Genomic DNA, 115343 nt, shown 5'->3' with positions numbered 1-115343 from the left:
TCATTATGTATTGCCATATACAGATACCAATTATGGTAACATCTTTTCTATCTGGGATAGAATGTTCGGTACATTTGCAAAGATTCGTAATGAAGATCTCGTATACGGTGTAGATACCTATCCAGACGTAGATTCTAATTCTAAAATAAGTAAATTGTTAAAATTGCCATTTGCAGGGTATCGAGCGCCAGTAGGAGCTAAGTTTGAGGTAGAAAATAAATTAGATAAATAATATCGGTTTATTTGTCTTACATTATAAAAAAGCCGAATTCGTAGTTGAATTCAGCCTTTTTTTCCAGGAATTGAAGTTGACTATACTTTAGTATGCATAACGATTAGGCCTAATACGAATGTCGTATTCGTAGTCATTTCCGCTTAGCGAATAGCCAAGAAACATGTTTCGTTTTAGAGGGTTCTCCTTCAATGTTTTCTTTATATTTTTCGAAGTTGTCATGGTAGATTGTTTTTGATTGGTGAATGAATGCCTATTATGATTATCGGTACCGTCTTTTGGTATTCCAGATGTATCCATTTGTCGTACTAACTCGGCTTGTAATTTGATTGCTGTTTAAAGTTCTCATGATTTCTATTCTGTTTTAATGATTGATAAATAGTTTGACTTTTTGATTATCTGTATCTCCTTTTTGTATTCCAGATATATCCGTTTGTTGTGTTAACTCTGCTAGTAATTTGATTGTTGTTTAAAGTTCTCATGATTTCTATTCTGTTTTAATGATTGATAAATAGTTTGACTTTTTGATTATCTGTATCTCCTTTTTGTATTCCAGATATATCCGTTTGTTGTGTTAACTCTGCTGGTAATTTGATTGTTGTTTAAAGTTCTCATGATTTCTGTTTTTGAATATTGATTTTATATACTAGACGATGATAGATTTATTTTGTTACAGTACTATGTATAAAAAGGTACTATTTTAACAATAATTAACAAATTTTACCCATAAAATAGGGGATAAGCTGGTTTAATTATCATTATTGAAAACCCAAATTTTTCATAAAACACATACTACCGATTTAATTAAGAGGTATTTTGAGGATTATTATTCGTTAATTATAACTATCAAGGGGAAAGATGATACAACATGGTAGAGTTTTAATTTTTTTAATTTCAATTTTGTTTATTGAAACCAGTATCGCACAATACAAAGAAAATGACTGGGAGAAAAGGGATACGTGGATGAATGTATCCAAAATATTTGATCTTGCAGGCGTCAAATCGGGTAGTGCAGTTGCAGATGTTGGCTGTCATGAAGGTTATCTTACAATACGTATGTCAAAAAAGGTGGGTGAGACAGGTAAGGTGTACGCAGTAGATGTAAGGGAAGATCGCTTAGAGCGACTTGATGAACATTTGGCTGCAAGGAGTTTAACCAATGTTAAGACCATCCTAGGGGATTATGATAATCCAAAATTACCAAATACATCCTTGGATGTTGTTGTAGTCATGGATACCTATCACGAGATTGATGATTATATGGTCGTTTTAAACCACCTAAAAAAATCTCTAAAACCGGAGGGAAGAATTGTAATCATAGAAAAGTTTAAAAGTCATATGCGCAATACAACCAGAAATGAGCAAATGAAAGCGCATACGATTTCTTTAGATTTTGTAAAATCAGAGTTAAAAAAGGCAGGATTTACAGTTATTAAAGAGATTAAAGATTTTGGTGACTGGAAAAATGAATCGGACAAGAAGATTTGGGTTTTGGTTGGTATTTCAAAATAGTAGCTTAGATCTTATTGATATAGGTCATGTACTCACTCCTTTATGCACAGGACTTAATAGATTCATCTCAGCCTCATTAAATATCCTGGATTTGATAACAAAACGAACTCCAAGAGGAATTTCGAGCGAAAAGCTAGCCCCACGACCTTCTACCACGTCAACGGTAAGTTGCGTATGTTTCCAATATTCAAATTGATCATATGACATATAAAAGTCACAGTTATGAATATTACCTAACCAAATGTCGGTCTCGTTAATCATTAATTCACCTTTTTGAAAACACATTGGGGAGGAGCCATCACAGCAACCTCCACTTTGATGAAACATCAACTCCCCATGTTCTTTTTTTAAGGTATCGATAACTGCTTTTGCATTATCGGTGATTTTAACCCTTTCAATCATAAATCTGTCATTTAGAAAAATCCCATTGGTTTCTTATCATAAGAAATCAACATGTTTTTAGTATTGCGATAATGATTAAGCATCATTTTATGGTTTTCTCTACCAATACCGGATTTTTTATACCCGCCAAACGGCGCATGAGCCGGATATGTATGATAACAATTTACCCAAACGCGACCTGCTTCTATTGCTCTTGAAATTTTATATGCCTGGTGCATATCTCTTGTCCAAACACCGGCTCCAAGTCCATAAAGAGTATCATTTGCTATTTCAATTGCTTCAGCCTCATCTTTAAAAGTGGTAACACATGCTACAGGACCAAATATTTCTTCCTGAAAAACCCGCATCTCGTTATTTCCTTTCAATAAAGTAGGTTGGATATAATATCCTTTTTCTAAACCTTCTACATAAGCTTCTTCACCACCTGCAAGTACTTCACAACCTTCATCTTTTCCTATATTGATATAGTTGAGAATTTTTTCGAATTGATCATTAGAAGCTTGTGCACCCATCATAGTATCTGGATCAAGAGGATGGCCTAATTTGATCGCTTCTGTTCGTTCTATTACCCGTTCTATAAATTGATCATAAATACTTTCTTGTATTAGGATTCTTGACGGACAGGTGCAGACTTCTCCTTGATTAAGAGCAAACATCACTGCTCCTTCTATAGCTTTATCAAAGAACTCATCATCGGCATCCATAATACTTTCAAAAAAGATGTTTGGTGATTTTCCTCCAAGCTCCAATGTAACGGGAGTAATGTTTTTTGATGCATACTGCATAATTAGTTGACCTGTTGTGGTCTCTCCTGTAAACGCTACTTTATTTATACGCGGGCTAGATGCCAGCGGTTTTCCTGCTTCAACTCCAAAACCATTTACAACATTTAAGACACCGTCTGGAAGAATGCCTTCAATCATTTCCATTAAGATCATAATTCCTACCGGGGTTTGCTCTGCGGGTTTTAATACCACACAATTTCCGGCAGCAAGTGCTGGAGCTACTTTCCATGCGGCCATCAATAGTGGGAAATTCCATGGGATGATTTGTCCTACTACTCCAAGAGGTTCCAGAACATTTAGGCATACCGTTTCCGAATCAAGTTCGCTAACTGATCCTTCTTCTGCTCTAATAACGCCAGCAAAATATCTAAAATGGTCAATGGCCAGCGGAAGATCGGCTGCCAATGTTTCTCTTAGAGCTTTACCATTATCCCAAGTTTCGGCTCGCGCAAGGGATTCTAGGTTTTCTTCCATTACGTTGGCGATTTTCAATAAACAATTACTACGAAATGTAGCAGACGAGTGGTTCCATTCTGGTGCTGCTGCCCATGCAGCATCGATGGCAAGTTCAATATCTTCAGTAGTTGAACGTGCGATTTTGGTAAAACTGGTTCCATCTACAGGCGAAATATTATCAAAATATTCACCTTTTACTGGCTTCGTCCATTTTCCACCGATATAGTTGTCGTATTGATCCTTAAAGCTGGGTCTTTCCATCTTGCTTTTAGGAGATGCTTTTGAGATACTCATAATAGTTAGTATTAAAGTTTTTAATTATTGAAATGTGTGTGTTCTTGACAGAAAAGATATTTTTCTGACAATGACGGCATCTATATCTAAATATACTGTATTTTGATCAAAATTTCTGTACTCCTAAAGTTAATATTATCAGTTTTTTTTAATTTAAACAATAAGACCTATAATTTTGAAATGAAGGAGATTCAAATTTTTCACTTTGTATGAAGGTCAAGTACCATTCTACCTTCGATTTTACCTTTACGCATATCGTCAAATACAGCATTAATATCTTCTAAAGAAGCAGAGTGAGTAGTAGTTTCTACTTTACCTTCTACCGCAAAGTCGATAGCTTCCTGTAAATCTTTTCGAGTACCTACAATCGACCCTTTTACGGTAAACCGGTTCAATACCATATCAAAAATGGGTAGATTAAAACTTCCAGGAGGAAGTCCGTTCATCACCAAATTTCCTTTTCTTCTCAGGATCTGTAATGCCTGTTCAAAAGCCACAGGTGCTACGGCAGTAACCAAAGCTCCATGAACACCGCCACGGGTTTCTTTTTTAATGGCTTCTGCCAGATGTTTATCTTTAGCATTCACTACAAATTCTGCCCCTAATTTTTTAGCTAGTTTCAGTTTATCATCTGCAACATCAATAGCAGCCACGTGTAGCCCCATGGCTTTGGCATATTGAATTGCTAAATGACCTAATCCTCCGATTCCTGAGATAGCTACCCATTCTCCAGGCTTGGCTTCAGTCTCTTTAAGTCCTTTATATACAGTTACCCCAGCACATAGAATAGGGGCCATTTTGATAAAATTAATGTTAGAAGGAAAATGGCCTACATATCCCGCATTTGCAATTGCATATTCTGCAAAACCTCCATCGACACTATAGCCACCATTCTCTTGCGTTTCACACAGGGTTTCCCAACCTGTAATACAATGTTCACAATGTCCACAAGCACTATATAACCAGGGAACACCAACAATATCCCCTTCTTTTACATGCGAAACTCCTTTGCCTATTGCGGCTACGTAGCCAATTCCTTCATGACCGGGAATAAGCGGCAATTTTGGTTTTACTGGCCAATCACCTTCTATAGCGTGCAGGTCTGTGTGACAGACTCCCGAGGCTTGTACTTTAACCAAAATTTCATCTCTTTCCGGTCTTTTTACTTCTGTTTCTTCAATCGCGAGTGGTTTTCCGAATTCTCTTACCACAGCTGCTTTCATTGTTTTTGGTAGCATAGTTTTTTAATTTAGTTTTAATGATCTGTTTATGTAGAATATTGAAATATAATTTAGCTTCTTTACATAGATTATGATAAAAATCAGGATCACAGAATTTTTATAAAAAGTTCAAAAATGATTTTAATATTCTTATCTAATTTGACCAGGCCTAAAAGCTTTTTAGGTGATTTTAAATCAAAATGTGTAATATCCAAGTCCAATACTCCATTTACTTTTAATTCATGATCAGCACGTACATTTATACAGGTTTGATATTCCTTTTGTTTTCCTGCAATGGTGATATCTATTTTGGCTTTACCAGTTATCATATTTTGAATATTTTAACCTAAGATTGATGTATTTGTGCGACAAGTCTAAATGATTAGTTGATATAAAGTATAATTCCTTTATTTTTATCTAGTAAATAATAGATAATGATACAAATCGATCTAAGAGACAAGAAAATACTTGTAACCGGGGCATCAGACGGAATAGGAAAGGCTATAGCAAGTTTTCTAATGAAAATGGGGGCAAGGGTTGCTGCGCATTACAATAAAAATAAGGCTTCTGCTGAAGCTCTCATTGCTACTTTCCCAGAAACACAATCTAAATGTTTTAAAGCAGATTTATCAAAGGAAGAAGAAGTATATGCGTTATTCGAAAATGTTGAAAAGGCCTTTACAGGGATCGACGTGATTATTTTAAATGCAGGAGTATTCTTATCACATTCTACTAATAATGATACCGAAAATTGGTATGCTACCTGGAAAAAGACTATGGATATCAATTTAAATTCAGTTGGATTATTGACCAAACTTGGGATAGATCATTTTATATCAAATAAAGAAGGTAGTTTTATCTACATTGGAAGCAGAGCAGTCTTTAGAGGCGAAACAGAAGAGTACCTTGCCTATGCCGCCTCAAAAGGAGGAATAGTATCTCTGGCACGTAGTGTTGCGCGTTCTTTTGGGAAACATAATATCAAATCTTTTATAGTTTCTCCCGGATTTACACGTACTCAAATGGCAGAACAATTTATAGAGGATCATGGAGAAGCGAAAGTACTTAATGAGATTGCTCTAAATCAACTCACAACACCAGAAGATATCGCACCTTTAATCGGAATGATGTGTAGTGGACTTATGGATCATGCCACTGGTGCTACTATTGACATAAATGCAGGAAGTCATATTCGATGAGACCGGCTTACTTTTAAAGAACCCAATAAAGTTGATATATTATAATTATTATTGTACTTCGAATTCTAAGATCATTTCTTTAGTGTCAGGGCTACCGTGCTGTATATCATTTATGTCGCTATCAAACAATCTGTTGAGATTATTTCCAGCGAGATCTTCCAGGCTAACATCTATAGAAATTTGATAATGACCTTTTTTCCAAGGCTGTAATGGCTTAAAAACCAAAGTTTTTTCATTATTAATTAGCTTTAGATCACCTTTAATTTCTTTTTTTTGAGGGTCTATAATTCTTATACTACTTAGCGTACTACCATAATCCATAGGTTCTTCATTAAAATGAATCATAAGATTTGAGGTTGTACCTGGGGTTGGGATACATATTTTCCAGGAATTGATAGTAGGTTGTTCACGATCTGCGTTTACAATTATAAATCTATGTATGTAATCTTGTTGCATGGCAATGCCTTCATAATCCTTTAAATTCTTGGATATAATCAAAGAGTATTCTTTTCCTTCTTCAAAAACAGCACCCAATTGTTGGTTAGGAATAAGTCCGCGTTTTTGCCTTCCTGGTTCAACCCATACGGTCAAAAGGAGTCCATTATCAGAAATTAAGGCATTGTTTAAAGGAAGTATGACCCTGTCTAATGTATCTCCATTAGTGTCTGTGAACCTAATATTATCGTAAACGCTGGGTTGGTTTATGGGCTTAGAAAATTTGAAATACCATTTCAATAGGTTAGAAGGAAGCTTTTTTATAGAGGGGTATATAGCTTCAACAGAAAGGTACTTATATTTTTTGGGAAGAGTAATTTCAAAATGCTCAATGGTGGAATCATAAACCAATGTATACTTTTGATTCCATCCAAATGGGATAACTGGATTAAAACGAATTGTTTCTTTTTCTTCGACTACATTACCTAAAATAGGAGTGGCAGAAGAAATTTCAACATTTGAAATCTCTCCCCGATATACCAGAGGCTTGCCTGTGGTAATCTCAGACTTTTTAATAAGAAGATAATCTTTGGAGACAATCAACTTTGGAGATGTTTGAGAAAACACCTCCATAGCAAAGAATAGTGGTAGTAATAAAATGTGACTATAATTTCTCACCTTTCAAATTTATAAGAAATGCTATTTTGGTTTATTATTGAAACCACCAGGCACTTCCTTTTTTCAAGGCTAGATTTCCTGAAGATTCTCTTTGAATCATCAAAAAAGTATTATCAAGCTTGTCTAGTTGTTGAACGTTGACATAGGGAAGATTTACATAAGCTACACCTGCTGTAGCACCTTTTTTTGTAATAGGAGTGGTAAGTACATCTTCATATGCTTCAAGGTCTGCAAAGTCCATTTTCATAAGTGGTCTGTTCGTATTTGCGATAAGTAAATAACGATTACCTTCGTTTTCAATTTCTATCATGTCTACAGGAGTATTTCCATTTCCTAATTCTGCAACTGTTCTGCCTTTATGATGCTCTCCGGGTTTTATTTTGTCCATGGGCAAAACTACCAAAGGCGTACAGGTATATCCTGCTACAATGTGTGGATTACCTTTTATGCGGGTAGTCATAAATGTTTTTATAGGTGCATGCGTCTCATATTGACCATGCGCTGCATGATAAATTTCAAGAGAGCCGTAACTTTGCTTATCATTAAAAGGAAAATCTATAGATCTGAATGTAGATGCGAACTCTTTATTGCTTAAACCAGACAATAATACTTTCCCAGAATCATATCTTATATCGGCCACGGCCCACTTCCTAAGTTCTCGACCTCTTTTGTCTTTGGCATCTTTTGCAACCGGATCGTTTATATTGGTTTTACTATAAGAAACATCGGCTAGAGAAATCTGCTTTAGCTTATTGTTATCAACCTGTAATAGTATGGGAGTACCAGCGCCATAATGAACACTAATATAAATGTTATCATTCTCTGGATTTACAGCCATATCTGTTATCTGCACCTGATCAGTTGCGGCACCTAGCATATCTGCAATTAGTTTATCCAAAAAATCGATTTTTACTTTACTGTTGTCAACTTTTTGATGTGCGCTTAGATCTATCGCAATAATTTGTGCAGCCTTACTGTCTCCAATAAACAGAATCCCTTCGGGACCAAATGTCATAGTGTTAATTGAGGTAATTCCCGGATCACCATTTACAAAATTAGCCTTTAAAGAAGAGTCTGCTTTAACGATGCCCATGGTAAAGGAAAGGATTAATGAAAGAACGAGTGTTATTAATGTTTTCATGACTGTTTGATTTATAGAATGATCAATTGGCTTAAAAGTAGCGAAAAAGACTTATGCTCACAGTTAAAAAAATGCCAATACAGTGTATGTTTTCTTAAAGTATTGAGAAGAAAATCAACGTATTATATGAAGATTAATTCTAAAATAGAATAATTTGGTTTTTTTTCAACTTATAGGAGAGAAACCGGTATACGCGGGGGATGAAGAATTTTCTATTTCTCTTTGTAATCGATAATATCCTTTATTTCTACTCCCATATAATCGGCAATTTTCTGTAGTCGTTCAAAGTCTTTTACCAAGTCTTTTTTCTTCACCACATAATCACCTGCCTGTGGACTTACACCCAAAGCCTTGGATATCCCATAAACAGTTTTTGCTCCTTTACTTTTTTTGAGAAGCTTTTTTAGTTTCTTGTTAACCATAATGAAATAAGTAAAAAGGAATCAAATATACAAATAAATTTTTATTAAAAAAATATATGATTATTAAAAATATGTTTGTATATTCGTTGCATACAAATTCAAATCATTCACAACTATGAAACTTTTATTTGCAATTGTAGTATTATGTATTTCTCTTGGTAATGCTACGCCATCAGAATCTCGATACGTTCCGGCTGAAAAAAATGAAAAGACAGACCATAAAAGGGGGGAAGATGATGATGTCTCAAAAAATAAAAATGCACATTCCTTAAAGAAATGGAAGATGACGATTGAGTATAATAATGGTAGTATTGTTTCTAAAACTATTGTTGTTGATAAGGATTCAAAGCGAAGTGCATTAGAAACGGCCTTTGAGGAAGCCGAAAAGCACCTTAGAAATATAAAGAGTGTAAAAAATTATAGTATATCTCCTGTTACTAAATCTTATGTAGTACTAGCTGGAGAATAAGATCTATCAATACCCTGAACTTACCTATATTTTTAAAGAAAGGCCTTTATAGGCCTTTTTTGTTGGAAAATCCTAAAAGTTAAATCATAATCATCTTTGTTTAAAGCTTTCTTCAAAAGCAAAAGTGTTTTCAGTTATAGATTTAAATATTACAATCTTCACTGTACAAGGGAGAAATAACTAAAATTCAAAAGGGTGAAAAACCCTTTTTTTTGGAGGTATATAAAGTTGTTTGATAAATTCCCATTTTTTTTTAAAATAGCAAATATTCTTTTGAAGCCTTTTTTTTCTATTGTTTTGGCTATTAATAATTTATAACTATTAAGATCAAGATATTAATCGGGGAATTTTCAGTCTTATTCTTTAAAATTTTCCCTAAATTTAAATTCCTCAATTGTCATAAGTAATATCCCCCCAGTATATTGATTTCATTTACAGAAAATAATCTATAGATTTTTATGTGTTAACATTTTAATCTTAACCATATGTATTATGACAACATTTATTAAAAACCGATCACATGTTTTATTTATGATAATAGGAGTATTTCTGCTATTCACTTCTTGTTATTCTGTAAGATTAGTAAGTACAAAAGGTGCTCCTATGCCTTGTCAAAGTGGGATTGATGAAAATTGTCCCGAAGATCAAGGTAATTTTTATCGCGATAAAAGGGTAGTGGTTCTTGATACCATTATTAAAGCAAGCATAGCTGTTGATGATATTGGTATTCGAGTTCAAAGATTTGGCTGCGAAACCGGTAAACTATTCTCTGTTGAATACAAAAATACTTTTGGAGGTTCTTTATTATACCTGATCACTTTTGGCAGTAAACGTAAAGTAAAAATCAAATATGTCTGCATGAAACCTGAAAACTAATAAACTATGGCAAATACTATTTCTCATCAAACATCTCAATGGGATACGTTACACAATAATGGTCCTTTTGATTTAAAATTGTTACAGAAAACACGATTAGAAGGGAAGGCTAATATGCCTTCAGAAATTGATAGATATAATGATGCTGCCAATGAGATTCGTCGTCTTTTGAAGGAAGCACTGGATAATGACGAAGGATTTCGGGCGTATGGGGCTCGTTGGTCTATGTCTAACATTGCACATCAAAAAGACAGAATGCATTATAATGTTTTTATGAATCTCGACTTAAAGATTTCATTAAGCGATGTTCATGCCAGATCGGCGTATGATGGTGCTAATCTTTTTTTCTTTCAATGCGGAAATACTATAAAAGAAATTTCACAAACATTAGAAATGCATAAAAAATCATTGAAGACTAGTGGGGCTAGTAATGGACAAACTATAGCGGGTTGCATTTCTACCGGGGTACATGGCTCTGCTCTTGATGTAGGATCTGTACAGGACTACGTAGTTGGACTAAATCTTATCATAGGGCCTAATCCTGATGATGTTGTGTATATAGAAAGACAAAGCGATCCGGCTCTTAATGATGTATTTGCTCAAAAAATAAAATCGAGAATAATTAGGGATGATGATTTATTTAATGCAGCACTAGTTGGTCTGGGATCTTTTGGGTTTATACACGGGGTAGTCATTGAAGCTGAAGATCAATTCTTATTGAAACGATACGTGAAGAAAATTGATAAAAATACTGCTCTAGAACTTGCGCGAACTATGGATTTTGCTAATTCTAGTTTCCGTATTCAAGGAGAGACAGATTCAAACGGAAAGGGATTAAGGCCCTATCACTATAAAGTTTTTATTAATCCGTATACCGATGAAAGTGAATATGTGATAGAAGCAATGTACAAGAAAAAGTATACCGATAATTATCCTGATCCCTTTGCGACGATAGAAAAATCGGTTTACAAAGATTTAATTCATCTATTAATAAAGATCAGCGAACGGTTTCCGAAAAAAATACCTTTTTTTATTAAACGATTAGAAAAACAGATTTTACCAGATGTAAATGAAGAATCTATTGGTACTTTGTATGAAACTTTTTGGGACGCACCTTATCAAGGACCCGCATTTGCCTGTTCGTTTGGAGTAGATGTTAACGATTCTGAAAAAGCCCTTAAAATATTAATTGACCTTACAAAAGATGAAGGACCTATTCCTGGTATTTATGCGATGCGATTTGTAAAAAAATCTGAAGCCACCCTCGCATTTACTAAGTTTCCTATTACCTGTATGATAGAAATTGATGGTGTATTATGGAATAAATCAAGAAAATTAATGAGTTTAAAAGAATTTTCTCGCCGAATGATACAGGTATTACGGGAGAACGATATTCCTTTTACCATTCATTGGGGTAAAAATTCAGATTGGGGTTTTCCAAACCTGGTAGAGGATATGTATGGGGCCAAAGTTTCAGAGTGGAAAAAACAAAGAAATAAACTTTTATCAAAGGAAATGGCAAAAGTATTTTCTAATGACTTTCTAAATACAACAGGCCTGTTAAATACGGTTGATGAAGAGAACCTGGAGGAAGATTTGATTGCATCCTTGTAGTACTTAAAAATATATGATCATATAATATTAAGGGGGAAGAGAAGTAATATAATGGGATCGCTACTTTTTTAATTTGTCAGTTTCCCGGATATTAACAATAAGATACAAGATAAGTTATTCATTATACAACAGAACCATTGATACTTTGTATAATGTTATCCCATTCAAAAGCTTCTCCAATATCCCATTTACCGGATTCTCTGTAGTTTATATGGGATAGGATTCCATTAAAACTTTCTACATCATTTCTACTTAGCGTAGCATACCTTTTGTTGACGGGCAAGAAATTTCTAGGAATATTATATGTATTTGTTAAATACTTCAGTAAAATAGAGAGGCTATGATATTGTTTTTGAGTATATGTAGCAAAATAGTTTTCTTTTCTAAAGGGAGTATCAAGTTTTGTATAAAAATTGGTTTCATTTAGGTTACAGTACACATCAGTATTTGAATATACCGAAACGAGATTACTTCCATTTTTTTTAAGAAAACCAATATTTGAAAGCTCGATACCGATGGTTTGCTTGCTCATCGTGGTATTTCCACCTATTGCACCTCTACCTAGATGGTAGGACCAATATTTTGACGGCCAAAGTTTAAGTATTGTACCATCTCTTGCAATAACAAACGGCACTGAGACATGATTTGATGGCATCGTAAGCTGGGCAATATCACCTTTGAGATAACCAGCGGTAAAATGCAACACAATCTTTGTTTTATTTTCTACTTCTTCATAGTAAAAAGAGTCATCTTGGTTTTGTCGAACACAATCCAAATAATTCATTGTTTCGCCATCTCCTGTGGCAATAGATTGAGGAGAGAGAACGAATTGTTTCCCTTGAGAATCTCTACCTGTTCTATAAAAAGATCTTTCGTGAGATGGTATACCTGATGCTTTCATGGAGTTTTAATTTTTAAATGTTTGAACTCTACCAAAAATTCAATGCCTGATATTACTCTAAATAATGCTTAACGAATACAATGTATAAAGTGGAATATATGTTTGGATACAAAACGTTTAGAATACGATAACATACTAAAAATACTAAAAAAGTAGCGCTTGATCATGGTAAATAAAGGATAAAAATTACTCTTCCTGATTTATAATCTTGCTCCAATCAGAGTTCTCGGTACTGATCAGGTTTTCAATGCGACCTACAAACAAATTGAAGTGTCTCTCTTGATCTTTGTAATGCCCCGATTGAGTGCTGTATAGAAATTTTTCATGTTTCAATGTCTCAGCTGTGGTGCGGTATTTTGACCATTTTTCCTGAAATTTCATGAGCTCTGAAATACCTGTTAAAATAGCAACAAGCATACCAAGGACCCCAATGACATAATCTAGATATTCTGGCCCGGACTTAAGAAAACCAGAAATAAATGGGATAAGAGCAGAAAAAGTTATGATAAGTCCTTTTGTCCATAAATGTAAAGCCTTATTGGTCGCACTTTTACTACCGTACCACTCTATTTGGTCATCGACTCTTTCTTTTATGTATTGATCTTCATTCATTGGTTTGTTATTTATGTTTATCAGAATTCATAAGTTCAAAATAAAATTCTAGCTAAATTTAATAATCTCTAGCGTCAAAGTATAAATTCCACATATTTTTTTCATAAAAGTATAGTATGAGTATGCACATTTTTTAATTATCTCATAAATTTATAGTCTTAAAAGGTTTCGGCCATAAAAACCAATATGAAGCGACACGGAGTTTTTATTAGTTATAGTAAAAAAGATGCGAAATGGTTGGATTACCTTCGAGTACACTTAAGCTATTTAGAGCGTGAATATCAATTTACCATCTGGGAGGATTCAAAAATTGAGGTTGGAGCAGATTGGCGTACTGAAATAAATAAAGAAATAGGTTCTACCAAAGTTGCTATACTAATGGTCAGTGCGAATTTTATTTCTTCAGAATTTATCAATAATGAAGAACTACCTGCACTACTCACTGCTGCAAAAGAAGAGGGAGCTCATATATTTCCTATTATAATAAGCCATTGTATGTTTTCTGATATCGATGCCATATCAAGGTTTCAAACTATAAATCCACCTTCTGAACCATTGATTGTAATGAATGAAGGACAAAGAGATGCACTGTTTTTAAAAGTGACCCAAGAAATCAAACGTGTTTTATCTTCAGATACACCGGCAACAAGTATACTTGGCAATTTATCTTCACTTGAAGAGCTAAAGACTTCCTTTGATCGTGTTACTATAATGACAATCTTTTTTGAAAATTATCATAAAGATGGTCTTTCTATTAAAGAAGTATACAAATTATCAAAAGCGGAAAAAAGAAAAGAAGTGATACGTGTTATTCATGAGTTGGAAGCACTAGAATTGCTTTCTAAAACCAAGATAGAAAACTTATCTTACTATAGATTAACAGTATCAGGATATAACTTTGTAGAAAAAAATAAGCTGTGATTTAGATACTTGGTTGGTTTATCTTTATTACTCCTGTTTTACGTCCTGAGCTAGACGACATAAAGCAAACCAACGCAAATACGAACTCATCTGGTTACCAAAACTTCTCAAACTTTTTCTCTTTTTAGCTGACAATTTTGTCTCTTCGTCATACGATATCGTACTCCATGGGATATCACAGACGGTTTCTAGAAAAAGTCCAATCAAAGATGGATTTACCGCCAATTGACCCTTTAGGGTACTGTGTCGTAAATGTAAATTTGGCTTGAACATGATTTTTAAAATTAATAATACAATTGATTCATAAATAAAACTTAAAATTTAACCGCAAATCTTATGCCACAAACTTAATTTTCATAAAATGATGTTAATATTCAACAATTAAATTGAATAAATATCAAATTAAGGAATGAAAAACAAAAATTTCTTGATCACAATTATATTCAAAACACAATGTAGTAATTGAAGATAATACTTGATGGCTTTTTGTCTACCCTATTACAGGGTATAAAATTTATACGCCTAGATGAGAATAGAACAAAATAGAATGAAGAAATGATTGTACCATGTTTCTAAATTTTATTCTGTGCAAATATACGCCTAATATAGTATAGTTTCACTGTGGTAAAACCGCATATTTTTTATGTAAATTTTACTGGTAAAATAAATAAAATTATCCCTTACTAATGTAAACTACAGATACTAAGTCAATTAAAAAGGGTGAATAATATTAGAAATATTATTCACCCTTTTTAGTTATGCATTCTTTACATCATATCTATCTAACATCATGATTTTATCCCATACTTTTACAAAGTCCTTTATGAATCGATGTAAACCATTATCTGCTGCATAAACCTCTGCAATATTTCTTAGTTGAGCATTAGAGCCAAAAATAAGATCACATCTTGAAGCTTTATATCTAGTCTCACCTGATTTTCTATCGTTTAAGTTAAAAATCATTTCTTTATCATCGACAGGCACCCATTCGTAATCCATACTTGTAAGCACTCTAAAAAAATCATTAGTCAACACTCCTGGTCTATCGGTAAAAACACCTAATTTGGAATGATCATAATTTTGATCCAGAACTCTCAATCCACCAACTAGGACTGTCCACTCTGGTGCTGTTAGGGTTAAAAGTTGTGCGCGATCTAGAAATATATGTTCTGGCGGAATATGAAATCCTACTTGATCATTATGATAATTTCTAAATCCATCAGAAACCGGTTTTAACCAATCAAAACTTTCTGCATCTGTTAATTCTTGAGTTGTGTCCATGCGACCGGTTGTAAATGGCACTTCTATACTAATTCCTGCCGCAGATGCCGATTTTTCTATAGCTGCACAACCTCCTAGTACTATTAAATCAGCTAATGATACTTTCTTGCCATCAGATTGAGAATGATTAAAATCATGAGCGATAGACTCTAGGCTAGCCATTACTTTTTTGAGTTCTTCGGGGCGATTAATTTCCCAATCTTTCATAGGGTTTAATCTCACTCTTGCACCATTAGCTCCACCTCTTTTATCAGAATCTCTATAATTAGAAGCACTGGACCATGCTGCAGAAACTAATGCTGAAATGCTATTACCACTATTCAATATTTTATCCTTTAAGTGTTTTATACCTGAGGAATCTATTACTGGATGATTTCTTTTAGGAATAGGGTCTTGCCAAATTAAATCCTCTTTAGGAATTTCAGGGCCAAAATATCGATCTTTTGGTCCCATGTCTCTATGAGTTAATTTAAACCATGCTCTGGCAAAAGCATCACTAAAATAGTCGAAATCATCCAGAAACTTTCTGCATATTTTGTTATATACTGGATCATCTTTGAGCGCCAGATCTGAAGTCATCATCATCAATTCATTCATTTTTCCCTCCTCATGTGCATCAGGAGTCTTTGGAGCATTAGGATCCACCGGTTTATATTGAACCGCTCCGGCAGGACTCTTTGTTTGTTCCCATTCATATTTGAATAGATTCTCCAAATAACTATTATCCCATTGCGTTGGGTTGGGAGTCCAAGATCCTTCTATTCCATTAGTCATCGTATACTTACCAAATCCAGTACCTTTTGGATTTTGCCATCCCATACCCATAGCCTGTATAGGGGCTCCTTCTGGTGCCGGACCTATTTCTTCTGCAGATACCATACCATGACTTTTTCCGAAGGCATGTCCACCAGCTATTAAGGCTACAGTTTCTTCATCATTCATCGCCATTCTGGCAAAAGTCTCTCTTATATCCCGTGCTGAATCTAAAGGATTACCATTTCCATTTGGTCCTTCGGGATCAACATAAATTAAAGCTTGATTGGTGGCAGCAAGTGGATTTTCTAAGTCGTAATATTGATCTTTTGGTTCTCCTATCCATCTTATATTTCTGGTAACCATTTCTCCGGGATGTCCGTTGTGATCATGTTTGCTAGTTTCATATACGGTTTTGCCATTCCAAAATTCAGTTCCCCAATAGGTGCCACGATCAGGTTCCCAAGCATCTCTTCTACCTGCACCAAAACCGAAAGTTTTGAATCCCATAATTTCCAACGCACAATTACCTGTAAGCACTATTAAATCTGCCCAAGAAATAGCTTCTCCATATTTCTGTTTTATAGGCCATATTAATCTACGGGACTTATCAATATTTCCATTGTCCCACCAAGAATTAATGGGTGCAAAACGCTGCATCGCTTGTCCTGCACCACCTCTGCCATCAGCTATTCTATAGGTTCCTGCAGAGTGCCAAGCCATTCTTATCATTTGTGGGCCATAATTGCCATAATCTGCAGGCCACCAGTCCTTAGAATCTGTTAAAAGCCTTTTTATATCCTTTTTTAATTCTTCATAATCAATTTTTTCAAACGCTTCTTTGTAATCAAGATCTGACAATGGATTTGCTTGTGGAGGATCCTGATGAAGCAATTCAACTTTTAAGCGATTGGGCCACCAATCGTCTATTTGCGGTTGCTTACCCAATGCTCCACCAATTCTAGTTCCTCTGAAGGGGCATTTACCTAAACTTTCAGGATTTTCAATATTTAATAATTCTTTCATTAGGATGGATTTTATAGTTAAAGTGTATCGCCTCTATCAAATACGAAACATCTTATTAAATTAATTTAGTTTGCTTAAAATTATTCTATAAACTACAGAAGACATGACAATCAATCAATATTTTCAAATCGATGGTATAACAAGATTTTTTTAAGAAGAAAAATCACTAAATCTTGCGCCACTACAATCAATTAAACTACTTAATATTATAAAGTATCTAGTCTTCTATTCGTGATTCAAGTTATATAAAATGGACTGGTTAAATCTTAATTTTTAGCTAAAAATTGATCTCGATCCAGACTTTTTTTTCATTTTTTTAACTTTAAAGATGACTATGAACAATCAAATAATTATCCAAAGGATAATTATTAAATTCGAGTAAATATTGATTCATTTTCTGTGCATGGAAATACTTGCCATACTATCTAAATCTATCAAAAATTGGATTACCAAGGTCTAAGTTATTAATTTTGCCTTTTATAAGTCTTAAGTTCTCTAAACCAACAATATTCTTCAAAACTTTTAAAGTATCTTTATAAACATAGAAGTATTAATGAGCAACAGCACACAATATGTTAAAGATATGCTTCATAACAGGCCTGCTTTTCAATATATCTTTCGGATACGCGCAGATAAAACATGATATTGAGCGCAAAGTCATGGTGAGCAACCAACTCGTACCAAGAGGTATTAAAGACCCAGCTACTTTAAAAGCGATGCAAAATGTTACTAGAGAACAATTTGTTCCTGAAAAAATGAAACCATATGCCTATAGCGACAGTCCTTTATCTATTGGTTATGGACAAACAATCTCGCAACCATATATTGTAGCTTTTATGACTCAAATAGTAGAGTTAAATTCTGAGGACAAAGTTTTAGAGATCGGTACAGGTTCTGGATATTAAGCAGCCGTACTGGGAGAGATTGTTAAATCTGTATACACTATAGAAATTGTAAATGAATTAGGTGCGTTAGCTAAAAAACACTTGAAACATTAGGCTATGATAATATGACAACAAGAATAGGTGATGGATACAATGGTTGGGAGGAAAAAGCTCCTTTTGATGCTATTATAGTTACCGCAGGAATTAAAACTTTACCATAACCTTTATTAGATCAACTAGCGGAGGGTGGACGTATGATTATACCTATAGGCCCTTCGAATCAAAGAAATTTATTTTTAGCGACTAAGAAAAAGGGTAAAATAAAGACTAAGAAAGTTTTGCCAGTAAGGTTTGTGCCTTTTGTGCGAGTAAAAGATGAGAATGAAAAGTGATTAAGTAACTTTTAAGTTTCTTAATTAAAGAATTTCCTTCTAACCAAGATATGACTCCCGCCAAAAAAGTAATCAGACATTGTTAAAAATTATTCCTTGCAAATTTATTATTACGTTCAATAACTGCAGCATTTAAAATGTTGTAATATTATTAACCAAAAGTTAAACTACTGCATATTAATAGTAATTGTATTATATTTATAGAGTAAGTATATGAATCTGTATTCATTTATCTTCGAATCTCACTCAAAATTAAACTACGATGCATACTCGAAATCAAGATTATAAATATCGTTTATTAGTGTTGTCAGATCTATCAAAATCCTCAGAAACGGCACTTAAAAATGCCGTACAATTAGCGAAGGTCATTAGGGGTAGAGTAGAAGTTTTGTGTGTGAAATCCCCGGCTGACATAGCAGATTATGAAAATCAATTTTCTGCTATGCGGGCGATCCAAGAGGATTCTCGTGAGGTACAGACCAAATTAAAAAATGTAGTACGTAAGACAGAGAAAGAAGAAGGTATTACCATTCCGTTTCAAATTTCTTATGGAAATATAAAACAAACCATAAAAGAAAAAATTGATGAATTACAACCAGATCTGGTTTTGTTGGGAAAACGAAAATCAAAACTGCTTAACTTTTCAGGTCATGGAATCACAAAGTTCGTACTTACAAAATGTGCAGCCAATGTTCTGATTTCTGGAGAGGACCACGTATTTCATTCTTATACTGATATTTCTTTAGGTATTTTTGGTGATACGCTACACAGCGAGGGATTAGAGATTATCAATGATTTAAAACTTCGGGGAAATAATCCTTTAAAATTCTTTAGTATTCGTAATCGTAAAAAATTAGAGCCAAGTGAAGCTATAGATTATGATGGTAAAAGTGCAATTTCCTATGTGTTTTCTGAAGGGGTTAATGCACTTGACGGTTTAGCTTCTTATGTTTCAAAGACGAATATTGAACTGTTATGTATTCCCAGAAGGCGTAAAACTAGTCGTTCAACCTTTCAGTTACCTAGTATAGGTGTTCCTATCGATAGAGTTGTACAGAAGCTTAATGTTGCTATATTAGTTTTACGATAATTCACACTAAATTTCCATCGGGTATTATTGCTCTTTTTAGAATTAGTTAACTTTTAGCTTATCAAAAAGAGTTAGCAAAGATATTATCTAAACTTATTTTGTATATTCCCAATAAACGACTTTTAAGAGCTGATCAAGTTGTTATTTAGGATTATGGTTCGGAGATTCTATTCTATTTGTTAGATACCAGTTTATAAAATAAATCTTTCTTGTCTTTTCAAAACATCAATAATAATATAACGTATTGTCCTCGTATTTATAAGATTAGTTTTAAAGGAATAATCAAAATAAATTTTCTCAATTAAAGTCCATTGTTACTATTTTTACTTGTTTAAAAAAGTTAAATTGCAATAATAATTGTAAAAGACTTGTTAAAAATTAATCCAATTTTTTTATGAAAACCAAATTCATCTATTCACTAGTCATTTTTGCCATGCTTTTTATAGCATGTAAGAAGGAGAAGACAACAGTTGAACGAATACATCAATCTATTGAAGCTCCTATTGCCAAGAAAGTAGCCAAAGAACTAAGGGCTCATGGCGACACACGTATAGACAATTACTTTTGGATGCGTTTGAGTGATAAACAAAAAAATGCAGAAACACCAGATGCTCAAACTCAGGATGTATTGGACTATCTTAATGCAGAGAATGAGTACCAAAAAGCTGCTATGAAACATACAGAACAGTTGCAGGAAAAATTATATGATGAAATTGTAGGTCGTATTAAAAAAGACGATTCTTCGGTGCCATACAATGACAATGGGTATTCGTATTATACACGATATGAAAAAGGGATGGACTACGCATTATATTGTCGCAAGAAACTAGAAGATAATGCAGAAGAAGAAATTATGCTTAATGGACCTAAAATGGCAGAAGGTCTTTCTTATTTTGGAATAGGCGGCAGATCTGTAAGCCCTAATAATGAATTACTTGCGTACGGTATCGATACTGTTTCAAGACGTCGTTATACTATTTATTTTAAAAATCTTAAAACCGGAGAACTACTTTCTGATAAGCTCGAAAACACTAACGGTAGTGCTGCTTGGGCGAATGATAATAAAACTGTGTTTTATACGTCAAAAGATTCCGTTACATTAAGAGCCAATAAGATTTATAAACATGTTTTGGGTACAGATCAGTCCCAAGATGAACTGGTATTTAATGAAGAAAATGATACATTTAGCACTTTTGTCTATAGGTCTAGATCAGATAAGTTTATCATCATTGGTAGTTATCAAACCCTATCAACAGAATATCGCTTTTTAAGTGCCGACACGCCCAATGGAGAATGGAAGATTATCCAACCTAGAGAGCGTGATCTAGAGTATGGAATAGCTCATTTTGGAGATCATTTCTACATACGTACAAATATGGATGCAACTAATTTTAAATTAGTAAAAACTCCAATAAGTGCTACTACCAAAGAAAATTGGGAAGATGTTATACCACATAGAGAGGATATTTTATTAGAAGATTTTACTGTTTTTAAAAATCATCTTGTTTTAGGTGAGAGAAAAGAAGGTTTAAGTACTATTAGAGTGATGAAATGGAACGGTGATAATGATCATTACATTCAATTTGATGACCCTGCATACCTAGCCTATACTGCAACTAATCCTGATTTTGACACTAATGTTTTACGTTATTCATACACTTCGTTAACAACTCCTTCTAGCACTATTGATTATAATATGGAAACAAAGGAGCAAACAGTTTTAAAAGAACAAGAAGTGTTGGATCCCAATTTTTCTAAAGATAATTATATCTCTGAGAGATTGTATGCCACCGCAAAAGATGGAGTAAAGATTCCTATTTCGTTAGTATACAAAAAGGGAACCAAAAAATCAGCTGACACCCCGTTACTATTGTATTCTTATGGGTCATACGGTAATAGTACAGAACCGTATTTTAGCTCTACAAGATTAAGTTTATTAGATCGAGGCTTTATTTATGCAATTGCGCACATCAGAGGTGGACAAGAAATGGGCAGGCATTGGTATGAAGATGGAAAATTACTAAAAAAGAAAAACACGTTCACGGATTTTATTGATTGTGGTGAATATTTGGTCAATAAAGGTTTTACCAGTCCAGAGCATACGTATGCTATGGGTGGTAGCGCAGGCGGTTTATTAATGGGAGCTGTATTGAATATGAAACCAGAATTATGGAATGGAGTAGTGGCAGCAGTACCTTTTGTAGATGTTGTTTCTACAATGATGGATGAAACCATACCATTAACAACATTTGAATTTGATGAATGGGGGAATCCTAAAAATAAAGAATACTACGATTATATGAAGTCATATTCACCGTATGATAATGTCGAGGCAAAAGAATATTCTAATATTCTGATCACTACAGGGTACTGGGATAGCCAAGTACAATATTGGGAACCTGCCAAATGGATTGCAAAACTTCGGGATTTAAAAACAGATGATAACTTGTTGATCATGGATTGCGACATGGAAACAGGACATGGCGGTGCTTCTGGTCGTTTTGCGCGTTATAAGCGAACAGCATTATCTTATGCCTTTATGCTGGATCTTGAAGGTATCAAAGAATAAATTCATGCTTTTAAAGAAAAAATCTCTGGCTTACTCAGAGATTTTTTCTTATTAACACTGCCTGGTTTCTTTCAATTAGAAAAGTATGTATTGACAAGAGTTTACGATCCATTATAATATAAATTAAAGGTACCTGCGATAATAAACAATTGCGTATTCTTAATTTTGAAATGAAATTCGTAAATGGAAACCATCATCTTTTAAACTTTAATCTCTTTTCAATAGCCTCTATCATAATATTAGCAATATCAAGTCCTGTTGCATTTTCGATACCTTCTAACCCAGGAGAAGAATTAACCTCTAGTAGAAGTGGTCCTTTATTAGAACGTATAATATCTACTCCGGCGACAGGTAGGTTTAATATTTTTGCAGCTTTTAGGGCAAGTTTACGCTCCTGAGAAGTAATCTTGATTTTTGAAGCCGATCCTCCTTGATGGATATTCGCCCTAAATTCGCCTTTTGCGGCCTGCCTTTGCATCGAAGCTACTACTTTCCCGTTAACCACAAAACATCTAATATCCTGTCCGTTAGCTTCTTTAATAAATTCTTGAACTAATATGTTGGTCTGTACACTTTTAAAAGCATTAATTACACTTTCTGCTGCTTTGTTGGTTTCTGCCAGTACAACTCCTTTACCCTGCGTACTTTCTAAAAGCTTAATAATCAAAGGAGCACCATTCACTAATTTGATTAAATCTTTGGTGTCCAAAGGAGATTTTGCAAATCCTGTAATAGGAATATGAATATCATGCTTGGCAAATAGCTGTGTTGCGAATAACTTATCTCTCGACTGGCTAATCGCTTCTGCAGAATTTAAACAATAAGCACCCATAGAATCAAACTGGCGAATAAGTGCACAAGCATAAAAGGTGACCGATGGTTTTATTCTCGGAATAATAGCATCAAACGCATCAATAATATTGCCTCCTCTGTATCGAATCTCAGGTTCAATTGCATCCAATTTCATATAGGATTGCTCTACGTTAAGAAAAACCATTTCATGACCTCTGGCAATCCCAGCTTCAACAATACGTTTATTGCTATACAATTCTGGGTTACTGGCCAATAGGGCAATCTTTAATCCCGATTTCTCTTTGACAAATGGCGCATATTTTTCTGCTATTTGTTGGGTTGTGAAATCTCTTTCGAGGTAAGTAGCCGATGGATTTACCATATAGCGATCCAGCAAAGCTTCTCTGCCCAAAAGCATTCTAAATTCCATAGCATCCCGATTCGCAAGAGTCAGTTCAATTTCAAAAGTAGTATTACCAATAGTGACCGGTGTTTTAATTACAATTCGTTGTTCAGATATACCTGACGAGCTTTTTACGATGCGTTTGTCATGAATTTTAGATTCACACGTAATCATAATACTACGATTATCTTGAATAGGATTAACCTCAAAACGTACCCATTCGGCAGTCCCTTTAAGGAAAATTTTGATATTATTTGCTTGTATTGAAGAGGTTTTTGCGCCCGAATCAATTCGTGCCTTTATTGCCGGTATGCCAAATTCTTCAAAAACACACCACTCTTCACTTCCTATTATTTTTATATCTTTTTCTTTCAAGGTTTTTTTTGTATTTATGTAAACTCCAAGATAGTATAGCAATATCTTGATTAAGTTTTTATTACTAATTCAGGCCAAGTTACATTTTGAGATTCAAACATGTGTTGATTATTCAAAGTTTATTTTAAATTTTTTTTCTATCCAATTTTGAACGTCTCGTAAATTTGTAAGCAGCACTGTAGTACATCACTTTGCTTGAAACACGTGTTTTTGGGCTCAATTTTTTTGTATATTTAATAATACATTATTATTCAGGATGAAAAATATTTTAGTTCCCATAGATTTTTCCAATAATGCCTTGAAGGCAATAGAATACGGAAAAATAATATTTCAAAAAGAGCCTTGTACCTTTTTTTTATTGAATGTTTATATTAGTAATCAATCACGTTTGTTAGGGGATGAGTATAATGACGAATGGATTGAAGAAATGTCTAAAGATTCTCTAACCGAATTAAATCATTTTATTCATGAAATTCGAGAATCAAGTAAGAATGATTTGCATAAATTTCTCCCTGTTTCTGACTCTAGTACTCTCGAGGCTGCCATAACATCTGTTGTAAGTTCGAAGAATATTGATATGATTATCATGGGTACAAAAGGGGCTGAGAGTGCTCAAGAAATATTTCTTGGAAGCAATACGGTGAAAGTGATCAATCGGGTTAGCAATTGCCCGGTACTTGTGGTGCCTAAAAATTATGCTGTTAAAGCACCTCAAAATATAGTGTTTTCGACAAATTTTAAAAGAAAATTCTTTAATCAAGAATTGACTACCTTGATCGAAATAGCAAAACAACACCAATGTAAGATTAACATTGCAAGAGTCATGCAGGAAGAATACTTAACAGAGACTCAACAATCCAATAAAGCAAATTTAAAATTATTATTGTCTGGCTTGGACTATATTTTTTGCAAAATTGATATTGAAAGTGACGAGACCGATGCTTTACGGGATTTTATTTTACAATCGCAAGGTGATATGATTTGTTTGATCAATCATAAGTATAATTTTTTTCAAAAGTTAACGCAGGAGAATGTTGTGAAAAAAATAAGTTTTGATAGTCCTTCACCTATTTTAATACTACCCGAAATTGAAGCCTAAGAATAATTGGCAAGAGTTAATATTATGATTATTTATAAGGAAAATTAAAATACATTTGCCAGGAAAATAAAAATTATAGGTATGGTAACTTTTAAACAGGAACTGTTATACACGGTTATTTTGACTATGGTAGTTTTAATTTTGATTATTATTACCAAGCGTGCTATTAGAAAATTCAGTTTTGTTAGAGCTATAGAGGTGAATCGAAGAAAGGTTATTTTTTACCTTAGTTATTTTTTAATCTACGGTTTTGCGGGTTCTTCACTGGCAATTATCTGGGGAGTAGATTTAAAACAATTCACAGTCTTTATCTCTTCAATTCTGGCAGTATTAGGAGTAGGTTTTTTTGCGCAATGGTCTATTCTTTCTAATCTTACCGCTAGTGTCATATTATTTTTTAGTCATCCTATTAGGTTAGGGGATAGGGTTCGGATCATGGATAAAGATTTTGATTGGACTGGTGAGGTAAAAGACATCACGGGTTTCTATTTGTTCATGAAGACTGATAGCGGTAAAAATATTACACTACCTACTTCACTAGTCATTCAAAAAGGTATTGAAATATTGGGCAAAACATTACCACCAGAAGAAGAAGAGAATTACGATTAGTTCATTTACACAGATGTAATGGATTTAGGTTATTATTTTATCGATATGCATTAACTTCTTAAGTAGACTAAAGCTACTTTTATTACTAAAATTAATGATAGTATGGAAAATATATTAGTAGCAGGAGCTAACGGCACCACTGGAAAAAAAGTAGTAGATCTTTTAGAGAAATCAGGGTCTTTTAATCCGATAGCGATGATCAGAAAAGAAGAGCAAAAATCAAAATTCGAGAGCAGCGGTGTTATGACCGTAATTGGCGACTTAGAAGAAGAAATATCCCATGTTACAAAGAACATTGATAAAGTCGTTTTTGCGGCTGGCTCAGGGGGTAAAAAAGTGGTAGAAGTTGATCAAGAAGGGGCTAAAAAATTAATAGATGCCTCCAAGAAATCAGGAATAAAAAAGTTTGTCATGTTAAGCTCTATGGGAGCCGATAATCCTGGCGAAGCAGATGATCTAAAAGAATATCTAAAAGCCAAACACAATGCAGATATGTACTTGAAGGAGAGTAATCTAAATTTCACCATTGTACGTCCGGGATCTTTAAATAATCAAAAAGGATCAGGCAAAATAATATTAAAAAACAAATTAAAAACGTCGGGGGAGATAAGTAGGGATGATGTTGCAGAAACATTAGTGAGATCATTACATGACAATGTAGCCAACAACGTTGTTTTTGAAATTTTAGAGGGTGAAATACCCGTTGAAGAGGCACTACAAAATATTAAATAGTAAATAAATAATATTATACTTGGTTGCTATACTTGATATACTTGTAGAATGGTTGTTAAATTTAATTAATGTGATTAGAGAACGTAAAAAAAGCTTTAAATTTAGATAGAATTCTATTTAAAAAATATTCTTACAACCTAAAATTTTCAATTATGAAAAAAACACTTTTAAATTTAGAAGGATCTCAAGAGCTATCCAAAAACGAGCAAAGAACAATTAATGGAGGCATAGATCGTCCATGCGGAGGAGACGGATCATTTATATTTGTAGACGGAGCTAAAGTTTGCTGTTTTGATTATTTTAGTGGGTTATATATCTGCTAACATTTCTCGAACTAAAATTATATTGTATTAAGAACAAAAATCAGCTTGAAAATTATGTCAAGCTGATTTTTTATTTCCAACAGATATAGGGGAAACCGCCTATATTTAAAAAAAGAGTAACGAAGTACTTATTCCTTAATAAAACCTAGGGGGTTAAGTCTTTTATTCTCTTTAAGTATTTCATAGTGTAAATGCGATCCCTTTGAGAGTCCTGTATTACCAACATATCCGATGACTTCACCTTTCTTAACAGATTGATCTTTTATTACATTAAATCCATCTAGGTGAGCATATCTAGTTTGATAACCATCTGCATGAGAAATTACGATAAGGTTACCCCAATCTCCTTCTGCATCTGCTTTTACAATAATACCGTCTGCTGTGGCAATTATAGGTGTTCCTTTTAAAGCTCTAATATCAATTCCCTGATGAATCAAAATCTCACCAGTTATAGGTTGTCTTATTTTTTGCTGAAATGTGCTGGTAATATTATCTTGAGACCATTCTTTAATTGGAAAAATAGAAGGTGGTTCTGCTATAGGTAAAACTTTTGTATTCAAATTTTCTGGGGATACAGAATTAAGTTGAGGCTTAGCAAAAGCTACAGATAACAATGCAGCGCCTAATACTACCAATAAATACTTTGCTGTTAATAATTTTTTTGATTTAGCTTTTGTGATCATTTTGATTCGTTTTTTGATGATAGGATTATTGAAATAACTATAGGAATGTTCTTGATAGGTTTTTTGTATGCTATCAAGAATTAATTTTAAATAGTCAGAAGTTTTAATAGTAGTATCGAGTACGCCTTGATCTGCCTGAAACTCATGAATAGACTTAAGACTTTTTCTATAAAAATACACCAGCGGATTGAACCAAAACATAATAACAAACAACTCCGTAATAAGTAGATCGATTGAATGCCTAAGTTTTACATGCGTTGCTTCATGTTTCACTATAAGTGTACTGATGTTTTCTATCTGCGTTTTTGGTATAAAGATCCAGTTGAAATAAGAGAATGGATTTGAAATAGTACTGGCAAATACTAATATACCGTCAATGTTTATTTTTTGTGAATTCTTCTTAAGTTGATAAATCTTAAATATAGAAATAAGAAGTCTCGTAGAAAATAAACAGGTTCCAATGCAATAAACTAAGAGGATAATCCATAGCGAGTAACCATAATTGTTGGTAAGATCAATAGCGGTATTATTTATTTCCGAAACCTCGCTGATTTTATCTAAATGAAATAAAGGTGTTTTAATCGTTGTATTTAGTAATTCTGTATCTGGTAGAGAAAGCAAAGTATAGAGGTCCAGAAAAGGTAGCCCCAAAGAAACAGGCAGTAGTAGTAGCAATGTCCATCTATTTGATTGATGGAAGGTCAAACCACTCAGAAATAGGCTGTATATGACATAGAGTATTGCGAATATTATACTTACCTCAAATAGATATTGAAAAAAATTAGTCATTGTTTTCTCTTAGTTTTTCTATTTTCTGTTCGATCATTTGTTTCATCTCTTCCAATTCTGTTAAATTCAAATCCTCATCCTGAGTAAAGAAGAGAGCAAACTTACTTTTGGAACCACTAAAAAAGTTAGCAATAACCGAATTAATGTGTTTTTTAAAATAACCTTCTTTAGATATGGTAGGGAAGTAGCGGCGAATTTTGCCAAACGACTCATACTGTAAAAATCCTTTTTTTACTAAAACTCTTACCACAGTAGAGATTGTTGTATATGCAGGTTTCGGTTCGGGAAACTGTTCTACAATGTCCTTAAGAAAGGCTTTTTTTAGTTTCCATATATATTGCATTACTTGTTCTTCTGCCTTTGTAAGTTCTTTCATAAGACAAATATAGAACTAATTTTGAATGTATGACTATATTTATAGTAATAAAACTATTTTTATAGTCATTAAGTATTTAATTATTTCATATTCATATTTTTAAATACATAAAAAGATCGCTTTTGAAATTGCTGCATATTCAAATAATAGGTAGTATGTGATTGCACGTGTATAAAATTAACCCTAACTATTTAATGAGATGTTGAAATAAAAACAATCCTTGTTTGTATATAAAACTTAAGGAAAATTATGTTTAAAACACTTTTAAATGAAAATGAAAACCATTTCTTGTCAATTATTGAGTCTATCATAAATAGATTGTTTAAATTATAAATTCTATTAAAAGCTTTTGAAATCATACAAATGCTCAATAAGATATACCCATATCGATTTGAATTGTTTCTGTTCAGTCAGCTGGCTATCCTTTTTGGATCCTTAATAGTGCGTGGAGATTTTTTTGAAGTAATTCTATCGCCAATTCTATTCTTACTCAATTTATTGGCTGGCATAGTTTTGATTTCTCAAAAGAAAAAATTGATGTGGTTTTTTATTGCCTTGTTGATAACAGCAGGAATAGTTTTCTGGGCTGAGTTGTTCGAAGAAAAAAGAAATAAACTACTTGCATTCATTAACATGGGAGTATCCTTTTTGTTTTATACAACAGTTACTTATGAAATTATTAGTCAAGTATGGCGAACCAAAATTGTCACTAAAAATGTGATCTTTGGATTGATTAGTGGCTATATTTCGTTGGGACTTGTTAGTTTTTTTATTTGCTTAAGCATAGAAATGACATATCCTGGATCTTTTGAAGGTCTTAAGGCAACTATAAACCAGCCAAAAATCCTTACAGAAAGATTGATGTATTATAGCTACATCACTCTGATGACTATTGGCTATGGTGACATTGTTCCGATAAGCTCGCTAGCTCAGAAAGCGGCAATTTTGATAGGGATGTTGGGACAGTTTTATTTGGTGATTCTTACGGCCATCGTAGTGGGTAAATATATCAATCATAACAACTCTAAATAATAAAGTAATGAATGAATCACATCAGTGTTTTGGTTCAAAACCTTTCTAAGGCTCTAAAGATTGATGCTAACACATGATCATATGAATGTGGTATTATAAATACAGTAACCTAAAATCTATGTGTTAGATTTTAAAATGTATATGTAGCTTTGATTTCTTGCAGTCTATTTCTGCAACTGTAAGTCCTTTAACTTTAAGAAAGTAGCAATTGCTTCTTTCTGGTGTTTGGTAATAGTACTTTTATTTTGGGTACGCCTGGCAATTCCCGGCAGGTTTTCCTGCGATAAAGAAGTGTGCCAATGGGTTCCCATATCCAGATCAAAAAACTTGATAGCACCCGCTTTATGCGAATTTAAAGAACTTTGGTGACAACTACCACAATGAGTGATGAGGACTCCCCGGGTAATTTTTGAACACTCCTCAAATGAGCTTTTGGTAGGGGTAAAAGCTTCTGTATTTGCTTTATCAGCTTTTGTCTCTATTGTGGTTGTAATCTCTTCCTCTTCTATGCTAGAGGTACTAGTATCCTGTACACAAGTACGTGCTGAAAACACAACAAGTGCAAAAACGATGAGTACTATTTTGGTAGAATTAAACATTTCAACGGCTTATAAAAGATACAATATTCTTTCTTAAACTAATCATAATTAACATCAATTTTTATCAGGATATTCATTTACGACAGGCTTATCAAGCAAAGTATAAAATGTAGAAAACGTGGAGCACTATTTTTAAAAAATAGTGAAGAGATGGTATAGACAGTATAAAAAGCAGTTACTATTCTTAGAGATATTTTTTTGTTCTAAGTGGAGAATTGATGAAAACCAAATTTCCCCTGTATTCTGAACTTGTTAGAATATCAGGGGGTAATACATTAATTATGAGTGTACTGAATTAAAAATGACAGTTCTGTATGCTGAGTCAAAATTTGCTTTGATAGACGTCAAATCAAAAAGTATGATGTAGACTAAACTGTAACTGTCCCTTTTGCCAGTTTGCTGTAGTTTGCTCCATCCAACCCAATTGTATTCTCAACGTATTGTTTAAGGCATATCCTAAGCCAAGGTATGTTCTGTTTCTATCGAAAAATTGTACTTCACGATCATTACCGATTTTGCGTTCACCATTAATGAAAATTTCATTGTAGAGTGCTACGTAATAGGTGTTTTTCACTAATGTTGAATTATTTATAGGCACGTTCAAAAATAAATTATAGCGATACCGTGTTCTGAAATCCTGATCTTCAACCCAACGCTGCTCATATCTAAAACGATGCGTAAGAAGTAAGCGTTTCAAAACCGTATTTGAGAAAAGAGCTTCCTGGTAGATACGGTTTTCAGAAACAGGAGCATCGATATCTTCCCCAAATCTTCCCGTAGTTATATTCGCAAAACCTAAAGTAAATTTTACACCAGAATCCTCGGGAGAGTAGGTGATACCGGATCGTAAAAGTAATTGCTCGCGATCACCAAGACCCCGCCAGTCCCGATACTGAAAATCACCCTGTATTCCCCAATTAGACTCTTTGAAGTTTATGTTGTAAAAATACATATACCAGGCACCTAATTGATTTTCATCGGGAGATTGTGCTTTGCTTAGTGTAAAAGAAAATAAGCTTAGCATTAATAATACAATTCGTTTTTTCATATATCTTATATTGTATTTTTATTTGAATTTTGGGAGACTGGTAATGGTTTCTTCTATAAATTCGACCTTCCCCGAACTAAGATTATATACTGCACCCACAATTAGAACTTCACCTTTGTCAAATTCACGACTTAATATGGGCTCTAAACTACGCAATAATTTGACTTGTTCTAACACATTCGATCGTACAGCAAAATCAAGTTCTTTGGTATCATCTAAATTTGCTGCTTTCGCCTTTAGAGCCGATGGCTTTATCGCATTAATTAAGCTTACTACATGTCCGGGAGGATTTTCTGGCAATTTCATGGCCGCATCTACCGCACCACAACTCTCATGACCCAGTACCACAATTAATTTAGTATTCAAGGCTACAGTGGCATATTCTATGGTGCCATATGACGCTTCTGCCATTACTTGTCCAGCAGTTCTGGTAATAAATAAATCTCCTACTCCTTGATCAAAGATAATTTCGTTTGGAACCCGACTATCAGCACATCCAATAATCGTAGCAAAAGGTTTTTGTCCTAATTCATTATTTTTTAGGTCTGCGTCGGTTTGTCGAGGATTAATACTCTTGTTTTCGGCAAAACGCTTATTGCCATAAATAAGTTTTTTTAAACCATAGTACGGATCGGCATAAGCGCTGTCTCTATCTGCAAAATACACATCGCTTTTGACCTTTAAAAGGCCGTTAATAGTAGACTGACCAAACGTAGACGTTGATACTGTAAGAACTAAAAGATAAATTATTCTTTTCATTTGTTTAATAGTTATTAATAATTTTTGAACAAAAATAGAATTGTATTTCTGTATTCTACTACAATTATAGAATATTTAACAGTATTACTTTTATAATTAATAGTAAGTATATTAAAAATTCGACTATGTTCAATTGATACAACTATAATATGCTAATGACACCATGATAAATTTCTTCTACCTCACACATACGGTATTGCACAACAGTCACATTTGATGAGATAAGCATGTAGCGAAGCTTAATTTAGTAATAAATTGAAAATAAGTCATTTAATTTGTTGTATATCCAAAAAATAGAGTCACCTTTGTCATTCAAATATTTAAATAAATTTAATTACATTACAATGAATAAAGGAACAGTAAAATTCTTCAATGAAGCTAAAGGTTTTGGATTTATCACCGAAGAAGGTGCCGACAAAGATCATTTTGTGCACATTTCTGGATTGGTAGACGAAGTTCGTGAAGGCGACGAGGTAGAATTTGATCTACAAGAAGGCAACAAGGGATTAAACGCAGTTAACGTAAAAGTTATCTAAGCATATATTTTCAGGTTATTAAAAAGCTCATAACTACTAGTTATGGGCTTTTTTATTGTTCTTTTTGTAAGTTTGAAATTACCTCGGAATAGCTCAGATGATTTCTGCGGCATGTTGGTATAACTATAGTAGTATAACATTGCTCGAACACATCATGCGTTTAGATTTAAGATGATATGATAGCTACACACATATCATGGTTATTTGAAATATCAATTTTCACGATGGCGAAATTCAGGTGGTCTAAATTTGGCAACAGCCTTTTTCTATAACGCAATCTTCAAATCTAATTCCATAGTACAAAATATTCGATTTAACAGGAAGCTCTATTTCATGTACGAGTTTAATAAATTGATAGGTTAATGTTGATACCCATTCTTAATCAGCAATAGAACAATTACAAATAAAATCTATCCTTGAGTTACATAACTGCTTGATTTTTAATGATAATTGTCATAGTCAATACATATCATTAGATGTATCTTCTACTTGGTAAATTGAAAAAATACATATCTATAGAATCATATGAAGGGGTTTGTAAAAAATATCAATAAAATTCTTGTAAATAAATACCAAGTACTTATCGGTTTTCTTTTATTAATATCCGGTGCTCTTATTTACATCATTGACCGACCTGCAGGGCAAACTACTTGGTTTCCCTATCGATATTCCATAAGCAATTCAAAGCTTGAGCTATTTGGCACGATAGGAGATAATCTACCTTCCTTTATTCATGTTGTGAGCTTCAGTTTATTAACAGCAGGAATTATTACTAAAAAAAAAGGTTTTACACCTTAATATGTTGTATCTGGATTCTAATCAATACAATATTCGAAATTATGCAGATAAACAATACTCAAATTTCAAGACTCTCAAGTTGGTTTGAAATATATTCTTCAAACGCAGTTTTTGATTTCAAAGATCTGCTGGCAATTTATTTGGGAGGTATTTGTGCTTTCTTCATACATCTTTTCGACTTAATCACCCTATGAATTGTGGCGCAGAATGCACTAATGATTTAATGAATACAGAAGAAGAATGGAAGATGGCCAGGTATAATATGGGGTTCTTATATCCAAATGGTCTGGAAAAACTAAGAAAAACGGTTAGAATTGCCTCAACTGCAGACCAACTCGAACCAAACAATAGCATTGCAACTGCATCAATAATTGAAGATCAACAACTTGATCTTACACTTCATAATCCTTTTGACGAAGATTTTATTAAATATATTGTCCCTTCAACTTCAGAAAAATCGATTAAAATCACCATTACACATGACTTCCCAATAGATGATTAGGGATTGCGAAAATTACTTTCGTTAGACGTATGGAAAAATGGTAACAATCTTCCAATTAGCGCAATTGCATCTGGATAACAATGCTAATCCGCATCACGAATACACTTGTAGGATAAGGACTGGCAATAGGAAGTAAGAAAACTCATTAAAAAAGCAGCCCTGGTAGTTATTCGTGCGGGTAGTTCTGAAGGGCTTTGGTGGGAAATAAGACAGATAAACGAATTGATTTCCCCTCAACGCCTGTTGTTAATTGTACCTTATGATATTGACTCCTCTTTTTATACCCAAATACATGAAGAATTTGGGATTATTCTTAACCCACCGATACAGAAAAAGAAAAAGGACATGAATCTCACTGATTACTTAGTGATATTTGACAAAGACTGGACACCCGAAATAATCACTTTTAAGGATGCAACATACCACTTTGACTTGAAACCTATCATGGAACGCCTTGGCATGTCATGAAAGCAGTGGTTAACATATTCGAGCAGAATTCCAAACGCCTTTTTTCTAAGTTTATCCATATCGCAATATTAAATTAGTTTTCGGTTAATTAATCTTGACAAAGGATTCAGGAGTGTCTTTTTACAATTATCATCAAACTTTCACAATATGATATTAGTCATTGCTATGTTTCGCATTGTGACTTAATTTTAAATAGCCTAAGTTGCTAGTCACTTTTTATTACATGAAAAAGATTATTGCTGCCATAACGTGTATTGTTCTTATTCTGGGTTTTGCCCAAGAAGATGATACGTCTAAACGAAAACTGATGGTAAAGACGCAGCTGAAAGCAAGGGATATAAGTGATTCTGCTACGCTTCAGGCAATGTCTGATGTTCCCAGGCATCAATTCGTTCCTGAAAATGTCAAAAAATATGCTTATTCAGATAGCCCTCTGCCTATTGGTAATGGTCAAACCATTTCCCAACCCTATATAGTAGCATATATGACACAGGCATTGCAATTGGAGCCTGGTGATAGAGTGTTAGAAATAGGTACAGGTTCTGGATATCAAGCAGCAGTTCTCGCTGCAATTATAGATAGTGTTTACACCATTGAAATTGTAAAGAACCTGTCACTTACCGCTAAAGATCGATTACAAAAGTTGGGCTATACCAATGTAACAGTAAAATGGGGTGACGGTTATCATGGTTGGCCTACAAAGGCTCCTTTTGATGCTATAATGGTTACTGCAGGGGCAGATTCTATTCCTCAACCACTGATCGATCAATTAAAAGATGGGGGGCGAATGATCATTCCTGTAGGCCCACATCATGCTGTTAGTCATCTGGTTTTAGTAAAAAAGAAAAAAAACAAAATCACCACTAAAAATTTGATTCCGGTACGTTTTGTACCCTTTACAAGGAAAAATAAAAAGAACTAAATACATCATTATCTGTAAACTGAAAAATAATAAAGCAAATTAAAATGGCTCGTAATATCATCATAGGAGAACTTACCGATGATACCGTTGAGATGGCTGAGCGAAAAGGTGTTGGCCATCCAGACACTATGTGTGATGAAATCACCGAACAGATTTCTATAGCACTTTGCGATTATTATTTAAAAGAGTTTGGAACCATAATGCATCATAATGTTGATAAGGCACTTCTGATTGGTGGACAATCAGAACCAACATACCATGGCGGAAAAGTAATAAAACCTATTTCACTGATTATTGTTGGCAGAGCTACGTGGCAAGTAAAAGATAAAAAAATTTCGGTAGAAGAAATTGCATTGGAAACTGCGAAAAAATGGCTGAAAGATAACATCAAACATCTAGATAACACAAAAGATATTGAAGTTACAGCAAAAATACGTCCCGGAAGTACAGATTTGGTCGAGCTATTCAATCGTTTTGGAAAAGGAGAAATTCCATTAGCCAATGATACATCGTTTGGAGCCGGTTTTTATCCTTTGACCACTGTAGAAAATACTATTATTAGCATAGAGAAACTATTAAATGACCCAATTACAAAAAATAAATTTCCTTTCGTTGGTGAAGATATAAAAGTAATGGGTGTCAAAGAAGGGTCAAAAAAATATTTTACCATTGCTATTGCTATGATCGATAGATATATCTCCGATTTAAATGATTACATCTCTAAAATCGAATCAGTAAAAGAGTTTATAGCTGCGAGCTTAAATTTGCCTAAACCATCCATTCAAATCAATACAGCAGATGACTATAAATGCGAAAGCATTTATCTCACGGTGACCGGTACTAGTGCAGAACATGGAGATGACGGACAAGTAGGCAGAGGAAACAGAATTAACGGGTTGATAACACCATATTATCCCATGAGTATGGAGGCAACCTCTGGTAAAAACCCGGTAAGTCATACAGGTAAAATATACAATTATTTTGCAATGGATTTGAGCCGTGCAGTTGTGCAGCATCAGTTTGCAGATCAAGCTCGAGTCTTTATTCTATCACAAATCGGAAAACCTATAGACCAGCCACAAATCTTACATTTTCAATTGAAAAACAGGAAAGTCGATAAAAAAGAAATTGAAAGTTTGGCTAAAGAAAAACTTGGTGGAATGTCTACCTACTGGAAACGGATCCTACATAATGACCACTCCTGGCTAAATAGAAAATTGATGTAATGAAAGAGGATTGTGTCGGTTTTTTACAATGGGCACTTCCTCAAATGGAAATGCGATGGGCAGGTTTTAGAAAAGTCCGTAACCAGGTTTGTAAGCGAATCAGACGACGTCTGAAAGTACTGAACTTGCAAGACTTTGAGGAATACAAACGTTGGTTAACAACACATGATTCTGAGTGGGAAGTACTTGACGAAATGTGTAGAATAACCATTTCCAGATTTTATAGAGATTGGGCGGTTTTTGATTTTTTAAAAGGTGAAATATTACCACTATTGGCTCAGCAAGCCCTCTTAGAAAAGCGCCCACTTCGCGTTTGGTCCACTGGTTGTGCTTCTGGTGAAGAACCTTATACGCTGTCGTTGATTTGGAATTTTGTTTTTAAAGAAAAATTTCCAAGTTTAGATTTTCATATCGCAGCAACCGATATTGATGCGCAATTATTGAAACGGGCGAAAATCGGTTGTTACACGCCGGGTAGCTTAAAGGGGTTACCCAAAGAATGGCTGGATATAGCCTTTGTTAAAAAGGGAAATGAATACTGTATTCATTCGCAATATGAAAAAAATATTAAATGGATGCAGCAAGATATTCGTATAGCACAGCCTTATGGAGTTTTTGATCTGGTGCTCTGTCGCAATCTGGTAGCTACATACTTTGAAACTACACTTCAAATAGACATTTTTAACAAAATCAGGTCAGCTATGCGTTCAGGAGCAATCTTAGTTCTGGGATGTCATGAAAAACTACCAACTGAAGTAGAAGGTTTCTCTATGAAGGAAGAAAAACTAAATATTTATGTAAAAGATCAGTGACACAAATGACCAAGGCTAATAATACCATAGGACTACTTACCGCTACCGCCATCGTAATTGCTAATATGATAGGTGCTGGAATTTTCACCAGTTTAGGATTTCAATTAGTAGATACCACAAATACTTGGTCCATTATCATTTTATGGATACTCGGTGCTTTAATGGCCATGTGTGGAGCTCTGAGTTATGCAGAGCTTGGAACTTACTGGCAACGATCAGGAGGAGAATATCATTTTCTTTCTAAAGCGTTTCATCCTTTGCTAGGATATTTATCGGGATGGGTTTCTCTTACTATTGGATTTTCTGCACCTATTGCACTGTCTGCGATGGCATTAGGTAAATACATCTCACCTTATGTCAAAACTCCTGATATGGTTTTGGCCATAACTACTATTTTGATCATTAGTTTTTTTCATTCGCTAAGCATTAAAAGGAGTAGCATACTTCAAAATACTACTACCATATTAAAGGTGTCTCTAATTTTGGTATTGATTTATTTTGGATTAACAAAGACTTCAATAGCATCAGCTTATCTATGGGATCAAAGCTGGAAAGAAGAAATCATATTGCCGGCTTTTGCAGTATCATTTGTTTATGTAACTTTTTCATATTCAGGATGGAACGCAGCAGCATACATTGTAGATGAAATACGGGATAATCGTAAAAACTTACCTAAAGCATTATTATTAGGTACCGCTTTGGTAAGTGTACTTTACTTATTATTGAATTTTGTATTCTTAAAGCAAAATACGATAGAAAATATCCGTGGACAACTAGAAATCGGACAGATCACCGCGATTTCGCTTTTTGGTGAAAAAGGAGGGGAGCTTATTAGTTTTGGTATAGCATTAATGTTAATATCGAGTATTAGTGCCATGGTATGGGCAGGGCCAAGGGTAACTCAAGTGATGGCCGAAGATCATCAATTATGGAGGTTGTTTTCCAAAAAAACAAAAAATAAGGTTCCCATAAATGCTATTTGGCTTCAAACAGTAATAACCCTGCTATTATTACTTACCGGAACTTTTGAACAGGTAATGATCTATAGTGGTTTTGTATTGCAATTATTTGCTGCTCTAGCGGTGGCGGGGGTATTTGTAGCCAGAAAAAAGAATAAAAGCAAAATAGGCTTTAGAAGTCCATTTTTTCCTATTCCGCAAATTATCTTTTTGGTGCTGAGTCTCTGGGTATTGATATACTTACTATTTGCCCAACCATTAGAAACCGGCCTTGGTCTTCTTAATCTAGTTCTAGGTTTTTTAGTATATAAATTTGATGGTTTCTATGGTAAAAAAGTATCTGATTCATGAAAGTGGTAATACAGCCACTTTGCTAGGGTTCGAGTTCATGAATCTCTAAAACAATAACAGCAATGTGAGTTAAAAGTTCCTTTTTTAAAAGGTAATGCAACATCCTCCTTCACTTTGTTTTGGCAGACAGGCTTATTGCCCGAAATCGAAGGATGAGATTCATGAATTCTTATTTGTCAAATCTTAAATAATGAGTAAACGACGTGGTTCCTGTTATAAGTGTTATTGTAAATTTCATAACCTAATAGTATTTTAATGTTTATCACTAAGTCAGATTAAAGGAAAACAACGTTAAAATGTAATCTGCCATCAAAAGTTTTTCATCTACCAATTTGTGATAAACTAGGATGCCGACGTAATTTTCTTCAAAAAAGGCTTATAAAAGCTTCTTCAATAGATGTTAATAGAATAATTATTATACAAAAGTGATTGACAAGATTAAACCTGACCTTTTTATTTTACCACCTTTTCCAAAACGGCCCACACATTTTTGGCGAGGATCTTTTGGCCCTCTGCAGTGGGGTGGATACCGTCTGCCTGATTCAGTGCTGCGATGCCGCCAACATCTTTTAAAAGAAAGGGAATGAGTTCTAGCTTATTCTTCTGAGCCAGCTCAGGAAAAATAGCTCTGAACTCTGTAATATATTCAGGTCCCATATTAGGGGGCAACTGCATACCGGCTAAAATGATCTTAGTTTCAGGATTTTTGCTTCGTACCGCATCGATAATAGCCTGAAGGTTCTCTCGCGTTTCAGTTAAAGGAACCCCACGTAATCCATCATTGGCGCCTAACTCTAATATAAAGACATCAACTTTCTGATTGAGTACCCAACCTATGCGGCTTCTTCCTCCGGCTGTAGTTTCTCCGCTTAGTCCCGAATTGATGACCGTGTACTGTAAACCTAAAGAATCTAACCTTGACTGAAGTATGGCGGGATATGCATCATCAATGTCATCTAGTCCGTAGCCGGCAGTCAAACTATCCCCAAAACAAAGAATGGTCTTCGTTGTGCCGGATTCTTGAATGGTATCGCTACTATTTTCAACGGTCTCTTTCTGGGTACTTGTTACTTTTTTAACGTTATTCTCTCCGCAAGATAGTAGTAAACTAAAGACTAAAAAATAACAAAACTTTAAGGAAATCTGCCTATTACCACTATATAAATTTGAAACCATTTGCTTACTTTTCATGCTTAGCATTTCCTATAGAATTAATTGAAAATCAATATGCCAAAGATATTAAAGATTCGTGAGCTGGAGAAAACTTATAGCAGTGGTTCAAAAAAACTTAAGGTTTTACACGATATCTCGTTTGAGGTTGAAAAAGGAGCTACCTTTTCTATTGTAGGCCCCTCTGGGAGTGGTAAAACCACTTTACTTGGACTTTGCGCCGGATTGGATCACCAAGATTCGGGCACTGTTGAACTATGCGGCCATAATCTACAAGAACTGGATGAAGATGAACGTGCGCAATTAAGAAATAAAGAGGTGGGATTTATATTTCAGGATTTTCAATTGTTACCTACATTAACTGCGCTGGAGAATGTGATAGTACCCCTGGAGCTACAGGGAGTTAAGAATGCTGCCAAAAAGGGTATGGAATTACTCAAAAAGGTAGGACTAGCGGATCGCTTTCATCACTATCCTTCGCAATTATCAGGTGGAGAGCAGCAACGCGTGGCTCTGGCCAGGGCCTTTTCAAATTCACCTTCTATCTTATTTGCAGATGAGCCTACCGGAAATTTAGATGAAGAGACCGGCGAAAAGGTAATACAGCTCCTTTTTGAGTTGAATAAGGAAGCCGGAACTACGTTAGTAATTATCTCTCACGATCTCGACCTTGCAAACAGAACACAACAGATCCTTCGATTAAAAGGTGGAAAAATTATGACCAACGAGAGAACCCTATCACAGTGATGAAGAAGCATTCATATTCAAAAGTTGGTATCTCCTGGCTACTAAAGATGGCATGGCGTGATGGAAGAGCCAGTATTTCGAGGCTATTGCTATTCATGGCGTCGATCATTCTTGGTATTGCTGCTGTGGTTTCGATACAATTATTCAGCGAAAATGTGCAACAGAATATCGCGCGTCAATCCAAAGTGTTAATAGGTGCTGATTTTATTATTGATAGCCGGCAACCCCCTAATGATAGAGTTCAGGCCATCATCGACTCTTTAGGAGCAGATGCTAATGAAGTCAACTTTCCCTCTATGGCAGCGTTTCCAAAAAATGGGGCTGCCAAATTGGTACAAGTACGCGGTATGAAAGGCAACTTCCCGTTCTACGGAACCTTGGAGACTGAACCTGCGGTTGCAGCTGCTGAGTATCAACAAAAAGGAGGAGCGTTAGTAGATGCTACCCTAATGCTACAATACGACATTAAGCCTGGTGATTCGATCAAGTTAGGGGTAATTACGCTGCCTATAACAGGTGCTATTCATTCAATGCCTGGCCGTTCGGGGATCTCAACGGCTGTCGCTCCAACTGTGCTTATTCCTTTTCGATTTATAGAACAGACCGAACTGCTACAATTGGGCAGTAGAAAGGAATATCAATACTTTTTTGTTGCGCCAGAAATGGACTTAGACCAATTAGAGGAGACCTTAGATCCGGTTTTGGATGCCGAAAATGCAGACCTTGATACCCATACCAGTACCAGTCGGCAAATAGGACGTAGTTATGGAAATCTGGGTAAGTTCCTCAATTTGGCAGCGTTTATAGCCTTGCTACTGGGGTGCATCGGTATTGCCAGTTCTGTTCATATTTATATCAAGGAGAAATTAACCGATGTTGCCATTTTAAAATGTTTGGGAGCCAGTAGAAAACAGACCTTTTTTATCTTCCTGATTCAGATTGCGGCAATGGGCCTCATTGGAGGCGTTGTAGGTACGGTATTGGGTGTAGGACTCCAACAGGCACTTCCATTTCTTTTAGAGGAATTTTTACCCTTTGATGTTCAAATGTCGATTAGTCTACCGCCAATTTTTATGGGGTTATTGCTCGGTGTTTTTATGTCGGTATTGTTTGCATTGCTGCCCTTGCTCGGTACCTGGTATATTTCACCATTAGAAGTATTGCGGGTATCCGAAGAGCAACCGGTACAGTCCAAAAAAGCACGAGTATTCACCTTTGGAGCGATCTTACTTTTTATCCTTTTGTTTTCTCTTTGGATCTTTAAGGACTGGCTATTTGCCTTAGTCTTTGTCGTGGGTATTTTTGTCACCTTTGCTATCCTTGCTGGTATCTCTGCTTTATTTATTAGGGCAATCAAGAGCTATTTCCCTACAGCTTGGGGATTTACCGCTCGAACAAGTCTATTAAATCTCTTTCGGCCCAATAATCAGACCACGGTGCTCATCTTTGCCATAGGCCTGGGCACCTTTTTGATCAGCACTTTATATTTTACAAAAGACATACTGTTGGCAAAAACGGCGCTGGACAACGGTCCGGACAATGCTAATATTATCCTGATAGATGTGCAGCCTGAGCAACGGGAGGACGTAGTTGCGAGCATTAAGCTTACAGACTCGGAAGTCATCGATAACCTGTCGATTGTTACCATGCGCATGCATAGCATCAAAGGAAAATTGGTTAACGAAATTCGAAAAGATACAAGTTCAACTATCAATGAATGGGTGTTGAATCATGAATTTAGAACAACCTTTCGTGATTCGCTCATCGCTTCAGAATCTGTTATAGAAGGAAGTTGGGTGGAGGAGGTTAAACCGGGTGAAGGAGTTACCATTTCTATCTCAGAGAGTCTTGCTGAAGATGCCAAAATAGGAGTGGGAGATCCTATTGTCTTTAATGTACAAGGAGTATTGATGCCAACCACCGTAGGAAGTATTAGAAAAGTAGACTGGACAAGGTTACAATTGAATTTTATGATCGTTTTTCCTAAAGGGGTACTAGAACAAGCACCGCAATTTCACGTGCTCACGACTCATGTATCCGATAATGCCAGGTCGGCAGCCTTGCAACGCGAGCTGGTACATAAATTCCCAAATGTCACAGTCTTCGATCTTCGGCAGATATATACGGTCATCAAAGACATCTTAGAAAAGATATCCTGGGTTATCAATTTCATGGCTTTCTTTAGCATTCTTACAGGTCTTATCGTATTGATAGGTTCGGTACGCACCAGTAAATACCAACGTATTAAAGAGAGTGTATTATTACGTACACTAGGGGCAAGGAGTAAACAGATCCTTCGCATCACAGCACTTGAATATTTGTTTTTAGGAATATTGGGGAGCCTGGCAGGGATCTTATTGTCATTAATTAGCAGTCAATTGTTGGCGACATTGCTGTTCGAAGAATCGTTTGTGCCTTCGGGGATTCCATTTTTACTGTTTTTGCCAGGTATCGTGATGTTGGTATTGGCTATTGGCTTAAGCAATATTAAAAGTGTGCTACAAAGCCCACCTTTGGAGATATTGAGGAAAGTAGGGTAGAAATCCTAATTCCTTTTTGGCATTGCTGTTTGTATTATGCTGGTTTGGCAGATGTTTTCTTTGAATTTTATATACTGATGCAGTATAATGGTTTCTTATATTTTGTTGGGTTCAACGCCTTTTTGATACTTCGACATTTTAAAGATTTGAAAGATGTAGTTTTAACTTCGAACGTCAAGTCCCATACGACGTTTTTGAATTCCGATTAGTGGACCAGCCAGAATTGAAGATATTAGCGCAGCAAATACGATCGCTACAAATATGGCCTGTCCTATTAACTGCAGTTCAAGTGCAAGTGTAGCTACTACAATTTCCATGGCACCTCCCGGAATAAAAGTAACCCCCATTAAAATGGACGTTTGCTGAGACTGTTTGCCAAGTCTGGCTCCTAGCCAAGCGCCAATAAATTTGCCCAGGATCGCGACCGTGCAAAAGATGAACGTAGGCCATAGTACCATACCAGCTAAGAAATCGATTTTGAGACCAAGTGTTGCAAAGAAGAGAGGCACAAAAATAGCATGCAACGTGTCAGAAACACTGTTACGAAGATCATCTGATACACCTTTCGCGCTTCCGGCGATAGTGCCGGCCAGAAAGAACCCTAGAATAGCATGAATACCTAACCACTGCGTGATAGCTCCACAAAGTAACCCTAAACTTACGATTAAGGTTTGTGTTGCTGCCGGCTGGGTTAATGAGGTTGCTTCTACACGGCGCAGGGCAGTGCTTAAAATTTTAGCACCAAAAGTAGAACTTAAGATTACAAACCCAATTATACCGATAACCGAACCCAACAATTCAATAGTACTTAACGTATGTGGTGTCACCAATGAAATAACCAAGGTGAATAAAAACCATCCAAAAATATCATTGATAGCACAAGATGAAAGGGCAAGGGACCCTTTTGGTGTTTTACTGATGTCAAGATCATCAAGGGTACGGGCAACTACAGATATGGCAGTAATAGAACACGCAACAGACAAAAACAGCGTAAATGAGAGTCCGTTTGCTTTCTCTCCCCAATAGATAGGATCAAAAGTACTAAACACCGGATAGCCTATCAATATAGGAAACAGTACCCCTACAATGCCAATGAGCATAGCGGCACGACCACTACGAATTGCCTTTCTAATATCCACATGAAAACCCGAAGAAAGTAATAGAAAGAACACACCAAGCCAGGAGACAGTCTCAAGCATGGTTGATTGTATCTGGTCCAAGGGAAAAAGCCAGAGCTGTAAGGAAGGAGAGACTCGCCCAAGAAGTGTCGGGCCTAATAGGATACCCACTAGAATTTCTCCAACGATGGCGGGAATTTTAACAGCCTCAAAGATCACACTAAGCGTTCTGGCACAACCAAGAAGAACAAGGATTTGCAAAAGAAAAAGCAAGATGTGACTTTCGTTGAGATAATGCATGTCTATACTTAGCAGTTATGAGTTTTTATATCATTTACTAGTTTTTTAAATCATGTAATGCGAGTACCGGAATAGTGGAATGATGCGTTAGATTTTTCACCATGGGTATAGACAGAATCCAACTAAAGAAATTATGCTTTTTATTAATAAAAGCAACCAGGTCAATATTACGATTTTCAATAAAAGAATTAAGAGCCGATTGTACCTTCGTATCTTCTACTATATGAAAAGAGTATTCTAATCCTTCAAAATATTCTTTTAAAAGTCTTTGGTTATTACGTTGGTCTGCGTCAAGTTGTTTATCCTTTTCCAGAATATGTAAAATACGTATCGCTGCGCCTGTGTTTTTTGCAATATCGATCAAGTATTGAAATTCTCTTCTCTTGTAAGGAGTTATATAACCTGTTGGAAAAACGATTTCCTTAATTTTTTTAAAGATAGCTTTTGCCGGAATAGCTAAAACAGGACAGTTTCTAATTCTTTCCATGGCGAGTACGGTCTGGCTTCCATAGATTTGTGTTCTGGAATCCGTGGCTCCTTTGGTTCCCATAATGACAATATCGATATCTCGCTTGTCTATGATCTCTTTCATGGTTTCTATTAAAGGACCGCGCTCTGAAATCATATGATATTGATGATTTGGTGCATCATTACTAGCTGATAGTCCATCAAGAATATTGGCTAATCCTGTTATAGATTTTTGTTTAGATTCTTCTATATGTCTTATAGCATCAAGCTCCATTGTAAAAGCTTCAATAGTATAGGTATTTAGGATATAAAACTCACAGGAGTCTTGTTTATATAGGTTGATCGCATAGTTGATCGCATTCTGAGCATTTTTAGAAAAATCAGTCGATATTAATACTTTTTTTTTCATAGTACATCATTTTATGATAACGATATTAAGTTTTTATCCAGCGTATTACAATGATTTTTATCAGTTACTATAGTGCCTGTTACAGCGATTTTCCTGGCGGTAATATATAGGAAAGATAGCCCCTAAAAATAAAAAAGCAAAATTGGTTGATAGGGATAGAATGTAAGGGTTCGTTGTCATAGATTACGCCAAAGATTACTTTACTTTGGAAGAAAAAGCGGTTATAAATACCTAAAAACTAACTATTTTGATACTATATCCACCAAAACTTGTATTGCTAAGGCTGATAAAAGTCATTTTCTCAATTTTTTTTAATCACTATCTTTCTTTCATCTGTTATTATGGTGGTGAATCGAATCCTTAATTTAAAACAATAAAGTTATGTCTGGTAAAAACAAAACTTTGAGCAACCTGTCGAATTATTTACTGGTGTTCATTTTATTCTGTGGAGGCTTACTTATAAGTAGTTGCAATGAGGATGCGCGCGGGTTTACATTACCTGTAGGCGACATTGAAAAAGGAAAAGCGACCTATAAGAGATTGTCCTGTAATGAATGTCATAGTATTTCGGGGATCGAGTGGAAGGGAGGAAGTGATACTCTTAACATACAACTCGGCGGTGAAGTATCTATTAAGAAATCCTATGGAGATCTAGTTACTTCGGTTATCAATCCTTCTCACAAAATCGCACCGAGCTACAAACAAAAAACCTCTGCCGAAGCTACCAACGAAGGAGGTCTTTCAAAGATGAAAAATTACAATGAAGTTATGACTGTTCAGGAGCTTATTGATCTCGTTACTTTTCTTCAATCGGAATATAAAATAAAAACTCAACCAACGGGTTACTATCCTTATCAGTATTGAGTAGTTTAGGAGTGCATAAAAAGTCCATGAGAACCTATACTGGGGATCACCTTACCAAGCTCTGCAATCTATGTAAATACGCACGAATTCGCAACCTAATATTGTTTAAATTCACCTTTTTTTTTATATAGAATGTGCAGCGTAGTTGCTTCATAGAGCATATTTGCCATTTAAAAAATCATATAGGAAAGCTTCTATGTCTGTATTATCTTTAAGTCCAATTAAAAAAGTCCAAATAAATAATAAGATTATCAGGCTAAATCTATGGGATCAAACAAAAAAAGAAAAACGACCAGCAATTGGTTGCAAAAGGCTCGTGAAAGTTGGAGTAACACCGGTAATAAAAGACCGCCATTTGCAATAGCACCAAAGGAAGGGCAACGATCTGTTTGGGATTTTCCGCGCCCTCCGATTATCGAAAAAGTGAGCAAACCGGTAATAGTCAGTCATAAGGGTACAGGGATCGCACATTCTCGTGATACGCTTGCAGTTCTTGAGACCGCTAGTCCACCAACATATTATATCCCTATGCGTGATATTAATATGAGTATGCTCGTTAGTATACCCAACAAAACTTCGATGTGTGAATGGAAGGGGAATGCGGTGTACTTTACTTTGAAATCCTTTAACAATCTGCCCGTGGCGTGGTCATATCCAAATCCTTTTCCAGCATTTTCAGCATTAAAAGATTATTTAGCGTTCTATCCTCAGCATCTTGAATGTTATATCGATGGAAAACAAGTAGAAGCCCAATCCAGCGAATTTTATGCAGGATGGATCACTCCGGATTTGGTCGGACCTTTTAAAGGAGCACCGGGAACCGAACATTGGTAGGATAGATTTGTTACAGCGTATGTGATCCATAGTTTAATAGACTGATAGATAACGTGGATAGTTTTCGGGTTCAAAACCTTTCCAGGGCTCAAAAGATTAATGCTACGGCTTGATGATATGACTGTAGTAGTATAATATAGTACTTAAAAATCTCGGTACCAGATCTAAAATCCTGTGGCTATTTACAACATAAATATATCATTATATACTTGCGCTATGTATTACCCTAAGCTGTCACACTGAGCTGCCACACTGAGCTTGTCGAAGTGTTGTCGAAGTGTTGTCGAAGTGGTGTCAGGGGCCTTTCCGAAGAGTCACTTTGCTTTTGTAGGACATAATTTTTAAGATTAAGAATCTTTGGAAATATGGGAGAGGAGGTACGCTGACTTTTTACTTCTAAATATTCTTTAAAAGTCTTCTAACCGAATATTTCTTTAAAAAAGGGTAATGAAACAATTTTTATACAACGAACCTATGCTGATCGAAGTCGAAGTATAGGAGGGGAGCATAATGCCTACCTGTCGGCAGACAGGTGTGTGGAATCAATATACATCTATTTTTTTATGACTAATATCATAAAAAATAGTATCATCTTTTTTTACTTTTAGGATAATTCGAAAGTTAAGTTTTAATTGAATATCTGTAATATATCATATACCATAATCGTCAACCTGAACTCGTTTCAGGTTCTCATTATGACTGATTGTTTATAAACGAAATGAGATTCCGAAATAAACCTGCCTACCTGCGGTAATGCAGGCAGGTTCGGAATGACGTTAAAGAATTACATTATTGCATATTACGGATAATCATAATTTTTAATTATGAAAAACTCAAACCATTCATTCATTAGGTCTATTAATTATAATGTATTTATTCTTGGATTTTTATTTTTAGTAACGAGCTGTAATAATAGCCCTTCAAAAGATGAAACCAGTAAAACTGAAACAGAGGAAATTGTAAAAGTTAACAATATCTATTGGAATGTTAAATCCATTCTTCCAGATGGAAAAAGCGTAGATGTTAAAGCCTTTGATAAAGAAGGGAAATCATTCGACATTAAGGCAATTCAAAACTCTGATCAAGATAGCTTTTTAGATGTGAAAGCTATTGCAGATGATGGTGAGGAATTACCAGTTAAGTTGTTATTGAATGATGATCAATTTGCACCTGTTGCAGCTATAAGTAATGAAGGAAATACGTATGACATTAAAGCAATAACAGAAGAAGGTGAAAAACTGGATATAAAAGGCATTAGAAGATTTGGAAATATTGTCATTATGAAAGCCATTACCAAAGAGGGAAAATATATTGGATTGCAAGCTATCTCTCCAGACGGAAAACAGAATGATATTAAAGGCATAAAAGTTAACAGAGGAGAAAGAGAGATGACATTAAAAGGTGTTGGAATCCATGCTCATGTTAAAGCAATGCACCCGGCTGCTAATGAAGCTGAGTTTAAAATGTTTAAAAAATCGGAAATTAATAAGAAAAGAACATATAAAACTGATTTTGAAAGAATTATCTGGAATATTAAGGCGGTAACTGCTGATGGTAAAAATCTAGATGTAAAAGCTTTTGATGCTGAAGGCAATACATTTGATGTAAAAGCAACACAAGATTCAGAACAACATAGTTTTATGAATATTAAGGCATTTGTAGAGGGGTTCGAACTACCTGTTAAAATAATGCAAAGTTCAGACGAATATTCACCTGTAAGTGCCATTGGAAAAAACGGTACTGTTTACGAAATTAAAGCAATAACAACAGAAGGTGAAAAACTAGATATAAAAGGGATTAGTCGTTCAGGTAATATTGTTAATGTTAAAGCTATAAATGAAAATGGGGAATTCTATGCTGTTAAGGCTTTCGCTCCAGACGGAAAACTTAATCAAGTAAAAGGTATTAAGATTTTTGACAGAGAAGTAGAGATGAAAGTAAAAGGACAACCGGTATATGCCCATCTAAAAGCTATTAATCAATAATCTGCTGTCCAATCTGTAATTATGTAAAATGCATGCATATGTCATTTTACTTTAACCATCTCGCCAACAATATCGAAAGTCCACCAGACTTTCTGGATATTGTCACGTGTATCATAATGCATTTGCATTATATATTTTGAATGCTTGCATATGCAATTATAAACGCATTCAACTCTAATTTGTTAATAATTTCTTCAGCTCCATGTATAAGTTTTAAATGAGATTTATTTCGTTTTTTTATAAAAAAATAACAAAATGAACTGCGCCGTACATCGTTTCGACAACCTACCTATTTATTAATACTCATTGTCTTTGCGAGTTCTCAACCTTTCTAATGAATTCTGAAGGAGTGACGTTTGTAATCTCTTTAAATGCCTTATAAAAAGTAGATTTAGAATTAAATCCAACCTCAAACGCTATAGAAATTAGTGTAAATTCTTTATGCTTATTTTGATTGATTTTTTTTGAAAAATCCTCAACTCGATATTCATTAACCAGTTCGTAAAAAGTTTTTTTATAAATATTATTGAGAATCCATGATAATTTATTAGTGGTAGTATTAATTTCATTAGCTAAAATTGACAAACTTAATTCTGGTCTGCGGTGTCCTTTCTTTTCCTCGAAGAAGGAATCAACTAGATTTTGAATCTTACTAATTTCTTTTTCGTCAAGTATATTCTTTCTTTTAGGTATATTTTCATTCTTAGAGGGAAAACGAATTTTGAATATTTCTGGATGTTTTAAATTATAAAAACCTACTATATAAATCTGTATACCAAAGATTAAACATGATATATCCCAAATCATTCTAATATCAATTGGTAATTTAACAACAAAGCGTTCAACAATGCCTAACCACCAAAAAATCATATAAACCAACATACCAATCAGCATAATCTCTATATATTTTATAATGGTTTGATTAAAGGATAGTTCTTGTCCTTCATTCTGCTTATAGTAATTAAGTAGTCTACTGGATTTGAATAAATAAGCTGAAATAGAAATAAAAAAAATGACATCATTCCAAAACAAAAGTGTAGTAAAATAGCTCTTAAAATCTATTATTGAATCATAATAATAAATATGAAAAAAACAGTATCCTACATATAATAGTGCTGGCAAATAGTGATAGTATGCTAACTGATAATTTCCATTTTTATAAAAAAGTAACCGCCTAATATACGTGTAAACTAAAGGCCCAATAAAAAGATAAAAAGTATTAATGATATTACCATATAGCCTCAAAAAATCTCTTTCAAATTGATGGCCCATAGCTCTTTCAAATAAAAAAAGGCTATAGATAGCTAATAAGTACTGTATAACCCTGTTTGCTCCTGTATTCTTTTTAGGAATATACTGAATGGCAAAAATCAAAAAAATACACTGACCAATAATCAATACCAGAAAAAGCTCATATAGCGATATACTCATCCACTCAAAATTTCAATATTGTCATGTTTTAATCCAACATAATAATAAGTTTAATATTTTTTATCATTTCAAAAGATTAACATTTCATGTAGTCAGAATTTAATTTTTTATTTATGGATTAACAAAATAGTCTGATACTATAGTTTAGGACATCTAATAACGACAATTGTTACATCTGATGACAAAAAAAAGTTTTCTTTACAAAAAAATTAATATGAAAAATTGCCGGGTTAATTTAATACAGTTTTTAAGGATATTCTTACACGAATTTTGAATTCAATTAAAAACCCAATACCAACAACAAATAAAATTAATTTATAACCATGAAATCGAATTATCTTTTAGTGCTTATTGTATGCCTATTAATATCTTGCAAGAATAATAGTCAGTCGAAATTAAATAATACAAATTCAAACGAAATTGAGAATTTATCTTTTTCAACAGTAGACTTTACAAAAGTTAAAGGTAAAATAGAGAAGTATTCAAAAAAATTCAATTTACATAACGATGCTTACCTAAGTATTGTTTTCAACTTAGATAAACCATTGATACAAAATCTTCAAGAATTAGCACCAAGCCTATCTGAAGAAGAATTGTTACGTAAAGGAAATTTTCAATTTTCATATTTGGTAGATGGAAAAATAATTTATGTAGAGAACTTAAACACTGGAGCAGGACCAAAAACTCGAAAAACAGAGAAACTTAGACAAGTAATACCGTTAGTAGCGCCAGAACAAATAAATTTTTGGGGCTGGTTTATGTGGCAAAGATTTATGAAAATTAATGGTGGGCTAGATGCATTTACAGAAGGAAACCATACGTTAAGTATCGAAGTAAGACCTTATTTAAAGGGAGATGTATTAAAAATTGGTCCTCTTTTAGCAAAAGGAACTATTGCTGTAGAAGTGCCTAAAATAGTTATTGATGAAAATTTAGTTCCTGTTCAGAAAATAGAACCTAATAGTGGTTGGGAAATTTCTAAAGATAATTTTGACTACAATAAAATTGAAGCTCTCAATAGAAAAATAGCAGAAGGTAGATTTGAATATATTAACGGAATTGTAGTGATAAAAGATGGTAAACTCTTAGTAGAGGAATATTTTAACAATGTAACAAGAGATAGTTTGCACAACACTAGATCAGTAGGAAAATCATTTGCTTCTACAATACTAGGGATTGCCATTAAAGATAAATTTATAAAAAATGAAAATGCCTTATTAAAAGACTTTTACGATTTAAAGTCATATAAGAATTATAGTGCTAAAAAAGATTCTGTAACATTAAAATCGCTTTTAACCATGAGTTCTGGATTTCTAGGTGATGATTGGGATGATGAAAGTCCAGGTACTGAAGATAAGATGCAATCTACTGATAACTGGGTGAAATTTGCTTTAGATTTGCCCATGCATAAAGACAAGGTAATAGGTCGGGATTATAATTACTTTACTGCTGGTTCTGGTTTGCTAGGAGATATCATTCATCAATCTGTTCCAGATGGACTCGCTTCCTATGCCGATGAAAAATTATTTAAGCCATTAGATATTACCAATTATAAATGGTTTTATACCCCTCAAAATATTGCATATACAGGTGGTGGTATAGCATTACGTGCTGTGGATTTTGCTAAATATGGACAATTATATAAAAACAAAGGGCTTTGGAATGGTAAACAAATCTTAACTGAAGAATGGGTAGAAAAAAGTTTAGCCAAACAAGTATCACAATCTTATGCAGGAATAGAAGATGGATATTATGGTTACCTTTTTTGGAATAAAACATATACAGTAGATGATAAAGATTATGAAGTGTCTTTTTGTACTGGAAATGGAGGCAATAAGATTTTAATTTTTAAAGATATCCCTTTTGTTATTGTAATTACGGCTTCAGCATATAACAAACCTGGGGCTCATACCAATGTTGATAAAATGATGACTGATTATATCTTGCCTGCAATAATAGAAAAATAATAAAATCAATTTATTCATTTCACGAACTCCTTTAAAACCATAAAAATCATGTGAGCAAAAAGTTTCTTTAAAAGAAGGTAATGCAACACTTATTGCCTGAAATCGAAGAATGAGATTCATGAATTCTTATTTATCAAATCTTAAATAATGAGTAAACGATGTGGCCCCTGAGTATTTCGGCAAGCTCAACAATCACTTGTCGAAGGGATAGGAGAGTAAGGGAAACCGACTTTAGGAGGTTCACGATTTCCAAAATATCAAATAACTATCAATGAGTAATGTGTGTGGAATGGGTAACTACCCTAAAAAGTTTAATTTCTGTTTTACTTTTTCAATATGTTCAGTAAGTAAATAAGTATCTTTATCTAATTTAAAAGCGATATTGAAATTTTCCAAAGCTTTATGATAGTCTTGAGTATCAAAATAATAAATCCCTAAATTCATATAGAAATAAGAATTCTTACTATCTAATTCTAAAGATTTTTCAATATCCGTAAAGCCATTTTCAAATTCACCAAGTTTAATTTTTGATAAACCTCTATTATTCAAAGCATATGCAAAACTGTCTTCAAGTTTAATTGCTTTATCAAAATCTTTTATGGCTTCTTCATATCTACCAGAGAGATTATAAGCATATCCGCGATTGTTTAACGAATAGACATTATTTGCATCGAGTTTTAGTGATTCGGTATAATCGATTATTGACCCTTCTATGTTTCCTTTATGTGATTTGATTAACCCATTATTATAGTGATCAACAGAGGTAAGTTTTTTTTTGTATTTCTTTATAAAATCTTTGTTTATTTCATCGGCCTTATCATATTCTTTTATCTGTAAATATGAAGAAACGGCTAGTCTATAGATAAAGTCACGTCTAGTTCCTGATTGAATCATTTTTTTTAAAAGTTCTCCAGATTTTTCGAACTTCTTATTGTTATAATATTCAACAGATTTATCATATTCAACAGGTAAATTTCGATAATTAAGCAACAATTTAAGTTGTTGCCCGTCATTATGGACTTGTTTGCCGTTATGTAATGTAATTGGCTCGGCGTCTGGAATACTATTATGATAGCAATCTAATAAAGAAGATATAGCAATCATCATTGTAATGAATGTAATACTATCAGAATGACTTCCAAATACACCTATGTAAAGACAAAAAGCACCGATAATTAAAGAGGTTAATGGCCCCATGAGTATAATTATAATTCCTTTATTGATTGAAATATCTATTTGCTCACGAACACATAAGCCATAACTCCAAAGTAAAGGATTGTATTTAAAAAAAATCTCCAATCTTCCTAATCTAAAACGTAAACTCTTCTTTGGATCACCATAAGAACCGATATAGATAGTCACTCCTTCTTTAGTATATAATAATGCGGGTATTGCGTGACCCATTTCGTGTAAAAAAGTGGTAAAAGGTCTTAAAATCGCAAGTGTGAAGATAAATACAAGATAATGATGAAATTTCATAGTAATTTTTAACTACATCAATAATAGACAATAAAACTAGAAAAATTAATGTTTTAATAGCAATTTTATATAATGCAAATTATGAATTACAATCTGTATCATAATGTACTTGCGTTATGCTTGTCTGCCGAAATGTAACGTAGGTAGATCACTTTGCTTTGGTACGACATAATTTTGAAGATTGAGAATCTTTAAAATTGTGGGCGAGGAGGTGCGCTGGCTTTTTACTTCTACATTTTCTTTAAAAGTTTTCTAACGAAAAGTTCTTTTTAAAAAAGGTAATGCAACACTTATTATGTGAGCCGACGGGAAGGAGGGGAGTGTAATGTGTGTGGAATGGGATTGAGGTTAGTTTTTAGATATTATCTCTTAATATTTACTTATTTTTAGAATTAATAACATAATAGTATAAAAACTAAAATAATTTGTGAAATGATTGATTTGGATTCTTCAGAGGCTAAAATGAAAGAAATATATTCTGATATTGTATTAAACAAAGAAAATATCACTAGTGAAGAAGATTCCAAAATTCAATGCATAAATAGAATTTTAAACGAGTGCCTTGCTTGGAATTATAAAGACTTTAGGGCAGAAAATAATCATGAAAATGGATTTTCTGATTATATTTTAGTCAATAATGATAAACCTGTTTTGCTAATTGAAGCTAAACGCAAGGGTCTAATAGAAGTCGATACAGCAGAAAAAGAAAAAGTTAGATACTTGAAAATTTCAGGAACTAGTTTAAAGAAAGCAATTAAGGGTATTGATCAAGCTTTTGGATACGCAAGTTTGAATGGTTTACCATTATCAGTGGTAACTGATGGTTTTGTATGGATTGTATTTAAGACTTTCACACCAGGTGAAAATTTTAAAACTAAGGAAGCAATTGTTTTCCCTTCTCTAGAAGCAATTGTTTCAAATTTTTCTAAATTTTATGACCTTCTTTCAAAAAATCAATTCGACAAAAAACTATACAATGCTATTTTTGACGAAATACATAACAAAAGACTATTATTAACTCAAAATTTACAAGCACCATTATCTGGCTTAGATATCAAGGTTTCTCAAAAATCGGAAATAGCATTCGATTTAGATAAAATCTTTTCAAATTTTTTCTCAAAGTTGGCAGGGGAAGAGAATGAAGATTTATTGATAGAGTGTTTCGTTGAAACAAAAGAGAGTAGGATTGCGGATTTTTCCTTAGAAAAAATAACAACAAGTGTTCTTGGAAACATACTACCTCAAGACAAAGATGTTGATGAAGCATTGGCTAATTTAATACAAACAAATGTAGAAACTGAGTCTACGTCTACTTCCATAGAATCTGGTCAAACTATATTTATTGTTGGTCCAACTGGAGCAGGAAAATCAACGTTTTTGGATAGGTTTTTTCGAAAGACTCTACCTTCACAAATAAGGAAGAAATGTGCTTTGATAAAAGTTAATTGTTTAGATGCAACAGGAAGGGAAGAAACTGCTTTAGCCTGGGTCACAGAAAAAATAATTGATGGCATAGAGAATCAAATATATGAAAACGGATCCCCAAGTTGGGATGAATTGCTAGGCTTATATCATGGTCAATACATTAGACGCTCAAATGGTGTTGATGCTGAACTTTATAAAAAAGATAAATCTCAATTTAAAATTAAATTTGGTGAGTTTTTAGCTGAAAAAGTTGAAAATGATAGAGAAGGATATTTAAAAAGGATTTTGCTGGATGTTGTTGTTAATCGAAAAATGTTACCAATAATTTTAGTTGACAATTCTGATGAGTTTACAAATGAATATAAACAAAAACTTTTTCAATTCACACAAGCTTTGAGAAGAAATGCCAGACACTGTCTTTTGATATTTCCTGTAACTGATAAATCAGCTTGGTCCTTTTCTAAGACAGATATTTTTGGAATTTATAAATCACGATCATTTTTCCTTCCAACACCATCACCGAGGGAAGTTTTCAGAAAGAGAATTGATTTTATAAAACAAAAACTGGACACGGATGGTTCTGATAGCAATGAGAAAGGTAAATACTTTTCTAGTAGAGGTATTACTATATCAATTAAAGACCTGAATGGTTTTGCAAAGGTTTTAGAAAATGTTTTTGTAGACAATGATTATACATCAAAAACAATAGGTGAGTTAACTAATTATAATATAAGAAGAACTCTCTCTTTATCTCAAAGAGTAATAACATCTTCAGTTATTGAGATTGATGATTTAATTAGATCGTATTTAAGTGGTGAACCATTAACTACTGATTTCGCAAAGTTTATGGAAGCTCTTATGAGGGGTAATTATGAATTATACAAGCAAGGTGATAATCACGAAGTTTATCCTATTTTCCAAGTAGATAGTAAAGTAAGACAGTCTCCTCTACTAAATTTAAGAATTCTGATACTATTAGACACACTAAGAAAAAGTTCAAACTCAATAGAAGAAAAACATCTCAATATAAAGTCAATTATTGATTATTTTGACGCAATCGGTTGTTCAGAAACAGCGGTAGATAAAGCACTATTGTCGTTATTAGAAGCTGGGCTCGTTGAACCCTTTGATCTATCTATTAGAGATTTAACTCTTGAGCAAAAATTGGCTATTTCTTATAGAGGTATTGTTCATTTAAGACTAGCAGTTAGTAATAGTGTGTTCTTTTACCAAATGGCTCTCACAACAGCTATAACAGATGAAGAAATTGCATTAAGAATAAGGAGCAAGTATAAATCAGGAAGTAATCTAGCAGATATACTTAAGTATGTAAAAAAAGAATTTTACGACTATTTAATTTCTGAAGATCAACAATTTATAAATATTGAAAACGAATTAGAGCAATATGATTGTCAAAGAGATTTGCTGATAAATTTAAAAAAGTTCACATCTAATGTAAATTCTGCAAATCAAGATTTAGTTGCAACACATGGACACGAATATCAGGAGGGTTATATAAAAGAAGAAGTGGTGGCTATTGTGGATTTTTATGACGATTCCAAAGGATTTGGTTTTGTTGATGTTGAGGAAATTTCGGACAGAGTTTTTTTACATGCGAATAAATTACAAGATTGTGATGTAGAGACAATAAAGGATGGTGATTCTATATTATGTGATATTTCACGTAATAAAAAAGGTTTTTATGTAGAAAAGATTCACTTTATTGAGGCTAGCAAGAATGGAATAGAAGTATATGAATGTCAAATTATTAGATTGTTTTCTGATAGAGGTTATGGTTTTGTTCAACTAAAAGACAGCGATAAAACTGCATTTTTTCACTTTTCTGTTTTTTCTGTAGAGGATAGGGACTCGATTAGTTTAGGGCAAATTCTTAAAGCTGAAGTAGGTCCTGATAAGAGGACAGGAGATGGTTATCAAGTTAAACATATACTTGAATCAGGATATTAAGAATAAATAATTTTTTTCATAACTTTTATAAAGAACAGAGTTTCTAATTTAGTAACATTATGTAAAATAGAACCTAAAATGTTTTTAAAAACGGCCTCAGAAAACTTTGGTATAAACAATAGGCAAAAGAGCGTCAATATTTTAGAGGTCTAGTACTAAGGTTTAATAAGGATTTTAAATATTTATTCAACTTATAAGTTAGAATGTTTTCTAAAATATAGCGACTGCGCCACGTGACAAAAGAAATTATCCAGTGGATGATTGCTTTTGGCGGCGAGTTGATGCGGCTGGCATTCCAAAGTTTTATGCAGCCTTGATACTTCGGCAAGCTCAGCACAAGTTTTTTTGTTCTTTTGTCATTTACCCTGAGTTTATCGAAGGGTCAAGACAAAAAGATATGCAAACTTTATTAAGTTTAATCCGTGTTCTGCAGTTAGCATGTGTATAGAAATTATCTCGTCAGAGTAATTTTATACTTATGCGGCAACTTCACGAGAATACCGTAAAAACTTTTTTTACGTATGTTTTATCAAACCTGCCTGCCATACGGCAACGGCAGGCAGGTACGCGATTTATAAAGCAACTAAAAGTTTTGCCTTTTTTGGCCCTTCGACAAGCTCAGGGCAAGTGTGGGCTATGCGGTAGGATATTGTGTGTAGAGAAAAATGTATAGAGCATTTTTATTTACAAAACAATAAAGCGGTTGGGCGCGGCAATTTTATACTTCGACAAGCTCAGCATAAACTTCACGGCAACTGCGTAGCAATCACGAACTCCAAAATTTAAAATATAAAACTTGTGAGTAAATTATAGCTACAAATGTGAGCAGAATGCTTAAACAATAGCTTTTTTGTAATTATTAATGACCCCAGTAGCTACGATTACTATGAAATAGAATTATCCTGGGATATTTTACATAGTATTACATTATAGCTACAATGGAACTAGAGATCCGCAAATTGGCTTTTACATAATTGCTGACGATATAAAACACCTGACGGTGTCGTTATATCTGCAATTATGTAAAATACTACGTATACGCCAATTTGCTAAAATATACATTTGTACTATAATTTATATTATGTAAAATAGAATATTTTAAAACCTTCCCCATTCATTAACTTGAACCTAAAATTTATTCTTAAAATCATCTATTCAATTATCGGTGATAGCATCTTTTGTTTCTAATGATAACTTTGAAACTTCTCCTTTGTAACTTATTGTAGTTCTATATATACTATTGATAAAAATCATAGCTGTCAAATTTGGAAATAACTTAACGAATACATCATAGGTATCATTCTTACTTTTGGCCTTAAAACGCATTTCGTACGTTTGGTTTCTATCATTTCGTTTGACTTCAATTTGATCAGGTTTATTATTATACTTTATTGCTGTATCCGTACTATTATAATTCCCAGAGACTCTTCGTTCTCCAAAATATGGTAAATACATTGAAATACTATCCCCGATCATCTTAAAATAATTGGAATCCCCTACCAAATCAATATTGTTAACACTGCTACCCGGAGGAAGTAATCCGCTATTGGCAACGCTAGAAAGGCTATTCGTAACTAAAGGGTATGCCCATCTTGACTCTATCTGAAATTCTTTTATTCTTATCATTTCATTTAAAGCCTCTATTTGAGCTGGTGTCGCAGTAATATCTTTTGTGCTACTACATCCTATACAAATACTCCCAAGGATCAAAATTAAAATCTTCTTCATTGTGTTTGATTATGATGATGTCTTTTTACGCAGTGTTATAGACTCCAAGTTTCATAATAAAAAATACAAAATTTTGACGTACTATCACTTATTTTTAACTAAAATCTGTGTAAACCATAAAATTGTACTGTACAAATACCGTACTTTTACCAGATGCAAAAAAAGAAATTTGCTCAGTTTGAATTTATTGCACTTATGGCTTCCTTAATGTCGATCGTGGCCTTGGCAATCGATGCGCTTTTACCCGCTCTTAATACCATAGGAATAACGATTGGCACAAAACAAGTGGCAGACAATCAATTGCTAATTACCATGATTTTTCTGGGACTGGGAATAGGTCCGCTAATTTTTGGACCGGTATCAGATAGTACGGGCAGAAAACCTGTAGTATATATGGGGTTTTTGGTTTTTGCTATCGCCAGTTTTATCTGCATTTTTGCCGAAAGTATCCTAATCATGGTCTTGGGAAGGATTTTACAGGGAATAGGACTCTCGGCACCCAGGACTATTGCCATTGCCATGATACGAGATATGTATAGCGGTGATTATATGGCACGAATCATGTCTTTTGTAACCGTAGTTTTTATTCTGGTACCCATTATTGCCCCCGCATTGGGGAAATCAGTTTTAGATCACTACGACTGGCAGGCAATTTTTTATATCCAGTTAATTATTAGTGTCATCGTTGCTTTTTGGTTTTGGAAACGACAAGCTGAAACTCTGAAAGTATCCAAACGAGTAAAATTTACACCAAACATTTTTATAAATGGTCTTAAAGAAATGATCCAACATAAAACTACAGTTGGGTATACACTAATTTCAGGATTTATCGTGGGATCTTTTATGGTATACCTAAGTACATCTCAGCAGATATTTGAACAGCAATATCAATTAAAAGAAGAGTTTCCTTATATATTCGGACTTCTAGCCATTTCAATTGGGAGTGCTATTTTTTTAAATGGAACACTGGTGTTGAAATTTGGTATGAAGAGATTAATCACCACTTCCCTACTGGCCTATTTTGGCATTTCTTTGCTGTATATTGTATTGTTTAATGATGGTCCTAACCCTAGTATTGAAGTTTTATTGATTTTCTTCGGAATGCAATTTTTTGCGATCGGATTTATGTTTGGAAACTTACGCGCTATGGCTATGGAACCTATTGGACATATTGCGGGAATTGGTGCAGCAATTACAGGGTTTATTTCTACAATTATGGCGGTTCCTATTAGCACTTACATAGGAAGGTTTGTTTTAGATACTACCTTACCTCTATTTATTGGATTTTTAATTTGTGCACTATTCTCTCTGGTTATTCTCGCTTATCTAAAGATATCGGCAAGAAAACTCTAAGTATGGGAGATACTATAATTCATTAGTGATTAACAAAATGAACGCTGCGTTTATTTATTGTCATTTTTATCTGCTTCAGTATTTTCTGAAGCAAATAATTCGCCATCACCGGCAATTGCAAATCGATCTCTTTTTGATCCGTAACCAAAATTTGAAGAACGACGATATTTAGTCTGGAAATCTGCAAAACGTTTTTTCTTGGTGGGTTTTTCTTTACTGCTCATAACTATATTTTTTAAATTAAATATCTGGCTAACGAACTACTCTCTTTCGAATTTATTACTTTTTTTAATTTTAATCTACTCGTTTTTATGACTTTATATTTATTTTATGATCTCTGTAATCCAAAATCCTACAAGAATTATAGGACAGACTATTCCTAAATATTCTAAAAACTTTTTTAGAAATGACTCTAAAAATAGATAACGCAATAAAATTCTAAAAGCGTTAAACACCCTTATTTATCAAGTTAAATTCCCTTAAGAATACTCTTAAAAGAAGTTTAACCTTGGAATGATTATTGTTTATGTTTACCTTTAAAAGCAATAAAGGGATTTTATGAGAACATTTCTCAACATTATTATGGGTATATACACTCTACAAGGATTTGGTCAGACAACGTTTCCTAATGATGGATATGTTTCCTATTCTGGTGATTATGCGTTGATCAATGATTTTAAAAGCTTAGACTTTGATAAAGAAAAGTCTAAGGTCACTTTTAATTTTATAGAAGATGAAACCTCGGGAACTATTAGTGGTTTGGATTTTAGAATAGATTTTAATCCTGCAGATCCAGATAATGCTTCTTTTAGTGGAACTGCTTTGGTCAAAACCTTAGATACGGATAATTTTCTACGAGACGGACATTTGATGTGGGAAAAGTATTTTTATAAAAGAAAATATCCAAAAATCATCTTCAAAAGTAAACAGGTTGTTCCTTTTGAAACCAATACGTACAAAGTGATAGGCAATCTTACTATAAAAGGAACACAAAAAGAGGTTATTCTAACTTTTTCGCTGGATGATGAAAAGCTGCTCGGTAAAGCTACCATCTATACCAGTGATTTTGGAGTTTCTATTCATGATGAACGTGAAAGGAACAAATTGAATATTCAATTCTATTTTCCAATTCTGAAATAAAACAGTCTACGACAACATCACATAAGCAGAATAATCTCCGTGATGCGTTAAAGAGAAAGGAATTTTTGAGCATTTTCCGTTGATGTACAAATTTGGAATACCATTGATGTCCTTTTTAAAATAAAGTCTATCTTTTTTTGTAATACTACTACGTATCAATTTCTTAAGTTCTTCCCTTGGATTTATTTCTGCTTGAAATATTTCAGAATAATAATAAGCCCCAGTACTTCTGGCAATACTGTACACATATTCCTTTGTAAACTCTGTTGCAAGTTCATATACGTATTTTTCTATGCATACGCTTGTCGCCGATACACATTCTATTTTCTTTGGATTAAATGTCGGAGCATGATGAAAACATCGTTGATGCGCTTTGTAAGCGGCCTCTTTCATACTCCAAAATTTCCATACTTGTAGGTTCGGGCTTGAGGAGTTATAAATTTCTTTCTGTTCAAGTAGCGTAAATATTTTTTGTAGCCATCCCCTTCTCTGCCAATTACTCTGTATACCGGCGAGTTGTAGGTCTACAATATCATTACCAATCATTTTGCTGCCAATTTACCTTCTATAACTTCGATTGAAGCCTTTACAGTAAGCATTTTCTCCATAGCTTCATTATCAATTTCAATATCAAATTCATCCTCAACATCCAGTACAACATCTACCAAATTGGCCGAGTTAATCTCAAGGTCTTTAATAAAATCAGTACCCTCATTGAGGTTGTTTAAACCTTCCTGATTTTGAACATACGGAGTAATTATAGTTTTTAATTTTAAAAGTAAATCTTCTTTTGTCATCATTATTTTTAAATCGAATTATATTTTTTAAAGATAACACAAGCATTTACATCTCCAAATCCAAAACTTGCTTTTGCTATGATATTTGCAGAAAAATCAAATGTTTTTGTCGGTACTCGATCCCTATTTATCTGAGATTGGATTTCAGGATGCAAATCTTCACAGTTAATGTTTCCAAAAATAAAGCCTTCATTAATTTGTAAAATGGTAGCAACACTTTCTATACTTCCGGAAGCCGCCAAACAATGTCCAACTAAGCTTTTAAGTGAATTAATGTATGGAAAATCAGTTTCTTTTCGATCGAGGGCTTCACACCAATTTTTAATTTCGGTCGGATCTTTGGTAGTTGCGGTTAAGTGACCATTAATGGCATCAATGTCATTGGCATGTATTCCAGAAGTATTGATCGCATTTTTAATACATTGTTGAACGGCTTCACTGTTTGGGGCTGTCATACTACCTCCATTACGTTGTCCGCCGCTATTTACATGTCCGCCCAAGATTTCAGCATAAATCTTAGCACCACGTTTTTGAGCACTATCCAGACTTTCGACGACCAGGGCCCCTGCTCCACTTCCTGGTACAAAACCACTTGCAGTTGCACTCATTGGCCGTGAGGCCTTAGTGGGGTTGTCATTATATTTATAGGGTAGAATACGCATTGCATCAAATCCGCCCCATACATAAGGCCCACTATCACTAGTACTGCCAGCGAGAATAATCTCTGCGTTACCAGCGGCAATTCTATCATAGGCCATTAAAATAGCCTCTGTACCTGTACTACAAGCCGAAGAGTTTGTGGTGACCACGTTTCCGCATCCTAGCATTCCCCCCAAAAAAGCACTAATACCACTGGCCATAGTTTGAATAACGGTAGTGCTACCCAATCTTCTCACGTTACCTTCGTCTACTTTATAAATGGCCTCACGAAACTTATCAACACCCAAAATTCCAGTACCAAAAATTACTCCTGCATCCCATAGAGGTACTTCTGAATCATTAATACATAACCCTGCATCTTTCCATGCATCCATACCGGCAATGACGCCGTATTCCATTCCGGATGCCTTTAAACCTCGTAACTGAATTTTATTGAAGTAATTGTTTAAGTAATTTTCATTATAATTCGGTAAACCAGCAATTTGACAAGAAAATTTTAGATTCTTCAATTCTTCAACACCTCGTATTCCGCTAGTCCCGTTGATGATAGATTCTTTAAATTTTGAAACGTTCGTTCCATTAGGAGCCATTACTCCCAAACCTGTAATTACTACGCGTCTATTCTTCATTTACAGCTTCATTGATAATAGAAATTATTTTGTGCATTGCTTTCTTCGCCTCGGGCATGAATGGTAAAAATGGCCAAATATGGGGCATGTCTTCTCCCAAAATCACTTCAATTTTTCCACCATTATCTTTAACTTTATTGATAAATAATTTTTGATCTGGCATTAGAATATCATTTGTGGCCATGAATAGATAGATCTTCGGAAAGTTGACAAAAGAACCATAGAGTGGAGAGATCAAAGGATCTTTTAAAGAAAAATCCCCTGCACACATTTTTTTTGCAGAATGAACCCCTTTAAAACTCAGTATTGGATCTAAGGGATCGATATCTTTTATTGCAGTATTGGTAAGACTCGCGTCCATCAAAGGTGTAATAAGAATTAATAGATTAGGAGTCTCAGCATTATCTCTTACCAAGCCCTGAGTTAAAGAGGTCAAAAGATTACCACCTACAGAATCCCCAATCATAATAATCTTTGAAGGGTCATACTCTTTGACCGCATGATTATAAACCTCACATATATTTTTAGTAATTTTTTGAATATTGTTTTCTGGTGCTTTAGGATAGTCAATTAACCATGCTTTCGTATGTGTTTCTCGTACCATCTTTGATACGGCATTCCAATGATGTTTGGTAGGGCCATAAATAAATGCGCCGCCATGACAAAATAATATAAGATACTCTGTTTTTATTACTTTAGGAATGATTGTAGTGATATTGCATTCATTAATCTCCCTGGTTTCAACTTCATTACCAAATAGATTAGATTTGTTCGGAATTCTTAAATCTTGCTTCCTTTTTTTTATATAATCGATTGGATCCTGTGACCAGGATTGCTTTTCTTTTTTCAGTTTCAGTACCAGTTTGACCAAAGAATATCCAAAACTCATGATTCGTCTTTGTTTTGAAATGCAATTCCGGCAACCACCCCTTTTGCCACGATGACCTCTTTAGTATTATACATCACTACATTGCATTTGAGTTTATTAAATCTAAAATAAACCTTTTCTGCTTTCACAATAACTTTTTCACCAGGAAAAACGGGTTTGTAAAAATTTACTTCGCTACTGGTCATAGCTACGCTCCATTGTTCCTGATCCCAGGCATCTCTAAGAAGGTGTATCCCAAAACAAGCCATTCCGATTTGCGCCATACATTCTGTTAGAATTACCCCGGGAGTGATAGGATTATCCTTAAAGTGTCCTTCATAGAAATATTCATCTTTTAAAAAAGTATAACTTCCAACGATATGATTGTCATCAAGTTCTAAAATCTCATCGACAAACAAAAAAGGTTTTGCATACGGTAACTTTTCTATGATATCTTTTCTAATCAATGTACTGATAATTTAAAATGCACATCCACTTGGTAAAGGAGGCGTTGTCTCCAATTGCATAGCAAAAGTCTTATCCAAGGTGCTTTCTCTAAAACCTTCGGCTACGTTACCTTTAAAGACTTTTTCTCCATAACCATTTGTGTTCATATGAGCCCGAACATAGACTATTTGATCTTTTTTGATGGCAACCGGACCTCCGGATCTCACAAAAGGTTGTTCGTTGATATGACTATACGCTAAAATTCTTCTATATATTAAGTTTCCTTCTTCTGAAATTATCTCCCACCAATTGGCATACTGATTACATCCTGTATCCGGACTTTTAATTCCTATGCTAAAAGAATAATTGTTCTCTTCACCTGTAGTCGTAACACTTACAATCTCTGCAGAAACATCTGTATCGAGAGGGGTATGCTCTGCAGTACTATTATCGTCTTTACAAGAGATTGTATTGACCACAAAGGAAAGACAAAAAATGAAAAAGGTTTTCATGTGTTTATTTTATTATTTTCCAAGGTTACATGCGACCTTTGATGATCAAAATAATCATTTTACTTTATATCTAAATAATTATTTTATCATGTTGGTTTCTTTGGTTTTAAAATTTTTAATTTAAGTGCTCTCCTCCATTTACGGGTAGTATACAGCCATTAATCCAGGATGCTTCATCTTTACATAATAAATATACTACATTCGCTACATCTTTTGGGGTTGTAATACGATTAAAAGGATTACGTTCTATGCTATGTGCAATAATTTTTTCATGTCCGGGTATCATTCGCAAAGATTTTGTATCTACCGCCCCAGGTTGTAAACAATTAGCTTTGATTCCGTAAGGGGCAAATTCTAGGGCTATACTTCTTGTTATGGCTTCCAGAGCCACTTTGGCAGCCGATACTGCCGCATAATTTTTCCAGGCTTTGGTATTACCTTCACTGGTAAAAGAAATCACTCTTGCATCCTGAGCAAAAAAATTAGCTTCGAAAACAGATTTCACCCAATCATAAAGACTAATAGCCATAGCATCTATAGTTAAATGAAAATCATCATTTTTTAACACATGCTCTGCACTAGTCATAGGTTTCAAATTACCTTTGGCAATACTATGGATTAAAGTCTTTATTTTTCCTTTCTCAATACCTTTATCAATGTGTGATACAATCTCTTGTCGTTTTTCTGATTTCAGCAAATCAGTGTTATACGATAGAAATTTAACCCCCATATTTTTAATTTCAAGGAAATCCTTCTCGATTTGATGTAATTCACTTTTGCGATCCCGGTGGATTACTATGATGTTCATACCGTGTTCTGCTAATTTTTTTGCAGAAGCTAATCCCAAACCGGTGCTCCCCCCGAGTACAAGTGCCCACTCATTTTTATTATCAAAATCTTTACTCATAAACTCATAATGTAGTTTCTTTTATTTGGTTTTACCACTCCAGCAATATTCGCTGTGCAGAAAATCCGGGTCCAAAACTAAGCATCAATCCAGTTTCTCCCGGTGCCGGATTTCTATTCATAAAACGTTCTAGAACGTATAATACAGTAGCGCTGCTCATATTTCCATACTCTAACAAAACGGCCTTGGTATCCTCAATATTTTTACCCAAATGAGTAAAAAGCTCTTCAACAGTTTGTACGATTTTTTTTCCTCCAGGATGAAAAATAAGATGATCTACGTCTTCAATTGTTTTATCATATTTTTTTAAAAATGGATGGATCACTTTTGGAAAATGCGCTGCTATTTTTGCTGGAACTTCTTGATCCAGTACCATTTGCAACCCTCCATTTGTTAGGTTGAAGCCCATCATAGTAGTTGCATCATAGAAATGGTACATTTCATCTCCTATAATTCTTGGTCCTACGGCATCTTCTTCAGAAGACAGAAGTGTGCAAGCGGCTCCATCCCCAAAAATTGCTGCACTCACCATATTGGTCATGCTGTAATCATCTAACTGAAACGTGGCAGTTGGTGATTCGATAGCAATAACAGCAGCTCTTTTGCCGGGATTTGATTGCAGAAAATTTCTTGCATAAATAATTCCGGAAACTCCAGCTGCGCAACCCATTTCTGTAACAGGAAGTCTTATGATATTCTGCCTTAAATTAAGATCATTGATTAAATAAGCATCCAGAGAAGGTATCATAATACCTGTACAACTTACGGTAATGATATAATCTAAAGATTTTGCATCCCATCCCGATTGGTACAATGCCTTTTTTAAAACAGCAGTGCCTAATTTCTTGACCTCTCGTATATAAATGTCATTTTTTTCTTTGAAAGAGGTTGCTGTAAACACTTCCTCTATACTCATAATCCCGTAGCGTTTATCTACGGCAGCATTTTCAAATATTTTAAGGACTTTACGTCTAAAACGATCTTCCTGACCTGATAACCATTGAGAAACGAAGGGTAATATTTCTTTAGTCTCGCGTACATATTGTGGCAGTTCCTTGGCCACCGTGGTAATTTTTACCTCCAAATTTTTCTACTTTTTTATTTAAACATGACTGGTTTCGACAATCCATCGATATCGGAAAGCCCATTTCCAGTCGATTCGATATTTTTTTAAACCGAGTGCTTCGGTATAGTCTATTAACTCCCTTTTTTTAAACCCTCTCTTGATAGAGATCAAACCATCATTTTTTGCAACCTTCCCTTTAATAAAAAAGAAACTGAATATTTTAAAAAGATAGTAGGCTAACTGGCTTCTATGAAGATCGTTGATCACGACTCCTATTTTTGCCAGTTCTACAGACTTTTTCATAACGCTTTTAATTTCTTGGCAAGTGAGGTGATGCAAAGTCAACGTACAGATGATCACATCACAAAAAAACTCTGAGGTTTCAATGTCTAAAAGGTTCAATTTAGAATATGTAATTTCTGGATATGATTTACTTAATTTTTTTGCATAAGATAAGCTTTTCTCATTCAAATCAACACCTATAAGTTTTACTTTTATATTTTTTCTTCTAAACGATTTTGCAAGTGCTCTTAACATTTCTCCATCACCACACCCCAAATCAAGTATGGTGAATTCTTCTTTTTGATGTTGCCCTTCTATCAGCTCATGAACAGCATTTATAGTGATACTATTTCCTCCCAGCATTCGATTTACTCTGGAGAGATCAGACAAGGCCGTTTTTAAAGAAGTATCGGCTATCTTTGGGTCATCCATAAGTTCTGGTTCATTGCTTCTATGTTCTAAGTTGATTAGCATACTATAGGTTTTCCGTGTGTTTGTTTAATAATTTTAGGGACAATGGCAGGTAATGCATCAGCAATTGCATATGATGCTTTTTGCAAATTTTTGTTCAACAGTACTTTTTGAAGTATCCTTCCTGTATATAATCTTTTGGAAAAAGAAGAGTTCCATTGTTTTATATATTGATTTTCAATCTCTTTTCTAGAGAGTTTTGCATTATTATTAGCATTAGCTATTATTAATTCACATAATATTTGTGAACTTTTTATGGCCATTGCCATGCCATTACCGCAAAGCGGATGAATTAACCCTGCAGCATCGCCTAACATGAATATGTGATCTTCAACTGGTTTTTTCTTATCAAAATTTACCTGACTTATCGTAATGGGTTTATCAAAAATTAATTCAGCTTCCTTAAAAAAATCAAGCAAATATGGGTTCTTACACATTACCTTTTCCTGAAAAGTATTGATATCTCTATATTTTTTGAAGCTGTCATAATTGACCAAATAACATGCATTTACCAAATTATTTTCGACTTTTGAAAGCCCGCAATAACCACCTTTAAAATTGTGAAGTGCAACCATATTTGTTTCAAAACTCGCTTTATAGTGTGCTTTTACCGCTAACCATGGTGACTTTTTAAAACTGAAACCTCTCTTCAAGGCTTTATCCAGGACAGAACGCTTTCCAAAAGCGCCAATGACATAATCACTGGTTAACCATTTATTGCTGTTGGTTTTAATCTGAAATTGATTATCATCAAACTGCACATCAAGGGCTTGATCATTTATGAGGTGTACCCCCATCGCTTCGGCCTTTTGCCATAGATAGTGGTCCAAGGTATATCTACTAATCCCAAAACCGCCTAGTGGTAATTTACTATGAATAGTGTTTCCGTTCTGAGTACTTATTATGAATTCTGAAATTTCAACTGGTTGTAAGCTTTCAAGATCAATTCCTAAATAATTGAAATAGGGTAACACCTCATTAGAAATATACTCACCGCATACTTTATGTTTTGGATATGTGTCTTTTTCAATAAGTGTAACAGGAATATTTGCTTTTGCAAGATGAATTGCAGAAGTTAATCCAGCCAAGCCCCCGCCGATGATGACTATGTGTGAATGAGAATTCATTATATGAAGATACGTAAAATTAAAGCATAAAAAAATCCCGAATAGGTATATCGGGATTTTAATTTTATATCAAAATAAAACTATTGCTTCACTTGATTTTGAGCGTCACGTTTCATTTTTTCGTTCGCAACAATACCTAGCTCTACTCTTCTGTTTTTAGCTCTTCCTTCTGCGGTAGAATTATCATATTTTGGAAGTGTTTCGCCGTGGGCATAAGTAGTAAGTCTACTTCTGCTAATCCCCTGCGACACCAAATATTCAGTCACTGCATTTGCTCTTTTTTGTGATAATGTCATATTATAACTATCATCACCAGTACTATCGGTATGTCCTTCTACAATGATATTAGTATCGGGATATTCTTTAAATATACCCGCCAGTTTATTAAGATTGGCCTGTGACTTTGCATTAATGTTTGATTTATTTGTAGCAAAATACACCCCACTATTCTCATCAAAAACAACATCAATACCCTCACCTACTCTTGTTACTTCTGCTCCTGGTATTTCTGATTCAATTTTTTGTGCTTGTTTATCCATTTGTTTACCGATCACACCTCCGGCAACTCCTCCTACTACTCCACCGATTACGGCACCAAGTGCAGAATTTTTCTTTTTTACGTTGTTCCCGATGATTCCACCAATAACTGCTCCGGCAGCGGTACCAATTACGGCTCCTTTTTGAGTATTATTTGCATTTTTTGTAGCCTCACAGCTTGATAAAACTAGTACTGCCATTAATGCAATTCCTATATTTTTTATTACTTGCTTCATTATGTATAGATTTGTATTTATTGTAGTTTATTGAAATTCATAGTAATAACAAAAGGTTTTCCCTCTAAACTCACCGTCATGGCCCAAGTCATTGTAGTGTCATCCAGATGTTTTAAAGCCATTCTATAACCAGCATTGTTATTTGTACTTTTTTTCTTCTCATTAATAGGCTTGAACAAAAAGTAATATTCACCGTCTGATTCTGGTTTGGGAATCGTAAATCTAAAATTACGCGCTCCTGTGGAAATACAATCGCTTCTATCGATCATATACATTCCTGTATTATTGTTAGGAATAAATTTCCAAGTACTTCCTGTAAAACATTCTGCAGAAGCGTCGTCGTATAGATTTACATCAAATATACCACTACGATCGTAAGTGATATTATCCAAGGACCACTCTCCTTTTAATGTTTTTTTTGCAGCAATAACCGTTTGTTGGGTAGTATTGCATGATGCCAGTAGAATAACCGCCAGCAGTAACGTAAGATTTTTCATTGTTGTTGGTTTTATTTGTAAAAATAATTAATATTAATAACGCTTCAAATATTATTATATTTCTATTAGAACTCAATCTTAAAAAGAAAATTAATACAAAGAATTAGATAAACGGCTTTTTTTATAGTTAAACTAAATTTAAATCCCTCAGCGCTAATAAGATTCAATAGTAAAGAAAAGCTGGAGCATTACTTACCTCATTCAGAATAATATTTATCTCTTATCAAAATCTGTTATTTTTTGGAACTCTAAAAAGTAACATAAGACCAATGATGAAGAACAAAATAAGGAACAAGATAGAATATCTTACACTTCCGGTCAATTGAGCAACGATACCATATGAAAACATACCAATAACGATTCCAATTTTTTCTGAAACATCATAAAAACTAAAGTAAGAAGCTGTATCAATTGCATCTTTTGGCAACAACTTTGAATATGTGGATCTAGAGAGTGCTTGTATCCCTCCCATGACTAGCCCAACAATAGCTGCTGCTATATAAAATTGAAATGGAGTTGTTATAGTATATGCATAAATACATATTCCGATCCATATTAAATTAATGGCAATGAGCGTTTTAATATTGCCAAATTTTGAAGACGCTCTGGAGGTTAAAATAGCTCCTGCAACCGCCACAAGCTGAATCAAAAGGATGCTAATAATTAGTCCTGTAGTAGGGTTTTGTTCTCCCCAATCTAATTCTTCAATACCAAAATACGTAGCAATTAGCATTATAGTCTGTACAGCCATGCTATACACAAAAAAAGCACTGAGATATCTTCGCAGTTTAATATTATTTTTTAGTGCCTTCCAAATCATTTTAAGCTCTTTAAAACCATTAAAAACCACCGCTTTGGTTAATACATCTTTCTTGTTCCCTTTTGGTAAATAGTAATATGTATACTGACTAAAACCAATCCACCAAACACCAACCATTACAAAAGACAACCGTGTAGGAGTACCTTCATCTTCGAAACCAAACCAATCAAACTTCAAGATCATGACAAGATTTACGATCAAAAGCAACACACTCCCGATATAGCCCATAGAAAATCCTTTGGCACTAATAGCATCTTGCTGTTCTGGAAAAGCAATATCGGGTAAATATGAGTTGTAAAACACTAAGCTGGCCCAGAAGCCAATTAAGGCTAAAAAATAACACAGTAGGCCAAACCAAAGGAATTCTAAAGAAAACCAATACAAACCGATACATGATATCGCCCCCAAATAGCAAAAGAATTTTAAGAAATTTTTCTTATTTCCCACATAATCGGCAATACCAGAAAGCAACGGACTTATTATCGATACTACTAAAAATGCCAATGCAGTGACATAGCTAATTAAAGAATCGTTATTGAAATCATATCCTAAAAACCTTACGGTATCGTTTATAATGTTGTCTTGATCATCCCTTAAAATAGTCAAGGCTCCCCAAAAAATTGGAAAAACAGCCGAAGAAATAGTTAAGTTATATACCGAATTTGCCCAATCATAGAAAGCCCAGGCATTTAACAATTTTTTATGGCCTTTGGGTAATACTTTACTCATAAAACAAAAATTAAAAAAGCTGTTCTGATTTTTTCAGAACAGCTTCTAAAATAGGTATAATCTTTTTAACGGATATAAACTTTACAATTATTTAAAAGTGGTAACTCCAAATTTTTTGGCTTCAGCCCTTGCCGCCGAAGCCCAAGCAGTAAGATTAGCTATACGCGTGTCACTAGAAGGGTGTGTACTCAAAAATTCTGGTGGTGCTTGTCCTCCACTATTTGCTTTCATACGTCTCCAAAGATTCGCGGCTTCGTCTGGATTGTATCCTGCAATGGCCATCAATTGTAATCCAATGCGATCTGCTTCTGTTTCATGACTTCTACTAAAAGGCAACATTACTCCTAATTGGCTTCCTAAACCAAATGCGGTACCAATTATTTGCTGGGTTTCCTCACTTTTATTTTGAACGGCCACAGAGGTCGCGACACCTGCAACTTGCTGTAACTGCGCAGCGCTCATTCGTTGTTGTCCGTGATTGGCCAATGCATGCGCTACCTCATGCCCCATAATAGCTGCTACTCCTGTCTCATTTTTGGCAATAGGCATTATGCCTGTATAAAATACAATTTTACCTCCTGGCATACACCATGCGTTTACCGTTTCATCTTTTACTAAGTTATACTCCCATCTGTAATCATCAAGGTATCCTTGATAACCATTTGCATTAAGCCAACGTTCAGAGGCTTTTGCTATTTTTTGCCCCACTCTGGTAATCATCTCTGCTTCAGAGGTGCCTTTGACCACTTTATTTTCACTTAAAAACTGATTATATTGCTGAAATGCCATTGGTAATATCTGCGAATTAGATACTAATGCCAAAGTTTTCTTTCCTGTAAAGGGATTAGTTTTACAGGATACAAATAATACAATCCCAAAAACTAATACTATTATATTTTTATATTTCATGATATGAATGGATAAATGAATTTATTGAGGCTTAAAATTACGAAAATCATGAATCTATTTTAATAATATTGACTTTTAATTTGACTCAATCCATAATTAGCAAGAACCATACTTGTTGTAGAAGGAATATCTATTTTCTATAGGGATGCATTAACAATAGTAGTAGTAAAAAGGGGGTTTTGCCCTGGGATTTTAGGGGTAATTTCTTTTAAAAGATATTATATATTTCACTAATTTCATTTTGATTAAAAGTAATAAGTTATTTTATTGAAAATCAGCATAGTACTCACTTGTTTTTAAAGTAATAAAAAGTTATATTTAAATACCCCTATTTTTTCTCAACATATAGCGTTATCTAACGTATTCACAGCTATTGGTTTATTAATTGCATCGTCGATATTTATTAATAAAAGAGTATACGATTATGAACCTTTACACATTACTTGTCGGAATAAATGAATATGAGCTTTACCCTTTACAACAATGTGTTAGTGATGTAAATAAGGTTGAAACGTATTTAAATACACTTAATACCTCGTATGATGCTATTTTCATTAAAAAACTTACAGATGAAAAAGCCACCAAATCAGGCATTCTGAATATAATAAATAACTTCCTTACTAAAGCAAATGATAATGATGTTGTCTTGTTTTATTATAGTGGGCATGGCGCCTTAGAGGAGAGTTTAAGTAGGTTTAGCGATGTTCATTCGGGCTTAATAGAATGTCTTGTATGCTACAGTCAGGAAGATAAAAATAAAACGTCATTTCTATTAGCAGATAAAGAACTGCGATATATATTTTCAAAATTTAAAAATGAGCCACACTTAGTAACTGTCTTTGATTGTTGCCACTCTGGCGATATTGTAAGGTCACTTAGCACTGTAAAAAATAATGATTCGAGACAACGAAAACTGAGTAGTGTATTTCCACCAAGAGCCTATGAAGATTTTATATTCTCTAATGAGATTAAGGAGGGAGATCTTAAATCAAAAAAAGTAACTTCTTTGATCCCTTATAAAAACTCAATACATCTTTCTGCTTGTCTGTCTTCAGAATCATCCTGGGAAGATGCAAAAGGAGGTGTGTTTACTCGATACCTATTACAGCTCTTACAAGCAAAAAACAGTAAGATAAGCTATCTTGATATTACGAAATGGGCAAAAATCAGCTTAAAAGATATAACTAACAAAAAACAAACTCCCACGCTAAGTGTTCAGGGTAAAGGAAAGATAGATCACTATTGTTCCTGGCTTAATCTTACACCTAAACAATCATACATTGATCAAGGTAAGATTCTTTTTAATAATAGAAATGGATGGTATTATAATAAAGGACAATTATTCGGAATTAAAAAAGGGTCTGAAATAACGATAAAAATAGATCAAATCAAATCTATACCTACTAAGATTACAGAAGTTAATCTTGAAGATTCGTTGATACAGGATCCAATCGAGAACGGTGTTTTATTAGATTTCACCCAATCGTATGCTGTAGAAACCGAAACCATCTTTGACTCTTTACGTATTCATATTTGTGATTTGGATAAAGACCAAAATGCCAAACAACAAATCACAAAAGTTATACAGGGTACACCAAGAATATTACTATCCACAGCTAGTGAAGCTTCTTTCTTTGTCACAATTTTTAATCAAACAGCATACATAACCTTGCCAGATGATGTATATCGCCCCCTGGCCGTTCAGGTTGATCTTTTAGCAACTTCAAAAGAAGAACTAGACCAAAGATTATCAAATCAACTAGAGTCTCTTTTAAAATGGAATTATTATAATACGTTGGAAAACCCGGAAGGAGGTTTTTCTGAAATACCCATAAAGGTTGAAATTCGTGTAAACGATAACTCAAACTGGTCGGATATAACGAATACAAATCATGAACTTGTTACGATTGAAAATAGCTTAACAAGAAATAATGAATATTATCAAAAGTATCAGATCAAAGTTTCAAATATTTCAAAGCAAGAGATTTTTGTTACTGCATTGTTATTAGGTTCTGATCTGGCAATTTCTTCGGATCCTCTGGATCATCAAACCAAACAATTAAAACCAGGAGAATCTATTATGTTCTATGAACATAGTAGTGCTCCTTATGCCGGTTGGTCTTTAGACTCTTATAAAGAGATTTATAATTGGAAGTATGACTGGCTTATCTATAAGTTTATCGTAAATGATAAAGAAGATATTACTCCTTCTATACCTGGTATGAACCAGGTAGGGCTAACACCGCCAATGACACATTACGGAAATTTAATGGGCCACGGAGCAATCTCTGATTTTTTACCCGATAAAACAAAATGGGCGGTCTTTACATCTTCCTTACAGCTTATTAACCCAAATTATAATACTATAGGTAGTAAAATTATTGATAATTGGAAATGGTATTCAAATCATGAGATTGTAGCGCCGTTTATTAATTTTTTATACACTAAACCTGAACAGAAAGGCTTTGCGATAGATACCAAAGTAAAATCTTCTACCACCTTAAAAGAAGTAAAAACCAAAGATGTATCTGGATTACTGATTAAATTAGGAAATCATTTGGATGATAAACGTCGATATCGCAGGTTTAAAAAATCCAAAAGACTATTTCCCGAATTACCGGTTATTGTTGCCGAAGGAGATTCCTGGTTCTTATTTCCGTTTTTGGTCAAGGATACACTGGATTATGTTATGGAAAAATATCCTTTACGTAGTATCGCTGCGGCAGGAGATGAAATACAAAATTATAGAGAGAGTAGACAACTTCTTAAAGAAATAGAAAAAGAACGACCAAAATATGTCTTGATCAGTGGAGGCGGAAACGATATTATTGGGCCTGAAATTGTGAACATTCTTAAAAACGGAATGCCCTCAGGTCTTCAACCTTCAGAATACTTGAATAGCACCTATACTCAAAAAACAAAAGATATAGAAGGTACCTATAATTACTTTTTTAATCGAATTCACGAGTTTGATTTTGTAGAGCAAGTTTTCGTACACGGGTATGATTATGTTCGTGCAGATCATCATCATAAAACGATTAAAAATGGTTGGGTCAATAAATATCTGATCGAAAAAGGAATTATAACAATAGAAGACCGGTCTAATGTAATACAATACTTAATCGATAGGTTTAATCAATTACTAAAAGAAATAACAGATAAACATAAAAACGCTACATACATTGATATGCGAACTTTGGTAAAAAAGAACGAATGGTACGATGAAATTCATCCTAATGATAAAGGCTTTGCCAAAATAGGACAAAAATTTTTAGAAGCAATTAACCAATTAGAATATATACATTATGAGAATATGTAAAAATGACATTACAGATCAAATTAGAGATTTGTTTGACGCCAACCCGCTTAGAGTACCTGAGGCCAGAATACAACCCATGTGCATGTTAGAGGTACAAAACCAGAAGCCCAAATACTTGGGAGAATTCAGATTTTTGGTTAAAGATGGCTTTAAACATTCAATAGAAATACAAACAGCACCGGTATCTCAAGTATCCAATGTAAAAACCAAAAAAATCGATTTCAAAATGGGATTTGACATCTTAGGTAATTTTATTAAGGCTTTTGGACTTGATCCTGCCGCCATTGGAGCATCAGTTAAGGGCTCTAAGAAAATGTCTTTTTCCTTTGGAAACGTAGTTAGAAAATACGTAGACACTTTGGAACTTGGACATATCCTGGTGGCTAATGATATCAAAGGAGACCCCGATAATATTTTTATCGAAGACATCACAAATAATAAAGAAGTGAATTTAGCTCTAATTACAGATATTCTTACCAGTACAGATTTTTCACTTTCGACCTATAAGGATAACACTACCGAAGCAGAAATTAATATTCCATTGATTCAAGAATATATATCAAATGTAGATACAAACTTAACTGTAGAGAAGGTATCTGAGAATGAAGTTAAATTTAAAGGGAAAACTCCCCTAACCTATGCTTTCTCATGTGTTGAGATCAATATTGATCCAGAAACCGGAAAATTTTCGAGAGGCAAATGGCTCGATAATATACGATCTGTTAAAAAAGGAGTTGCAGCACCAAAAACAGAGAAGATTGAAATACCTAAATTAATGCTGGATGATAACCAGGCTAATCCACTATTGATTGACTTTTAGAACCAAAAACCCCACACAATGAAAGAATATTTTGTAGGCATATTTGAAAATGATATACAGGCTCCATTGAATAGCTTGGATGATGAACGCAAAGCCATTGATGTTTTGCTACTCAAACATAAAGAATTATTTAGAAAAGAAATTATTCCTAACGAAGGTATCGATGGGTTTATCAGTAAGGTGCAATTACTTACGAATGATATGACAATATTTCATTTTAGTGGACATCACGATGATGGTGATCAGGCTATTAAATTAAGTGATGAAATATTTAATGACAAAGGACTTATTGAGATCCTTAACAATTCTCCGAAACTAAAAATGGTCTTTATTAACGGATGCTCTACTCAAAAAATAGTTGATGCACTTCATAATGTGCCTATTGTTATTGGAACAACTACTCCGGTTTATGATCACTTTGCTTATTCATTGTCTACCCGTTTTTATGAATTGTTGCTCAATTCACAGGATAATATTAATGACTCAAAAAAAATAGATGATGTTTTTAAACAGGCAAAAGGTTTTTTACAGGGACATTATAAAGGACCCAAAGATGAGGAAAGAGGTGCTGGTGCTGCAGATGATTTTGATATAAAAATAAATAATTATCTATTTAAGATAAACAGGGAAATTGAGCAGTGGCACACCAATCCAGACACTTTTCCTGTAAAAAAGAACTTTCGTGAACTTATCGATGAAATTAAACTCAAAGAAAACTTAAAAGAAGACCTTTACAAGTACTATCCATATTTTCTATGTATTCATTTAGAAATACTGTCAGACTTTAATGATATCAACAATAGTGTTTACCAGGAATTAACAAAAGAACGATATTGGGTAATACGAAGTATGTTTAAAGAGTTTTTGAACTTTCTGAAATTTTCTGCATACTCTATCATTTGGTCAATATCGAAAGAAAATTCAGATTTTAAAGAAAAGCTTAGTGGGGAACTAAAAGAAATACTTAGAGAAAATCTTGAGATAGGATGGGAATCTCATGTACAGGATAAAATTTCGGAAGATTTATTTTTTATATATAACAGTATTCCAGATGATTATCTTAAAAAAAATGCTCTTTGGAAAGAGTTAAAGACTTGTGTTATACAAAGTCGCAATTTGTTTAAGGAGGTTTCTGATTTCTTTTCTGCGCATCTTGAACACAATGAAGATAGCAAACATGAATATATTAAAACCGAGTTTTATCTAGAGAAATTCATTAGAAATTTTACGTTTTTAAGAACATTGGGAATCGAATCCATCTACGATGTTTTTTATAATCAGTTTAAATATGATAATCAGCGCTCTTATATTATCAACAGATCTTACTATCCTATCAATAAAAGGCCAACCGCAATAGATGATAAAAAGAACATTATTTTTGAAGTAAAAGACAACCAATCTGCTCTCGATATTGATGTTCATTCTGTTTACATCTGTACTGTTAATGCTAAAGATGGTTTACCCAAAAGAGAATTAAACTTATCTCCGTTTTATCTTGATGTAAATTCTACTTCAATAGCAAAAGATAAAATAAAACTATATTATCTGGATCGATATTCTGAAGCTACCGATAAATTAATTTATAAAGAAGTTATTAATGCCCGAATAGACAAGGATAATTATATAGATGGGAGAAAATTGGGCGAAGAAATTGAAGTGCCACTAGATGAAGATATGATTTTAGCACTTTACAAAGAAGGGAAAAAAGATATTATCGAAATCGAAGAAAAGAAAAAAATACGGGATCATTTCGAATACATTAAAAATTTAATCGCGCATTCGTAACCATGTTAGACACAAAGATAAAATCTCCTTTCAAATTTCTTGATTCATACAGGAAAAAAGATATCGATAGCTACTTTGGAAGAGATAAAGAAAGTTTAGAGTTGTTTGAATTATATAAAGATTCAACAATAATGATTCTGCATGGTCCATCTGGTTCTGGTAAGACCAGTCTCATCTACTGTGGGCTATTAAATAAGATCAGAAAAGACAAAGAAGTAATTAGCATAAGAAGAGATAGTAACCTTATTGATTCTATTAAAAGAAAACTTTTTTCAGATGATACCAATAGTGATGTTATCGAACAACCGCTACAACTAATTGACGAGTTTTTTTCTCATCATTCAGAGCTTCATCGCATACTTGGCTCTCTAGACCATACTGAAGGAATGATGCTGGATATTGAAGAGGAAATAATTCGACTCAAAAGAAAAAGCAAATCCAAATTATCTTCAGAATCATCACAAGACAATCAATCTTCTAAAGAATTTAAAGATTCACAACTCATTATTCAAAAAAATAAAGAACGCCTAACTGAATTTATTGATGAAAGAAAAAATCTTTTGGAAGAATTAAGGGTTAAAAACAAGGAAGTTAACAAGATTTCAGATAAAATACATGATTATTTCATGTACAAAAAGAATAAGAATTCGAGCTCTGCATATAATCCCCTTGTCATTTTTGATCAGTTTGAAGAGCTTTTTGTCTACGGAAATAAAGAAGAAATCAATAAATTCGGACTTTTCTTAAAACTTATTTTTGATTATAAGATTCCTTTTAATATCATCATATCGCTACGAGAAGAATACTTTGGGTATCTAGATCAATTGCAATCTTATATCCCCTATATTTTTTACAAAAAAATACGATTGGCTCATCCAAATGAAGATGTCGTAAAAAATATTATTGAAAAGTCTTTCAAAGAATTCAACATTAATCAAGTAGGTGATTATACCAAAGAAGAACTACCGGATAAAGAAAAACAAAAAAGGATAGCGCTCATTCTTGATCAAATCAAAATAAAAAATAATGAAAGCACCAGTTACCACCTTCCTTTTCTCCAAGTCTATCTGGATAGTATGTATAAAGTAGATTACCAAAGGACTTATGGAGAGAATCCCCAACAAGATAATGATAAATATCTACCTCTTGAGTTTAAAGAAAATGAAATACAGGAATTTGGCTCTATAGAACAAGTTTTAGAAAACTACATTCGTGAAGTTAATAATAAGATCATAAGAAATGCCAGTAACAAACTTAACAATAGGACAGAACATAAAGATAGTGTAATCAAATTTCTGAGGCATTTTAAAACCAACGACGATCTTAAAAAAAGAATACCTATACAGGTAGAAAAGGAAGATTTTTATGTGATTAACGATCGAAAACTATTAGATAAGATACAAACCGATATTTGGGGAGAGATTAACGATCAAGAATATAATGAGACCATCTCTGAGATCATTTACGAACTAAAACAAAAAGGAATCCTTCACTTAAGCAGTGATAAAAAAATTGGTGCAGACTATACAGAGTTAAGTCATGATATTATTGCAAAAATTATCAATAATATTAGAACCGAAGATGATTTTAGATCCCTAATCAAAAAGGATTTTATCTCTTCCTTTGATATTTATCAAGATACACAACAAAAGGCAGATTTACTTACGACTCAACAGGTCGAGCGCATGAAACAGTGTCTCAATTATATCCTGGATGATGATCATATCGAGCGGCTTCAAAAAAAACAACAATTTTTTGAGGCAAGTCTTGAAGAAAGTCAAAAAGAAGAACGTGAGAAGAAAAGACTGAAACGAAGGTTAAAACTATTTTTCTACTATCCTTTTATTATTACCTGTCTACTTGGACTTTCTGTGGCATTATATTTTCAAAATAAAGAATCAAATTTACTTAACAAACAATTATCTGATGAGCTCAATCTGAACGAACTGTCAATTAAAATTCATAAAGGAATTGGTTATGCCTTACGAGATTATAATGTAGATAAGACCAGTTCGTTTAATTATATCTTGGCTTGCGAGAGAATTCTCGAGCAAAATGAGAAATCCCTAGAGACAGATTCTACTTTTAATTTACTTTTTGAGTTTAAGAACGATCTTTATAAAGATTACAAAAAAACTCCTTTTTATCATAGCAGTATACAATTACCTGGAGATAATCCAATTAGAGCAACAAAAACCCGTAGATCTGTTACCAACGACTCTTTGCTTTATGTATTTGCCTTAACAAAATCAAATACTTTAATAGTAAATTCATTAGAATATAAGAAGAAAAATGCTACAAGTAATGCCATATTTACCCAAAAAAATATAATTGCATTTGAACCTTTTCAAAATGATGAGGGAGAATTGACGATTATGGTTGCAAAAAAGGTTTTTCAAAAAGACAGTGTTACGCTTGTACTACTTAATAGTGATGGTAATATTAAACCAGGTTTTAAAGAAATTCATATTCCCCAAGGATCATCTATAGATATCGAACATCAAAAAAATTATTCGTTCATAATAGGAGTCAATAATCTAATTAAAACGCTTAATATCAATATGGACAACAAAGATTACACTATAACAACTATTCAAAAACTTGATGGAAAAATCAGAAAAATAAAAACTTTTGATGATAACAAAAGTAATTATCTGGTTCTCTACGGTAGTAATCGTCTTTTTTTTAGCAATAGTTCACGATTAAAACACTATTATTTTAGAGACGCACTAAAACTTTCACCTACAGACAGTATTCATACATTTAAAATTAAAAGCAAAGATTCTATTTTATTAGGATTAAAAGGGAGAATTAAAGTGTTTAACCCTGATTCTATACTGGCGCATGATAACTTTATTCATGATGAACATATTAATACTATTGACATTAATAAGAAAGGACAAATGTTGATTGGGAGTAGTGATAATGGTGCAAACTTATGGAGTGCAGATAATATTTTACTAAAGCAATTTATAGGACATAGTAAGCCTATACAAAATGTTTCGTTTGTAAATAAAGACGAGGATTATATTATTACCAGTAGTGAGGATCAAACCATAAAAATATGGAATATTAAACCTATTTCTATTAACCATAGAGACTACCAAAAAGAGATTTCAAAAATCAGTTACTATAATGATACTACGATTAAGGTTACTTTTAAGAATAACAGAGATAGTATAAAATTTTTAACCACCAACTTTGAAGAAATTAACCTTACTGGACGAAAAGTTTTGAGAGAAACCGATAAAAAAGGACGTATTGTACTTGGAAATATCATCGAACCAAGAAAAAGACTCATAAATAAAAAAAATAAAACTGTGCTTTTACCACCTAGCGATAGCATCGATGTGGTCACCTACAGTAAACCTAAGGATAAATTGGCTGTGGCAGCCAAGGATAACATATATCTATACAATATTAATAACCTAAAAACAGATACCATATCTACCAGACACCAAGATAGAATTACCAAAGTAGAGTTTTCTTCAAATAGCGGCCATATTGTCTCTGGAAGTAGGGATAATAAGGCAAGAGTTTGGAAATTTGATAAAGAATCAAATTCATACAGTCTTTTGCAAACAATGGCATCTCATACAGGAGATATAGAGGATGTAGGATTTCATAAGGACAGTCTTCTGTTAACTGCCAGCAGTGATAATACAGTACAGATCTATCGTAAAAAAGATAATAGATTCATACAAATTCCTAGTGTTATTCGCCACAAGTATCCTATAAAGGCAGCGACTTTTTCTAACGACGGCAGATATATAATTTCTGGTGATATCAAAGGAAACCTTAAAAAATGGGATTTTAGACGCTTTGATCAGGAAATAGAAAAAAGAACTATGAAAATGGATAAGGATATTAATTAGCAGGCTACTAAAACTAAGAAAATCCCTGGTTTCTTATCAAGAAACCAGGGATGAAATTAAAATATGGTCATATTATCCTACAATATGCAGCTCGGTAAAATCTTTACGAACCACTATTGTATTTTCTTTTTTATCGAATTGAATACTTTCTAAAGGAACAACTTCATTATCTATTTCTATCTCTTTGATAGTAAAAGGAAGTCCTATCAACTCGATCCTCATGGTTTCATATTCTGTGATGTAACTTCCGTTTTTATGCTGTTGAATAATGACTTCATTTTCTTTACCCGTAAAAGAAAAACTTCGCAAACTATATCTTCCTTTGGCATAGTCATATCCATCTTGAGCATCTTCGTACACTTTTGAAACTTCTTTGTTTCCTAGCTTATAGTATACCTCTAATTGTAGCGTTTCAATCGTTTTTTCTCCTACATATTGTTGAATAGGGTACTTGGGAATTATTGCGCCTTCCTTTATGAACAGCGGAATGATATCTAAATCTGCATCTACCCATTGTTCCATTCCGCCTTTTACATACTCGCGAGTCCAGTAGTTGTACCAATTCCCTCGCGGAATATACATTCTTCTACCTTTAGAATTTGGTTCTTGAACGGGACAAACCAATATTTGGTTTCCAAAAACAAACTCATCTGTTCTATAGTGCGTCTGCGGGTCGGTTTGATCAAATAATACTAAGGGTTTCAACATGGGTATCCCTTCTTCTGCATACTCCCAAAACATAGTATACAAGTAAGGCAATAATTGATAGCGTAGCTCAACGAATTTACGAGTTACATCTACCACTTCTTCACCAAAAGTCCAAGGTTCTTGATTGCCATGATCTCCAGACGAATGTGTACGACAAAACGGATGGAAAACTCCGAGTTGTATCCATCTTGCGTATAATTCTCCTGTTGGATGTTCTGCAAAACCACCAATATCACTCCCCGTGAAAGACATACCACTCATGCTCATACGTTGTGCCTGAATATTGGCTATCCAAAGATGTTCCCAGGTGGCCACATTATCTCCAGTCCATGAGGAAGTATAACGTTGGGCACCAGAATATGCAGATCTGGTAATGATAAAAGGACGTTTAGGATATGCAAATCGTTTTACTCCTTCATAGGTAGCTCTTGCCATCTGCGTACCATAGATATTATGTGCTTTTCTATGACTACAAGGGTTGCCATCATAATTATGTCGAACATCGTTAGGGAATGTTTTCTCAGGGACTTCCATTACCGCGGGTTCGTTCATATCATTCCAAACTCCCTTCACTCCTATTTCATCAATAATTTCTTTAAACAACCCAGACCACCATTCTCGTACTTCAGGATTTGTAAAATCGGGGAAATAACACTCTCCAGGCCATACTTTTCCACGCATATAGGGACCATCAGCACGTTTACAAAAGTAATCCTTATCCATTGCTTCTTTGTAAACCCAATACTCATCATCTATCTTTATTCCCGGATCTATGATTACAACGGTTTTAAAACCATCCTCAGCCAACTCTGCTACCATACGTTTTGGGTCGGGAAAGTATTCTTTACTCCATGTAAAACATCTAAATCCTTCCATATAATCGATATCAAGATAGATGGCGTCGCATGGTATTTGTAGTTCTCTAAATTTGCTAGTTACCTCTTTTACTTTACTCTCTGGATAATAACTCCATTTACATTGGTGATATCCTAATGCCCACAAAGGCGGTAACTCTGGTTTTCCGGTTAAATCAGTATAACGAGTAATAACATCCTGCATATTTGGTCCATAGAAGAAGTAATAATTCATTTCTCCTCCCTGAGCCCAAAAACTAGTTACATTACGACGTTCCTGGCAAAAATCAAAGAATGTTCTAAATGTGTTATCAAAAAAAATTCCGTAAGCTCTTTCTTCATACATCCCGATATAAAAAGGAACACTTTTGTATAAAGGATCTTGGTCTTTACCAAATGCATATTGATCGGTAGCCCAATTCTCTATGCGTTTACCTTTAAGGTTAAGGTGCATGGGTTTATCTCCCAAGCCATAATAGCACTCTCCTTGTGGAGCAGATTTACTCATCTTTACAATGTTACCACCATACTCATAACTTTGCTCCCAATGAAATCCCCAATCATCTTTACAAATTACATTTCCGTGTAAATCATAAATAGCGGTATTAAGATTATTTTTACCAATAATTATTTCTACCCTAGAGGTAATAATAGCATAATGAGCCGCATGTTCTTCGACCTCTAGTTTACTATACCCTCTTGCCCCATCTTCACTAATGGCATAAGAAAAGTCTTTTTCAAAATTGTTATCGGTTGCATATCTAAAACGAATAACACTACCTCTGATTATAGTTACTTGAAGGATGACTCCGTTTTCGGTGGTGAAATTTATTTTATCTACATCTTGAGTAAAGGAAGTGATCTTTCCGGGAAACAAATTTCCTTTTTGCTCTAGTTCTGTATTTACGATCATATGTGTTACTTTTTCATTAAGACTTGGGATTGTAAAAGAACAATAACTTAATGAATTTAAAAACGATTTTTATTACTATTTATTAAGAAAAATTAACGAAAACGTTTGAGCTACAACGAATTAACAATTGTTTCTTTATCGGTGATTTAAAACCGATTGATTAGCAGATTCTTACCAGTTTTACTAAATTATCAAGATCGTTACTTTTTAATACTAAAGACGACAGCTCCCAATGGAGGAATACTAATTTCTGCTGAATTGGAACGATTGTTCCAATTTTTATCATCTATATGAATTTCTTTTTGATTTGAAAGTCCACTCCCACCATATTTAGTATCATCACTATTAAAGATTTGTACCAATTTTCCTTCACCTGGTAAACCAAGTCTATACTTTGTTCTTGGCACGGGCGTAAAATTACAAGCGATCACTAATGAGTTTTCCTTATCATTCCCTTTACGTATATAGGTAATCACAGAATTTTCTGAATCGTCATAACTAATCCATTCAAACCCAGCTGCACTAAACTGCTGTTCATATAAAGCTGGGTACTTTTTATATAACGTATTGAGATCTGTAACTAGAGCTTTAATCCCACTATGATAATCGTATTGAAGCAAATGCCAATCCAGACTTTGTTGAAAATTCCACTCTTCTCGTTGCCCGAACTCAGCTCCCATAAACAGTAGCTTTGTTCCTGGGTGCGTAAACATGTAACTATATAACAACCTTAGATTAGCGAATTGTTGCCACTCGTCACCTGGCATTCTACCAATGATACTTTTTTTACCATATACCACTTCGTCATGAGAAAGGGGTAACATAAAATTTTCAGTAAATGCATAAGTCATACTAAAAGTAAGATCATTTTGATGGTGTCTACGATAAATAGGCTCTTTAGATACGTACTGTAAAGTGTCATGCATCCATCCCATCATCCATTTCATTCCAAAACCAAGTCCACCCAGGTAAGTAGGTTTGGAAACCATGGGGAATGAAGTAGATTCTTCTGCTATGGTCTGTACATCAGGAAAACTTGCATATACCTCTTCATTCAGTTCCTTCATAAAAGTAATGGCTTCCAGGTTTTCTCTGCCTCCAAACATATTAGGTTCCCATTGTCCATCTTCACGAGAATAATCCAAGAAAAGCATAGATGCAACGGCATCTACACGTAATCCATCTGCATGATATTGGTCTAACCAAAATATAGCATTGCTAATGAGAAAACTTTTTATTTCGTTTCTTCCGTAATTGAAAATCAGACTTTTCCAATCGGGATGATATCCTTTTTTTTTATCGGGATGCTCATACAAGCAGGTTCCGTCAAAAAAACCTAATCCATGAGCATCTTCAGGAAAGTGTGAAGGCACCCAATCCAAAATTATACCGATATCATTTTGATGTAATTTATCAACCAGTAGCTTAAATTCTTCAGGATATCCAAAACGAGAAGTAGGTGCAAAATATCCGGTTAGTTGATATCCCCATGATGGATCATAAGGATATTCCATAATTGGCATGAGTTCTACATGGGTAAACTGCATTTCTTTGACATAAGAAACCAGTTCATCAGCTAGTTCGGTATACGAAAGCGACCTGTTTTCTTCTACTCTTTTTTTCCAGGAGCCCAAATGTACTTCATAAACAGAAAAAGGAGCGTCTATGGCATTATGCTTTTTACGTTTTTTCATCCAAGCGGTGTCCTGCCATTCATAGGTATTACCCCAGACTACTGATGCCGTTTTAGGTGGATGTTCACATCTTCTTGCATACGGATCTGCCTTCTCTGTTTTTATATCATTGTGATGAGATTGTATTTTATATTTATATACACTTCCTTTTCCTGCATCGGGTATAAAGCCCTCCCAAATCCCGGATTCGTCCCATCGCACGTTGAGTTGATGTTCTCCCTCGACCCAGAAATTAAAATCTCCTATTACAGAGACAGATTTTGCAGATGGAGCCCAAACAGCAAAGTAAGTACCTTCTACTCCATTTACAGTAGTTATATGAGAACCAAATTTTTCATATAAACGATAATGTGTTCCGGCTTTAAAAAGATTGATGTCAAATTCTGAAAAGAAACTGTGTGCAATTACCTTACTCATATTTTGGGTTTAGCTATTAATAATTTTTGAGATTCCTTTTAGAGGAATCACTGCCCATCTGGGTCTACTATTTAATTCGTATCCTAATTCGTAAACTGCTTTTTCAAGCAAACAATAATTTAGTATAAATTTTATTTCCTTTTTATACCCAATACTTAAGTTATGTGACTGAACGTATTTTACATATCGCCTAAGAAAGACCGCAACCATGTAGCTGTATAATACCTCGGCAAAATGAAATAACTCTTCCTTCGTATATCCAAAATCTTCTATGTTATTGAAGATCGTTGAGTATAATGCATAATTAAATGATCTAAAGAGTCCTGCAACGTCTTTTAAAGGAGGTTGTTTTACTTTACGATCTCTAATGGTACTCTCTGGTTCTCCCTCAAAATCAATGATATAAAAATCATGATCATTGACCAAGACTTGTCCTAAGTGAAAATCCCCATGGATACGTATTCGTTCTCCTTTTAATTTACTTTCATCAAAATCAAGTAATCGTTTACGAATATCCTTTTTCCGATCCAAAAATTCTTGTGCTAGTTCCAGGCGAAGACCTTCTAGCTTATGTAGGTTATTTTCTACTAAATTCACTCTATTTTCAAACTGGTAGATCAGTCTGTTTTTTAACCATACCGAATAATCATTGCTATAGATTTGTGGAGTAAATTGAGTATTTATCCTTTCTAATCCCAAAGCTACATGCATTTGAGCTGTACGTAAAGCTAACTGATCAATATCTTCAAAAAATGACATTGGGCAATAGTTCATGATCTCATCTGGGAGTATGCTAAGATCGATCTTGTCAAACATACCTATGGGCTGTACCTGGGTTATATCGGGATGTATTTCGTTTAGTTTTTTAAAAATATCCTTGAGTTGATCTAAAAAATACTCCCATGCATCTCCTTGATTTGGTACCAAACGCTGCATCAATGCCAGTGTGATCACATTCTTATCAGAAAACCTTAATGTTATACTACCACTATATTTAGGAGTATTTTTAAACACGTTTTTATCTGTAAGGTATTTGTTGATCTCATAATCCGGATTTTGATCTGTAAATATCCTTCTGAAGATTTTTAAAATATATTGATCATTAAAAATAATTGAGGTATTGCTTTGTTCTGCTCCTAAAAAGCAGGAAGAAATATATTCTGAATCTTTACACCCTCGTCCCCTTCTAAATTCTAAACCTTTGTACTTTGTCTTGGCACCTTCCAGAATTTTTTCAAAGATTTGTTTCCTGAAAGATTCTAAAAGCGTAGCGTCAACCAAGAATCCCTTTTTCTGATTCAGCTGAATTTTGGTGATAATATCCTCTTGAGAAAAATTCAGGTCTGTGACCAGCGCAATAGGGATAAAATAATTCTGTACAAAAGCTTCTCTGAAGTTTACCTCGAGCACCAGTCCATAAAATAGATCATTGTCATCTTGAATCTTAAAATGATCAATTAATTCAATATATTTTAAAGCACTTGCTTTCCCCCCATACCAGCGTTTTGTAATGATATAAGGCTCCAAAATATCTTCACACAGTTCTTCAACAAATTGAGGGTTCTTAAATAGTTCAGACCATTCTGAGGTATATATATATTCATCATTAAGGTCTTTTTTGGGTTTGCTTTCTGTCGTCATACTACATCACTTTTTAATTTTAAAAATATGCATAGGTAACGCAGGATGTAGTTCTATATAGTTCCATTCATTATTCCAATAATAACTACTTTTGGTAATCAGGTCGTGCACCTCAATATGATGTCCGGCGTGCACACCAAGTTGATTAAGGGGGAGTTGTATTTGTCCTTTCTGAGAATAGTAAGGATCTAAGCTTATCACAATAATCAATTCATTGGTTTTGTCATCATTATATTTATAGAACCCTATTAATTGATCATTCTCTATAGAGCAGAATTCAATATTGTTTGTTTGTTGAAGTGCGGGATTCTCTTTTCTACTATGGTTAATACTGGTTATAAGTGTGGTAAGTTTGTTTTTTACGTTCCAATCCCAGTAGCGCAACTGATATTTTTCACTATTAAGATATTCTTCTTTTCCGGGTATTGCATCTGAAATCATTTGTTCGAATAATGGTCCATAAATACCTGTATTAGAGCTTAGTGTAGATGCTAGTGCATATTTTATTATGTGCATTGCTTCATTAGCTCCCTGAAGATGATATGGATTAATATCTGGCGTGTTTGGCCAGAAGTTAGGACGAAAATATTCTTTAAGGTCGGTCTTGGTAATCTCATTTACGTATTCCATAAGTTCATGCTTACTATTACGCCAGGTAAAATACGTATATGATTGTGTAAAACCTTGTTTGGCGAGTTGCTGCATCACTTTTGGTTTTGTAAAAGCCTCAGACAAGAAGAGCACATCTGGATATTTGTTTTTTATTTCGCTAATCAACCATCCCCAGAAATAAAAAGGTTTGGTGTGCGGATTATCAACTCTAAAAACTCGAATTCCACATTCCTCTACCCAAAATAATACAGTAGCGAGAAGTTCTTTCCACATTTCTTTCCATGCTGTGGTATCGAAATACATAGGCTGTATATCCTGATACTTTTTGGGCGGATTCTCTGCATATTGTACGGTTCCGTCTGGTCTCCATTTAAAAAATTCGGGGTGTTCTTTTACCCAGGGATGATCGGGTGCCGCCTGCAAAGCATAATCCATAGCTACTTCGATACCTAGTTTTTTGGCTTTTTTAACCAAATCTTTGAAATCCTCGAGTGTACCCAGTTTTTCATGAATACTTGTATGCCCCCCGTCTTTAGATCCTATTGCCCAAGGTGATCCCACATCATCTGTGTTGGCTTCAGTAGCATTGTTTTTGCCTTTTCTATTTATTTCTCCAATAGGATGCACTGGTGGAAAATACAAAATATCAAATCCCATCTCTGCAATTCTGGGAAGCAATCGCTCACAATCTTTAAATGTACCGTGCACTCCTTCTGTTTCTGAAGCACTTCGTGGAAAAAATTCATACCATGTACTAAACCTTGCTCTCTCACGGTCTACATATACTTTTAATTCTTTATAAGTAGTCATTAATCCCTTTGATGGATACTTATAGAACAAATCATGAAGTGTATTACTCTTTACTTCTTTAATAGCTTCTTCATATGATTTTTCTTGAACAAAAAGATCTGAAAGCCTTTTTATATAGGCTTTTTCTTTAATACCTGTTTCCTTAACTATAGCATCAAGGTACTCACGACCCTCTAGTAATTCTGAAGTCACTTTTTGACCATCATCGATCTTTCTAATGATCCCATGTTGCCAATTTAGAGCATAATCTACCCATCCTTGTATTTTATAGATATAATATCCCTGGACGTCCACCTTGAATTCTCCTTCCCACGAGTCATTATCCACATGTTTCATTCTGATTTCTTTCCAGCTAGGATCTTTTTCATGTTTATAGCATATGCTGGCCTGTATAATATCATGACCATCACCAATAATATCTGCTGTGATATGAATTTTTTCCCCGACTACTCTTTTGATAAAAAAAACTCCATTATTTAGCTCTGGAGTCACATTTTCAATAACAACACGTTCTTGATTAAGCATGAAAAATTATAAGTTAAGATGAATTGATATTACTTTTTTAACAAAAGCTTTCCCAATTTATTACTTATTTCTGAAAACCGAGAGTCTTAGTTGTAAGATTTTAGATTGAACCGTAAGAATTTATAAACAATAACGTTTTCGGATAAAAAAGCAGTCATTATTCTCTTTAAAAAAGTTAAAATATTAAAGAAATTATAGAATAAAACCATCCGGAATCATAGAACGACTCTTAATAACCACAACCCCATCTTTAATTACATAAGTATCCTTTTCAGTATCTTCGAGATGAGGCCCTCCATTTATAGTCACATCGTTTCCAATTCGTGCATCTTTATCTATGATGGTATTATTAATTGAGCATCGTTTACCAACTCCATAGGAGGGTATGCCTTTGACCCTATTAGCCTCTAATTCATCTAGATCCTCGTAGTGATTGCTTCCTATCATATACGTATTTCTAATTACAGTGTCCTTTCCTATTCGGGAACGAATACCAATAACAGAGCGTTCTATTTCTTTAGCATTTATAATACACCCTTCTGCTATCATTGATCTGTCTAATCGAGTTCCATAGATTTTTGATGGAGGTAATATGCGTGGCCTTGTCAAAACAGAACTACTTTTGCTAAATAAATCAAATTGTGGAACTTCATCGGTTAAACTTATGTTCGCATCAAAAAAAGCAGCAACATTCCCTATATCGGTCCAATATCCTTCATATTGGTAGGCCAACACTTTGTGAGTGCTAATAGATTGTGGTATAATCTCTTTTCCAAAATCTATAGTGTTAGGATCAGAAAGAATATCGATTAACAGATCTTTATTGAAGATATAAATCCCCATTGAAGCCAAATAGTGTCTGTTTTCACTTTTCATTTCTTCACTAACTTCTGACTCCCATCCGGGTAACTTGTCTAGGCTTGGTTTTTCTGTAAAAGACGATATAAAACTCTCATTGTCAGTCTTAAGAATACCAAATTCTGTTGCTTCTTTGGGTTTAACAGGAAGCGTAGCTACAGAGATATCTGCCCCTTTATTGATATGTTCGTTTAACATGTCGTTAAAATCCATTTTATAGAGTTGATCACCAGATAAAATCAAAGCATATTCAAACTCATGATTTAATAAATGATGCATCGATTGACGTACAGCATCTGCAGTACCCTGATACCAGGTTTTATTATCTGGAGTCTGTTCTGCAGCAAGAATATCTACAAACGAATTACTAAAAGAACTAAAAACATATGTATTCTTAATATGCCTGTTAAGTGAAGCTGAATTAAATTGAGTAAGCACAAACATTCTCTTAATATCGCAATGAATGCAATTAGAAATTGGAATATCTACCAATCTGTATTTACCGGCAATAGATACTGCAGGTTTGGATCGTTTTTCGGTTAGAGGATATAATCGGGTTCCTTGCCCACCCCCCAGGATAATTGCTAAGACTTTTTTGTTGATCATTTTAGTTGTATAAGGGAATTATATAAATTTACATATTCTTGTGCTGATCGATGCCATGAATGATCAATTTTCATGATTTGTCTTTGCAAGCGCTTATAAGCCGATTGATCTGCATAAAGTGCAATAGCTCTTTTGATCGAGTAACAAACATCCCATACTAAAACTTGATCGTGACAAATACCAAAACCTCCATCACCTATATCAATAACGGTATCTTTTAAGCCGCCGGTCCTTCGTACTATAGGTATCGTACCATACCGCAAAGCATACATCTGATTAAGTCCGCATGGTTCTACTCTAGATGGCATTAACAGAAAGTCGGCTCCTGCATAAATTATATGAGATAATTGTTCGTCGTATCCAATATGCACATGATACCTATCTGTAAACTTATCCCTTAACAATCGTAATTTTTCTTCTATTTCATGATTACCTGAACCTAAAACGAGAACATTAATATCTGTATTACTTAATGATTCTTCTATAATCTCTGGAAGCAAATCTGCTCCTTTTTCGTTTACCAATCTACCAATAAAGGCAAAAAGAGGAGTGTCGATTGACAAATCAAAAGTATCACAAAGCCATTTCTTATTTGCCTTTCTTCCTGAAACGAGTGTACTATTCTTATAATTTTTAACTAACATGGTATCCGTTTCCGGATTCCAGGTATCTGTATCTATACCATTAAGTATTCCCACACACTTTTTATTTTCGCTTCGCAATAAACTTTCTAAGCCATTAGCGCTGTACTGAAGCTCTTTCATATAATTAGGAGAAACGGTGGTAACCTTCCAGGCACTTTTGATTCCTGCAGCCAAAGGATTGATTTTATTACCCCAATCCAAAAGACCTATTTTCTTCTGGTCAAAGGTTGGTAAATAATATAACTTATCATATCCCAATTGTCCTTGATACTGTGCATTATGTATGGTAAGAACTGTTGGGATACTACTAAGATTTTTATAGGCTTCTGCATGAGTCATCAAAAAAGGAATGAACCCTGTATGATGATCATGACAATGGACAATATCCGGAGTATACTTTGGCTCATTTATAATCTCTAAAACTGATAATTGAAACGCAATGAAGCGTTCTGCTTCGTCATAGTGTCCATAAACAACAGTTCGATCTAAAAGCTTAGGAATGTGAACCATATAGACAGTAAATCCCAAATTTGGGGAAATGAGCTCATGCAATGTATATGTATGCGATTTTTCTCCTAAAATAATTTTCCCTTGATGGATTTTTGCCAATTCGGCATCCTTCGTGAATGGGTTATCATGAAATGGAGTAATTACTGTTGTATCATGACCTAAACCGTTTTGATATTTCGGCAAAGCACCTACAACATCTGCTAGACCTCCTACTTTTGCAATAGGGTAACATTCAATACTTATATGAAGAATATTCATTGAAAATGATTGCCTTTATGAAGTTAACACATGATCCTAAAGATCACATAAATCTATAAAAAAGCAGGTAAAAAGCGCTCCTAATTATCTTAAAAAGAATACCTTTTAGTAAAGATTTAATAAAAATATAATATCAAATATGATTTTATGTTAACACGCAAACGATTTCCAGTGATTTAATAATAATCCGAATCTATATTATTAATTGATCGTAATGCTTTTTTAAGAACATATACCGTCTCCTTAGAAGGAGATTCTTTTCTCCATTGACTACAAATACTCTTAACCCAATCTGGTTTTGTTTTGCTAGCATCATTTAACCAATTTCCCACAGCATCTCTCACATACTTTGATGAATCAGATATAAGCGGCTTCAGTATTGGTAATCCTTTTTCAGGGTTTTCTTTAAGAGCATCAATCTTTTTGGTCCACACTCCTATAGGTCTAGTTGTTTCGGCGGCATAACGGCGTATATTCTCATCTTCATGTGAAGTCCATTTTGCAAGAATCTTTATGGATTCATCCAGGTTTTCAATAATAGATTCTTTTGAGGCAAATATGGCTACTTCCCGTACCCCAAAATGGGTATCTGCTGCATATGGTTGAATAGCATTAAGTACGGCAGTAATGTTAGTTTCTCTGATTCCTGTCCAATAAGCAGCCCAACATCTAGGTATATCAGAAGTATGATCAGACAGATATTCTATGACTTTTTTGTCTTCTGTTAATTGTAAAAAGGTAATTCCAATTACTTTAGTTGTAGCATTTGCAGTAGGTTTCTTTTGGGCTGAAACCGCTTCATAAAAACTGTCATACCATTCAGATTTATTAAGATCCTTCAGAATTTTCTTCAGTAGTTTTAATTGATCAACAGCTAACCATTCCATAAGATTTGTAGTTTCTACAAGGCCTTTGTTCAAATATTCAATCACTTCTGGATTAAGGTCTTTAAGGCTTCGAGCGCCCTTTCTATTAAGGATATATTCTGGAATCATTAAGTGGATTATGTATATATGAATTTTTCAAATTTATGGAAAATAGAAAAAACAATACCAACATCTCTTTAACCCGCTCCGAGGGAAAAGCCATAATCTTTTACAAGAGATGGAGGTATAGTGATTTACATTTACTCTTCAAACTGATTGAAAGTGTCGAAATGATACATCTGCAACGATTCTTGTTTGACTACCTCAAATATTTTTAAAGCTTGTTGATCCTTCATTACTGCTTTTGCTGCCGCTTTTGCAGATTTCATATCGATCCAGTATACAATATCGATGTACTTACCATCGGCAGTACTGGCAGTTGTTCTTTCTATAAAGCCATAATACATTTTTACAATTTCGTTAAGCGATTCTAGAGCCGTTTTGATTTCTTTTTGGGAATACTCTGGATTAGCTTCGAAAAATACTACTTCTACTACGTTGGTTTTGGTCTTCATTGGTGATAGGTTTTGATCAGGTTTTGAAGTACAATTAAACAATAGATTTACCATGATGATTAGAATTAACTTGTTCATGAGTATTAATTTTAATCAAAACTAAAACCTGCTTATGACAACCCTATGTCAGTAGTATATTTTAAGAAGAAATATTTGTTCGGTATAAGTGTGCTCTTCTATTATAGTAGTCTTCGAGCGTGAATTTTTGCGACGGAAAAAGTTCTTGTGTTTCCAGGATATGTTGGATGCGGTCTGTTCTAAACTCGCGATAATCTTTGCGTAGTCTACAATAGGCAATCATTATCCACGTATTATTTGTAAAATATACTCCCAGAGGTTCTACCAATCTTTTACTAAACTCATCACTCGCTTTGGTATATTGAATTTCGAGCACTCTTAAATTGGTAATCGCCTGCTGAATAATAGATAATGAATTACTTGGGTGTCGTGCACTTTGATTATATGTAAAAATACGTTGATCCAGAATCTCTAATTTCTTTTTTTGTGTTGTTTGAAGCACCGCAATCACCTTTTCGATTGCTTCTTGATACTCGTTGATGAGAGATTGATCATTATTTGTTTTTATTATTTTTAAAGCTGTAAGTAGCGCATTGGCTTCTTTTTCTGTAAACATTACAGGCGGCAATGAATATCCATCTACAAGGAAGTACCCTGTGCCGGCTTCCGAACCTATAGGAACACCTGCCTCGGCTAGTGCCTGCATATCTCGATAAATTGTACGTAAACTTACCTCAAACTTATTGGCAAGTTCTGCTGCTTGTACAATTCTTTTTGATTGTAGCTTTACTAGAATGGCAGTTAATCGATGTAAACGTTTCATTATTTTATATCATGCTCGCCCGCTGAAGCATCACCGTCAAGTTCGCTTAAATCTGTAGCATTATTTATGAAATATTCAGTCTCTTCAATAGTATCTGTGACGGGTGTTGTCCCCAACCCCTGTTGTAGATTCATTTTCTTATCTCTAATCATTCCGCCGGTCATCACCAAACTAGTACCGATTATTACAAACAGTAAGATTCCCGGCTCAAAACCTTCAATGGTAGCTTCTGCAGGAATTGCATAAAATAAAAGCACGGTAATTAATCCTCGAGGCGCTATAAACAATTGAGGAAAAATATCTTTTCCCATAAAAAGACGTAGTAATCCATATCGTATAGCGTAAATCGAAATTAATATCAAAATACTTATCAGCGTCACCTTCAAACTTAATAAAGAAGAAAGCACAATAGTAACTCCAAAGATCACAAAGAATAAAGTACGAACTACAAATGCCGTTTCGGCAGTAATAACGTGCAATTCGTGATATATAGATTTTGCTTTTTCAAAATCCAAATACTGTCTTAAGCTGCCTTGAAAAAATAATTTCATGTTCGCTATCACCAACCCAAAGATTAAAATGATGATCAATGATGACAGGTGCATTTTCTTACCTAATCCATATAATAGCAGTAATACTGCTATCAAAAGAAATAATTTAACCTGACTTTTAATCTTCTGAAATATCAAAATAATAGCATAACTCGCCACCAATGAAATAACTATGGTAAGAATTAAATTCAGAAAAAAACCTCCTACTCCAGAATCCTCTGCTGGATTTAGACGGCCAGTAAGGAAATAGAATAACATAATCCCTAAGATATCAGAAAAGGTGCTTTCATAAACATGAAATTCTTTTTTTGCTTCATTCAAGCTACTAACACTAGGAATAATTATCGCACTACTTAATATGGATAATGGGGTAGCGTACAGCCAGGCCGATTGCATTGTCATTCCATCAATCAAGGCCTTCAATATTACTGCTGCGATAAAAGTAGAAGCCACAAGCCCAATCAAAGCAATAGCCATTGATTTTAAAATAGGCATTAATTTATCACTCTTTAGCTTTAATTCGAGTGCTGCTTCCAATACGATCATAATCAATCCCACAATCCCCAAAACTTCCAACATGGGGAAAAAATCTATGGAATCAGCATTAAATGCTTTAATAACATACTGTAGGATGATACCCAATATGATCAACATTAAAACTGCAGGAATATTGGTTCTTTTCGCTATACCATTAAAAATAAATGATAGAATGATAACAACAGAGATTTCGATGATAAGATTATAAGAAGAAAAAATTTCCATGAGGTAGACTAAGGTTGATTATAGTTTGTTGATTGTTCATAAACGAACGAAAAGATAGTAAATTATTTTAAAGTACATACGTAACTATTAATAACAATAACTTCTTACTTAATTATCTGCCAGTAATAGAGGTTTTTACAATAAGCGATGATGAGTTAATAGAACTTTAACTGTTGCTTTATGTAAATTCCTCTATCTTTAATTCAATATAAAATGCATCAACATTTATGTCGAATACAGGATTAATAATTGAAGAAAGAAGTCGTGATATTGGTGATTTCTTGGTAGGCAGATTGATTCCTTTCAGGAAAAAAAGAATGGTAGGCCCGTTTATTTTTATTGATCATATGGGGCCGACTACCATTAAAAAGGGGCAGTTTATGGATGTAGATCAGCACCCGCATATAGGGTTATCTACGCTTACATATATGTTAGAAGGTGAATTGATGCATAAAGATAGTATTGGTACACATCAGCGTATTTCTCCTGGATCAGTAAACTGGATGGTTGCCGGTAAAGGAGTCGCCCATACAGAGCGCACTCCAATTGATCTTAGAGATGGAAGAGAATTTACAGCGCATGGGTACCAGATCTGGGTGGCTTTGCCTAGAGAACTAGAAGATGTAGATCCAGAATTTCACCATATTGATGCCTCAGAATTGCAAAATTGGAAAGACAGCACTACCGAGTTTAGATTAATCGCAGGAAATGGGTTTGGAAAGAGCTCTCCGCTTCCTGTACATTCTGAATTGTTCATGGTAGAAGTAAAAGCCCAGGATGAATATGAGTTAAAAATTAAAGGTGAACTGCAAGGAGAGATTGGGATTTGTATAGTGAAAGGAGCGATCGAGGCATGTAATGACCTAATTGAACAAGGAAATATGTTAGTTTCTAAAATAGAAGATAGTTGTACAATTATCTTAAAACCTGAGACTCATGTATTACTATTTGGCGGACAACCTTTTCCCGAAGAGCGTCATATCTACTGGAACTTTGTATCGACTAGTAAAGACAAAATAGAAGAAGCCAAAGAACGATGGAAGAAACATGAGTTCCCCAAGGTAGAAGATGATGATACTTATGTTCCTTTGCCAGGACGGTAAAAATGGAGTCAAAAGCTTATACTAACTCTCTTCTCAATTCATTTAGAGTAATATTGCTATTGATTAATCTAGTTACTACTTCTTCTCTAAACTCATCAAGATCATCATAATCATAATACTTTGCCCACTTATGTGTTTCTAGTAAGTTCTTTATTTGTTTGATGAGCTTTCTTGTTGCGTCAGCAGAACGCAAAACGGCTATTCCATCATAATTTGGATTATCCTTGTGCATATAACTTACCTTATTCATTTCAAAATTTACAGAAATATAGTATGCGTCTACATCGGGATCAAGATTCTCTCTGAAATCGACCCAATCTGCATATCCCAGACGTAAATCATCAATCTCTGCAGAAAAGTCTGAAACCAATCGCCATTGACATTTTGCTGCTCTTCCCCAATGATTAGAAAGTCGATATACCCCATTTTTTGTATAATAGTAGGTGCTACCCGACTCACTTCTGTAATTTGGTTTTCTTCTGGAGATCTCACGAAGTGAAACTCCCCTAAACACACAATACGTTTTATTAAAAAAGTTATATCGTGTATATACTTTTTTTTGTTCTTTTTCTTGATTTTCCAAAGGCAACGTTTTTCCCAAGCGCAAAGAAATTATAAATTATTTAGAAAATAAAAACAAGTTTTTAACATATTATCACAAAGACAATGATCATATCCTATGATAAGAATTTAACGGTATAATGAAAGGGTATTTACCTATTAAAAATTAGGCAATTCCCTCTTTTAAAAATATACTCACTAAAATATCTTTGGGGTATTAAAATTCATCTTAAACCTTATAAGACTAAAGGGGGTTTATCATATTTGAATTAGCCAAAAAAAACCACAATGGGACATCCTAATAGTATTCGTACTCACAATCTGTCATATTGAGCATGTCTGCAAGACAGGCTTGAGATAACAGGAAAGAAGGGCTTTGGGATGTCCCTGTTGTAGTTATCCTATATCCCCCGCTCTAGACTTACTCCCCTTTCTTTTTTACTAAGTGGAAACGGTATATTGCTGCTGCTCTTACAAATAAATTCCCATTCATTTCAGGATTTAGCAAGTTACGATCATCACCAAATTCGAATGCAGAAACACGTATGGGCAGCGTATCTCCTTCTTGAAAAACCTCGAATGACGCCGTAGAATATCCAGCATGTAATCGTACCAAAATACTTTTGTCCATAAAACTATACTGAAGGTATGGTGCAAATTCGATGTTCAACGCCTGAGTATATAGCACTGGCAAGCTATCATTACGCTCTAGGCTAAAAGATCTAACAAATGCCTGGTAACCAAGACCCAAGGATATAGTATTGTTAAAATTATAAATTAAGTCAGCATTAATTGGCAAAGAAGAAGTGAATTCCCATTTTTGATCTTCGCTTGTATAATAGATCCCCAATATTGGAGTCATAAATACTCCAAAAGCCTCACTACTGGCATAAGCACCAAAACGATATTGCATACGATCACTTTTTTGATATTTTAACAATACCAAACCACCAAAGAAAAAATGATCTCCGTTGGTGTGTAAATCCTGACTCGCAATTTTAGGTAGAAGTACATAGGTACCCGACCATTTATCGTTATGTTTAATATTGATCCCTGCTTTTAAAGTAATATTATTTAGAGAGGTTTTTTCACTATTAGGAAAAAGCTCCAACTTTTGCTGGTTATAATCTACTCCAGTAATAACAGCTATTTTTTCTGAAAGCTTTATCGGATAGGTTAACGACACATCAAACAAATCTACATTGGTCGTGGCATTACTACCTTCAAAACCTGCATCAAAAATGTTGGCATAATTAACCTTTACAATATCTATATAATCTTGGGCAATTAAAGAATAGGTGAATAAAAAAGCAATTAAAGGCAGAGAAGAGAATTTCACGGTACAGATTTATTTTAATAAGTGCTAAATATATGATTATCTATTGAATTGATTTAAAATAAGTTCATCACACCTATCCATAAAATTTAATGCTTAAAAACCCCTGCAGTATCAAGTTTCATATCCCTTTTCGAAAGGGGTTAAATAAAATGAAACCGGGTTTTTTAACTGTTTTAATACATTTCTAAAGCCAATACATTTGTCCTGAAAGTTGAAAAGACATCTTTTCTATGCCGGCAAATGAAGAGGGAGTTACCAACTAACTAATTAAATGATAATTATTAAATTAAAACAAATGAAAAATTTTGGAAATCTTAAAACCATGGCATCTTTAATTATAGGGGTGTTTTTTATTGTATCGTGCGAGAAGTCTGATGTTGAAATCGAAACCAATCAAATTCTTGAAACAGAAAAAGAAGAAGGGTTTAAAAGTAAAACAGGAAATGATGGTGAGGCACTAAACAATACCAAAGAAGAATCTGTCTTACCAGTTATGAAAATGCACTTTGGTAAAGATGTAAGCAAAGAAGAAGCGATGCGTAAGTTTGATGCAGCTGTAAAAACTTACATAAGTAAGCAACCAGTTCAGACCAAAGCTTTTAGTACAGAGTGGTATTATAAGGTTTGGACTTTTACTGGAACTCAAAGCAATAATGACACCGATGGAGATGTGGGTACCTATGTACGATTTACTACCAGTGCAGGAGCCTACACTTCAAATTTTAATTGGATGGATGAGTTCTGGGATGACGATTTTGAAGGCGGATGGGATGCCTTTTTGTTTAAATCTTCATTCCCCGGCCGTGCTGTAGAATGGGTTGAAGTAGATAATGCTACCTTATATCTTGAAGGCACCGATGGGTGGTTTGTTACTGATTTTGTAATTCAAATGGCTCCTGACTATCAAACATTGCCAGCAACGGGGTTCTCGTCATTCTGGGCACATCCAAACGTTTGGTTGGATAATAGTTGTTCTAACAGCTGCTGGGATAGTTACTACACCGGTAATATTGGAACAGGAAGATTAAATTTCTAATCGAGTTTGATTCCCAACTAGATGTTTGTTGCGGCCTATTATTTTTTAATGATAGGCTGCTTTCAATTTTCAGAATTTTTATGATCTAAATTACTATTCTGCCCTTTCAAGCATTACTTAACAATTTAGGTCATCTCGGTCCTAGAAAGTGCCTCAGCAAAACCATTATCTATGTTGATTTTTGTAGCGGCAGCAAGGTGACTATAAAAAACTGCCATACCAGACATTGCAATAATTTCTAGGATTTGAGGTTTGGAATAGCCCAATTTTTCCAGACGCTCAAAATCTTCTTTACTTGATGAATTTGGATCACGCGATAACCGTACTGCAAAATCGATCGCGGCTTTATCTTTTGGATCATCTGTTTCAGAAAGTGTATGACTATTAACCAAATATTCTATTTGCTCGGGCAATGCTCCCATGGCAAAACAAAATACCTGATGTGCGGTCTCACAATAATTACAATGTTTGGATGAAGATATAGCAATCATGATCATTTCCTTCACTCTACGATCCAGCAAACCACTTCCCAGAATATACTTCATGGCCGGTACAATACCGTGCAATGCTAATGGAGCATGTCCCCATACCTGAAAGAAATTTGGTACAAACGGAGCTCCCAGCTCATTTTTAATAGTATCGAAAGTGTTTTCTAATTCCTTAGTAGTGATAGGATCTTCTATAATAGTACTTATAGTTTTCATAGCAGGGTATATTTAAATTGGTATATAAAGGTACTAAATCATTTGGTAGGATATGTAGGATAAGAATAAATTTTTGATAGAATAATAGCCTGGTAAGATACAGATCAAGGGTTCTGTTGATCTAGATGTAAGACTTTATTAAACAGTATTATAACGGTATAATTCTTAACTATAATTGTAAAGACTTTAATTCTTAATATAACTCAGTGCTCTTGATGGACACTGATCAATTTGTTTGATAAGGGCCGTAGTACTAGCATTTTCTGGAGTAATCCATGGTTTTGCTTTTGGATCATAAACGTTGGGTAAGGTTTTTACACAAATACCAGAATGTATACATCTCCCGGGTTTCCAAACAATGGTAAACCCATCATTACTATATTCTTTTCTAATTTCGTTAGCCATTATTATAAATTTAAGTGAATTGTATCGCTTAAAGATAAGATAATCTTATATTTAATGCACACAAAATCATTCTCATGTTACAAAATAAAAACACACTCGTTATTCCATTATTAAATGCCATTACCATACTATTTCTAACTTCTTGTCAAAAAGATACTAGTAAAGCAGATCTAAAGGATGCACTAACATTTTATGCTTCTTTTGATCAAGGAGTAAACGCGGATTTCGCTTTGGGCGATAAGCAAATGTATACCATTCCTAATCGAAAAGCACGAGATTCTGCTCAGGTAGGATTGCATAAGCCTGACATTAGTATTGCCAAGGGAAAAGGACGTTACGGTGATGGATTATTGTTTACAGAGCGCAGTAAAGGAAACATTTACTATCCTAGTAAAAATAATATTACTTATAATGCTACCGATTGGAGTGGCGCTGTTTCTTTTTGGTTAAAACTTGATCCGGCTACCGATCTAAAACCAGGATATTGTGATCCCATACAGATCACCGATGTAAGTTATAATGATGCGTCTATTTGGGTAGACTTTACCAAGGAAAACCCAAGAGATTTTCGCTTGGGGGTTATCGGAGACCGAGCAGTATGGAATCCAAACCCAGAAGGCCCGGATAACGAAAATCCTATTTTTAATGAAAAACTAGTGGCGGTAAAGAATCCTCCTTTTGGAAAAGATGTATGGACCCATATACTCATCAATTATTCTCATCTAAATACCCAAAATGGTGAAGCATCATTATATATGAATGGTAAGCTAAAAGGCACTCGATCGAATATTACCACTCCGTTTACCTGGGATTTAGAATTATCTAATATCTACATAGGATTAGGATACATTGGTTTGATGGATGAGTTATCTGTTTTTAATAGAGTGTTGACCAATGAAGAAATTCTCATACTTTATGGATTAGAGAATGGTGTGCATAGTGTTTTAAATCAATAATTATATCTAAAGAACTGTCCTAGTATCACATGAGCCGCGACCTTAAACTATATTTAGAACTGCTTTGGCAATCTATATTGTTTTGGGTAGTTGTCATGGGATTATATTCGTTATTCCGATATTACGGGATGGATGAAGAAGTTGGTGTAACAGTTATTGCCGAATTTAGCGGAAATCAAGGTACTATAAAAGCATTACAGGGATTTATGGTTATCGGAATTCTAATTGGCTTTTTGTATGCAACTATAGATTTCTTTTTTGATAAGTATACTTCTGATCGATTATCACTTGTTTTAGATCTCGTATTAAGAACTATAGTATATTTTGTAACAACAGTGGCTGTCTTTACTGCAGTAATACGATTATTTTCCAAAGTTTACAATCTTCCACTAGATTCAAGTCGAGGTTGGTGGCTACAGGATAAAGCTTTCTGGTCTGCGATTTTGTATATCGTGTTAGTTTCTTTTGTGTTTTCTTTTATAAAAATTGCTACCGAAAAGTTCGGGAAAGGTGTTTTTTTTAAAATGCTAATGGGTAAGTACAAAAATCCGCAAGAAGAGAAACGTATCTTTATGTTTCTTGACCTAAAAGATTCTACTACGATTGCAGAAAATCTCGGGCACTTTAAATACAGTCAGTTTATACAAGATTGTTTTTATGATCTTAACGAGGTCGTACCCAAATACGATGCAGAAATCTACCAATATGTGGGTGACGAGGCAGTATTAAGTTGGCCTTATAAAAAGGGATTAGCCAACAATAATTGTGTAGATCTGTTTTTTGCTTTTCAGCAAAAAAAACAAAGTAAATCGCAGTATTATCTGGATAAATATGGTGTAGTACCCGAATTTAAAGCGGGTTTACATGGTGGAATATTGATGGTCACCGAAGTTGGTGTAATCAAAAAAGAAATTGCTTATCACGGAGATGTAATTAATACCTCTGCACGCATACAGGGCGAGTGTAATAAGCACAAGGTATTACTACTCATCTCTGAACGATTACTACAAGATTTACGAATGCATCCTCATCTATCCACAAAATTCTTAGGTAGCGTATTGCTTAAAGGAAAGAAGAAGAAAGTGAATATCCATACCATAGATAAGGTATAGGTCTTCAGGATTTAAATTTTGAGAACTCAGGCGAAGTGAGAGTGAATTTCGAGAGCCAGTATGATCTTATATAAAGTGTTCTCTAAATCCTTAGATTAACACGTCTTCTCTACAAACTACTGAAGCTTAAACACCTAATAAAATCTCACAAAAATTGTGAATATCTATTTACTTTAAGACTGATCTTAGCGACTCAAAAAATATATATTTGCCTTCCTAAAAAAGAAAATATGAGCGCTACCTGGTATGAATGTAAAGTAAAATATAGAAAAACTGATGACTCTGGAGCACAAAAAGTAGCTACAGAACCATATTTAATCGATGCAGTGTCCTATACAGAAGCTGAATCAAGAATCAATGAAGAAATGTCTGCCTATATAAGTGAGGAATTCAAGATCACTAATATAAAAGTAGCCAATTATGCAGAGATCCATCCTTTTGAAAACTCGGACCGCTGGTTTAAATCAAAAGTTTCATTAATCGCCTACGATGAAGAGAGCGGTAAAGAACGAAAGTCTAACATGTATCTCTTGGTTCAGGCAAATGATGTTAAAGAAGCTTTTGATAATACGAACGAAGCGATGAAAAATACTATGGGAGATTATACCATTCCGGCAATTTCAGAATCTCCAATTATGGACGTATTTCCTTATTTCTCTGGTGATGAAACAGAACTTGAGAAAATAGAAAGATTCAATACACTTAAAGATTCTGTTCCTGTTGAAATAGAATCTGAGGAAACAGACGAGATTACAGAATCTATCGATACCCAAATAGAAGACACTTCAGAACCTTCAGAAACGATTAGCACTGTAGAAAATGGTACAGATTTAGCATCTGTGCAATATTATCAGGAAGAAGAATAGATCTGTATCATCAAAACATTCTTCAAAATATATTGAGAGAGCTACTATAGCTCTCTTTTTTGTTTGAAAATCTTCCTATCAATTACACTTCAACCTAATTATTTAATAGTGAACTACCCATGGCGATACCAAAAGGTATCGGTTGGAGACTAGTTTTGATTTTGTTGTAAGCCATGGCGCATTTAAATCTCGATATCGAGTAAATAAGTCAAATAAGATTGCGATACAACTAATAAAGAGTATTGTTTCTACCTAATTTTAGATGTATAAATTGATTTAAATATCATTAAAATAAAAAAATATGAATTTAGAAGGAAAAGTAGTTATAATCACAGGGGCCTCTAGCGGAATTGGAGAAGCGACAGCAATGAAACTTGCTCAAAACAAAGCAAAAGTTGTATTGATGGCAAGACGGGAAGATCGATTAAATGAACTTAAAGAAAAAATAGAAAGCAATGGTGGACATGCACTGGTCGTAACCGGTGATGTGACAAAGAAAACAGATTTTGAAAACGTAGTTTCACAAGCAAAAGATCATTTTGGAACCATTAATGCATTGGTTAACAATGCAGGACTTATGCCGCTCTCTTTTATTATGAAATTGAAGACTGATGAGTGGGATAAAATGGTTGATGTTAATATTAAAGGTGTGCTTAATGGTGTGGCTGCGGTCTTACCTACTCTTACAGAAAATAAAGGAGGACATATCATTAATATTTCTTCTACAGCAGCTTATAAATACTTTCCCGGTGGTGCGGTGTACTGCGCGACCAAGGCTGCGGTAAAAATGTTTTCTGAAGGCTTGCGCCAGGAATTGGCACCACAATACGGTATTAACGTAACGTCTATTGAACCAGGTGCTGTTTCTACAGAACTTACAGACACTATTACTGATGAAGATATTAAAGAAAAGATGTCAGATATGCAAGAGATGACCACCTTAGAAGCAGAAGATATTGCCAATGCGATCTATTATGCGCTTACGCAACCACATCGCGTAAATATCAATGATGTATATATAATGCCGAGTGAACAACAATAATTTTAGAAAAATCATCATGAGTACAATAACAGAAGAAAGTGCGATTACCACAGTTAATCCAGCAACCGGAGAAGAAATTAATCACTACGAGTACATGTCTGGTGACGATGTACAGAAAACTATAGAAAACTGCCATCAAGCTTTTCAAAATTGGAAACATACACCAGCGAACTACAGAGCAGAAATCATAAAAGCCATCGGTGAGAAATTACAGCAACACAAGACCAAATTGGCAGAACTTATGACTCACGAAATGGGTAAATTGTTGAAGCAAAGTAAGGAAGAAGTAGATTTATGTACTGCCATATGCGATTATACCGCCAAAAATGGTCCTGAACAATTAAAAGCAGAAGAAAGAGAACTGTCTGACGGAGGCAGAGGAATCATTACCTACTCACCTATTGGTATTGTGTACGGAATTCAACCGTGGAATTATCCTGCGTACCAAGTAGTGCGTTACGCCATTGCGAACCTTATGGCGGGTAACGGAGTATTACTTAAACATGCTGCCAATGTAACGGGAACTGGTAAGTTGTTGGAGAAGATTTTTGAAGAAGGAGGATTACCAAAAAACCTTTTTAGAGCTCTAATTATAGATCATGATCAATCAGATACTATTATCAAAAATGATTTGATCCGCGGAGTAACCCTTACCGGAAGTCCGAAAGCAGGAGAAGTGATCGGGAAAAAAGCCGGTAAGCAACTTAAAAAAACAGTTTTAGAATTAGGAAGTAATGATGCATACATCGTTCTCGAGGATGCAGATATGAAAATAGCTGTAGAAAAATGCGTCAAAGGGCGTATTTATAATAACGGTGAAACCTGCATCGCTGCCAAACGTTTTATAGTAGTAGATAAGGTGTACGACGATTTTAAAGAGTCTTTTGTGAAGGCTATGAAGGACTTAAAGGCAGGAGATCCTATGTCTTCAGACTATGATATGGGGCCCATGGCTCGCGAAGACTTACGTGAGAAATTACACGACCAAGTTCAGGAAAGTGTAGATAATGGTGCCGAAATTCTATGTGGTGGAGAAATACCCGATAGTGAAGGTTTCTTCTACCCGGCTACTGTTCTGGGAGATGTTGCTCCTGGACAACCGGCTTATGATGATGAGCTATTCGGACCTGTAGCTTCTTTGATAAAAGCAAAGAATCAAGATGATGCTATGAGAATCGCCAACGATAGCCGTTTTGGATTAGGTGGCGGTATCTTTACCAAAGATATCGATAAAGCGACCGAACTGGCTCAAAAGCATTTTGATACCGGCATGGTATTTATTAATTCTTTTGGATTAGCAGAACCTAACATGCCGTTTGGAGGTGTAAAGGACTCTGGATATGGTAGAGAACATGGTGGTTTTGGGATAAAAGAATTTGTTAATGTAAAGTCCATCATAATTTCAGGAGAGTAATTCTAAAATTATTCTTCAAAAAAAACATTTAGTAGTAGCAGTATCACACCGATGATTCAAATCGAAAAGTGATACTGCTATTTTTTTAAAGTACTGGCTAATAGGCAATCTTCTAATTTTAATAAAAGATTCCAAATTATAATAAGAATGCTCCCTTTACATTAAGCAATATCAAAATACCAGCAAAACAAATCTTCATAAACACCTTATTTTGAATGCATATGAGTATAGACAGTCTTTCGCTGATCCACAATTCGCCCGATGAGCCATATAAACGGCTCGACTTGTCCTTTTAGCACACAGCTTCCTTTACAAATGGCATGAAGCAGCCCTTGTACATCAGATAACTGCAACGCAGAAATTGTTGCCTTATCGTTAAGAACCATCAAACAAGAAGGTAAGCCATAACTCTCATACGTACTCAAGGCCACGTCTCCATCTTTGCATAAAATTGTAATGGGCTCTGCCTGTTCAGAAATACTAACAGATATAACTAGATTTGGAGTGGAAGTAGAAACTTCATCTATCGATCTTTGGAGGTAATCGGTGAATGTCTGTGCCCAGAGTTCAACATCTGCATATGTTATATCTGAGTCCCTTGTTTCGTTTTGCGCAATAGTTAGTCGCTCATCTACTTCACGTTCTGCTTCGACAAGCGCTTCCAGGGTTTTATCTACATCTTCACGTGTATGAGCAGCTGAGCAGATCAGCCTTAAACGTCCTCGTCCGCTTTCTACGATTGGATATGTCACCGCCGATGTTTGAATGCCACGTTGATATAGACTCTGGACTATTGCATAAAGTTTATCTTTATCGCTAAAATGAGGGGTAACAATGGGTCCGTCTCCAGTGCCCAGATCATACCCTGCATCTTCAAATTGCTGGCGCATATAACGAGTCGTATCCCATAATCGTCCCCGCAACGCGTCATCAGAACGTAGACGACGTAATGCGGTGAGTGCTGCTGCCATATCTGCCGGACTAACAGAGGCTTGAAAGATGTAAGCCCTGGAAGATGATTTTAAAAGGTCAACGTGTTCCTGGCTCGCTGCAACAACGCCGCCAAGACTACCTAAGGCTTTGCTAAGTGTTGTCATGATAAAATCTACCTCTTCAGTAACGCCTTGAGCAGCACAAATACCAGCTCCATTATCACCGTAAAAGCCAAAAGAATGGGCTTCATCAACAAGAACAAGTGCATTATATTTTTTTGCCATACGAACAATTTCTGCCACTGGTGCAGCGCCTTCACCCATGCTATACACACCTTCAAGAACTACCAGAATAGTACGATAAGGTGACACTTCAGAGGTAAGAACGGCTTCCAGATCAGATGCATTATTATGTTGGAAGGTTCTAATAGTAGCACCACTCAAACGTGCACCATCAACAATAGAGGCGTGACACAGCTGATCGATGATGACAACATCGTTTTTCCCTAAAAGCCCTGCGACCACTCCAACATTGGCTGTATACCCCGTTGGAAACAAACAGGCGCTGGGTTTTCCTACTAAGTCGGCAAACTCTGTTTCGAACTCCAGGTGTTGATTGGTCATACCTGACGCTGCAGCAGAGGTGCCCATTCCCGTCCCAAAACGTTCTAAAGCACTAGAAGCTTCCTGCATAACTTCTGGATCACGGTTTAGACCAAGATAGAGGTTTGTTGTCCATATAATTGCTTCTCGCTCTTCATCATTGTATGCGTCACCTACGATGCCTCTGGTTGCACTTCCCGTTCGCAATACCTTACTATAAGGATTTCTTCGATCGTTATTCACCATTCGCAATACTTCTTGCACGAGCTTACTCTTATCTGTGGCGTTCCACGCAGGTGCTTTTGCAGCCTGAAAGGTTGGATGGCTAGACTGAATATGTGTTTGAAAGCTGGCCAGTGTATCTGTTGTAGTACCGAGTAACTTATCTGCAGCGCATTTATCTATGCCACTTCCTATCGTACTGGTGATATAATTGACCAACGCATTTGGAGTGGGATGTTCAAATATTACATTAGCCGACAATTCTTGTCCTAATACATTGGTGAGTCGACAACTTAACTCCAACGTAGTTAGTGAGTCTAGGCCAAGGCTATCGAATGAATAATCTGAAACTACATGTTCTGGATCCTTTATGTTAAGGAGAGAAGCTACCTCGCTTTGAATGATCGACAATAGTGCTGCTTTCTTTTCGTTGTTTGAGCCTGCCAAATGTTGGATAAAACTGCTGTTGCTATTGACTGGATTAGTATTGTGGGGTATCACTGCACCTTGTTCGTAACGTACCTCCCCTTCTATACTACTAAGTTTCTTGCGATCGAGTTTGTCATTGGGTAAAAGAGGTAGTGCTTCTAGGTGTTTTACAACTTGAGGAACCATATATTTTGGTAATCGTTGCGATAAATAGGACTTGACTTTCGCCTCTGTTACGGCTTCATCCTGACTTACAACATATACTACTAATATTTTCTGACCAATACTTCCGTCTACGGCTGCAGCCGCTGCTGCGTCAATGCCTTGCATAGACTCAAGTGTCGACTCAATTTCTTCAAGTTCAATACGAAAGCCCCTGATCTTTACTTGTTGGTCGACTCTGCCAAGAAATTCGATTTCGTCATTTTCTATCCAGCGACACAAATCCCCGGTCTTATATAAACGACTACTTGGAATCAGATCACTAGGTTCTATCTCCATAAAACGTTCCTTCGTTAAGGCTTCATCATAAAGATATCCACGCGCAAGCTTGGTTCCTGCCAGATACAATTCTCCGGCCTCTCCTTCAGAAACGGGACGCATATCTTTATCTAAAATATATGCGCGAGAATTTGGCACCGACTTACCTATTGTAACGGTTTTGGTACCACGAGGAACTTCGGCGATGGTCGAATATACGGTATCTTCGGTAGGACCATACGCATTTAATATTCTCAGATTCGGATTTTGTTCATAAACCTGTTCAACCAGTGAACGTTTGAGCGCTTCGCCTCCAAAAACCAAACATTGTATTCCCTTAGGCAATTTTTCTATAGAAAGTAATGCTTGTACTGCCGACGCCACCATCACGCATGTTCTTATTTGATCTACTGCCGGAAGTTTAGTCAACTCAAGAGCGTTTTTTGCTAGTATTACTGTGCCACCCAAAGACAAAGTACCCATAATTTCCATTACCGAAGTATCAAAACATACGGAAGCACCAGCAAATACTCCTTTCAGTTCTTCATCACTGAATAGCTCTCGCATAGACTGGCGTAAGGATATAAAGCCTTTATGCTCTACAGCAACCCCTTTTGGCCGCCCAGTTGAACCTGAGGTATAAATCACATATGCTAAATCATTGGAAGAGGGTATTACTGAGTTGTTGGTATGATCTCCTAAAGTACTCATCCAAATGAGCTCACGCACCCCACTGCATAGTTTAGCAGCGCTGTCATTATCCACAATAGCCGCTGCGGCACGAGAATGATTTAACATATATCTAACCCGATCTTCCGGATATGCAGGGTCTAACGGTACATATGCACATCCGGCCTGCATCACACCGATCAGCGCAGCAACGAGTTCCCAGGAGCGGTTCATACATACCCCAACCAAAGATCCTGGTTCGACACCACGACTCTCAAGCTCTCCGGCAACCTCATTAGCTCGTTTCATGAGATCCTCATAAGTAATTCTAGTTTCGCCATCAATGATTGCAATTTGTTTCCGATGTTGTAGCATTTGCTTCGCAATCAATCCGCAAATTGTCATTTCAGCATCGTTGCCAGTATTTGCATACAGCTCTTTTTCCATTAATTCTTTCAAATCTTTGGCGTCCATTTTAGTAATCTCTTCAGCATGATCGACTCCTGCTGCCTTTAACATATTTTTTCGATTACCGGCAATTTCATGCCTACTTGATCCTGCATTAAAACGGTCTAATTTGTCTACGTTGGTTAACAGTTCACTAAAAAACTGAGTTAATTTATCCATTTGTTTGTTTTTTTTTAAAAGTAACGTAAGCATGGATATATAGTATTAAAATGAAGTATACAATAGGTAGACATGAAGAAAACTGGTGGTCAAAAAAGGTACACCAAGGAATACATTAAAACTATTATCTTACTAGTAATCTAATAGTTAGATTTGAACGTTTTTGCAATGTGGGATATTTCTTAACCACATTCCTATTTTTTTATAAAATGAAGTATTTTTTGTTGATTTATAGCTTCCCCTTGGCCACTGCAAACCAAAAACCCTGAAAAAGAGCTTTACGATACCTAATTCACTTAATGATTCGTAACATCACATCACGTAACATTAAAGAAAAATAGTAAGTATATTAGTAAAGGCTGGTTTCGTAAATATATCTAGTGTCAAAATTTAATTTATTTGCCCTCTCATATCTACCATTATCGCTTTCTTTTTCCTTTAATTCAAATATTGTATTTCCTTTTGGATCATAGATAGTGACTTCCAGGTGATCTTCATTTTTGGTGAGTAATACATGATTATCTGGATTTGCACCATAAGCACTCTCTTTTAATAAAATAGACCCGCTTATCAATTTCCCTTTATCGAATAGAGACTTATGCAGTACTTCCCCTTGTTTTGTATATCTAACCACTTCTCCTTCTAAACCTCCTTTATCCAAATAATATTTGTATTTAAGTTGATCGCTTCCTTTGAAATAGATTTCCACATATTTTCTTTCGTTATCCAAATATTCAACTTTTTTAACCTCATGATCTTTGGTGACCACTTCTTTTTTCACATTTCCTTTTTCATACCATCTTTCAATAAGGTCTGATCCTTTTCGATATTGATAAATCTCCTTTCCTTCATAAGGCTTATCATCTTTATAAATTAAAGAGCTGGAAACACTACCATCAGCATTATAATACACCGTCTTTCCTTCTAGTCTACCCGCCTTATAATTTTTAACTTCTTTTTTGTTTCCATCGGCATCATAGGTGATAAACTCACCTTCTTTCAGATCATTTTTAAACATCCCTTTGGTAATCAACTTATCATCATAATCGTATCGTTTAAACACTCCTTCTTTTTTACCGTTTTTTATGGTAAACAGTTCTCTGGTTTTGTGGTCATAGGCTTTACCCTGCCAGGGTTTTCCATCTTTAAAACTTACCTCGGCAATAACCTCTCCTTTTTTAGAATAAAACGTTGCCTTATCAGTTGTGTCTATATCTTCAATTAAAATGTATTTTGATTCTTTACGACCAGATTTATAATCTATCGCATATTCCCTTCGCTTTACGATTTCTCCGTTTTTTCTATCTTCATATACCTGGATTTCATCAGAGTCATAAAAATACTTAATATATAATCCTTCTTTGGTCATAGGGTCATAGGTTCCTATTTGTTCCCCTTTGCGATCATAGTATATCTTTTTTATGGCATCATATCCTTTGTAAATTGTCTCATTTCTTTTTTGATCTACATCATGGTAGAATTGAATTTTTCTTGAAGGTGAACGGGTTATGATATCATAGAAATTCTCTTCTTTCCCAACCTTGGTAGCGTCTTTATAAAAATATTGATATCGAATTTCGTGAGTTAAAATACCTTTTTCATATGTAGAAATATTTAAAAACCTTCCATTTGCATCGATAGCATACGAAGTCCCGTCAAGGGGAGAAAAGTAATCTTGTTGTTTTGAGGTGATCTCGCTTAATTTGTTTCCTTTTTGATCATAAAACGTAGCTGTTTTATTTTCAAAGACTTTAAACGGCTGTTGTGTATCTCGATAATAGATAACTTCTTTGATTAACTTACCATCTTTAAATTCTTCTAGTCGATCTGATGTTATTTTCGTCCCGTTCCAGGGGATATAATTTTTATACGTAAGCTCGGCGATTTTATTTCCTTTTTCATCATAGCTCACTTCAGATACTTTCTGGTTATTCTCATAAAGTGTCTTGGTTTTAAGCTGTTGGTTTTTATGATAAGCTTCAGTAACGATTAGTTTGCCCTCTTTATCATATTGTTCTACAGACAAAATCAATGCGAGTTCGTCTTGGTTGTAATCAGAAAAAAACGTAATTCGTTTTCCGTTATAAAATCTACGAATCCTGTTTTCTTGTTTTACGTACACTGAATCGATGGGTACGCCTTTTTTATCATAATATACAATTTTTGATTCTCGTCCCCGGATCAATTGATCTCTTAGTTGTCCATTTGGATAATAGGTAGCTATGACTTCTCTTCTATCTTTATTAACATCTATGATTTGTTTGACCTGCATAGGGTTGTAGTAATAGTACACTTCTGTACCCTGATCCCGATACTCGATACTATCCCGAATTGCAGTTCCTACAAGTTCCCCCGATTGATCATAAAACGTTCTTTTTACCACAAACCGTTTGGGATTATCCTTCAAGTACGTCTCAGTTCTAATTCCATTGAGATCATTTTCATAAATGATCTCTACGAGCATAGTGTCTCTTTTCTCTAAATACAAGTTGTACTGACTTGCCTTCATATTGATTTTTCCGGAAATAAAACGACCATCCTTATAATGCCCTTTCAACTCTTCCTGTTTATAAAAAGAAAACGCATCACCATCTAATCGATTGTTAGTATACTCCAGGGACTGTGATAATTGTCCGTTTTTATCATACCATTTTACAATACCTTCCCAGTGGTCTTTATCTGCAAATTTTGAAAGCCCTTGCATTTGCAATGTGTGATCTCGATAATAATCTTTTACTTCATAGAAACTTCCCTTTTTAACTACGGGTGGACGATAATACGAGGCTTCTGCTTTGGTAGTTTTCTTCCATTTGGCATCATACCAAATAGTATCATTTTGAGCTGAAACTATTTGCAAACTCGCTATACATAAAATTAAAACTAACCTGAAAGAATGGTTGGAGATCATATATCCTAAAAATTTATCAATTCCCTATTATTTGATAGATGCTAAAATAAAACTTTTTGATTGGAAGGGGTCAAATATTTGAGAAGGTTATTTAACGTAGTCAGGGTTAAAAGGATGTGAATGATAAAAAAGGATTTATATTTTGGAAACAAGAATGTTTATGTCGCTCTCCAGGTTATGAAATAGCCTTCACTATGGCCTGTCGAGCGACCTTAATCTCTTAAATGATCGTTATAAAATCTTATGAGATATAATTAATAATGCTTAAAAGAAGTTAGGTGAAGTTTTACCTCATTCATAGCTTCTTTGGTAACCATGTAATCGTGGCCCATTAAGTTAATCTTGCATTGGCCATCATCCTCGCGTAAAGCTGAAATATGATTAGGGTTTATAAAATGCATACGACCGTCTTTGTCTTTAATTTCCATGAATTCCATAGTGAATAATGTTTAAGGATGTATACTCATTTAGTATACTGAAGATACAATATATCGACTATTAGAATTATGATATATGTCAGCTTTTAAGGAAACACAACTTATTCAAACTCTTACAACCTTTAACTGATCGGGTTTCGAGAGCCTCAGCCCTCTTTATTTGTTGAATCGCAAACACCACTTATTCAAACTCTTACAACCTTCAACTGATCGGGCTTCGAGAGCCTCAGCCCTCATCTTTACTCGAACCCAGAGGTTACTCGAAGGGTGAGTACAC

Annotated in this window: 98 protein-coding genes and 1 pseudogene (1 of these 99 running past the window's edge); 43 read left to right on the top strand and 56 right to left on the bottom strand. The window is 34.5% G+C overall.

The genetic code is table 11. The features are described 5' to 3' along the window. On the top strand, positions 1-232 hold the final stretch of the coding sequence (locus ACFSJT_RS00520; RefSeq protein ID WP_378318213.1) for a sterol desaturase family protein. The gene continues 623 nt to the left of window position 1, outside the view; 232 of the gene's 855 nt are visible here — the last part of the coding sequence; the start codon falls outside the window, past its left edge; the stop codon is at positions 230-232. A gap of 87 nt (positions 233-319) precedes the next feature. Here the strand turns inward: ACFSJT_RS00520 and ACFSJT_RS00515 are convergent, their stop codons facing one another. Then, positions 320-532, bottom strand: coding sequence for a hypothetical protein (locus ACFSJT_RS00515; RefSeq protein WP_378318211.1), 213 nt, complete (start codon positions 530-532; stop codon positions 320-322). A gap of 558 nt (positions 533-1090) precedes the next feature. Here ACFSJT_RS00515 and ACFSJT_RS00510 point away from each other — a divergent pair. Beyond that, the gene (locus ACFSJT_RS00510) at positions 1091-1744 is read left to right on the top strand and encodes a class I SAM-dependent methyltransferase (protein WP_378318209.1); all 654 of its coding nucleotides are present in this window, start codon (positions 1091-1093) and stop codon (positions 1742-1744) included. 24 nt (positions 1745-1768) lie between these two features. On the opposite strand, the gene ACFSJT_RS00505 is transcribed toward ACFSJT_RS00510, so the two are convergent. The 4 genes from ACFSJT_RS00505 to ACFSJT_RS00490 all read right to left on the bottom strand — a co-directional run bounded on the left by ACFSJT_RS00505 (position 1769) and on the right by ACFSJT_RS00490 (position 5230). Next, positions 1769-2146 carry a DUF779 domain-containing protein gene (locus tag ACFSJT_RS00505; protein ID WP_378318207.1) on the bottom strand — a complete coding sequence of 126 codons (378 nt, stop codon included), beginning with the start codon at positions 2144-2146 and terminating at the stop codon, positions 1769-1771. A gap of 11 nt (positions 2147-2157) precedes the next feature. Continuing rightward, positions 2158-3681 carry an aldehyde dehydrogenase family protein gene (locus tag ACFSJT_RS00500; protein ID WP_378318206.1) on the bottom strand — a complete coding sequence of 508 codons (1524 nt, stop codon included), beginning with the start codon at positions 3679-3681 and terminating at the stop codon, positions 2158-2160. Between the two features lie 200 nt (positions 3682-3881). Further along, positions 3882-4919, bottom strand: a complete 1038-nt coding sequence (adhP, locus tag ACFSJT_RS00495) for an alcohol dehydrogenase AdhP (RefSeq protein ID WP_378318205.1) — start codon at positions 4917-4919, stop codon at positions 3882-3884. Positions 4920-5008: 89 nt separating this feature from the next. After that, a complete protein-coding gene (locus ACFSJT_RS00490) occupies positions 5009-5230 on the bottom strand; it encodes a hypothetical protein (protein WP_378318204.1) in 222 nt (73 codons plus the stop codon). A gap of 105 nt (positions 5231-5335) precedes the next feature. Here ACFSJT_RS00490 and ACFSJT_RS00485 point away from each other — a divergent pair, with 105 nt between their 5' ends. Continuing rightward, positions 5336-6100 (top strand): SDR family NAD(P)-dependent oxidoreductase, encoded by a 765-nt coding sequence (locus ACFSJT_RS00485; RefSeq protein ID WP_378318203.1) that lies wholly within the window; start codon positions 5336-5338, stop codon positions 6098-6100. 48 nt (positions 6101-6148) lie between these two features. Here the strand turns inward: ACFSJT_RS00485 and ACFSJT_RS00480 are convergent, their stop codons facing one another. The 3 genes from ACFSJT_RS00480 to ACFSJT_RS00470 all read right to left on the bottom strand — a co-directional run bounded on the left by ACFSJT_RS00480 (position 6149) and on the right by ACFSJT_RS00470 (position 8776). Beyond that, positions 6149-7213 (bottom strand): Ig-like domain-containing domain, encoded by a 1065-nt coding sequence (locus tag ACFSJT_RS00480; protein ID WP_378318202.1) that lies wholly within the window; start codon positions 7211-7213, stop codon positions 6149-6151. A 34-nt stretch (positions 7214-7247) separates the two neighbouring features. Continuing rightward, the gene (locus ACFSJT_RS00475) at positions 7248-8354 is read right to left on the bottom strand and encodes a hypothetical protein (RefSeq protein WP_378318201.1); all 1107 of its coding nucleotides are present in this window, start codon (positions 8352-8354) and stop codon (positions 7248-7250) included. A gap of 212 nt (positions 8355-8566) precedes the next feature. Further along, positions 8567-8776, bottom strand: coding sequence for a hypothetical protein (locus ACFSJT_RS00470; protein ID WP_378318200.1), 210 nt, complete (start codon positions 8774-8776; stop codon positions 8567-8569). Positions 8777-8891: 115 nt separating this feature from the next. Here ACFSJT_RS00470 and ACFSJT_RS00465 point away from each other — a divergent pair, with 115 nt between their 5' ends. The 3 genes from ACFSJT_RS00465 (at position 8892) to ACFSJT_RS00455 (ending at position 11735) form a co-directional block, all read left to right on the top strand. Then, the gene (locus ACFSJT_RS00465; RefSeq protein WP_378318199.1) at positions 8892-9245 is read left to right on the top strand and encodes a hypothetical protein; all 354 of its coding nucleotides are present in this window, start codon (positions 8892-8894) and stop codon (positions 9243-9245) included. Between the two features lie 492 nt (positions 9246-9737). Further along, complete coding sequence (locus ACFSJT_RS00460; protein ID WP_378318198.1) at positions 9738-10121, top strand: hypothetical protein; 384 nt, start codon at positions 9738-9740, stop codon at positions 10119-10121. A gap of 6 nt (positions 10122-10127) precedes the next feature. Continuing rightward, positions 10128-11735 (top strand): FAD-linked oxidase, encoded by a 1608-nt coding sequence (locus tag ACFSJT_RS00455; protein ID WP_378318197.1) that lies wholly within the window; start codon positions 10128-10130, stop codon positions 11733-11735. A gap of 121 nt (positions 11736-11856) precedes the next feature. Here the strand turns inward: ACFSJT_RS00455 and ACFSJT_RS00450 are convergent, their stop codons facing one another. Both ACFSJT_RS00450 and ACFSJT_RS00445 read right to left on the bottom strand, forming a co-directional pair. Beyond that, entirely contained in the window at positions 11857-12636 is a 780-nt protein-coding gene (locus ACFSJT_RS00450) for an N-acetylmuramoyl-L-alanine amidase (protein WP_378318196.1), read from the bottom strand. A 186-nt stretch (positions 12637-12822) separates the two neighbouring features. Then, positions 12823-13248, bottom strand: coding sequence for a DUF4231 domain-containing protein (locus ACFSJT_RS00445; protein ID WP_378318195.1), 426 nt, complete (start codon positions 13246-13248; stop codon positions 12823-12825). A gap of 186 nt (positions 13249-13434) precedes the next feature. On the opposite strand from ACFSJT_RS00445, the gene ACFSJT_RS00440 reads away from it, so the two are divergent. Then, positions 13435-14169: a toll/interleukin-1 receptor domain-containing protein gene (locus ACFSJT_RS00440; protein WP_378318194.1), complete on the top strand. Its 735-nt coding sequence runs from the start codon at positions 13435-13437 to the stop codon at positions 14167-14169. Between the two features lie 27 nt (positions 14170-14196). Here the strand turns inward: ACFSJT_RS00440 and ACFSJT_RS00435 are convergent, their stop codons facing one another. Next, entirely contained in the window at positions 14197-14442 is a 246-nt protein-coding gene (locus ACFSJT_RS00435; RefSeq protein ID WP_378318193.1) for a hypothetical protein, read from the bottom strand. 483 nt (positions 14443-14925) lie between these two features. Then, positions 14926-17229: a catalase/peroxidase HPI gene (katG, locus tag ACFSJT_RS00430; protein ID WP_378318192.1), complete on the bottom strand. Its 2304-nt coding sequence runs from the start codon at positions 17227-17229 to the stop codon at positions 14926-14928. 572 nt (positions 17230-17801) lie between these two features. On the opposite strand from katG, the gene ACFSJT_RS00425 reads away from it, so the two are divergent. The 4 genes and pseudogenes from ACFSJT_RS00425 (at position 17802) to ACFSJT_RS00410 (ending at position 22164) form a co-directional block, all read left to right on the top strand. Continuing rightward, positions 17802-18134 carry a protein-L-isoaspartate O-methyltransferase family protein gene (locus ACFSJT_RS00425; RefSeq protein WP_378318191.1) on the top strand — a complete coding sequence of 111 codons (333 nt, stop codon included), beginning with the start codon at positions 17802-17804 and terminating at the stop codon, positions 18132-18134. Positions 18135-18238: 104 nt separating this feature from the next. Beyond that, positions 18239-18505: pseudogene (locus ACFSJT_RS00420) on the top strand (protein-L-isoaspartate O-methyltransferase family protein). 262 nt (positions 18506-18767) lie between these two features. Next, positions 18768-19595, top strand: coding sequence for a universal stress protein (locus ACFSJT_RS00415; protein WP_378318190.1), 828 nt, complete (start codon positions 18768-18770; stop codon positions 19593-19595). A 394-nt stretch (positions 19596-19989) separates the two neighbouring features. Beyond that, on the top strand, positions 19990-22164 hold the full coding sequence (locus ACFSJT_RS00410) for a S9 family peptidase (protein WP_378318189.1): 2175 nt from the start codon (positions 19990-19992) through the stop codon (positions 22162-22164). A gap of 193 nt (positions 22165-22357) precedes the next feature. Here the strand turns inward: ACFSJT_RS00410 and rimK are convergent, their stop codons facing one another. Further along, complete coding sequence (gene rimK, locus ACFSJT_RS00405) at positions 22358-23734, bottom strand: 30S ribosomal protein S6--L-glutamate ligase (protein ID WP_378318188.1); 1377 nt, start codon at positions 23732-23734, stop codon at positions 22358-22360. Positions 23735-23990: 256 nt separating this feature from the next. Between rimK and ACFSJT_RS00400 the strand changes: the two genes are divergently transcribed. The 4 genes from ACFSJT_RS00400 to ACFSJT_RS00385 all read left to right on the top strand — a co-directional run bounded on the left by ACFSJT_RS00400 (position 23991) and on the right by ACFSJT_RS00385 (position 26497). Then, on the top strand, positions 23991-24833 hold the full coding sequence (locus ACFSJT_RS00400; protein ID WP_378318187.1) for a universal stress protein: 843 nt from the start codon (positions 23991-23993) through the stop codon (positions 24831-24833). An 81-nt stretch (positions 24834-24914) separates the two neighbouring features. Beyond that, positions 24915-25442 (top strand): mechanosensitive ion channel domain-containing protein, encoded by a 528-nt coding sequence (locus ACFSJT_RS00395; protein WP_378318186.1) that lies wholly within the window; start codon positions 24915-24917, stop codon positions 25440-25442. 102 nt (positions 25443-25544) lie between these two features. Beyond that, complete coding sequence (locus ACFSJT_RS00390; RefSeq protein ID WP_378318185.1) at positions 25545-26174, top strand: SDR family oxidoreductase; 630 nt, start codon at positions 25545-25547, stop codon at positions 26172-26174. A 152-nt stretch (positions 26175-26326) separates the two neighbouring features. Then, on the top strand, positions 26327-26497 hold the full coding sequence (locus tag ACFSJT_RS00385) for a hypothetical protein (protein ID WP_378318184.1): 171 nt from the start codon (positions 26327-26329) through the stop codon (positions 26495-26497). Positions 26498-26625: 128 nt separating this feature from the next. Here the strand turns inward: ACFSJT_RS00385 and ACFSJT_RS00380 are convergent, their stop codons facing one another. After that, positions 26626-27969: a M23/M56 family metallopeptidase gene (locus ACFSJT_RS00380; protein ID WP_378318183.1), complete on the bottom strand. Its 1344-nt coding sequence runs from the start codon at positions 27967-27969 to the stop codon at positions 26626-26628. After that, positions 27962-28345 carry a BlaI/MecI/CopY family transcriptional regulator gene (locus ACFSJT_RS00375; protein WP_378318182.1) on the bottom strand — a complete coding sequence of 128 codons (384 nt, stop codon included), beginning with the start codon at positions 28343-28345 and terminating at the stop codon, positions 27962-27964. The genes ACFSJT_RS00380 and ACFSJT_RS00375 overlap by 8 nt, the downstream gene beginning before the upstream one ends. 363 nt (positions 28346-28708) lie before the next feature. Between ACFSJT_RS00375 and ACFSJT_RS00370 the strand changes: the two genes are divergently transcribed. Beyond that, complete coding sequence (locus ACFSJT_RS00370; RefSeq protein ID WP_378318181.1) at positions 28709-29377, top strand: ion channel; 669 nt, start codon at positions 28709-28711, stop codon at positions 29375-29377. A 164-nt stretch (positions 29378-29541) separates the two neighbouring features. Here the strand turns inward: ACFSJT_RS00370 and ACFSJT_RS00365 are convergent, their stop codons facing one another. From ACFSJT_RS00365 to ACFSJT_RS00355, 3 genes are all read right to left on the bottom strand, one after another. Then, the gene (locus ACFSJT_RS00365) at positions 29542-29976 is read right to left on the bottom strand and encodes a hypothetical protein (protein WP_378318180.1); all 435 of its coding nucleotides are present in this window, start codon (positions 29974-29976) and stop codon (positions 29542-29544) included. A gap of 349 nt (positions 29977-30325) precedes the next feature. Further along, positions 30326-31024: a DUF2490 domain-containing protein gene (locus ACFSJT_RS00360; protein ID WP_378318179.1), complete on the bottom strand. Its 699-nt coding sequence runs from the start codon at positions 31022-31024 to the stop codon at positions 30326-30328. Between the two features lie 18 nt (positions 31025-31042). Beyond that, a complete protein-coding gene (locus tag ACFSJT_RS00355) occupies positions 31043-31783 on the bottom strand; it encodes a carbonic anhydrase (protein WP_378318178.1) in 741 nt (246 codons plus the stop codon). A gap of 344 nt (positions 31784-32127) precedes the next feature. On the opposite strand from ACFSJT_RS00355, the gene ACFSJT_RS00350 reads away from it, so the two are divergent. From ACFSJT_RS00350 to ACFSJT_RS00320, 7 genes are all read left to right on the top strand, one after another. Next, positions 32128-32319: a cold-shock protein gene (locus tag ACFSJT_RS00350; protein WP_378318177.1), complete on the top strand. Its 192-nt coding sequence runs from the start codon at positions 32128-32130 to the stop codon at positions 32317-32319. A gap of 525 nt (positions 32320-32844) precedes the next feature. After that, entirely contained in the window at positions 32845-33117 is a 273-nt protein-coding gene (locus ACFSJT_RS00345) for a hypothetical protein (RefSeq protein ID WP_378318176.1), read from the top strand. Positions 33118-33340: 223 nt separating this feature from the next. Then, positions 33341-33619 (top strand): hypothetical protein, encoded by a 279-nt coding sequence (locus ACFSJT_RS00340; RefSeq protein ID WP_378318175.1) that lies wholly within the window; start codon positions 33341-33343, stop codon positions 33617-33619. A 691-nt stretch (positions 33620-34310) separates the two neighbouring features. Beyond that, a complete protein-coding gene (locus tag ACFSJT_RS00335) occupies positions 34311-35009 on the top strand; it encodes a protein-L-isoaspartate(D-aspartate) O-methyltransferase (protein WP_378318174.1) in 699 nt (232 codons plus the stop codon). Positions 35010-35053: 44 nt separating this feature from the next. Beyond that, positions 35054-36235 carry a methionine adenosyltransferase gene (locus ACFSJT_RS00330; protein ID WP_378318173.1) on the top strand — a complete coding sequence of 394 codons (1182 nt, stop codon included), beginning with the start codon at positions 35054-35056 and terminating at the stop codon, positions 36233-36235. After that, positions 36235-37047 carry a CheR family methyltransferase gene (locus ACFSJT_RS00325; RefSeq protein WP_378318172.1) on the top strand — a complete coding sequence of 271 codons (813 nt, stop codon included), beginning with the start codon at positions 36235-36237 and terminating at the stop codon, positions 37045-37047. The genes ACFSJT_RS00330 and ACFSJT_RS00325 overlap by 1 nt, the downstream gene beginning before the upstream one ends. A 5-nt stretch (positions 37048-37052) precedes the next feature. Then, positions 37053-38357: an APC family permease gene (locus tag ACFSJT_RS00320; RefSeq protein WP_378318171.1), complete on the top strand. Its 1305-nt coding sequence runs from the start codon at positions 37053-37055 to the stop codon at positions 38355-38357. Positions 38358-38810: 453 nt separating this feature from the next. On the opposite strand, the gene ACFSJT_RS00315 is transcribed toward ACFSJT_RS00320, so the two are convergent. Then, positions 38811-39548 (bottom strand): arylesterase, encoded by a 738-nt coding sequence (locus ACFSJT_RS00315; protein WP_378318170.1) that lies wholly within the window; start codon positions 39546-39548, stop codon positions 38811-38813. A gap of 36 nt (positions 39549-39584) precedes the next feature. On the opposite strand from ACFSJT_RS00315, the gene ACFSJT_RS00310 reads away from it, so the two are divergent. Next, the gene (locus ACFSJT_RS00310) at positions 39585-40274 is read left to right on the top strand and encodes an ABC transporter ATP-binding protein (protein WP_378318169.1); all 690 of its coding nucleotides are present in this window, start codon (positions 39585-39587) and stop codon (positions 40272-40274) included. A 47-nt stretch (positions 40275-40321) separates the two neighbouring features. Further along, on the top strand, positions 40322-42814 hold the full coding sequence (locus tag ACFSJT_RS00305) for an ABC transporter permease (protein WP_378318883.1): 2493 nt from the start codon (positions 40322-40324) through the stop codon (positions 42812-42814). Between the two features lie 161 nt (positions 42815-42975). Here the strand turns inward: ACFSJT_RS00305 and ACFSJT_RS00300 are convergent, their stop codons facing one another. Both ACFSJT_RS00300 and ACFSJT_RS00295 read right to left on the bottom strand, forming a co-directional pair. Further along, entirely contained in the window at positions 42976-44232 is a 1257-nt protein-coding gene (locus tag ACFSJT_RS00300; protein WP_378318168.1) for a cation:proton antiporter, read from the bottom strand. A 37-nt stretch (positions 44233-44269) separates the two neighbouring features. Continuing rightward, positions 44270-45109: a universal stress protein gene (locus ACFSJT_RS00295; protein WP_378318167.1), complete on the bottom strand. Its 840-nt coding sequence runs from the start codon at positions 45107-45109 to the stop codon at positions 44270-44272. A 381-nt stretch (positions 45110-45490) separates the two neighbouring features. Here ACFSJT_RS00295 and ACFSJT_RS00290 point away from each other — a divergent pair, with 381 nt between their 5' ends. The 3 genes from ACFSJT_RS00290 to ACFSJT_RS00280 all read left to right on the top strand — a co-directional run bounded on the left by ACFSJT_RS00290 (position 45491) and on the right by ACFSJT_RS00280 (position 48792). Then, a complete protein-coding gene (locus ACFSJT_RS00290) occupies positions 45491-45973 on the top strand; it encodes a c-type cytochrome (protein ID WP_378318166.1) in 483 nt (160 codons plus the stop codon). A 264-nt stretch (positions 45974-46237) separates the two neighbouring features. Next, positions 46238-46807 carry a DUF427 domain-containing protein gene (locus ACFSJT_RS00285; protein WP_378318165.1) on the top strand — a complete coding sequence of 190 codons (570 nt, stop codon included), beginning with the start codon at positions 46238-46240 and terminating at the stop codon, positions 46805-46807. Positions 46808-47631: 824 nt separating this feature from the next. After that, entirely contained in the window at positions 47632-48792 is a 1161-nt protein-coding gene (locus ACFSJT_RS00280) for a DUF7486 family protein (protein WP_378318164.1), read from the top strand. Positions 48793-49095: 303 nt separating this feature from the next. On the opposite strand, the gene ACFSJT_RS00275 is transcribed toward ACFSJT_RS00280, so the two are convergent. Then, complete coding sequence (locus tag ACFSJT_RS00275) at positions 49096-50223, bottom strand: helix-turn-helix domain-containing protein (RefSeq protein ID WP_378318163.1); 1128 nt, start codon at positions 50221-50223, stop codon at positions 49096-49098. 323 nt (positions 50224-50546) lie between these two features. On the opposite strand from ACFSJT_RS00275, the gene ACFSJT_RS00270 reads away from it, so the two are divergent. Beyond that, complete coding sequence (locus ACFSJT_RS00270) at positions 50547-52190, top strand: serine hydrolase domain-containing protein (RefSeq protein ID WP_378318162.1); 1644 nt, start codon at positions 50547-50549, stop codon at positions 52188-52190. Positions 52191-52487: 297 nt separating this feature from the next. On the opposite strand, the gene ACFSJT_RS00265 is transcribed toward ACFSJT_RS00270, so the two are convergent. Next, entirely contained in the window at positions 52488-53669 is a 1182-nt protein-coding gene (locus ACFSJT_RS00265) for a tetratricopeptide repeat protein (protein WP_378318161.1), read from the bottom strand. A gap of 432 nt (positions 53670-54101) precedes the next feature. Here ACFSJT_RS00265 and ACFSJT_RS00260 point away from each other — a divergent pair, with 432 nt between their 5' ends. Continuing rightward, on the top strand, positions 54102-57062 hold the full coding sequence (locus ACFSJT_RS00260; RefSeq protein WP_378318160.1) for a cold shock domain-containing protein: 2961 nt from the start codon (positions 54102-54104) through the stop codon (positions 57060-57062). Positions 57063-58217: 1155 nt separating this feature from the next. On the opposite strand, the gene ACFSJT_RS00255 is transcribed toward ACFSJT_RS00260, so the two are convergent. After that, positions 58218-58790 (bottom strand): DUF4251 domain-containing protein, encoded by a 573-nt coding sequence (locus ACFSJT_RS00255; RefSeq protein WP_378318159.1) that lies wholly within the window; start codon positions 58788-58790, stop codon positions 58218-58220. Between the two features lie 153 nt (positions 58791-58943). Here ACFSJT_RS00255 and ACFSJT_RS00250 point away from each other — a divergent pair, with 153 nt between their 5' ends. Beyond that, positions 58944-60143, top strand: coding sequence for a multidrug effflux MFS transporter (locus tag ACFSJT_RS00250; protein ID WP_378318158.1), 1200 nt, complete (start codon positions 58944-58946; stop codon positions 60141-60143). A gap of 50 nt (positions 60144-60193) precedes the next feature. Here the strand turns inward: ACFSJT_RS00250 and ACFSJT_RS00245 are convergent, their stop codons facing one another. Next, positions 60194-60367, bottom strand: coding sequence for a hypothetical protein (locus ACFSJT_RS00245; RefSeq protein WP_378318157.1), 174 nt, complete (start codon positions 60365-60367; stop codon positions 60194-60196). A 334-nt stretch (positions 60368-60701) separates the two neighbouring features. Between ACFSJT_RS00245 and ACFSJT_RS00240 the strand changes: the two genes are divergently transcribed. Next, positions 60702-61283 (top strand): YceI family protein, encoded by a 582-nt coding sequence (locus ACFSJT_RS00240; protein WP_378318156.1) that lies wholly within the window; start codon positions 60702-60704, stop codon positions 61281-61283. A gap of 6 nt (positions 61284-61289) precedes the next feature. Here ACFSJT_RS00240 and ACFSJT_RS00235 read toward each other — a convergent pair whose 3' ends face one another. From ACFSJT_RS00235 to ACFSJT_RS00170, 14 genes are all read right to left on the bottom strand, one after another. Beyond that, complete coding sequence (locus ACFSJT_RS00235; RefSeq protein WP_378318155.1) at positions 61290-61829, bottom strand: 4'-phosphopantetheinyl transferase superfamily protein; 540 nt, start codon at positions 61827-61829, stop codon at positions 61290-61292. Continuing rightward, on the bottom strand, positions 61826-62080 hold the full coding sequence (locus ACFSJT_RS00230; protein ID WP_378318882.1) for an acyl carrier protein: 255 nt from the start codon (positions 62078-62080) through the stop codon (positions 61826-61828). Before ACFSJT_RS00230 ends, ACFSJT_RS00235 begins: the two co-directional genes overlap by 4 nt. An 8-nt stretch (positions 62081-62088) precedes the next feature. Next, the gene (locus ACFSJT_RS00225) at positions 62089-63369 is read right to left on the bottom strand and encodes a beta-ketoacyl-[acyl-carrier-protein] synthase family protein (RefSeq protein WP_378318154.1); all 1281 of its coding nucleotides are present in this window, start codon (positions 63367-63369) and stop codon (positions 62089-62091) included. Further along, entirely contained in the window at positions 63359-64258 is a 900-nt protein-coding gene (locus ACFSJT_RS00220; RefSeq protein ID WP_378318153.1) for an alpha/beta hydrolase fold domain-containing protein, read from the bottom strand. Before ACFSJT_RS00220 ends, ACFSJT_RS00225 begins: the two co-directional genes overlap by 11 nt. After that, positions 64255-64704 (bottom strand): 3-hydroxyacyl-ACP dehydratase FabZ family protein, encoded by a 450-nt coding sequence (locus tag ACFSJT_RS00215; protein WP_378318152.1) that lies wholly within the window; start codon positions 64702-64704, stop codon positions 64255-64257. The genes ACFSJT_RS00220 and ACFSJT_RS00215 overlap by 4 nt, the downstream gene beginning before the upstream one ends. Before the next feature lie 12 nt (positions 64705-64716). After that, a complete protein-coding gene (locus ACFSJT_RS00210; protein ID WP_378318151.1) occupies positions 64717-65196 on the bottom strand; it encodes a hypothetical protein in 480 nt (159 codons plus the stop codon). A gap of 115 nt (positions 65197-65311) precedes the next feature. After that, positions 65312-66103: an SDR family oxidoreductase gene (locus ACFSJT_RS00205; protein ID WP_378318150.1), complete on the bottom strand. Its 792-nt coding sequence runs from the start codon at positions 66101-66103 to the stop codon at positions 65312-65314. Between the two features lie 31 nt (positions 66104-66134). Beyond that, positions 66135-67187: a type III polyketide synthase gene (locus tag ACFSJT_RS00200; RefSeq protein WP_378318149.1), complete on the bottom strand. Its 1053-nt coding sequence runs from the start codon at positions 67185-67187 to the stop codon at positions 66135-66137. A gap of 18 nt (positions 67188-67205) precedes the next feature. After that, positions 67206-67925, bottom strand: coding sequence for a methyltransferase domain-containing protein (locus ACFSJT_RS00195; protein WP_378318148.1), 720 nt, complete (start codon positions 67923-67925; stop codon positions 67206-67208). Further along, complete coding sequence (locus tag ACFSJT_RS00190) at positions 67919-69049, bottom strand: NAD(P)/FAD-dependent oxidoreductase (RefSeq protein ID WP_378318147.1); 1131 nt, start codon at positions 69047-69049, stop codon at positions 67919-67921. Before ACFSJT_RS00190 ends, ACFSJT_RS00195 begins: the two co-directional genes overlap by 7 nt. Before the next feature lie 80 nt (positions 69050-69129). Continuing rightward, positions 69130-69822, bottom strand: a complete 693-nt coding sequence (locus tag ACFSJT_RS00185) for a YiaD family glycine zipper/OmpA-like lipoprotein (RefSeq protein ID WP_378318146.1) — start codon at positions 69820-69822, stop codon at positions 69130-69132. A gap of 17 nt (positions 69823-69839) precedes the next feature. Next, positions 69840-70319 carry a lipocalin family protein gene (locus ACFSJT_RS00180; protein ID WP_378318145.1) on the bottom strand — a complete coding sequence of 160 codons (480 nt, stop codon included), beginning with the start codon at positions 70317-70319 and terminating at the stop codon, positions 69840-69842. A gap of 223 nt (positions 70320-70542) precedes the next feature. Next, entirely contained in the window at positions 70543-71868 is a 1326-nt protein-coding gene (locus tag ACFSJT_RS00175; RefSeq protein WP_378318144.1) for an MFS transporter, read from the bottom strand. Positions 71869-71955: 87 nt separating this feature from the next. After that, positions 71956-72777, bottom strand: a complete 822-nt coding sequence (locus ACFSJT_RS00170) for a M48 family metallopeptidase (RefSeq protein WP_378318143.1) — start codon at positions 72775-72777, stop codon at positions 71956-71958. A 424-nt stretch (positions 72778-73201) separates the two neighbouring features. On the opposite strand from ACFSJT_RS00170, the gene ACFSJT_RS00165 reads away from it, so the two are divergent. The 4 genes from ACFSJT_RS00165 to ACFSJT_RS00150 are packed head-to-tail and all read left to right on the top strand — an operon-like array spanning position 73202 to position 82576. Beyond that, a complete protein-coding gene (locus ACFSJT_RS00165; RefSeq protein ID WP_378318142.1) occupies positions 73202-76096 on the top strand; it encodes a caspase family protein in 2895 nt (964 codons plus the stop codon). After that, positions 76083-76916, top strand: coding sequence for a gasdermin (locus ACFSJT_RS00160; protein ID WP_378318141.1), 834 nt, complete (start codon positions 76083-76085; stop codon positions 76914-76916). Before ACFSJT_RS00165 ends, ACFSJT_RS00160 begins: the two co-directional genes overlap by 14 nt. A gap of 18 nt (positions 76917-76934) precedes the next feature. Further along, complete coding sequence (locus ACFSJT_RS00155; RefSeq protein ID WP_378318140.1) at positions 76935-78701, top strand: hypothetical protein; 1767 nt, start codon at positions 76935-76937, stop codon at positions 78699-78701. A gap of 2 nt (positions 78702-78703) precedes the next feature. Continuing rightward, a complete protein-coding gene (locus ACFSJT_RS00150) occupies positions 78704-82576 on the top strand; it encodes an nSTAND1 domain-containing NTPase (protein WP_378318139.1) in 3873 nt (1290 codons plus the stop codon). A 72-nt stretch (positions 82577-82648) separates the two neighbouring features. On the opposite strand, the gene ACFSJT_RS00145 is transcribed toward ACFSJT_RS00150, so the two are convergent. The 10 genes from ACFSJT_RS00145 to ACFSJT_RS00100 all read right to left on the bottom strand — a co-directional run bounded on the left by ACFSJT_RS00145 (position 82649) and on the right by ACFSJT_RS00100 (position 97221). Continuing rightward, on the bottom strand, positions 82649-85051 hold the full coding sequence (locus tag ACFSJT_RS00145; RefSeq protein WP_378318138.1) for a glycoside hydrolase family 31 protein: 2403 nt from the start codon (positions 85049-85051) through the stop codon (positions 82649-82651). 200 nt (positions 85052-85251) lie between these two features. After that, positions 85252-87162, bottom strand: coding sequence for a 1,4-alpha-glucan branching protein GlgB (gene glgB, locus ACFSJT_RS00140; protein ID WP_378318137.1), 1911 nt, complete (start codon positions 87160-87162; stop codon positions 85252-85254). 9 nt (positions 87163-87171) lie between these two features. After that, the gene (locus ACFSJT_RS00135) at positions 87172-88803 is read right to left on the bottom strand and encodes a phosphotransferase (protein WP_378318136.1); all 1632 of its coding nucleotides are present in this window, start codon (positions 88801-88803) and stop codon (positions 87172-87174) included. A 6-nt stretch (positions 88804-88809) separates the two neighbouring features. Next, positions 88810-90750 carry an alpha-1,4-glucan--maltose-1-phosphate maltosyltransferase gene (locus ACFSJT_RS00130; RefSeq protein WP_378318135.1) on the bottom strand — a complete coding sequence of 647 codons (1941 nt, stop codon included), beginning with the start codon at positions 90748-90750 and terminating at the stop codon, positions 88810-88812. Positions 90751-90942: 192 nt separating this feature from the next. After that, positions 90943-92214 (bottom strand): glucose-1-phosphate adenylyltransferase, encoded by a 1272-nt coding sequence (locus ACFSJT_RS00125; protein ID WP_378318134.1) that lies wholly within the window; start codon positions 92212-92214, stop codon positions 90943-90945. Next, positions 92211-93626, bottom strand: coding sequence for a glycogen synthase (locus tag ACFSJT_RS00120; protein WP_378318133.1), 1416 nt, complete (start codon positions 93624-93626; stop codon positions 92211-92213). Before ACFSJT_RS00120 ends, ACFSJT_RS00125 begins: the two co-directional genes overlap by 4 nt. Positions 93627-93802: 176 nt before the next feature. Then, positions 93803-94621 carry a DNA alkylation repair protein gene (locus ACFSJT_RS00115; RefSeq protein WP_378318132.1) on the bottom strand — a complete coding sequence of 273 codons (819 nt, stop codon included), beginning with the start codon at positions 94619-94621 and terminating at the stop codon, positions 93803-93805. A 131-nt stretch (positions 94622-94752) separates the two neighbouring features. Continuing rightward, entirely contained in the window at positions 94753-95145 is a 393-nt protein-coding gene (locus ACFSJT_RS00110; RefSeq protein ID WP_378318131.1) for a hypothetical protein, read from the bottom strand. A 61-nt stretch (positions 95146-95206) separates the two neighbouring features. After that, positions 95207-95908 (bottom strand): helix-turn-helix transcriptional regulator, encoded by a 702-nt coding sequence (locus ACFSJT_RS00105; protein WP_378318130.1) that lies wholly within the window; start codon positions 95906-95908, stop codon positions 95207-95209. After that, entirely contained in the window at positions 95908-97221 is a 1314-nt protein-coding gene (locus ACFSJT_RS00100; protein ID WP_378318129.1) for a cation:proton antiporter domain-containing protein, read from the bottom strand. The genes ACFSJT_RS00105 and ACFSJT_RS00100 overlap by 1 nt, the downstream gene beginning before the upstream one ends. A 227-nt stretch (positions 97222-97448) precedes the next feature. Here ACFSJT_RS00100 and ACFSJT_RS00095 point away from each other — a divergent pair, with 227 nt between their 5' ends. Then, positions 97449-98324 (top strand): pirin family protein, encoded by an 876-nt coding sequence (locus ACFSJT_RS00095; RefSeq protein WP_378318128.1) that lies wholly within the window; start codon positions 97449-97451, stop codon positions 98322-98324. 16 nt (positions 98325-98340) lie between these two features. Here the strand turns inward: ACFSJT_RS00095 and ACFSJT_RS00090 are convergent, their stop codons facing one another. Both ACFSJT_RS00090 and ACFSJT_RS00085 read right to left on the bottom strand, forming a co-directional pair. After that, positions 98341-98907 carry a hypothetical protein gene (locus tag ACFSJT_RS00090; protein WP_378318127.1) on the bottom strand — a complete coding sequence of 189 codons (567 nt, stop codon included), beginning with the start codon at positions 98905-98907 and terminating at the stop codon, positions 98341-98343. A gap of 399 nt (positions 98908-99306) precedes the next feature. Beyond that, positions 99307-100224: a DUF6268 family outer membrane beta-barrel protein gene (locus ACFSJT_RS00085; protein WP_378318126.1), complete on the bottom strand. Its 918-nt coding sequence runs from the start codon at positions 100222-100224 to the stop codon at positions 99307-99309. Positions 100225-100519: 295 nt separating this feature from the next. Between ACFSJT_RS00085 and ACFSJT_RS00080 the strand changes: the two genes are divergently transcribed. Then, the gene (locus tag ACFSJT_RS00080; RefSeq protein ID WP_378318125.1) at positions 100520-101260 is read left to right on the top strand and encodes a hypothetical protein; all 741 of its coding nucleotides are present in this window, start codon (positions 100520-100522) and stop codon (positions 101258-101260) included. 125 nt (positions 101261-101385) lie between these two features. Here the strand turns inward: ACFSJT_RS00080 and ACFSJT_RS00075 are convergent, their stop codons facing one another. Then, positions 101386-101964, bottom strand: a complete 579-nt coding sequence (locus tag ACFSJT_RS00075) for a carboxymuconolactone decarboxylase family protein (RefSeq protein ID WP_378318124.1) — start codon at positions 101962-101964, stop codon at positions 101386-101388. Positions 101965-102150: 186 nt separating this feature from the next. Next, positions 102151-102369 (bottom strand): (4Fe-4S)-binding protein, encoded by a 219-nt coding sequence (locus ACFSJT_RS00070; RefSeq protein WP_378318123.1) that lies wholly within the window; start codon positions 102367-102369, stop codon positions 102151-102153. 74 nt (positions 102370-102443) lie between these two features. On the opposite strand from ACFSJT_RS00070, the gene ACFSJT_RS00065 reads away from it, so the two are divergent. The 5 genes from ACFSJT_RS00065 to ACFSJT_RS00045 all read left to right on the top strand — a co-directional run bounded on the left by ACFSJT_RS00065 (position 102444) and on the right by ACFSJT_RS00045 (position 107759). Next, complete coding sequence (locus ACFSJT_RS00065) at positions 102444-103325, top strand: LamG-like jellyroll fold domain-containing protein (RefSeq protein WP_378318122.1); 882 nt, start codon at positions 102444-102446, stop codon at positions 103323-103325. A gap of 29 nt (positions 103326-103354) precedes the next feature. Further along, positions 103355-104437, top strand: a complete 1083-nt coding sequence (locus ACFSJT_RS00060; RefSeq protein ID WP_378318121.1) for an adenylate/guanylate cyclase domain-containing protein — start codon at positions 103355-103357, stop codon at positions 104435-104437. A gap of 230 nt (positions 104438-104667) precedes the next feature. Then, positions 104668-105303, top strand: a complete 636-nt coding sequence (locus ACFSJT_RS00055; RefSeq protein ID WP_378318120.1) for a DUF4494 domain-containing protein — start codon at positions 104668-104670, stop codon at positions 105301-105303. A gap of 301 nt (positions 105304-105604) precedes the next feature. After that, entirely contained in the window at positions 105605-106345 is a 741-nt protein-coding gene (locus tag ACFSJT_RS00050; RefSeq protein ID WP_378318119.1) for an SDR family oxidoreductase, read from the top strand. Positions 106346-106361: 16 nt separating this feature from the next. Beyond that, positions 106362-107759 (top strand): NAD-dependent succinate-semialdehyde dehydrogenase, encoded by a 1398-nt coding sequence (locus ACFSJT_RS00045; RefSeq protein ID WP_378318118.1) that lies wholly within the window; start codon positions 106362-106364, stop codon positions 107757-107759. A gap of 206 nt (positions 107760-107965) precedes the next feature. Here ACFSJT_RS00045 and ACFSJT_RS00040 read toward each other — a convergent pair whose 3' ends face one another. The 3 genes from ACFSJT_RS00040 to ACFSJT_RS00030 form a co-directional block, all read right to left on the bottom strand. Beyond that, positions 107966-111721: an amino acid adenylation domain-containing protein gene (locus ACFSJT_RS00040; RefSeq protein WP_378318881.1), complete on the bottom strand. Its 3756-nt coding sequence runs from the start codon at positions 111719-111721 to the stop codon at positions 107966-107968. A 349-nt stretch (positions 111722-112070) separates the two neighbouring features. After that, complete coding sequence (locus ACFSJT_RS00035) at positions 112071-114578, bottom strand: toxin-antitoxin system YwqK family antitoxin (protein ID WP_378318117.1); 2508 nt, start codon at positions 114576-114578, stop codon at positions 112071-112073. 305 nt (positions 114579-114883) lie between these two features. Further along, positions 114884-115066 carry a hypothetical protein gene (locus tag ACFSJT_RS00030; protein WP_378318116.1) on the bottom strand — a complete coding sequence of 61 codons (183 nt, stop codon included), beginning with the start codon at positions 115064-115066 and terminating at the stop codon, positions 114884-114886. Positions 115067-115343: the final 277 nt, after the last annotated feature.

The sequence above is a fragment of the Aquimarina celericrescens genome (genome assembly GCF_042682765.1).
GTDB classification, from domain to species: domain Bacteria; phylum Bacteroidota; class Bacteroidia; order Flavobacteriales; family Flavobacteriaceae; genus Aquimarina; species Aquimarina celericrescens.
This window is presented reverse-complemented; position numbering and strand designations above follow the sequence as displayed.

What these genes read in the sequence shown, in the direction of transcription:
- ACFSJT_RS00515 (WP_378318211.1), bottom strand. Translation starts at nt 532, where the DNA reads ATGGATACATCTGGAATACCAAAAGACGGTACCGATAATCATAATAGG.
- ACFSJT_RS00510 (WP_378318209.1), top strand. Translation starts at nt 1,091, where the DNA reads ATGATACAACATGGTAGAGTTTTAATTTTTTTAATTTCAATTTTGTTT.
- ACFSJT_RS00505 (WP_378318207.1), bottom strand. Translation starts at nt 2,146, where the DNA reads ATGATTGAAAGGGTTAAAATCACCGATAATGCAAAAGCAGTTATCGAT.
- ACFSJT_RS00500 (WP_378318206.1), bottom strand. Translation starts at nt 3,681, where the DNA reads ATGAGTATCTCAAAAGCATCTCCTAAAAGCAAGATGGAAAGACCCAGC.
- adhP (WP_378318205.1), bottom strand. Translation starts at nt 4,919, where the DNA reads ATGCTACCAAAAACAATGAAAGCAGCTGTGGTAAGAGAATTCGGAAAA.
- ACFSJT_RS00490 (WP_378318204.1), bottom strand. Translation starts at nt 5,230, where the DNA reads ATGATAACTGGTAAAGCCAAAATAGATATCACCATTGCAGGAAAACAA.
- ACFSJT_RS00485 (WP_378318203.1), top strand. Translation starts at nt 5,336, where the DNA reads ATGATACAAATCGATCTAAGAGACAAGAAAATACTTGTAACCGGGGCA.
- ACFSJT_RS00475 (WP_378318201.1), bottom strand. Translation starts at nt 8,354, where the DNA reads ATGAAAACATTAATAACACTCGTTCTTTCATTAATCCTTTCCTTTACC.
- ACFSJT_RS00470 (WP_378318200.1), bottom strand. Translation starts at nt 8,776, where the DNA reads ATGGTTAACAAGAAACTAAAAAAGCTTCTCAAAAAAAGTAAAGGAGCA.
- ACFSJT_RS00465 (WP_378318199.1), top strand. Translation starts at nt 8,892, where the DNA reads ATGAAACTTTTATTTGCAATTGTAGTATTATGTATTTCTCTTGGTAAT.
- ACFSJT_RS00460 (WP_378318198.1), top strand. Translation starts at nt 9,738, where the DNA reads ATGACAACATTTATTAAAAACCGATCACATGTTTTATTTATGATAATA.
- ACFSJT_RS00455 (WP_378318197.1), top strand. Translation starts at nt 10,128, where the DNA reads ATGGCAAATACTATTTCTCATCAAACATCTCAATGGGATACGTTACAC.
- ACFSJT_RS00450 (WP_378318196.1), bottom strand. Translation starts at nt 12,636, where the DNA reads ATGAAAGCATCAGGTATACCATCTCACGAAAGATCTTTTTATAGAACA.
- ACFSJT_RS00445 (WP_378318195.1), bottom strand. Translation starts at nt 13,248, where the DNA reads ATGAATGAAGATCAATACATAAAAGAAAGAGTCGATGACCAAATAGAG.
- ACFSJT_RS00440 (WP_378318194.1), top strand. Translation starts at nt 13,435, where the DNA reads ATGAAGCGACACGGAGTTTTTATTAGTTATAGTAAAAAAGATGCGAAA.
- ACFSJT_RS00435 (WP_378318193.1), bottom strand. Translation starts at nt 14,442, where the DNA reads ATGTTCAAGCCAAATTTACATTTACGACACAGTACCCTAAAGGGTCAA.
- katG (WP_378318192.1), bottom strand. Translation starts at nt 17,229, where the DNA reads ATGAAAGAATTATTAAATATTGAAAATCCTGAAAGTTTAGGTAAATGC.
- ACFSJT_RS00425 (WP_378318191.1), top strand. Translation starts at nt 17,802, where the DNA reads ATGTTAAAGATATGCTTCATAACAGGCCTGCTTTTCAATATATCTTTC.
- ACFSJT_RS00415 (WP_378318190.1), top strand. Translation starts at nt 18,768, where the DNA reads ATGCATACTCGAAATCAAGATTATAAATATCGTTTATTAGTGTTGTCA.
- ACFSJT_RS00410 (WP_378318189.1), top strand. Translation starts at nt 19,990, where the DNA reads ATGAAAACCAAATTCATCTATTCACTAGTCATTTTTGCCATGCTTTTT.
- ACFSJT_RS00400 (WP_378318187.1), top strand. Translation starts at nt 23,991, where the DNA reads ATGAAAAATATTTTAGTTCCCATAGATTTTTCCAATAATGCCTTGAAG.
- ACFSJT_RS00395 (WP_378318186.1), top strand. Translation starts at nt 24,915, where the DNA reads ATGGTAACTTTTAAACAGGAACTGTTATACACGGTTATTTTGACTATG.
- ACFSJT_RS00390 (WP_378318185.1), top strand. Translation starts at nt 25,545, where the DNA reads ATGGAAAATATATTAGTAGCAGGAGCTAACGGCACCACTGGAAAAAAA.
- ACFSJT_RS00385 (WP_378318184.1), top strand. Translation starts at nt 26,327, where the DNA reads ATGAAAAAAACACTTTTAAATTTAGAAGGATCTCAAGAGCTATCCAAA.
- ACFSJT_RS00380 (WP_378318183.1), bottom strand. Translation starts at nt 27,969, where the DNA reads ATGACTAATTTTTTTCAATATCTATTTGAGGTAAGTATAATATTCGCA.
- ACFSJT_RS00375 (WP_378318182.1), bottom strand. Translation starts at nt 28,345, where the DNA reads ATGAAAGAACTTACAAAGGCAGAAGAACAAGTAATGCAATATATATGG.
- ACFSJT_RS00370 (WP_378318181.1), top strand. Translation starts at nt 28,709, where the DNA reads ATGCTCAATAAGATATACCCATATCGATTTGAATTGTTTCTGTTCAGT.
- ACFSJT_RS00365 (WP_378318180.1), bottom strand. Translation starts at nt 29,976, where the DNA reads ATGTTTAATTCTACCAAAATAGTACTCATCGTTTTTGCACTTGTTGTG.
- ACFSJT_RS00360 (WP_378318179.1), bottom strand. Translation starts at nt 31,024, where the DNA reads ATGAAAAAACGAATTGTATTATTAATGCTAAGCTTATTTTCTTTTACA.
- ACFSJT_RS00355 (WP_378318178.1), bottom strand. Translation starts at nt 31,783, where the DNA reads ATGAAAAGAATAATTTATCTTTTAGTTCTTACAGTATCAACGTCTACG.
- ACFSJT_RS00350 (WP_378318177.1), top strand. Translation starts at nt 32,128, where the DNA reads ATGAATAAAGGAACAGTAAAATTCTTCAATGAAGCTAAAGGTTTTGGA.
- ACFSJT_RS00345 (WP_378318176.1), top strand. Translation starts at nt 32,845, where the DNA reads ATGAAGGGGTTTGTAAAAAATATCAATAAAATTCTTGTAAATAAATAC.
- ACFSJT_RS00340 (WP_378318175.1), top strand. Translation starts at nt 33,341, where the DNA reads ATGAATACAGAAGAAGAATGGAAGATGGCCAGGTATAATATGGGGTTC.
- ACFSJT_RS00335 (WP_378318174.1), top strand. Translation starts at nt 34,311, where the DNA reads ATGAAAAAGATTATTGCTGCCATAACGTGTATTGTTCTTATTCTGGGT.
- ACFSJT_RS00330 (WP_378318173.1), top strand. Translation starts at nt 35,054, where the DNA reads ATGGCTCGTAATATCATCATAGGAGAACTTACCGATGATACCGTTGAG.
- ACFSJT_RS00325 (WP_378318172.1), top strand. Translation starts at nt 36,235, where the DNA reads ATGAAAGAGGATTGTGTCGGTTTTTTACAATGGGCACTTCCTCAAATG.
- ACFSJT_RS00320 (WP_378318171.1), top strand. Translation starts at nt 37,053, where the DNA reads ATGACCAAGGCTAATAATACCATAGGACTACTTACCGCTACCGCCATC.
- ACFSJT_RS00315 (WP_378318170.1), bottom strand. Translation starts at nt 39,548, where the DNA reads ATGAAAAGTAAGCAAATGGTTTCAAATTTATATAGTGGTAATAGGCAG.
- ACFSJT_RS00310 (WP_378318169.1), top strand. Translation starts at nt 39,585, where the DNA reads ATGCCAAAGATATTAAAGATTCGTGAGCTGGAGAAAACTTATAGCAGT.
- ACFSJT_RS00305 (WP_378318883.1), top strand. Translation starts at nt 40,322, where the DNA reads ATGGCATGGCGTGATGGAAGAGCCAGTATTTCGAGGCTATTGCTATTC.
- ACFSJT_RS00300 (WP_378318168.1), bottom strand. Translation starts at nt 44,232, where the DNA reads ATGCATTATCTCAACGAAAGTCACATCTTGCTTTTTCTTTTGCAAATC.
- ACFSJT_RS00295 (WP_378318167.1), bottom strand. Translation starts at nt 45,109, where the DNA reads ATGAAAAAAAAAGTATTAATATCGACTGATTTTTCTAAAAATGCTCAG.
- ACFSJT_RS00290 (WP_378318166.1), top strand. Translation starts at nt 45,491, where the DNA reads ATGTCTGGTAAAAACAAAACTTTGAGCAACCTGTCGAATTATTTACTG.
- ACFSJT_RS00285 (WP_378318165.1), top strand. Translation starts at nt 46,238, where the DNA reads ATGGGATCAAACAAAAAAAGAAAAACGACCAGCAATTGGTTGCAAAAG.
- ACFSJT_RS00280 (WP_378318164.1), top strand. Translation starts at nt 47,632, where the DNA reads ATGAAAAACTCAAACCATTCATTCATTAGGTCTATTAATTATAATGTA.
- ACFSJT_RS00275 (WP_378318163.1), bottom strand. Translation starts at nt 50,223, where the DNA reads ATGAGTATATCGCTATATGAGCTTTTTCTGGTATTGATTATTGGTCAG.
- ACFSJT_RS00270 (WP_378318162.1), top strand. Translation starts at nt 50,547, where the DNA reads ATGAAATCGAATTATCTTTTAGTGCTTATTGTATGCCTATTAATATCT.
- ACFSJT_RS00265 (WP_378318161.1), bottom strand. Translation starts at nt 53,669, where the DNA reads ATGAAATTTCATCATTATCTTGTATTTATCTTCACACTTGCGATTTTA.
- ACFSJT_RS00260 (WP_378318160.1), top strand. Translation starts at nt 54,102, where the DNA reads ATGATTGATTTGGATTCTTCAGAGGCTAAAATGAAAGAAATATATTCT.
- ACFSJT_RS00255 (WP_378318159.1), bottom strand. Translation starts at nt 58,790, where the DNA reads ATGAAGAAGATTTTAATTTTGATCCTTGGGAGTATTTGTATAGGATGT.
- ACFSJT_RS00250 (WP_378318158.1), top strand. Translation starts at nt 58,944, where the DNA reads ATGCAAAAAAAGAAATTTGCTCAGTTTGAATTTATTGCACTTATGGCT.
- ACFSJT_RS00245 (WP_378318157.1), bottom strand. Translation starts at nt 60,367, where the DNA reads ATGAGCAGTAAAGAAAAACCCACCAAGAAAAAACGTTTTGCAGATTTC.
- ACFSJT_RS00240 (WP_378318156.1), top strand. Translation starts at nt 60,702, where the DNA reads ATGAGAACATTTCTCAACATTATTATGGGTATATACACTCTACAAGGA.
- ACFSJT_RS00235 (WP_378318155.1), bottom strand. Translation starts at nt 61,829, where the DNA reads ATGATTGGTAATGATATTGTAGACCTACAACTCGCCGGTATACAGAGT.
- ACFSJT_RS00230 (WP_378318882.1), bottom strand. Translation starts at nt 62,080, where the DNA reads ATGACAAAAGAAGATTTACTTTTAAAATTAAAAACTATAATTACTCCG.
- ACFSJT_RS00225 (WP_378318154.1), bottom strand. Translation starts at nt 63,369, where the DNA reads ATGAAGAATAGACGCGTAGTAATTACAGGTTTGGGAGTAATGGCTCCT.
- ACFSJT_RS00220 (WP_378318153.1), bottom strand. Translation starts at nt 64,258, where the DNA reads ATGAGTTTTGGATATTCTTTGGTCAAACTGGTACTGAAACTGAAAAAA.
- ACFSJT_RS00210 (WP_378318151.1), bottom strand. Translation starts at nt 65,196, where the DNA reads ATGAAAACCTTTTTCATTTTTTGTCTTTCCTTTGTGGTCAATACAATC.
- ACFSJT_RS00205 (WP_378318150.1), bottom strand. Translation starts at nt 66,103, where the DNA reads ATGAGTAAAGATTTTGATAATAAAAATGAGTGGGCACTTGTACTCGGG.
- ACFSJT_RS00195 (WP_378318148.1), bottom strand. Translation starts at nt 67,925, where the DNA reads ATGCTAATCAACTTAGAACATAGAAGCAATGAACCAGAACTTATGGAT.
- ACFSJT_RS00190 (WP_378318147.1), bottom strand. Translation starts at nt 69,049, where the DNA reads ATGAATTCTCATTCACACATAGTCATCATCGGCGGGGGCTTGGCTGGA.
- ACFSJT_RS00185 (WP_378318146.1), bottom strand. Translation starts at nt 69,822, where the DNA reads ATGAAGCAAGTAATAAAAAATATAGGAATTGCATTAATGGCAGTACTA.
- ACFSJT_RS00180 (WP_378318145.1), bottom strand. Translation starts at nt 70,319, where the DNA reads ATGAAAAATCTTACGTTACTGCTGGCGGTTATTCTACTGGCATCATGC.
- ACFSJT_RS00175 (WP_378318144.1), bottom strand. Translation starts at nt 71,868, where the DNA reads ATGAGTAAAGTATTACCCAAAGGCCATAAAAAATTGTTAAATGCCTGG.
- ACFSJT_RS00170 (WP_378318143.1), bottom strand. Translation starts at nt 72,777, where the DNA reads ATGAAATATAAAAATATAATAGTATTAGTTTTTGGGATTGTATTATTT.
- ACFSJT_RS00165 (WP_378318142.1), top strand. Translation starts at nt 73,202, where the DNA reads ATGAACCTTTACACATTACTTGTCGGAATAAATGAATATGAGCTTTAC.
- ACFSJT_RS00160 (WP_378318141.1), top strand. Translation starts at nt 76,083, where the DNA reads ATGAGAATATGTAAAAATGACATTACAGATCAAATTAGAGATTTGTTT.
- ACFSJT_RS00155 (WP_378318140.1), top strand. Translation starts at nt 76,935, where the DNA reads ATGAAAGAATATTTTGTAGGCATATTTGAAAATGATATACAGGCTCCA.
- ACFSJT_RS00150 (WP_378318139.1), top strand. Translation starts at nt 78,704, where the DNA reads ATGTTAGACACAAAGATAAAATCTCCTTTCAAATTTCTTGATTCATAC.
- ACFSJT_RS00145 (WP_378318138.1), bottom strand. Translation starts at nt 85,051, where the DNA reads ATGATCGTAAATACAGAACTAGAGCAAAAAGGAAATTTGTTTCCCGGA.
- glgB (WP_378318137.1), bottom strand. Translation starts at nt 87,162, where the DNA reads ATGAGTAAGGTAATTGCACACAGTTTCTTTTCAGAATTTGACATCAAT.
- ACFSJT_RS00135 (WP_378318136.1), bottom strand. Translation starts at nt 88,803, where the DNA reads ATGACGACAGAAAGCAAACCCAAAAAAGACCTTAATGATGAATATATA.
- ACFSJT_RS00130 (WP_378318135.1), bottom strand. Translation starts at nt 90,750, where the DNA reads ATGCTTAATCAAGAACGTGTTGTTATTGAAAATGTGACTCCAGAGCTA.
- ACFSJT_RS00125 (WP_378318134.1), bottom strand. Translation starts at nt 92,214, where the DNA reads ATGATCAACAAAAAAGTCTTAGCAATTATCCTGGGGGGTGGGCAAGGA.
- ACFSJT_RS00120 (WP_378318133.1), bottom strand. Translation starts at nt 93,626, where the DNA reads ATGAATATTCTTCATATAAGTATTGAATGTTACCCTATTGCAAAAGTA.
- ACFSJT_RS00115 (WP_378318132.1), bottom strand. Translation starts at nt 94,621, where the DNA reads ATGATTCCAGAATATATCCTTAATAGAAAGGGCGCTCGAAGCCTTAAA.
- ACFSJT_RS00110 (WP_378318131.1), bottom strand. Translation starts at nt 95,145, where the DNA reads ATGAACAAGTTAATTCTAATCATCATGGTAAATCTATTGTTTAATTGT.
- ACFSJT_RS00105 (WP_378318130.1), bottom strand. Translation starts at nt 95,908, where the DNA reads ATGAAACGTTTACATCGATTAACTGCCATTCTAGTAAAGCTACAATCA.
- ACFSJT_RS00100 (WP_378318129.1), bottom strand. Translation starts at nt 97,221, where the DNA reads ATGGAAATTTTTTCTTCTTATAATCTTATCATCGAAATCTCTGTTGTT.
- ACFSJT_RS00095 (WP_378318128.1), top strand. Translation starts at nt 97,449, where the DNA reads ATGTCGAATACAGGATTAATAATTGAAGAAAGAAGTCGTGATATTGGT.
- ACFSJT_RS00080 (WP_378318125.1), top strand. Translation starts at nt 100,520, where the DNA reads ATGAAAAATTTTGGAAATCTTAAAACCATGGCATCTTTAATTATAGGG.
- ACFSJT_RS00075 (WP_378318124.1), bottom strand. Translation starts at nt 101,964, where the DNA reads ATGAAAACTATAAGTACTATTATAGAAGATCCTATCACTACTAAGGAA.
- ACFSJT_RS00070 (WP_378318123.1), bottom strand. Translation starts at nt 102,369, where the DNA reads ATGGCTAACGAAATTAGAAAAGAATATAGTAATGATGGGTTTACCATT.
- ACFSJT_RS00065 (WP_378318122.1), top strand. Translation starts at nt 102,444, where the DNA reads ATGTTACAAAATAAAAACACACTCGTTATTCCATTATTAAATGCCATT.
- ACFSJT_RS00060 (WP_378318121.1), top strand. Translation starts at nt 103,355, where the DNA reads ATGAGCCGCGACCTTAAACTATATTTAGAACTGCTTTGGCAATCTATA.
- ACFSJT_RS00055 (WP_378318120.1), top strand. Translation starts at nt 104,668, where the DNA reads ATGAGCGCTACCTGGTATGAATGTAAAGTAAAATATAGAAAAACTGAT.
- ACFSJT_RS00050 (WP_378318119.1), top strand. Translation starts at nt 105,605, where the DNA reads ATGAATTTAGAAGGAAAAGTAGTTATAATCACAGGGGCCTCTAGCGGA.
- ACFSJT_RS00045 (WP_378318118.1), top strand. Translation starts at nt 106,362, where the DNA reads ATGAGTACAATAACAGAAGAAAGTGCGATTACCACAGTTAATCCAGCA.
- ACFSJT_RS00040 (WP_378318881.1), bottom strand. Translation starts at nt 111,721, where the DNA reads ATGGATAAATTAACTCAGTTTTTTAGTGAACTGTTAACCAACGTAGAC.
- ACFSJT_RS00030 (WP_378318116.1), bottom strand. Translation starts at nt 115,066, where the DNA reads ATGGAATTCATGGAAATTAAAGACAAAGACGGTCGTATGCATTTTATA.